We start from the raw sequence: 84,554 nt of genomic DNA, 5'->3' as shown, positions 1-84,554 counted from the left end.
ACGTCAAGCGAGGTGCCCGCCGCCAGCGTCAGGGCGTTGGTCACATCCACGTTGGCATCCGCGTTCAGCAAACCGGTCGAAATCGTCGCCGTGTCGCCAAAGATCACGCCGGTGCCGTCCACCAGAGTCTCGACCCCTGCCCCCTGCTGGGTGAAGGCGCCGTTGACGTTGCCCTCCAGCGAGATCTGGACGGTCGACTGGTTGTCCAGCGTGCCCGTGATCGTGCCGCCGTTCAGGTCCAGATCCGCCGCTCCGGTCAGCGCCACGGAGGTGCCGGTCAGCGACGCCCCCGAGCCGACCGAGATCATTCCCGCGCTCGACGTCAGCGTGGTGAACCCGAGGTTCGTGCCCGCCGCCAGGGTGATCGCATCCGCCTCTGCCGAGGTGTTGTCGATCGCGCCAAGCCCGGTCAGCGCGCCGCCGTTGATGGCCAGCGATGCGCCCGCGTTGTTGTTCAGCGCGGCACCGTTCGAGGTCACTGTGCCCGTGGTCACGATGATGTCGAGGCTGTTCGCAATCGTCGTGGCATTCAGGGCACCACCGTCCGAGAAGGTGACCGTGCCGCTGTTGGTCAGCGTGGTCGCGGCTTGCAGTGTGCCGCCCGCAGCCACGTTCAGCACCGCCGCGTTGGTCAGGGTGGTGGTATCCGCGACCAGGTCACCGCCGACCGCGATGGTCCCGGCTGCCGCCGAGATGTCGATATCGTCTGCGGTGATCGTGCCGGAGACGACAGAGACCGCGCCGCCGTTGATGTCCAGCGAACCGGCGATATCCACCGGCCCCGTCATCGTGAAGGTGCCCGCGACGAACTGCACGGTGCCACCCACGCTCGTCGTGCCGGAACCGTCGCCCAGCAGCAGCGTACCGTCGGTGACGGTGATGCCGCTTCCGGCAATCGAGCCGTTCACGTCCAGCGTACCGCCCGCCGTGGCGGCCCCGACGGTCACGCCGGTGGTCGTGAGGGTCACGCCATCCGCAATGGTCAACTGCGCGGTCGGGCCGTCCAGCTGGGTTCCACCGTTCGCGGATGTGTCTGCGTTCACGTTCACAACGCCGCTGCCTTCGACGTCCAGCAAGTTGGTGATGGCGCTCGCGCCCACGATGTTCAGCGTCCCGGCCTGCACCACGACCGAGCCGGTGACGTCACCGGTCAACTGCGATGCGGTTGCAGCGGTCACGCTGCTGTCCAGGGTCAGGGTGCCGCCCACTTCGACCGCACCGCCAAGCGCGCCCGCGATGTTCACCACGCCGTCATTGTAGACAAAGACATCGGTGTTCACACCGCCGGTGTTGATGACGTTCAGGACACCTGCCCCGACGTCGCCCACGTTCACCGGGTTGGCGGAGCTGTAGATCGCTCCTGCCTGCACAGTCAGGGTGCCGCCGTTGCCGATGTTGGTCAGGCCGGAGTTCGTCAGGCTGTCGGTCACCAGCACCGTGCCGGTGCCGAGGATGGTCAGCCCGCCTGCGGTGATGTTGCCGCCCAGCTCGGAGTTGCCGGTGCCGCTGTAGGTGATCATCCCGCCGACCGAGCCGTTGGCGTTCACGTCGAAGGTCGCGTTGTTCTGCACGGTCAGGGTGCCTGTCAGCGTCCCCGCCGAAGCGCCGCCGACAACGACCGTGCCGCCTGTTGCAGCGTTGCCCGCCGTGACGTTGCTGGTGAGCACGCCACCGCCGTTGATGGCCAGCGTCGCGCCGCCGTCCACCTGCGTCTCGGCCGCGCCGCTCACGGTGACCGCGCCGTTCACGGTGACCGTGCCGGCGTTGATGTCGAGGTCGCCGCCGATGTTACCGGCCAGCTCGGAGGACGTCGCCGACGAGTCGTGCGTCAGGTTGCCCTTGATGGAGCCGCCCGTGTTCACGTCGATGGCACCGGTGCCGCTGATGGTGACATTGCCGTCACCGGCCACGCCCAGCGTGCCCGCGGAGGTGATCGTACCGGCGTTCGAGGTCAGCTCGTCGAAGTCCAGAGCGGCGGTTGCCGCCACCTGGATGGCGTTCAGGCTGTTCGACTGGTTGTCCAGCGTGGCGATCTGGTTCAGCGTCGTGCCCGCCTGGACGTTCAGCGTCGCGCTGCCGGTCTGGGTGAAGTTGTCGTCGCCGCCCGCGTCGCCCGTGCCGAAGCTGACGGTATTGCCGCCGAACACGTCGATCGCGCCCGCGCTGGTGATCGTGCCGTTGGTCGTCGCCGGTGCGGTGATCATGTCATCCGCATCCGCATCGAAGACGATGTTGCCCAGCGTCGAATCGAAGTTCAGCGCCCCGGTGCTGGTCACGATCAGGTCGTTGTTGTCGGCGATGACGTCTCCGCCAAAGAAGTTGCCGACGCCTGCATAGGTCTGCGTGTTGCCGGTGCCGAGGACGTTCACCCCGCCCGCGCCCAGGGTGGTGAACGTGCCACCGTCATTGACCAGCAGCGTGGTGAAGCTCAGGTCACCCGTGACCGTCAGCGTCTGGCCGTTGTTCACGACAAGACCGCCGATGATGTCGCCGGAGATCGAGCCGCCAGTGCCGCCGAAGGCCACATTCGCGGTCAGGGTCTGCCCGCCGGCCACGTTCAGCGTGCCGCCGTTGATCGTCGTCGTGCCCGTGATGGTCGAGGACGTGGTGACGTTCAGCGTGCTGCCCGCCTCCTGCGTCAGGTTCGCCTGCACGGTTGCGCCCGACAGGTTCACCGTGCCGGAGTTGACGATGGTTCCCAGCGTCGAAGTGCCGGTGGTGTTCTGGTTCACTGTCAGCGTGGCGTTGGTCACGTTCAGCGTGCCGCCGCCGTTTGCCGTGTTCGCAGCCACGGTGACCTGACCGGCCCCGCCGGTGTTCAGCGTCACCGGACCGCCCGACACGGTCAGCGTGCCGCCATCGTTGATGTTGATGCCCTCGTCGCCAGCGCCATTGCTGTCCGCCGTCAGGGAGCCGCCGCCCGCGCCGAAGGTCAGCGCGCCGCCGTTGTTGATGTTGATCGCCCCGGTGTCGGTGATCGAGAAGCCCGACGGCGCGTTCAGCGAGAACCCGAGGTTGAAGGTGTTCCCGGTGCCGACAAAGCTGGAATTGTCGCCAAGGCTCAGGCCGGAGAAGCTGTTAAGGTTGAACGTCGCGGCCTGCAGCGTCGCATTCGCGCCCAGCGTCAGGGTGCCGCCGTCCATGGTAAAGGCATTCGTCACGGTGCCGGTGGTGCCAGCATCCACTGTCACCGCGCTGCCCGCACCCGCGTTCTGGGTGAACGCGCCCACCGTACCGCCCGAGATGTTCGCCGCGCCGGTGTTGGTCACCAGCCCCGTCACGCTGCCGTTCACATCCAGCGTGCCGGTGTTCGTCACCGCAGACGCCAGCGTGCCGTTCACCGTCGTGGTGCCGCCGTTGGTGACGCTGCCCGCGGTCAGGGTCTGGCCCGTGTTGACCGTCAGGCTGCCGCTGGTCAGGCTTACCGCCCCGGTGACGGTGGAGGTTCCGTCGACCGCCATCGTGCCGCCGGACTGCGTGACCGAGGCCAGCGTACCGCCGCCCAGCTCCAGCGTGCCCGCGTTGATCACGGCGCCGATGCTGCCGCCGTCGATGTCCAGCGTGCCGCCGGCGTGGTTGCCAAGGGTGCCGGCCGTGCCGGCGGTCACGTTCAGCTCGCCGCCCGTGATGGTGGAGGTGCCGGACAGCGTTCCCGAGCTCGTCACCACACCGCCGCTGACAGTGGCCCCGCCGGTGACGGTGCCGGTGTTGGCAAAGGTCCCGGCCGTATTCGCAAGCGTGCCCACCGTGCCTGCGTTGCTCGACCCGGTGCCCGCGTTGGTCAGCGTGCCACTGACCGCACCCGTCGCGGCCACGTCGATATCCACCGCGCTGCTGATCGATCCGGTCAGCGTGCCGTTGATCGCCGCCGAGGTCGCGCCGGAGTTCATGACCACCAGCCCGGTGGCCGTGGTGGTGGCGCCGTTCGCCACCGAATAGGTGCCGCCGTTGATCGTGGTCGTCCCGCTCACCGTGCCGCCGGTTACCGTCATGGAGCCCGCGCCCTGCGTGACGGAGGCCAGCGTGGCCGTGCCTGCCAGCGTGAGGGTGCCCTCAGTGCTGACCGCGCCCGCTTCGCCAGAGTTGGCCGTGAACGCGGCCCCCGAGGCCACCGTGACCCCGGCCATGTCCTGCGCCGAGCCGTCGACGCCGTTCAGCACGACGCTGCCGCCGTTGATCGCCGCAGCCCCGGTCACCTGGCCGCCCGCGACGGTGGCCGTGCCCGAATCGTTGGTCAGGCCGGTGACCGAGCCGCCGTTGATGTTCACCGTCCCGCCGGAATTCGTCACGCCGTTCTGCGCGCCGGCCGTCTGCGTGTAGGTGCCGCCCGTCACGGAAATCCCGCTCGACGCGAGCGACCCGCTGACGGTCAGCTTGCCCTCGGACAGGGTCGTGGTGCCGGTGTAGGTGTTGGCCCCCGCCAGCGTCAGGCTGGCCGCGTTGCCGCCCACCGCGACATTGCCGTCGCCGGAAATCACGCCACTGAACACGATGCCATGGGTGGTGCCGGTGCCGCCGATGGTCAGGGTCGTGCCGGTGTTCAGTTCGACCGACGGCGTGCCCGACGTCGGGGTCAGACCCGCGAGATAGCCGATGGTCTCATCCTGCAACAGTTCCAGCGTGCCGCCGGTGGACTGGATCGCCACCTGCGCCGTGTCGGCGATGGCATTGCCGCCGGTGACCTGCACGCGCCCGTTGTTCGAGATGCTCGTCGCGCCGGTATAGGTGTTGGTCCCGCTCAGCACGAAATTGCCGTTGTTGACGGACAGGCCCCCGGTGCCCGAGATATTGGCCGCCACGGTGCCGGTGTTGTTCAGCAGCAGCAGGGTGCCGCCGTCGAGGTTGACCAGCGTGCCCGAGGCCGCGGACAGGTTCGACAGGGTCTCGTTCCCGGTAATGTGGAAGGCGCTGTTCGTACCCGTCAGGGTCATCTGCGCAGAGTTCAGCGCACCGCCATCCGTTTGCAGCGTGGCGCCGTTGCTGATCTGGATGTCGGTCGATCCCGTCAGCGCGCCAGTGCCGCTCAGGTTCACGGATCCGCCGGTGACCTGCGTCTGCCCGGTGTAGGCCAGCGCCGCCGTCACGTTGTTCGTGCCGCCCGCAAAGGTCAGACCGCCACTGCCGGTCACAGCGCCGTTGATGGTGCTGGTGGCCGTGCCCGCGATGGTCAGCCGGTTGGCGCCCAGCGAAACGGAGCCCGCCGCGCCGCCCTTGTTCAGCGCGCCGACGGTCTCGTTGGCGCCCAGGTTGAACTGACCGTTGTTGACCGTGACCGTGGCGGTGTCCGCGATGGCCGTGCCGCCATTGGCGTTCAGCACGCCGTCCTGGTTCATGCTGATGTTGCCGGTGGTCGAGCCGTTGATCGTCAGCGTCGCGGTCGAGGTGGTCACCCCGTCGCCCACGGTGATCCCGTTCGTCGCGTTCAGCGTCTGGCCGCTGGCCACGGTCATGGTGCCCGCGTCCAGCTGCACCGTGTCGATGGTGCTGGTGCCCGAGATGTTCGTGGTGCCGGCCTGCTGGCGGTAGGTGCCGGTGATCGTACCCGCGATATCGCTGGTGCCCGCAGAGTTCACCGACCCGGCGATGGTGCCGCCGTTCAGGTCGAGGCTACCGCCCGCGCCGATGTTCATCGTGTTGTTGACGGTGAGGGTCTTGCCCGAGGCAATATCCAGCACGCCGCCGTTGATGGTCACGACGCCCGCGACCTGGCTGTTCTCGATCACGTTGATCGTCGAAGAGTAACCGGTCTCGTTCGTCAGGTGGCCGGTTCCGCTGACCGTGCTGATAATATCACCGGTCAGCGTCACCGTGCCGCCGCGCACGGTCGCTCTGCCGTCCAGAGTGCCGTCGATCACCAGCGTCCCGCCATCCACAAGGACGCCACTGTCGGTCACCAACGTTGCACCGTCCAGTATGGTAAGGGTGCCGGCGTCCATGTCGACAAAATTCTGGACCCGGAAGTCGCCGGTCACATTGACGGTCGACGTCCCGGCCTGCAGCCCCAGCAACCCGGTCACGATCCCGTTGCCCAGCGTCAGCCCCGCGCTGCTGGTGTTGTACAGAGTGCCGTCGAGCGTACCGCTGTTGAACGCCAGCGTGCCGGAGTTCAGCACATTGCCGGTGATCGTGCCGCCGGACATGGTCAGCGATCCGGAGTTCATCAGGTCCTCGGTGCTGCCGGAATTCATGCCCGACACGTCCAGTTCCCAATCGGTGGCCACGGTCAGCGCGCCGTTGGCGGTGTTCGTCATGGTGGCGTCGTGCGGGCTGGTCACCGTCACGGTGCCGCCCGAGCCGCCCGACAGGTTGAGCGTGCCGTCGTTGATGAAGGTCTCGGCATTGGCCGCGCCGTCATCGTCGGTGTCCACCGTGATGGTGGCATCCCCGGCAAAGGTCATCGAAGACCCGGTGTAGTTCTCGACCCGGTCACGCGCGCTCAGCGCCGCGCCCGCGCCAAAGGCCACGGTGCCCGAGTTCTCGAAGGCATTGCGGTCGGCAAAGCCCGCATTGGTCCCGTCCACCGTCAACGCCAGTGCGCCGGTGCCCGTCAGGGTCAACGTGTCGTTGTTCTCGAAAGACGAGGCGTTCAGGATCACCCCATCGGCCACCTGCACGGTGCCGTTGTTTTCCACGTCATAGACGTTGTTGCTGGCGATGCCGACGGTCGATGTCGCCGTCACGTCCAGCACGCCGGTGGCCTCGACCAGGATATCCTGTGCGATGTTCGCGTTCACGATTTCCGTGGTGCCGCCCGCCACTGTCATCAGCGTCGACGCAAGGCCGGTCACGGTGCCCGAGATGGTGCCGCCCGACAGCGTGTAGTTCGTCACCGCCATGTGCAGCGTCCCGCCGCTGGACCCGCCATCCAGCAGACCGCTGTGGGTGAAGGTGCCGCCGGTGTGGGTCAGCGTCACCGTGCCCGATGTGGTGTTCACGATCGTGCCGTTCTGGGTCACGTTGCCGGTGATCGAGAGATCGCCCGCCATCTCCACCGTGGACGTCGCATCCAGGACCACGTCACCGGTGATGGACCCGGCGTTCGCCGAAGACACCTGGATCGTCGACCCGGCCTTGTTGTTGACGTTGCCGTTTATTGTCGCGACAAGCGACATGAGGCCGGTCGTGCCTGCGCCATCGCCGTTGTTGATCGTGCCGGCATTCAGCGTCGCGTTGCTGCTGAGGCCGAAATAGTTGTTGTTCTGCAGCGTGCCGGTGATCGTCACGGTCTGGGCGGTCCCATTCCCGAAGCCGACATTGCCGCTGGTGCCAACCGTCACGTTTCCGGTCACCTGGCCGCCGGTGAACACGCCGTTGCCCGCGCCGGTGTCCAGCAACAGGTTCCCGGTGATGTTGCCCGCGCTGGCGAACTGTGTCGAAGAGCCCATGCTGAGCAGTGCAGTGCCGCCCGAGACGGTGATCTGGCCGCCGCTCTTGACGTCAAGGGCAACGCTGCCGGCGATGTTGTAGGGGTTGGTCTGCCAATGGCCGCCACTGGAAATTTCCAGGGTGCCCCCGCCCAGGCTGAGGCTCGGTCCGGTGATGGTGTTGATGGTGCTGCCGATGGCCGTCGTGCCGCCCAGCGAAATGATCGAAGTTCCGACGGCCGTGCCGTTCAGTTCGGTCCGTCCGGCAATCGTCGTGACGTTCCCCGTAATGGAACCGCCGTTCAACAGGGACGTGCCCGCATTGTGCGTCAAGGACCCGGTGATGGTGCCGCCGCCGACCTGAAGCGTCCCCCCGTTCACCTTCGCCACGTTGCCCGACACGCCGCCGTTCAGGATGATCGTTCCAAGGTTGTCAGACGTGGGCGCGGTGACTGTGGTGCGCGTCATGGACCCGACGGTCACATTACCGGCAATCGGGGCGTTGATCGTCGCGGTCACGCCGGAACCGGCCGTAATGCCATTGGCAACCGCAAATGCGGCTCCGTTCAACACGTAGCCAGTTGTCTGGAACAGGACCGAATTTGCATCGACCTGCCCCAACACCAATTGGTTGTCTGTGAACCCGGTCGGCCCGGCGTCTTCGGCTGCGCCGACGTTGAGGACATTCACCGTCCCGGCTGCGCCGCCGAACGTCACATCGTCGCCGTCAACGAAGACATCGTTGGGGAATCCCAGCGTGATGTTTTCCCAGGGCTGCGGCGTGACTGCGGGCCAGTTGTATTCCCCCGGTCCCCAGTCACCGCTGCCGCCGGCGGCCGGGTCGGACGTCCCCAGCGCGCCGCCGTCCCAGCGCAAATCGGACGCCTGCGCGTTCGCCTGTCCGCCGATCACCAGCGTCGCGCCGGTGGCCAGCACAAAGATCAGCTCTGTTGCGCGGCCCAGGCGGCAGTGGCGCTTCAGCGAGCGTTGGCGGATACCGACCTGGCGGAGCGTGGTGGCGAGATCAAACATGGGTGTTACCTTCCTCGGCGCCTGTACGGGGCGCGAAAATGTCATGGGGCTGGCCAAGCCCTTTGGCAGCGAAACAGAGGGCGAGACGTCGATCTGCGGGGACATGGGGCGCACTGGCTGCGCCAAACGCAAAGACCTGCGCCGCGGGCGGGGTGCCGCGATGCAGGGAAACGGAAACATGTCTGCAGGTGCGCCTGATATGAATGATCGCCACCCTAATCGTCGTGAATGTCTTCTTTAGGTGGTATGCTTCGGAGAGGCTTATCCTGTCAAAAGGTATACGACCCTCGTGGTGGTGTTCTTCAAGTTGTGGAAAGGATGTTGCGGATCGGTCACGTCCAGCGCAACGCAGTGTCGCGTCGTGTACACTACGGGTTTACGTGGCGCAGTTTTCGGGAATGCGGCATGGAGTTCATGGCCGGTTTGCTGCCCAGGGCTGTGCCGCGCTCGCCATATGTGGGGTTTGTCCACAGGGGTTGGCCCAAATGTGGAAAAAGGACTTGTGCGAATCTGAGGGTGAGGGCATTTAATTACGAAATTGAGTGAAAAATACGCCGCGTGGCGTAACTAACGCTTCGGAACTGGCGCGTCACAGACGCCGGAAGAAGCCATTGGATCGGCCCTTGGGCCTAGTTCCGGTGAGATCATACCCTGAACGCGGCGGGGATGAAGGGGCAGACGGCGGTGTCACACGTCAAACAACGGATCGACCTTCTGGTCGGCGAACACGCGCAGAAGTTGTCGGAACGGCTTCAGGCGCATCGGGAACAGCTGTTCCCGCCGCACGCGCGGAAATCGCTGCGCAAGTTCACCAGCGGTGAGGTGGCCAAGCTGTTGGGCGTCAAGGACGCCTACCTGCGCAAGCTGAGCCTTGATGGCAAGGGACCGCAGCCCGAGACCGGAGCCGGGGGTCGGCGCTTGTATACGCCGCAGGATATCCTCGACCTGAGGCACCTGCTGGAGAAGGGCGCCAAGGCGCAAGGCACCTACCTGCCGGGGCGGCGGGGCGAGGATCATCTGCAGGTGATCTCGGTCATCAACTTCAAGGGCGGGTCGGGCAAGACCACGACCGCCGCGCATCTGGCGCAGAAGCTGGCGCTGGACGGCTATCGCACGCTGGTGATCGACCTCGACCCGCAGGCGTCCTTGTCGGCCTTGCACGGCTATCAACCGGAGTTCGACCTGCTGGACGGCGGCACGCTGTACGACGCGATCCGTTACGAGGACCCGGTGGCGCTAAAGGACGTGATCCAGAAGACCTATTTCCCGAACCTCGACATCGTGCCGGGGAACCTCGACCTGATGGAGTTCGAGCACGAGACGCCGCGCGCGCTGGTGGGCGGTTCGGGCGAGATGTTCTTTACCCGCGTGGGCAGCAAGCTGGCGGAGGTGAGGGACGATTACGACGTGGTGGTCTTTGACTGCCCGCCGCAGTTGGGCTTCCTGACCATGTCCGCCTTGTCGGCGGCGACGGCGGTGTTGGTCACGGTGCATCCGCAGATGCTGGACGTCATGTCCATGTGCCAGTTCCTGCTGATGACCTCGAACCTGCTGGGCGTGGTGTCCGAGGCGGGGGGCGACATGTCCTACGACTGGCTGCGCTACGTGGTGACGCGTTACGAGCCGGGCGATGGGCCGCAGAACCAGATGGTGAGCTTCATGCGCGCCATGTTCGGCGAGCATGTGCTGAACCACCCAGTGCTGAAGTCGACGGCGATTTCCGATGCCGGGCTGACGAAACAGACGCTGTACGAGGTGGAGCGCAACCAGTTCACGCGGGCGACCTATGACCGCGCGATGGAGAGCCTGAACAGCGTGAACGAGGAAATCGAGGGGCTGATCCAGGCCGCCTGGGGGCGGTGATGGGCCAGAGTGACAGCCGGAGTGACAGCCGGACGGCGAGGGAGGGCTGAATGGCACGCAAGAACCTGTTGAAAGGCTTGATGGAAGAGGCGGCCAAGGGCCCGTCCGAGGACAAGCCGCGCGCCGAGCCGCGTTATACCAAGGGCGCCATCGGTGCCGTCAGCCAGCAGATCGCCGAGTTGAAGGCGCGGTCGGTGGTGGAGTTGGACCCTGCGGCCATCAAGGCGGGCGGGTTGTTCGACCGGCTTGAGCAGGATGCCGAGGCGCATCGCGTTCTGATGGAGAGCCTGCGGACTTATGGTCAGCAGGTTCCGGTGTTGGTGCGGCCTGACCCTGACGAGGACGGCGCGTATCAGATCGTCTACGGGCGGCGTCGCGTTGCAGCTTTGCGGGACCTCGGGCAGCCGGTGAAGGCGTTGATCCGCAACCTCGACGATGCCGAGGCGATCATGGCGCAGGGGCAGGAGAACTCTGCCCGGCGCGATCTGTCGTTTATCGAGCGGGTGAATTTTGCCCGGCAGATGGCGGAGGCGGGCTATGACCGCAAGGTGATCGGCGATGCCTTGTCCACGGACAAGACGCTGATTTCGCGGATGTTGGCGGTGGCCGAGATTGTGCCGGTCGAGGTGATCGAGGGCATTGGCGCTGCTCCGGGGATCGGGCGCGACCGCTGGCTGGCCTTTGCGAAACTGTGGCAGGCGACGGGTTGGGATGTGCTGACCGGCGTGCGCATGGTGGAGTCGATGGCGGGGCCGGGGTCGGATGAGCGTTTCGACGGGCTGATGGCCTGGATGGAAAAACACCATACGCCGCAGGTTATCGCTGCGCCAAAGGCCACGAAGCCCTTGCAGAAGTTCTACGAGGCCGCGCCGGGCAAGCTGTTGGGCAAACTGACCCGTGGCAAGGATACGGTAAAGATCGAGGTGCAGGTGAAGAACGCGGAAGGGTTCGACGTCTGGCTGGAGGAAAACCTCGACGAGATTTTTCGCGACTGGAAGGCTGGCAGGGCCGCCGAAGGACGCGAGGAGTGAGCGAGGCCCCTGCCCTTTTGGGCGGGGTCTTTGAGTGTAGAGCAGTAAGACAGGAGGCACGACAAGGCAGAAGGTAAAAAGAAAGCCCCCCAAGACACAGTCCCGGAAGGCTCCCTTTGATCTAGCACTCTCAGGATAGCCGGGTGAGTTGACAGCTGTCAACAACTGCCGATTCGGTGGGCTGAAATTCTTTTGTCCCGTGACAGAAAATGGAACGACTGACAGTGACGCCCTTTGGGCGGCAAGCGGTGACGGCTGGTCTGCTGGCATCGCAAGCGGTGGCGCAGGCGCCCGCCGCGTGGCAGCGCTTTGCCAAATGGGAATTGTTTCGTGCGCTCTGCGTGGCGCGTGGGGCCTTTGGGGTGACCGACCGGGATCTGACAGTGCTGAATGCGTTGCTCAGCTTTCTGCCTGCAGAGGCATTGGAGGATGGCGCGGAGCTGCTGGTCTACCCTTCGAACCGGGCGCTGGCGGAGCGGGCGCATGGCATGGCCGAAAGCACGCTCCGGCGGCATCTGGCGGCGTTGGTTGGCTCTGGCCTCATCGCGCGCCATGACAGCCCCAATGGCAAGCGCTACGCCCGTCGGGACGGCGCGGGAGGCGTGGTCTTGGCCTTCGGTTTCGACCTCCGCCCTCTTCTGGTGCGCGCACCGGAGATCGTCGAAGCCGCCGCGGAGGCGCGTGCAGCCGCGGAGGCGCTGAAGGCGCAGCGCGAGCGCGTGGTATTGATGGTGCGGGATGCCGTGAAGCTGCTGGTGTACGGTCGTGAGGCCGGGCTGTCGGGGACTTGGGACGCCTGGGACGACGCCTTGAGGCTGATCCAGCGCGCTCTGCGGCGCAAGCTTGGGACAGAGGATCTCAGGGCTATGGCTGCTGATGCTGAGGAGGTCCTGCAGGCCCTTCGGAATGCCGTGGTGGTTGTGGACAACACACGCGCATCTCCTAATGAAACAAAAGATATGAGCGGCAACGACGCCGTTATTGAGCGGCACCAACAGAATTCAAACTCAGACTCACTTGTATATGAACCTTGCCAAGAAAATGGCAGGGAAAGCGAAGCCGACGCGCCGCCTCCCCTACCCTTGGCGCTGGTCTTGAAGGCTTGTCCTGATGTGCTGGACTACAGCCGAGACACCATCACCGATTGGCATGACCTGATCCGGACGGCAGATTTCCTGCGCGGTATGCTTGGGATCAGTCCGAGTGCCTGGGAAGAAGCCCTGCGCCATATGGGAGCCTGCAACGCTGCGGTCGTTCTGGCCTGCATCCTGCAACGTGCCGAGCATATTCAATCCCCGGGTGGATATCTGCGCAGTCTGAGTGGCAAAGCCGCTGAGGGGGCGTTTTCGACCGGGCCGATGGTGATGGCCCTGTTGAACGGGTCGGGGAGAAAAGCGGCGTGAAAGTTGACAGCTGTCAACTTCAATCGCGCCCGCACAAGGCCCCTGCCCCGCCTTTCCAATGGTGGCGCGCATGGCTCTGTGCCGACGCGCGCCCTGTGGCGGGATCACTCCGCCGGATGCAGCGCGGTCAGACCTTCGCGGATGCCGGCCATGGAAAAGCGGAAGACGATCGGTTCCATGCCCAGACGCGGGCGGAAACTGCCCAGAACCGCTTCGTTGTCGAGCCCGAGGTCATCCAGCATCTCGCTGTCCACTTCGCGCATCGCTTCGCAGACCTGGCCCTGGCAGGCTTGCCAGACGAAGGGAACGGCCTCTTCCTTTTCCTCGGCGCGGATCGCGAAGCCCGAGGGCAGGTAGGCGCCCATGGGAACCCGTGCGGCGAGGTACATCTTTTCACCGTCCGCAGACCAGAAGGCCATCATCTGCGCGATGAACGCCTGATCGGAGTCGCGGCTCAGGGTCTGGTTCAGGACGCAGGCCGTGCGGTTCATCCCGAGTGCTTCGCACCCAACGGTCCATGCGCCGAATTTCTGTCCGTTGCCGACGTCCTGCGCACCGGCGGGGACGGTGGTGAGGGAAAGGGCGGCGAGAAATGCGAGCGGGCGGAAAAGCATGGGAAGGACCTCAATTCATGGAAACGCCGACCCGGAGGAGTTTCCGGATCGGCGCAAACAGGTAGACCGTCAGAGTTGACAGCTGTCAACCAGAGAGACGGGCAGGGCGTCCCATCGCGTTCACATGGCGATCTTTACCAGGGGGTTGCCTGTGGACATGGTTCCGCCGTGGGAGCATTTGTCGGAGATACGCATGACCGGCAGGCCACAGATCTTCACCATCATCGACCCTTTTACCATCGGGTCCGGAGTTGGCACCGGCGGTGCGCCCGGAGGCGTGATCAGGTTCATGCAGATCGTCATGCCGGTCACCACGGCGACGGGGCGTCCCATGACCCGCACGATGGCCTGACCCGGTTGCACCACAGGCCCGCCAAGATGCTTTACCGCCGGGCTCGCCGGGGTGGGCGGAATGGTGATGTTGCAGACGTGCAGGTCACCCAGGCAGCAGATCGGTTGTCCCATATCGTCACTCCTTTTCCATCACGGTGTCAGGGCGGGAACGCCTCAGGCGTCCTCGGCAATCGTCAGTGTCAGGTCGGCCCGGCGCAATGTGTCTTCGCGCACGGCATACCGATGCACCAGCGCGGGATTGGCCTCGTCTTCGGCCCAGACCTGCGCGATGTCGCGCATCACGTAACAGGCCTGCGCCGGCTCCATCGCGGGCAGATAGGTGTTGAACACGCTTGGGCGGTAGAACTTGAAGAACAGCTCGCGGTTGTCCTCGGTCTTGACCCTCAGAGACCGTTTGAGAATGGTCTTGACCTTGCGTGCATCAGGTCCGGCCACCAGGAACATGCCCCAGTCCTTGCCCCAACCTTCGTCCATGTACCAGTCGAACACGTCCAGCCCGTCACCTTCCAGAGGGACGAGCCAGGGCGCGAAGGCCGACAGATCCTCGAACGCCTGTCCGTCGAACAGGCAAAGCGCGTTGTCGGTCTTCGCCTCGATGATGAACTGGATCATGGGGGACTTGCTGGCGTCGATCAGCAGGTAGGCTTTCTGGTCGGACTTGCAGGCCTTGCTCAGCGCGGCGATCAACGCGTCTTCGAGCGTTTCGGCAGGATCGGTCATGTGGATGACGACGTCGTTCATGAATGCTTACCCCGCCGTGCCTTGGCAATCTTCGCCAAAGGCCTGCACCGCCTGCAACACCGCCGCTTGGCTTGGCGCGCCCGGGTTGAAGTCCACCGAGGGGCTGAGCACCTTCACCTTGAAGGCCTTGATGGTGATCCCCGCGCTGTCCATTTCGATCGAGGCGCCGGGCGAGGCAATCGTCACCTTCTGCGTCGCCACCATGGTGTGCTTCTTGGTCTGCGTCAGGATCGAGGTGCCGACTGTCAACTCGTAGGTCTTGCCCACCACGCTCTTGATCGCCTTGCCGACCTTCTCCATCAGCGACCCGCCGATGTGCAGCGTCTTGGTCAGGCCGACGTTCTCGACCGCCGCGACCCCCGTCGTGTCCGACCGGAAGTTCGAGGCATAGAGGTTCATCACCCCCGGGCTCTTGAACAGGCTCGCGGCGCTGGCGCCCACCTTGGTGCCATCCTCGCGCAGCTTGTGGTTGGCATCCGACCCGGTCTCGTCCGCACCATGCATCCCCCTCCGTCCCGAGACCCCATCGCCCGAGATGAACCCCAGATCCTTCGACCCGATGGTCCCCGCGAACTTGCCAAGATCCCCGCCCGAGGACCCGCCGCCCAGCGTCGCGCCCTTCTTCAGCAGCGATTTCGATTCGCCCATCAGACCGGACAGACCCGACAGCAGGTCCTTGGCCGCAGGCCCCGTGCCGCCGGCGGTCATGTTCACCGACCCGCCCACGTCCATCTTGAAGTTGTTGCCCACCTCGACGGTCTTGTTCACACCGACGCTGTCGATCTCGTGCCGCTTCACCCGGCTGATCGAATCCTGCAACACCAGCCGCGACATGTCCTGCTGCGCCTTGAAGGCGATGTTTTCCTGACCCGGCTCATCCTCGAACACCAGCTCGTTGAAACCGCTGGCCTTGTGGCTGTCGGTGCGGAACACCGCCTTGGTCTTGTTGGCGGGCAGGGGGTAGGCGGCCATGTTCTTGCCGTTGTAGACGCAGCCCGTCACCAGCGGCTTGTCCGGGTCGCCTTCGAGGAATTCGACCAGAACCTCCATGCCGATGCGCGGGATGATCATCCCGCCCCAGCCGCCGCCCGACCAGTTCTGTGCTACCCGGCACCGCATGGAATGGGCGCTGTTCAGGTCCCAGTGGAACTTCACGAGGATACGACCATGTTCGTCGCAGTCGATCTCCTCGCCCTCGGCGCCCACCACGGCGGCCGTCATCGGCCCGCGCACGTCGGAATGGCTGGTCTTCTTCTCGGGCACCATGGGCGCGCTGGCCGGGATGAAGACATAGCGCCCCGTATAGGCGAACCCATCGCCCGCGGTCCCGCCGGAACCATAGTTGTCAGAGGTGTAGCTGTGCGAAGAGACGATGCAGAGGAACTCGTCGCCCTTGCCCGGCACCTCGTCGCTGTCCCCGCTGATGGTGATGCGCTGGCCCGCGACAAGGTTCGAGATGTCCCCGACCGCCTCGAACCGCGCATCCCGCGCCTGATCGCGCTTCAGGCCCAGTTGAACCATCTCGCCGCCGCGACCGGGATCGAGGTAATCGCCCGGCCAGTCAAAGCTCTCGATCTGCCCGTTCTCATAGGCCGCGCTGCCGGTCTGGTCCTTCTCCATCACCACGGTGGGCGTCTTGAAGTTGTAATCCGTCATCCGCATCGCACCGGTCGTCATCCGCCGCGCGGGATGCCACTGCCAGAGGTGCTCGACGTCTTCCTGATGATGGCCCACGTAGGGCTTCACCGGGAAGGCCCCAAGCATGTCGTGGCTCTCGATGCTGTCCGTCAATACCATGTCATGCGCCCCTTCCGAGGGCTTGAAATGGTAGCTGATGCCATGCCGCTCCATCAACCGGCAAGCGAAGTTGAAATCGCTTTCACGGTACTGCACCGTGTATTCCAGCGTCGGGTAGGTCGCCGTGGTGTTCACCACCAGGTTTCCGGCGTTGCCATAGGCGCCCAGCAGTTCCTGAAGGATTTCGATCACGGTTTTTTCGTGGAAAATCCGTTGGTTACGCTTCAATGTCGCTAGCCAAAACCACGGCTGCAACCGGATCTCGTACTTCATCCCGTTGTCGCCCGACCCCAGCCAGCGGCTCTCGGTGACGATGCCGTCGAAATGCCGGTCGGTGCCGTCGTGGCCCTTCAGGGTCACGGTGGCATGGGTGCCTAAGAGATCGTCGAAATTGACGTTCTCCGTCTCGGTCAGGCAGGCGACCCGGTAATCGAACAACCCGCTCATCCGGTCGGTGCCTTCGAACCGCTGCAGGACAAGGACATCCTTGCCCAGCACGGTCGTCAACTTCCCCATGCGGAGATCTTGTTTCAAAGCCATGGTGCGAACCTGATTAAATCCAAAGTGAAAGTATCCTAGGCGACCCCTTGCGCAACGTCAAAAATACACGCCAAGCGGCAGCGATCACGGAAAACGATGGTCATTCCCTCAAGCATATGGGGAGGCCGCCGGATTCTGAAAGTCATTATTTCCATGCCCCGCGCGCCGGGACGCGGGACCGGTCTGCCCGCCAAAGTCCCTTGATCGGACATGAAAAAGGCGGGACACGCGGTCCCGCCTCGATAGTTGCCAGGCTCTATCTCAGCCCTTGTAGTCGGTCCAGGCCATGTCCTCGCCGCCAAGGCCGCCCACCTGCACGCGCGTCGGCAGGCCCATGCGGTCGAGCAGGGTAAAGAACGGGGCAGGGGCCAGTTCCTCGACGTTCTTCATGGTCTTCGCATCCCATTCGCCCGTCGCCACCAGCATGGCCGCCGCCACCGGGGGCACGCCAGCCGTGTAGGAAATCCCCTGCGAACCCACCTCTTCAAACGCCTCCTTGTGATCGGCGACGTTGTAGACGAACAGCTCCATCTCCTTGCCGTCCTTCACACCTTTCACCAGGTCCCCGATGCAGGTCTTGCCGGTGTAGTCCGGCGCCAGCGAGGCCGGGTCGGGCAGGCAGGCCTTCACCACCTTCAGCGGCACGACTTCGCCACCGTCCGCCAGCGTCACCGGCTGCTCGGACAGCAGGCCGATGTTCTTCAGCACGGTAAAGACGTTGATGTAGTGATCGCCGAAGCCCATCCAGAAACGCACGTCCGCCTGCGGGTAATTCGTCGCCAGCGAATGCACCTCGTCATGGCCCGACTGGTAGGCCTTCGACGGGCCGACCACCGGCAGGTCCCAGGTGCGGCCCGAGGCGAACATGGTCGTCTCCTTCCACTGCTGGTCTTCCCAGTAGTAGACCACCCCGGTGAACTCGCGGAAATTGATCTCCGGGTCGAAGTTCGTGGCGAAATACTTGCCGTGCGATCCGGCGTTGATGTCCACGATGTCGATCGACTTGACCTCGTCCATCTGGTCGATGGCAAAACGGGCAAAGGCATTCACCACGCCCGGATCGAAACCGGCACCAAGGATCGCGGTCACGCCCTTCTCGGCGCAGGTCTCGCGGCGCTTCCACTCGTAGTTGGCATACCACGGCGGCGTCTCGCAGATCTTGTCGGGTTCCTCGTGGATCGCCGTGTCGATATAGGCCGCCCCGGTCTCGATGCAGGCATCGAGCACGTGCATGTTCACGAAAGCCGTGCCCACGTTGATGACGATCTGGCACGCGGTGTCGCGGATCAGGGCCGCCACGGCGGCGCTGTCGGTGGCGTCCACCGCATGGGCCTTCAGAACGCCCTCGGATTTCATCGCGCCCTTCTCGCGGACCGACTCAAGGATGGCGTCACATTTCGACACCGTCCGGCTGGCGATATGGATCTCGCCAAGCACATCGTTGTTCTGCGCGCACTTATGCGCCACGACCTGAGCGACGCCGCCTGCGCCGATGATGAGAACGTTCTTCTTCAACTCGGGTATTCCTCCGTCCGTTGATGGGTGTCTAGGGTTTGTGCGTTACGGTTTGACGACGCTCAGGACAGCGCAGTCGCGAAATCGTCGTAGCCGAAGCTGCGCACCAGTCGTTCGGTTCCGTCCAGCTCGCGCACCGCGATGGAAGGCATCTGCACGCCGTTGAACCAGTTCTTCTTGACCATGGTATAGCCCGCTGCGTCCTGAATTGACAGCCGGTCGCCCGGTTTCAAGGCATTGGGGAAGCGGAACTCGCCGAAAATATCCCCTGCAAGGCAGGATTTCCCGCAGATCATCCACTCCTGATCGCCCTCTTCGATCATCTTGGCGCGCTCGCGGTAGATCAGCAGGTCGAGCATATGCGCCTCGATCGAGCTGTCGACGATGGCAAGGTTTTTGCCGTTGAACAGAGTGTCCAGCACAGTGACCTCCAGCGTGGTGGATTTCGTGATCGCCGCCTCCCCGGGTTCCAGGTAGACCTGCACCTCGTTCTGCCCCGAGAAGCGTTTTAGCCGCTCGGCCAGCTTGTCCAGCGGGTAGCCCTCGCCGGTGAAGTGGATGCCGCCGCCGAGGCTGATCCAGTCCATGCGGCGGATCAGGTGACCAAAGCGCTGCTCGATCATGCCGAGCATGGCGTCGAAACGCTCGAAATCGGCGTTCTCGCAGTTGTTGTGGAACATGAAGCCGGTGATGAGGTCGGCGACCGGCTCGATGGCCTCGGGAGTGTGTTCGCCGAGGCGGCTGAACGGTCGCGCCGGGTCCGCCAGATCGAAACCGGAGGTGGACACACCTGGGTTCACCCGCAGCCCGCGGACATGCCCGCGCGACACGTCCTCGAACCGGGTCAGCTGCTGCGCGGTGTTGAAGATCACCTTGTCCGAAGAGGCCAGCACCTCGTCGATCTCATGCGGCGCCCAGGCGACGGAATAGGCGTGGGTCTCGCCCGGGAACTTCTCGCGCCCCAGTTTCACCTCGAAGAGCGAGGAGGAGGTCGTGCCGTCCATGTATTCGGACATGAAGTCGAAGACCGACCAGGTGGCGAAGCACTTCAACGCCAGCAGGGCCTTGGCGCCGGACTGTTCGCGCAGGTGGGCGATCTTCTCCATGTTGGGAAGAAGGCGGGACTTGTCGATCAGGTAATAGGGCGTCTGCATGGTCGGCTCCCTTCGGCGATGGCGCGCGGTGTTGTGCGGGGGCCATGTAGCGCGACTGCACGGGTGTCGCAATGTCCGTAGGGTGGGGTGTGGTCATCAAAAGGCGTCCTGCCTGCGGCAGGACACAGGTTTGTCAGGGGGGCTCTGCCCCCGCGCCTTGCGGCGCTCCCCCGAGGTATTTGGAAAACCAAAGAAGCTGGAGGTCTCAGGTTCGGGAGGCCTGCCAGCGGTCGAAATCGCGCTGCGCGGTTTCGAGGGTTTCGATGTTGAGGGTCCGCGTGACGAGCGCCCGGTTCAGGGCGCGGACGCGTTTGTTCAGGGGCGTGTCGGGGTCGGCCTCGTCATCGACGCCGAGTTTCTCATAAAGCGACAGCAGCCGGTTCTGCACCGTGCGCAAAGACATGCCGCGCCGTTCCGCGATCAGCCGGTCCTGAAGCCCGATGGCGAGGTCCAGAAGCACGGCGAATTCGCTGTCATCCAAAGTGTTCCGCGGCGAGGTCGCGCGGCGTTGCAGGCGGTGGATCTCGCGGTCCACCATGATCTGGCCCTCGACCAGCACGGCGCGCAGGGCCAGTTTCAGGCGGTCGCGCGGCGCGGTCTTGAGCAGGTAGCCATAGGCGCTGTCCTCCGGCACGATGGCGCTGATCCCGCGCAGGTAGGCCTCGTCGGCATAGTTCGACCAGAAGAGGATGCGGGTCTCGGGGCGTTCGTGCCACAGCGTGCGCGCCGCCTCGATGCCGTTGCGGGTGGACATGCGCAGGTCCATCACCACGGCGTCGATGGACAGGGCGCGGGCCTCGGCCTCGGCCTCCTCGCCGTTCACCGCGTGAAAGATTTCCGTGACCTCGGGGAGCGTTTCGGCCAGCACGTCCTCCATGTAGGAGGCGTGGAACTGGTCGTCCTCGACAAGCAGGACCCTCATGCCAGATTCCTCATGCCGACGCCCTCAGGGTGACACGCACCACGGTGCCGTGGTCGGCGCGGATGTCGAGGTCGGCAGAGATCAGCCTTGCCCGCGTGCGCATGTGCATCAGGCCGGATTGGCGCGCGGGCGTCGCGGGGATGCCGCAGCCGTCGTCGCGGATCGTGACGGTCAGCGCGTTGGGCGAGGGGCGGTCGACCACCACGGAAATCGCGCCGGCCCCAGCGTGGCGGGTGGCGTTGTTGATCGCCTCTTGCGTGATGTGGAACAGCGCGGTGCGCACGGTCGGGTCAAGGCGGTCCGGCCCGCCTTCGGTCAGGTCGGTGACGTCCAGCGTGGTGCCCGCATCGGCAGAGCGTTCCAGGTGCACGCGCACCGCATGGGCAAAGCCGAACAACTCCAACAGCGTCGGCACGGCGGTGTCGATGATGCGGCGCAAGTCGTCGATGGTCTCGCGCAGGCGGTCGGCCAGTTGCTCGCGGGGGAGGGGGGTGTCGCCGGTGACTTCGCGCAGGAGGCGCGAGAGGTCGGCCAGCGTCTGGTCGTGCAGCCCCATGCCGATGCGCTGGCGTTCCTGCTCCATGGCCTGTGTCAGCTCCAAAGCGCCGCGGCGCAGGCCCTCGTCGCTGCTGCCCGAGGCGCGCCTTGTGCGGTCGGCGCGGTGCAGGATGTGGAACCACGGCGCGAGCACGGCGGCGATCCGGCGGGCCAGCGTCACGGTGTCGGCGTCGTACAGCCCAAGGTCCGAGTGCGACAGGTTCAGCGTGCCCACGGTCTTGCCCTTGACCTTGAGCAGGACGTTGACGCGGCTGCGCAGGCGGTGGTTCAGGATCGGCTCGCAGGTCGCCCCGTCGAAGGTGTAGCGCGGGTCCTGCGTCGCGTCGTCGGTCAGCATGTCCTCGCAGCGGCCCAGCAGCAGGTCGCGGATCGGCGCGTTGTCGATGCGCGAGGACGCCCGCGACCACCGCGTGCGGATGCCGACCTCGTGGCTGACCACCCAGCCGGGGCGGTCCAGCATGCAGATGTCGCAATGGGTAAAGGGGATCAGCCGCGCGATATCGTCGGCCACGGCCTCCAGCGCGGCGGTGATGTCCGTCATCCCGGTCAGCCGCTCCGCGATGGTCAGCAGGACGGAGTCCGCGCGCTGCGGATGGTGCGTGTCCGGCATATGTCCTCCCCTTGCCACGCATCTTTTGCGCGGTCCCGCAAGTGTGCGCCGCCTGAGGGCAAAAGAAAACACCATTCCCCGCAAGGTCGTTGCGGGAACCCGCAACAGGTCTGCGGGCGGTATCCTTTACAGGATGCAAAGGCGCGGCCACCATCCACCCCATTCCCGAACAGGCCGAAGGTCGGCGGGGATCAAGGAGGAGACTGCGCGCACCGCGCAGCCAAGGGAGAACGCGCGCACCGCGCGCAGGCCAGTAGAATCGCGCGCACCGCGCGCTTGGGAGGAAAATCATGAAGACGTTTCTGATGGGCGCGGCGACGCTGGCCCTGATGGCGGGGTCCGTGCACGCCGAAAGCCACCTCGCCGCAACCGCCGACAAGCGCATCGCGCTGTCCAACAACTACGCGGGCAACTCGTGGCGTCAGGCCATGTTGCAGACCTACGAGGAGACCGGCGCGCAGGCCGTGGCCGACGGGGTCGTGGCGGCAGCCGATGCGTTTACCACGTCCGAGAACCAGGCGACCGAGCAGGCCGCGCAGATCCAGAACATGATCCTGCAAGGCTATGACGCCATCGTGCTGAACGCCGCCTCTCCGACCGCCCTGAACGGTGCTGTTAAAGAGGCCTGCGACGCGGGCGTGACGGTGGTCTCCTTCGACGGCATCGTGACCGAACCCTGCGCCTGGCGCATCGCGGTGGATTTCGCCGCCATGGGCAAGGAAGAGGTGGATTACCTCGCCAGCCGCCTGCCGGAGGGCGGCAAGCTGCTGGAGATCCGCGGCCTTGCAGGGGTCTTCGTCGATGACGAGATTTCGAAGGGCATCCACGCGGGCGTCGAAGAGCACAAGCAGTTCGAGATCGTCGGGTCCGTGCATGGCGACTGGGCGCAGGACGTGGCGCAAAAGGCCGTTGCGGGCGTGCTGCCCTCGCTGCCCGAAGTCGTTGGCGTCGTGACGCAAGGCGGCGACGGCTACGGCGCGGCGCAGGCCTTCGAGGCGGCTGGCCGTCCGACGCCGCTGATCGTGCTGGGCAACCGGCAGGACGAACTGAAGTGGTGGGCCGAGCAGCGTGACGCCAATGGCTACGAAACCCTGTCGCTGTCCATCGCGCCGGGCGTGGCCTCGCTGGCGTTCTGGGTCTCGCAGCAGATCCTCGCGGGCGAGGATGTGCCGAAGGACCTGACCGTGCCCTTCCTCAAGATCACGCAGGCCGACCTGGATCAGGCGCTGGAAACCACCCCCGAAGGGTCGGTGGCGAACGTGTCCTACTCGCTGGAGGACGCCCAGGGCGTCATCGCCGCAGCGAAGTAAGACCGGAGGCGCGCGCCCTGTAGCTCCTCATCCTTTGGCGGGGCGCGCGCAGCTTTGAACAGACGGAACGATCATGACACAGACGAACGCAGTGCCGGTCGTCGCGCTGGACGCGGCGGCCAAGCACTTTGGCCCGGTGAAGGCGCTGGACGGCGTGTCGCTGTCCGTTGCGCCGGGCGAATGCCTTGGCCTCGTGGGGCACAACGGGGCGGGGAAATCCACGCTGGTGAACCTGGTGAACGGGACGTTCGGCCCGACCTCCGGCACGGTGCGCTTTCCCGGCGGGGCAGGGGGCGTGCGGTCGGTCTTTCAGGAACTGTCGCTGTGCCCGAACCTGACCGTGGCCGAGAACCTCGCCATGGCGCATCCCGGTCTGAAGGGCATCGGCTGGCGCCGCCCCGCGCGAGCCGAGATCGCGGCCAGCCTCGATGCGGTCTTTCCGGGCCATGGCATCGATGCCGATGCCGAGGTGGACACGCTGACCATTGCCGAACGGCAGATGGTGGAAATCGCGATTGGCTTTGCCCCGCGCGGAGGGGAGGCGCGGCTGGTGATCCTCGATGAACCGACGTCGTCTCTGGACGAGGGGATCGCGCGGCAGTTGCTGGCTCACGTCCGGGCGTTTTGCGCCAAGGGCGGCGCGGTGGTCTTCATCTCGCATATGCTGGGAGAGGTCTTTGACGTCTGTTCGCGGATCGTGGTTCTGAAGGACGGCAAGGTCGTGGCGGATCGCCCGACCGAGGGGTTCACGCGGCAGGGGCTGGTGGACGCCATGGGCCACGTCGCCGCCGAGGCGACCGGGCAGCAGGTCGCGCGCTCGGAACTGGGCGAGGTGATCCTGAAGGCCGAGGGGCTGGAGGCCCGGCGCGGCGAGGTCGTGGGCCTGTCGGGGCTGGCCGGTCACGGGCAGGCGGCGGCACTGGCGCGGCTGTACCTCGCGCAGACGTCCGACTGGCGCGGCGGGCCGCAAAGGGCGGTCTTTGTCGCGGGCGACAGGCCGCGCGACGGGGTGCTGCCGCTGTGGTCCATTCTCAGGAACATGTCCGTGTCGGTCTTGGGGCGCGATGCGCGGGGCGGTCTGGTGGACCGCGCGGCGGAACGCGCGCTGGCCGAGGACTGGAAAATGCGGATCGGCATCCGCACGGACGACGTGACGAACCCCATCCTGTCGCTCTCGGGCGGCAACCAGCAAAAGGTGCTGTTCGCCCGCGCGCTGGCGTCCGACGCGCCGGTGGTCGTCATGGACGACCCGATGCGCGGGGTGGACGTGGGGACAAAGCAGGACGTCTACGCCATGATCCGCAGCGAGGCGGCGAAGGGCCGGACCTTCCTGTGGTACTCGACCGAGACCGAGGAGGTCTGCCAGTGCGACCGGGTCTTCGTCTTCCGCAACGGGCAGATCAGCGCCGAACTGACCGGGGAGGACATCTGCGAGGAACGCATCCTCGAAGCCTCCTTTGAAATGCAGGAGGCCGGATGATGCTGAGCCGCTACCGTATCCTGCTGCCCGTGGTGTCCTTGGCCGTTCTGCTGGCCGCGACGTTCTACATGCAGCCCCGCGCGATGAGCTATTTCGGGCTGAACCTGCTGTTCAACCTCGCGGTGCCCATCGCGCTGGCGACGCTGGCGCAGATGATGGTCATCATGGTGAACGACATTGATTTGTCGCTTGGTGCCTTCGTCAGCCTCGTGGCCTGCGTCACGGCGACGTACCTGAATGACACGCCCCTGCTGGGGGTGCTGATCCTGCTGGCCTTGATCGGCGGGTATGCCCTGATGGGGGCGGTGATCCACGTGCTGGAACTGCCCGCCATCGTGGTGACGCTGGGCATGTCCTTTGTCTGGGGTGGTCTGGCGCTGTTCCTGCTGCCGACGCCGGGGGGCGCGTCGCCCGGCTGGATCCGGACCATCATGACGGTGAAGCCGCCGCTGATGCCCATGGCGGTGGTCGCGGCGATCCTCATCGCGGCGCTGACACATGTGCTGGTGATCCGTTCGCGGCTGGGGACGGTGCTGCGCGGCCTTGGCGGCAATGCGCGGTCGATCGCGCGGGCGGGGTGGAACGTCACGGCGTTGAAGGCCACCGCCTACGCGCTGGCGGGGCTGTTCGGAGTCCTCGCGGGGATGGCTCTGGTGGGGCTGACCACCTCGGCCGATGCGAATATCGCCTTGCGCTATACGCTGCTGTCCATCGCGGGCGTGATCCTCGGCGGTGGCGAGTTCATCGGTGGCAAGGTCTCGCCCGTGGGGGCGGTGATCGGTGCGCTGACGCTGACGCTGGCGGCCTCCTTCCTGTCGTTCCTCAAGCTGTCGCCTGACTGGCAGATCGGTGCGCAGGGCGCGATCCTGATCCTCGTGCTGACGGCGCGGTTGTTGTTCTCGCGCAAGGGAGGTGTGGCATGACCGTCAAACCGTGGCTTTGGGCCTGGGTCGCCGCCGGGCTGGCGTTTGGCGCGACGCTGTTGCTGACCGGCATGCAGGGGGCGGGCGCGCTGGCCTATGCTGCGCTGTCGTTCGGAGCCTTCGCCGCCATCGTCGGCATGGGGCAGATGCTGGTGATTACCTTGGGTCCGGGGAACGTGGACCTGTCGATCCCGGCCTGCATGACCTTGGCGGGGACCTTGGCGCTGAAGGCGATGGGGTCGGACCCGGGAACCGCGTGGCTGGGGCTGGTCGTGGCCTTGGGCGTGGGTCTGGGCGTGGGTGCGGCGAATTTCGCGCTGATCTGGCTGCTGCGCTTGCCGCCGATCATCGCGACCTTGGCGGCGTCCCTGATCTACCAATCGCTGGCGATCTGGTCGAACCGGGGCCTGCGCATCAAGCCGCCCGAGGGGCTGGCGGATTTCTCGACCGGGCGCTTCATCGGCGTGCCGAACGTGGCCTGGATCGCACTGGCGTTGGCCCTGCTGACATGGGTCCTGCTGGAGCGCGCCACATGGGGCCGCTGGCTGCTGGCCTCGGGGCAGAACCTGCGCGCCGCGCGGCTGGCGGGCATCCCCGTGCAGGCGGTGCGCGCCGCGACCTACCTCGCCGTCGCGGTGTTCGCCGCGCTGGCGGGCTACCTGCTGGCCAGCTTCTCCGGCGGGGCGGCGCTGAACATGGGGGCCGAATACCTGCTCATGTCCATCGCCGTCGTCGTGATCGGAGGCAGCTCCATCGCCGGGGGCAATTCCAACGTGCCGGGGGTCGTGGGGGCGTCGCTCTTCATGTTCCTCGTGGTCTCCATGCTGAACAGCTACGGCGCCGGGGCAGGGGTAAAGAATGTCCTCACCGGCGTCCTTATCATCGCCATCGTCATCGCCGCCAGCACCCGGAGGTCGCGCCCATGATTACCCTTCCCTCGCACCTTCAAGTGCATGACGACCGGTTCCGTGCGCTGACGCACCCCATGTCGCGGCTGGACCGCATCGCCGAAGGCTTCACCTGGACCGAAGGGCCGGTCTGGTTCGGGGACCGCGACGCGCTGCTGTTCTCGGACATCCCGTCGCGGCGGATCATGATGTGGTCCGAGACGACCGGCGTGACGCTCTATCGGGCCGAGTCGGGGTTCAACAATGGCAACACGCGCGACCGTCAGGGTCGGCTGGTGGGCTGCCGCCATGGCGCGCGCGACGTGGTGCGGACCGAGCATGACGGCACGCTGACGGTGTTGGCGTCGGATTTCAACGGCAAGCGGCTGAATTCCCCTAACGACGTGGTGGTCAGCAGCGATGGCGCGGTGTGGTTCACCGATCCGACCTATGGCATCATCTCGGACTTCGAAGGCTATCGGTCCGATCCGGAACAGCCCAGCCGCAACGTCTACCGCCTGTCACCCGAGGGCGTACTGTCGGTGGTCGTCGACGACTTCGCCCAGCCGAACGGGCTGTGCTTCTCGCCCGACGAGTCACTGCTGTATATCGCCGAAAGCGGGTCGAGCCATGATGACAGCGTGGCCCCTGTCATCCGGCAATTCGCGGTGGAGGGGGGCACCCTGACGGACAAGGGCGTCTTTGCCACCCTCGACGCCGGGCTGCCCGACGGGATGCGCTGCGATGTGCAGGGCAACCTGTGGTCCTCGGCGGCGGACGGGGTGCATTGCTTTGCCCCGGACGGGACGCTGCTGGGCAAGATCCTTGTGCCGGAGCTGGTGTCGAACCTGTGTTTCGGCGGCCCGGACGGGCGGCGGATGTTCATCACGGCAACCAGTTCTGTGTACCGTGTCTTCGTGGATGTTCCCGGGGCCGAGCCATGGACGCGCGGCAGATTGTGTTGAGACAGACCTGCGGGACCGAAAGGTCGCCTGAAAATCAGTGACTTTGCCCGCCATGCGCCGCGTGTTACCGCTGGGCCATGAACGCTACGGGATCGGATTTTCTTATTGGCATAGACGGTGGTGGCACCGGATGCCGCGTCGCCATCGCGCGCGCTGGTGGCGGCGTGATCGCACGGGCCGAGGCAGGGCCGGCGAATGCGACCTCTGACCTTCGGGCCTGCGTCGCGAATGTGCGGATGGCGCTGGAACAGGCTCTGGTTTCCGCCGGATTGACCTTGGCGCAGGTTGCCGGCGCGCCTGCCCACGCCGGGCTGGCGGGGGTGATTTCCGCCGAGGTCGGGACCGCAGTCGCACAGGCCTTGCCGCTGTCCAACCTGAGCGTGACCGAAGACCGCGAGACCATGGTGGCTGGCGCGCTTGGCGGTCGCGACGGGGCGCTGGCGGCGATTGGAACGGGCAGTTTCGTGGCGGCTCAGCGCGGGGACGTGATGCATGGCGTCGGCGGCTGGGGCTGGCAATTGTCCGACGAGGCCTCGGGCGCGTGGCTGGGGCAGGCGGCGCTGCGCCGTGCTCTGGCCGCGCGGGACGGTATGGCGGAACAGTCTGACCTTCTGGCCGCGCTGCTGGACGACATGGGCGGCGCTTTGGGCATCGTCGCGTTTGCCGGTAGGGCAGGGCCTGCGGAGTATGCCGCGCTTGCGCCGCGTGTGGTCGCGGCGGCGCTGGCCGATGATGCGGCGGCGGTCGCGCTGATACGGACGGGCGCGGACTGGATCACCCGCGCGCTGGTTGCCGTCGGGCACCGGGACGGCGACCCATTGTGCCTGACCGGGGGCCTTGGTCCTCGTTATGCCGCTTACCTGCCGCCGGATCTGACGCGCGGACTGGTGGAACCCGTCGGTACGGCGCTGGACGGCGCGCTTTTGCTGGCACGACAGAGGGCCGGGTCGTGACGGAACGCAGCCTCATGTGGCGCGAAATCCGCGAGATCCCGGAGGCGGTGGCCCGTCTGCTGGACAGCGGTCAGGACGCAATCCGCGACGCGGCAGAGGCGCTGCGCTGGCGCGATCCCCCGGTGGTTATGACCGTGGCACGCGGGTCTTCGGACCACGCCGCCACCTACGTGAAATACGCGACCGAGATCATGGCGGGCGTGCCGGTCGCGTCGATCGGGCCGTCGGTTGCCTCGATCTACGGTGCAAATCTGCGGGTGCGCGGCTCGGCCTGCCTTGCGATCTCGCAATCCGGGGCCAGCCCGGACATCGTTCAGACGGTCGGTATGATGCGCCAGCAGGGCGCGTTGACGGTGGGGCTGACGAACCAACTGGACTCGAAACTGGCAGAGGCGGCGGATTTCATCGTGCCATTGCACGCCGGACCCGAGCAGTCGGTGGCGGCGACGAAGACCTTTGTGAACTCTGCGGTGGCAGGGCTGTGGCTGGTGGCGGAAGTCGTGCAGGACAGGGTGCTTCTGGCGGCGCTGCGGAACCTGCCGGACGTGCTGGAGCGCGCGGTTCAGGCGGATTGGTCCCGGTTGGGCGAGGCCCTGACCGAGGCCGGGTCGCTTTACTGCCTCGGGCGCGGGCCATGCTACGCCATGTCGAACGAGGCCGCATTGAAGGTCAAGGAAACCTGCCAGGTCCATGGCGAAAGCTACTCCAGCGCCGAGGTCCTGCACGGGCCTGTGTCCATCGTCGGGCGGGGCTTTCCCGTGATCGCCCTTGCCGTCCGGGATCCGGCGCATTCGGGGCTGGTACAGGTGGCCGAAGGGCTGGCGGAGAAGGGCGCGCAGGTCTTCACCACCTCCACAACGGCGCAGCGTGCCTGTGCGCTGCCTGCCGAGCGCACCGCCCATCCGCTGACCGATCCGATCGCGCTGATCGTGTCGTTTTACGCCATGATAGAGACTGTCGCGACGGCGCGCGGGCTGGACCCCGACCACCCGCCCCACCTGCGCAAGGTGACGGAGACCCGATGATGCGCCATATCACGGCAGACGAGATTTTCGACGGCGAGCGCCTGTACCAGGGCCACGCCCTGCAGGTGACACACGGTGTCCTGACAGGCATCGTGCCGCTGGCCGAAGCACCGGGGGCAGAGCGGCTGGACGGCACGCTCATGCCCGGTTTCGTGGATTTGCAGGTCAATGGCGGCGGCGGGGTGATGTTCAACGAAGAGACCTCCGTCGACGGGTTGCGGCAGATGGCCCTCGCCCATGCCTCGACCGGGACCGTGGCCCTGTTGCCGACGTTGATCACCGATACGCCGGAGCATGTGGCGGCGGCGATAGAGGCCGTGGCAGAGGCCATCGCCGGACAGGTGCCGGGTGTCATAGGCCTGCACCTCGAAGGGCCGCACCTGTCGCTGGCGCGCAAGGGGGCGCATGATCCCGCCTTGATCCGCGAGATGACCGACGCGGACGAGGCGCAACTGATCGACGCCGCAGGGCGGCTGCCCAACCTGAAAGTGACCATTGCGCCGGAAAACGTTTCGCTGGACCGGGTGCAACGGCTGCTGGCGGCGGGGGTGATCCTGTCGCTGGGCCACACCGATTGCGACTATGAGACTGCGATGCGCTACTTTGCGGCGGGGGTGCGCTGTGCCACGCATCTGTTCAACGCCATGAGCGGATTGGGCAATCGTGCGCCGGGCATGGTCGGGGCCGTACTGGATGCGCCACAGGTGAGCGCGGGGCTGATCGCCGATGGCATCCATGTCCATCCGGCAGCCATGCGGCTGGCCCTGGCCGCGCCGAAGCAGGGCGCGCTGTTCCTCGTCACCGACGCCATGTCCACGGTCGGGTCGGAAATCACCGAGTTCATGCTGAACGGCAGGCGCGTCCTGCGGCGCGACGGGCGGCTGACGCTGGAGGACGGAACGCTGGCCGGGGCGGATCTGGACATGCCGCAGGCCTTGCGGGTGATGCAGGATGCGGGTGTCGCCCGCGCCCGGGCGCTGGCCATGGCGACACGCTACCCCGCGCGGATGTTGCGGCAGGACTTCGGGCTGGGGCGGTGGACCATCGGGCAGCCGCTCAGCGCGATCCGTCTGGATGCCTCCGGGCGCTTTGCCGGGGCGCTGGAGGTTTGAGCAGCGGTGGCCGGACCCTTTGCCAGGGTCCGGCGCGATTTGTTTTGCGGAAATCTGGCTTGTCCGTCAGGCAGAGAAGAGGCCCGCATAATCGCTGCGCAGGATGTTCTTCTGCACCTTGCCCATGGTGTTGCGGGGCAGTTCCGGCAGAGTGATGATGCGGCGCGGGTGCTTGAACCTTGCGAGGCTGTCGGTGCAGGCGGCCATCAGCGCGTCCTCGTCAGGCTGCGCGCCCTTTTCCGGCACGATGACGGCCACGACGGTTTCGCCGAAATCCGGATGCGGCACGCCGATCACGGCGCTTTCCAAGACGCCCGGCTGGTCGTCCAGCACCAGTTCGATTTCCTTGGGATAGATGTTGTAACCGCCCGAGATGATGAGGTCCTTGTTGCGCCCGACGATGGTGACGTAGCCGTCGGCGTCCTGCGTCCCCAGATCGCCGGTGATGAAGAACCCGTCTTCGCGCAGTTCGGCGGCGGTCTTTTCCGGCATCTGCCAGTAGCCTTTGAACACGTTCGGGCCGCGCACTTCGATCTGGCCCACCTCGCCCTGCGGCACCTCGGCGCCGGTGTCGGGGTTTGTGATCTTCAGCTCCACCCCCGGCAGCGGGAAGCCCACGGTGCCCGCGCGGCGTTCGCCGTCATAGGGGTTCGAGGTGTTCATGTTGGTTTCGGTCATGCCGTAACGTTCGAGGATGCGGTGGCCGGTGCGCTCCTCGAACCGCACATGCGTTTCCGCCAAGAGCGGCGCGGAGCCGGAGATGAACAGCCGCATGTCCTGCGTCAGAGCCTTGTCGAAGCGCGGATCGTCCAAGAGGCGCGTGTAGAAGGTGGGCACGCCCATCATCGAGGTCGCCTGAGGCAGGCGCGCAATCATCTGGTCCTGATCGAACTTCGGCAGGAAGATCATCGACCCGCCCGCCAGCAGCATGATGTTGGTGGCGACGAACAGGCCATGGGTGTGAAAGATCGGCAGCGCGTGCAGCAGCACGTCGTCCGAGGTGAAGCGCCAGTAGTCCACCAGCACCTCGGCATTGGACAAGAGGTTGCCCTGCGTCAGCATCGCGCCCTTGCTGCGGCCCGTGGTGCCGGAGGTATAGAGGAAGGCGGCGAGGTCGTCGGCGCTGCGGTCCACCGTGTCGAACTGTTCCGGCTGGCCGTTGGCGGCCTCGGTGAAGCTGCCGGTGCCGTCGCCCGCCAGCGTCATCAGTTGCGCGCCGAGGCCCTCGACCATGGGGCGCAGCTGGTCCGCCTTGGCCGGGTCGCCGATCACCAGTTTCGCGCCGGAGTTCTCGATGAAATAGCTCAGTTCATCGCGGGTATAGGCGGTGTTCAGCGGCAGAAACACGACGCCCGCCTGCACGCAGGCGGCGTAAAGCGCGAGCGCCTGCGGGGATTTCTCGACCTGCGCCGCCAGACGGTCACCCGGTCGCAGCCCGGCCCCGGTCAGCACATGCGCCATGCGCGCGGCCATGGCCAGAAAGGCCGCATGGATCAGCGTCTCGCCCGATGCAAGATGCAGGAACGGCGTGTCCTTGCCCGCGTGTTTACCAAACAGGCGATCGTACAGGGGATTCATCGGGCGGGCTCCTTGAGGGCAGTTTCGGCGGCGGTGGCGAGGGTGCGGACCTCGGATGAGGTCACCACCTCTTGCGCCGTGGCAAAGCGTTCGTGGTTCTGCGAGACGCGGGCGAGGTCATAGAGGTAATTCACCATGACGCCAAGGCTTTGCCGCGCGCCATTGGGCGAGGTATCGGCGCGGGCGTGCAGGGCGTGCACCCGCGCACCATTGCCAAGGTGAAAGCGCGCGACGGGGTCCAGCGGCAGACCGTCGGGGCGCTTTGCGCGGGTCAGGTAATAGGCGCCCAGCTGGCGCATCTGCAGATCGTTTTCCGGGTCGTGGGGGATGTCCTCCGCGCTCAGCCATTTCGCCAGACCGGGAATGGGCGAGAGGGTGACGAAGGTCTTCAGCGCGGGCAGTTGTTGCGAGAGGTCGGCGGCGACCTGTTTGATGAGCGAGTTGCCGAAGGAAATGCCCGCAAGGCCATCCTGACAGTTGGAGATGGAGTAGAAGACGGCGGTATCGGCGGCCTCCGCCCTGAGCGGCGCGCGGTCTTCGGCCAGCACGGTCTGGATCGACCCTGCAATGCCTTCGGTCAGGGCGACCTCGACGAAGATCAGTGGCTCGTCGGGCATGGCGGGGTGGAAGAAGGCGAAACAGCGCCGGTCGGCGGGTTTCAGGCGACGGCGCAGGTCGTCCCATGAATCGATGGCGTGCACCGCCTCGTAAGCGATGATCTTTTCAAGGATATGCGCCGGGGATTCCCAGCTGATCGGGCGCAGGACGAGGAACCCCCGGTTGAACCACGACGCGAACAGGTGGCGGAAATCGAGGTCTACCGCCATCAGCGCGTCATCGCCGCGCCCCAGCCGCAGCAGGTCCGCGCGCATGTTCACCAATAGCCGCGTCGCCCCCGGAACTTGGTTCAGGCGGCGGATCAACTCCTGACGCGGCGCCTCGGACGCGGCGAGGAAGGCGCGGTAGCTGGCCTTGCCCGGCGCGGTGGCATAGGCGTCGAGCGCCGCGCGCACCGCGTCCGGTGTCACGTCCAGATCGCTGGCGAGATGGTGAAAGAAGCCCAGCTTTTCCGCGTCCGTCCATCCGGCGTAACGGTCGAGGATCTGTCGGGCGATGGCCTGCCCCGTGACCTCGCCCGAGGCGCCGACCAGATCGCGCGTCAGGTCGGGCAGGGGGCGGTCGTCCCTTTGCGCCAGCCCGAACCTGTAGGTGCGTTCGAAGACGTTCGACAGAAGGTCTGCGAGAATGCTCATAGCGGGGCTCCCATCACGAGGTTCGGCAACCATGTTGCGATCCCCGGGAACAGGCACAAGAGCAGGATGGCCAGAACCATGCATCCGACGAAGGGCAGGGAGCCCGTGAGGATGGTCTTCAGTGAAATATCAGGCGCAATGCCGTTGATGACATAAAGGTTGAGTCCGACGGGCGGCGAGATCAGGCCGATTTCCATGTTGATGGTCAGCACCACCGCGAACCAGATCGGATCGAATCCGGCGGCTTCGATGATCGGCAGCAGGATCGGCGCGGCCATGAGGATCACCGCCACGGGCGGCAGAAAGAAGCCCGCGATCAGCAGGAAGACGTTGACCGCCAGCATAAGCACCCAGCGGTTGACCTCGAGCGTGCCGATCCATTCCGCGATGGCCTGCGTGATGAACAGCGAGGACAGCATGTAGGAGAACACCCCCGCCGCCGCGATGATGAAGAGGATCATCACCGATTCACGGGTGCTGTCGCGCAGGATCACCCACAGCCCCTTGGGCGACCAGAGCTTGTAGATCACCATGGCGATCACGACACAGAGCAGCGCGCCCACGGCGGCGGTCTCGGACGGCGTGGCGATGCCGCCGTACATGGCGTAAAGCACGCCGAGGATTATGAAGAGGAAGGGCAGGACGCGGGGCAGGATCTCGATCTTTTCCTTCCACGAGTAGCTGCGCGCGGTCAGCAAGGCGCGGTCCCCGCTGCGGGCGGTGGAATAGAGCGACCAAGCCATGAACAGGCCCATCAGCATCAGGCCGGGGATGACACCGGCTAGGAACAGGCGACCGATGGATTGCTCGGTCGCGATGCCATAGACGATCATGGTGACCGACGGCGGGATCAGAATGCCCAGCGTGCCGCCCGCCGCGATGGAGCCTGCGGCAACGCCATCCGGGTAGCCGCGCTTGCGCATTTCGGGGATGCCCATCTTGCCGATGGCGGCGCAGGTGGCGGGGCTGCTGCCGCTCATGGCGGCGAACAGGGCGCAGGCTCCGAGGTTGGAAATCACCAGCCCGCCCGGCACTCGGGTCAGCCAGCGTTCCAGCGCCTCGTAAAGGTCCGCCCCCGCCCGGGTGGAGGCAATCGACGCCCCCATGATGATGAACATCGGAATGGACAACAGGGCAAAGTTGTTCAGCTTGCCGAACAGGATTTCCGGCATCAGTTCCAGCGAGCGCATTCCGTCGAAGGCCATCAGGAACCCCGCCGAGACGATCAGCAGCCCGAGGCCAACGGACACGCCGGAGAACAGCACGATGATGGTGGCGAGGGCGACGAGGGCCCCAAGCAGCAGCGGATCCATTAGACAGTTTCCTTTTGCGCTACCGCGTCGCTACTTGAGCGCGAGGTATTCTCCAGTCCAAACGGTTTGTCCGCGCCGATCAGCACGGCGTAGAGGTCAGCCACCAGTTGCAGCAGGTACAGGGCAAAGCCCATCGGCAGCGCGAGGTAGGGAATCCACAGGCGCACCGCCCAGACGGTTTCCGACTTCCACCCGCGCTTCCAGGCGAAATGCCAGAAGTCCCAAGCGTAGAAGGTCATCAGGGCCACCACGGCGATGGAGAGGCACAGCACCAGCACGGCAGCGATCTTGCGGTGTGCCGGCTTCAGCCACAAAGGCACCAGGTCGACGTTCACGTGCCCGCGCAGACGCTGCACGTAGGGCAGGCCGATCAGCGTTGCGGCGACGACGAGGTAGATCACCAGCTCGGTCTGCCACACGGTCGACTGCCGCAGCACGAACCGGACAAAGATCATCTGGCAGGTGACGCCCACCGCCACCACGATCATCGCCGCCGAGACCCAGCCCGCCAGCGTCGAAATACCTGCCACGAGGCGCAGGAAGGGGTTGCCTCCGGTCCGCGCTGCCGCGGCCGAACTTTGGCCCGCCATGGGTCCACTCCTGTAGTGTTGGAAATCTTGGGGGTGGGAGGGGCAGGGCGCCCCTCCCGGTCAGGTCACTCGACCGAGAACGCCATGTCCAGCAGCTTCTGGCCGTCCGGCAGTTCCTCGACAAAGGCTTTGTACGAGGTCTCTTCGGCCAGCTTGCGCCAGGCTTCGAAATTCTCGGCGGTCATCTCCGCGATCTCGACGCCGTTGTCGGCAAAGACCTTGGCGGACTCGGCGTCCTCCTTCTTGGCCTCTTCGAGGTAGAAGGCCTGCGCCTTCTCGGCGGCGGCGGTCAGGGCGGCCTGCTGTTCGGGCGTCAACCCTTCGAAGGTGGACTTGTTCATGATCAGCGGCTGATACATGAACCACAGCGCGTATTCGCCCGCCGGGGTGTAGCACTTCGACTGCTCGTAGATCCGGTAGGACACGAAGGAAGACGAGGACGTGTTCACCGCGTCCAGGACGCCGGTCTGCATGGCGTTGTAGATCTCGGACGAGGCCATGGACGCGATGGACGCGCCAGCGCCCGCCAGCATCTGCTCGAACGCCTTGCCTGCGGCGCGGGTCTGCTTGCCCTGCATGTCCTCGGGCTTGGTGATGCAGCCGTCCTTGCCCGCGAAACCGCCAGCGAGGTAGCCGTGCACCAGGACCATGACGTCATCTTCGGCCATGATCTTCTCGATCTCGCCCATGAAGGGGCTTTCGTTCATGCGCGCGGCGTGGTCGTGGTTCTTCACTAGCCCCGGCATCAGGGTCAGGTTGTAGGCGGGCTGCTGGCCACCGGCGTAGGACAGCGGCAGGACGGTCATGTCCAGCTGGCCACGGCTGAGCGGCGTGTATTGCTCGCGCGCCTTGAACAGCGACTGCGAGGGGAAGATCTTGATATCGAGATCGACGCCAGCCGCCGCGACATCGTCGGCCACCATCTGTGCAACCTTGTGGCGGACGTCGCTGGTGGACCACTGGTGCGACAGGCGCAATTCGGTCGCGGAAACGGCAGATGCGCACAGCGCAAGGGCTGCCACGCTGGCAGTCAGAAAGTGTTTCATGAATTTCCTCCCATGTGCCGGGTCTTCCCGGTCTGGGGGAAGGCTGGCATCCTGCGTCCACCCTGTCAATCCTTGTATACAAGAAATGCCCGATTGCGTTCACAGATTGACCGTGCAAGATTCCGGAACATGGAACGCAAACGCTCGGACATCATCGCGGACGAACTGGAGGGGCTGATCTTCGACGGCACCTTTGCCGATGGCGCCCGGCTGGACGAGGTGCAGCTGGCAGAGCGGTTCGGCGTGTCGCGGACCCCGGTACGCGAGGCGCTGGCGCGGCTGGCGAATTCCGGCCTGGTGGAGCAATTGCCGCGTCGCGGTGTCTTTGTCCGCCAGCCCGGCCCGGTGGAACTGCTCGAGATGTTCGAGGTCATGGCCGAGCTGGAGGCCTCCTGCGCCCGGCTGGCGGCTTCGCGAATCTCGGTGACGGCGCTGGGGCGGCTGGAGGCGATCAACGCCGAATGTGTCGAGGCGGTTCAGGCCGAGGATCACGGCACCTACTACCGCGCCAACGAACGGTTTCACGCGCTGATCTACGCGCAGGCGGGGAATGGTTTCCTGGAACAGGAGGCGCTGCGCCTGCAGCGCCGCCTGCAACCCTTCCGGCGCACGCAACTTCGCGCGCGCGGGCGGCTGCGGCAGTCTCTGGCGGAGCACGAGGCTGTTTTGATGGCGCTGACGGACGGCGACGGTCCCCGCGCCGCCGAGGTCATGCGCGCCCATATCGCCGTGCAGGGGGAGAAGTTTCACCACCTCTTGGCGTCCCTGAAACCCGCCGCCGAGTAGCCTCTAGAGACGGTCGCCAAACGCCTCCAGCAGCCGGTGTTTCAGGATCTTGCCGGTCGCCGCAGCGGGCAGCGCGTCGACGATCAGGATGTGATTGGGCCGCTTGTAGCCGGTCAGCCGCTCGGCGGCAAAGGCGGCGAGGTCTTCGGGCGTCGTCCCCGGCGTGCGCAGCTGGACAAAGGCCAGAACCTGCTCGTCGCCCGCGTGTTGCCGCCCGATCACGGCGGATTGCACCACGTCCGGGTGGTCGTTTAGCGCCGCCTCGACCTCCGGCGGGTAGACGTTGAAGCCGCCCCGGATGATGAGTTCCTTCGCCCGTCCGACGATGTGCAGCCGCCCCTGGTCGTCGATCTGGCCAAGGTCGCCGGTCCTGAGCCAGCCGTCCTGCACCGTCTGCGCGGTGGCCTCGGGGTTGCGGAAATAGCCCTTCATCACGTGCGGGCCCTTGGTCAGGACCTCGCCGACGGTGGGGTCTTCTCCGGCGGCATCGAGCCTGATTTCCACGCCGGGAAGCGGTGGCCCGACGGAGGTATCCGGGTCGCCAATCGCGTTGCGGGTGCCGCTGACGCCTGCCGTGCTTTCGGTCATGCCATAGCCGTTCTGCAGCGGGATGCCGTAGAAGGCCTCGGCCTTGCGCTTCCACGCCGGGTCGAGCGGCGCGGCGCCCGAGGACACGTAGCGAAGTTTCGCGTTTTCCAGCCTTGTCAGACCCTGCTTTTCGGCCTCGGCCATCAGCAGCGCGTGCATCTGCGGCACGGCGGGCATGACGGTCGCGCCCTCCTGCAAGGCGCGCAGCAGCCGCGCCGGGTCGAAGCGCGTCGCCAGTTCCACCATCGCCCCCGCGTTGGCCGAGGCCATCATCATCGACGCCACGCCAAAGACATGCGTCAGCGGCAGCGCGCCGTAGACGTGGTCCCGCGCCGTGAGGTCGCGCAGCCAGCACGAGGCCCTGGCGGCGAACAGCAGGTTGTCATGGGTCAGCATGACGCCCTTGGGATCACCCGTGGTTCCGGTGGTATAGAGAAGGATCGCGACCTCGGGGTCGGGTTCGGGGTCGCTGTGGCCCGGGGCCATATGCAGCGCGCCGAAACCGGTTTTGACCGGGGTCGCGTCGCCGGCATGAGTCGCGGCCTCCTTCGAGACATGCGAGCTATAGAGGGTCAGCGCGGGTCTGGCATGGGCGGTGATCTTGGCGATCTCCGCCGCCGACATCCGCGCGTTGATCGGCACGGCCCAAGCCCCAAGGCGCGAGGCCCCGTAGATCAGCACCGGCAGGGCGAGGCAGTTCTCGCCCACCACCAGCACGCGGTCGCCGGGTTTGACGCCTTGCAGGGCCAGCAACTGCGCGGCCTCCTCGGTCAGGGCGTCGTATTGCGCCCAACTGTAGACCTGCCCGTCGCAATCCTTGATCGCGGGCGCGTCGGGTTTTTCGACCCTGTTGCGCTGCAACAGATGGTGAATCCGGGTGGGCGTCATGCGTCGCCGCCCCGGTCCAGCTTTGCCCGCTTGAACACCCCGGTGGCCGAGGCGATCAGTCGCCGGTCCTCGTCTAGAAGCTCGGCGGCGAGGAACAAGAGCGACCTGCCACCCCCCGTGACGCGCCCCGTTGCGGTCAGCCGCTGCCCCGCCCGCGCGGCGGCGACGAATTGCGTCGTCATGGACACCGTCAGGAAGGGCGTGCGCCCGGTCGCATCCACGGTCAGCGAGGACGTCGCCCCCATGGCATTGTCCAGAAGCGTCGCGGCGATCCCGCCATGCAGCACGTCGTGGCGGTTTGTGTGTGCTTCGGTCACATCGAGGATGCAGCGCGCGCCGCCGTCCGCATGCCCGATCTCGATCAGGTAGCCCAAGGTCCGCTGGGTGCCGGTTTCCGCCGAAATAGTCCCGATCATGATGCCAGCCGAATGAAGCGTTCTAGGTGATAATCGGTGTCGCCAAAGCGGTGGTCGACCATGGTCAGCCGCTTGGCGAAATGCCCCAGCGCGTATTCCATCGTCATGCCGATGCCGCCGTGCATCTGGATCGCCTCTTCGACAACCAGCCGCGCGGTGCGCCCGATCAGGTTCTTTGCCGCGCTCACATGCAAGTCACGGTCGGGGCCTTCGAGGTTGCCGCACAGGTTGATGACCGCCGAGCGCGCCTGCTCGATCTCGATCAGCACGTCGGCCATGCGGTGCTGCAACGCCTGGAACTTGCCAATCGGCTGGCCGAACTGGCGGCGCTGGCGCAGGTAGTCGACGGTCAGGGTCTTGATGGTCTCCATCATCCCGAGCGCCTCGGCACAGAGCGCGGCGGTGGCGCGGGCATGGGCGATTTGCAGCGCGTCAAAGGCGGTCCCGGCCTCGCCGATCAGGGCGCTTTCAGGCAGGATAGTGTCGATTGTTACCTCGGCGGCACGCGCGCCTCCCTGCAAGGGATAGTCGCGCAGGGTGACGTCGTCGGGCTGCACGAGGAACAGGGAAATCCCTTCCTCGGCGTCCACCGCGCCAGAGGTCCGGGCGCTCAGGATCAGTGCCTCGGCGGCAGGAGCGTGATGCACCACGGCCTTGGTTCCGGTGATGCGCCAGCCCTCGGCCACGCGCTCGGCCCGCGTTTCGACCCGGTTCAGGTCGTAGCGCGCGGTCGGCTCGCCATGGGCGACGGCGACGATCTGCCCGCCGATCAGCCCCTCGGCCTCGGCCCCCAACGCGCCCGCCAGCACGGTTTCCACCAGCGGCACGGGCAGGCCTGCGCGGCCCAGTTCCTCGAACACCACCATGAGGTCAAAGCCGTGGCCGCCGAAACCGCCCTGATCCTCGGTGAACATGGCGCCGGGCAGGCCAATCTCTGTCAGTTGCGCCCACAGATCGGGATCGATCCCGGTATCTGTCTCGGTCGTCAAAGCAATGGTTTCAGGCGTAACAGTCTCTGCCAGGAAGCGGCGCAGGCTGTCCTGCAACATCTGGCGCTCTTCGGTCAGTCGGAAATCCATTGTCAAAGCTCCAGGATCGCTTTGGAAATGATCTGGCGCTGCACCTCGTTGGAGCCGCCGTAGATCGAAAGCTTGCGGTTGTTGAAATAGGCCTGTGTCGCGGGCAGGGCGTAGTCAGGTCCAGCGGGTTCGACGTTGGCGCCCTCGTCCAGCGACTCCGACACGAAGGGCTGCGCGTAGGGACCGACCGCCTGCCGCGCCAGCGCGTTGATCTGCTGGCGGATCACGGTTCCCTTGACCTTCAGCATCGAGGATTCTGCGCCGGGGGCCTGCCCCGCAGCGGCGGCAGCAAGGGTGCGCAGGTTCGTCGTGGCCATGGCCATCAGGTCGATTTCCACTTGGGCGACCTTGGCGGCAAAGAAGGGATTGGACAGCAGCGGCGCGCCATTGTGGCTCTGTTCCTGCGCAATCCGCTTGAGCGAGGCCAGCCCGGCGCGGGCGAAACCGACGCCCGCGATGTTGGTCCGCTCATGCGTCAGCAGGTATTTCGCGTAGGTCCAGCCCTTGTTCTCCTCTCCCACGAGGTTTTCCACCGGCACGCGGACATCGCTGAACCAGACCTCGTTCACCTCGGGTTCGCCGTCGATCAGGACGATCGGGCGGACTTCGACGCCGGGGGTCTTCATGTCGATCAGGAGGAAGGAAATGCCTTCCTGCTTCTTGCCTTCCTTGGACGTCCGCACGAGGCAGAAGATCCAGTCGGCGTGCTGGCCCAGCGTGGTCCAGGTCTTTTGCCCGTTGACCACGTAATGATCGCCGTCGCGCACCGCCGTAGTCTGGACGTTGGCCAGATCTGACCCGGCACCCGGTTCGGAATAGCCCTGGCACCACCAGTCGTCGCCATTGAGAATCCGGGGAAGATAGTGACGCTTTTGCGCCTCCGAGCCGAATTTCATCAGTACCGGTCCCAGCATGGCGATGCCAAAAGGCACGATGCGCGGGGCGTGGGCGGCGGTGGTTTCTTCTTCGAAGATATGACGCTGCACGGCGTCCCAGCCGGTGCCGCCATGTTCAGCGGGCCATGTCACGCCCAGCCAGCCGCGGGCGTTGAGGATGGCGTGCCAGTCCTCGTAGTCCTGCTTGGTCAGGCGCAGGCCCTTGCACACCTTGTCGGACAGGCGCGTCGGCAGGTTCTCGGCCAGGAAGGCGCGGACTTCGGCGCGGAACGCCTGCTGTTCGGGGGTAAAGGTCAGGTCCATGGGATGCCTTCCTTTCAGTTCAGATCGGAAAAGCTGCGGCCCTCGGCCACAAGCTGTTGCAGGAGGGGGGCGGGCTGCCAGAAATACCGGTCTGTTTCGGCCCAACTCTGGATATCCGCCAGCAGCGCGGGCAGGCCGACGCTATCGGCCCAATGCAGCGGCCCACCGCGCCAGCGCGGGAAACCGTAGCCGTAGAGCAGCGTCACATCCACGTCGAGCGGGCGGGCCGCGATGCCCTCGCCCACCACCTTGGCGGCCTCGTGCACCATGGCGGCCATGTAGAAGCGCTGGATGTCTTCGGGGGTAAACGTCCGCTGCGGGCGGTCGCCGCGCGCGGCGTCGATCATCGGCAGGATGGCCTCGTTCGGGGTGCCCTTGCGGTCGGCGTAGGTGTAGTAGCCGCGCCCGGTCTTCTGGCCCAGCCAGCCCTCGTGGTACATCTCGTCAGCCCATGTCGGCACCACGTCACGCGGGTCGCGGGTGGCGGCCTTGCGCTGACGGGTCATGTAGCCGATGTCGAGACCCGCGAGATCGCCCATCTCGAACGGCCCCATGGGCAGGCCGAAAGCCTTGATGGCGGCGTCGATTTCCCACGGGGAGGCACCGTCGAGGATCATCCGGTCCGCCGCGCCCCTGTAGGTCGCCAGGATGCGGTTGCCGATGAAGCCGTCGCAGACACCGGCCTTCACGGCGGTCTTCTTCAGCCGCTTTGCCAGCGCAAAGGCGGTGGCGGTCACATCGGGCGCGGTGGTGTCGGGCACGACGACCTCGAGCAGCTTCATCACATGCGCCGGAGAGAAGAAGTGCAGCCCGATCACGTCCGAGGGGCGCGAGGTCGCGGCGGCGATCTCGGTCACGTCCAGGTAGGAGGTGTTGGTCGCAAGGATCGCGCCGGGTTTCATCACCGCGTCCAGCCGGGCAAAGACGTCCTTTTTCACGCCCATGTCCTCGAACACCGCTTCTATGGCGAGGTCCACGGGGCCAAGTTCGGCATAGTTGGTGACTGTTTTCAGCCGCGCCAGCACCGGGGCGGCGTCGGCCAGCTTGCCGCGTTTCACTGCCGCTGAAAGGTAGCCCGCGATGGTCGCGCGCGCCTTGTCGGCGCTGGCCTCGTCGCGTTCCACCAACGTCACGGGCAGGCCCGCCAGCAGACAGGCGGTGGCAATGCCTGCGCCCATGGTGCCGCCGCCGATGACGCCGACGCTGTCCACCGCGCGCGGTGCGATGCCGTCGAGTTCCGGCAGCTTCGACACCTTGCGGTCGTTGAAGAACGCGTGGATCATCCCCGCCCGCTGCGGCGTCTCCATGAGCGAGAAGAACAGGCGGCGCTCTTCCTTCACGCCTGCGTCGTAGTCCAGTTTCGTCGCCACCTCGATGGCGTCGATGGCCACGAGCGGCGCGACCTCGCCCCGGGCCTTTTTCGTCCAGAGGGCGCGGGCCGCGTCAAACGCCTCGGCATCATAGGCGGGGCAGGGCAGGGCGCCGGTCTGGCGCGGGCCAGCGCCATCGGCCAGCAGGTCCTGCGCGAACCGCAGCCCCTCGGCGCGCACATCGCCTGTCGCCACTCGGTCCACCAGACCGATCTTCAGCGCCTGTTCCGCAGAAACAGAGCCGCCTGCGGGCATCATGTCCAGCGCCGGGCCAACCCCGGTCAGACGTGGCATCCGCTGCGAGCCACCCGCGCCGGGGATCAGGCCCAGGTGCACCTCGGGGAAGCCAAGCCGCGCGCCCTGCATCGCCAGACGGTAATGCGCCCCCAGCGCCACCTCGCAGCCGCCCCCCAGCGCGGGGCCGTGGATCGCCGCGACCACGGGTTTCGGGCAGCGTTCGATATGGGTGCAGACGTCGGGCAGGTGCGGCTCCAGCGGGGTCTTGCCGAACTCGGAAATATCCGCGCCGCCAAGGAAGAGCTTGCCCTCGCCGAGGATCACGGCAATCCGCGCATCGTCGTCGGCAAAGCGGTCCACCGCCTGCCACAGCCCCTGTCGCACGGCGTGACCCAAGGCGTTCACCGGCGGGTTGTCGATGAGGATGAGGGCCACGTCGCCCTCGCGTTCGTATCTGACGGCGTCTGTCATGATCGTCCTTTCACGTCCGCATCGTGATCGAGGCAGGCTGCCCCATGATGCGTTCCAGTTCCTTCACCGCGTCGTTCAGCCGTGGCCCCACTTCGGTCTCCAGCCGCTCCAGCGACAGGTCCTGCGGCATGGCCCCGCAGGTGAAGACCACGGGTTCCGCCAGATCGCGGGCAAAGAAGGGTTTCGAGGCCGCGTGGATGTTGGCGGCGAAATATTCGTCGGGCGGGGTGATGGAATAGCCCCGGGTGATGAGTTGGGCATAGGCTGCCTTGCGGGCGGCGTTGGCGTTCTCGGCGGTCAGGCCGCGGTCGCCATCGGCCTTCTGAACCGTCTCGGCAAAGATCTCGTCGGGCATGGCGGCCAGAATGGCGTGCCCTGAAGACGTTCCGATGAAGGGCAGGCGGTGCCCGGCCTCCAACCAAAGCGAAGAGACCCCGCGCGGCCGCCACGTCCGAACGATCAGCATCCGGGCGTCATCGCGCACCAGCAGCAGCGACAGCGTGCCGGTCTCGTCCGCCAGCCGCTGCATGATGGGGGCCGACAGGTCGACGAAGGAGATCGACGCCTGTGCCACGTTCCCCAGCGCCAGCAGCGCCGGGCCGGGGCGGTAGCGGTCGTGCCGCCGCGCATGGGTCAGGTAACCAAGCGAGCGCAGGGTAAAGGTCAGCCGCGACACGGTGCTTTTCGGCAGGCCGGTGCGCTCGGCGATCTCGGCATTGCCCAGACCGTCGTCGGACGCGCGAAAGGCGCGCAGCACCATCAGCCCACGGGCCAGCGTGGTGGCAAAACGGCGGTCGGTCATGTCGGGGTTGGTCATCGGCGGGCCTTACATCGCGTTCGGGATCAGCAGCGACAGTATCGGGAAGGCCATGAGCAGCGCCAGCACGATCACATCCACCGCCAGGAACCGCGTGATACCGGAGAAGATGCGCGAGATCGGCACCTCGCGCCCCACGACCGATCCGATGACGAATACGTTCAGGCCCACGGGCGGGGTGATGAGGCCGATTTCCAGCAGCTTGATGACGACGACGCCGAACCAGATGAGGTCGAGACCGTAGCCTTCGACCAGCGGCACCAACAGCGGCAGGGTCAGGACCATGATCCCGATGGGGTCGAGGAACATGCCCAGCAGCAGGTAGATGACGGCGATGGCGATCATCAGCGTGATGACGTCCGGTTCCGCCGCCTGCACCGCGCCGACGATGTCGCCCGCCACGCCGGTCAGGGCGATGAAGGCCACGAAAATCTTCGCGCTCGCCGCGATGATGAAGATCGAGGTGGTCTGGATCATGGTTTCCCGCAGCGCCTCGATCACCGAGGCGATGGTCAGGCGGCGTTGCGCAAAGCCGATCAGCAGCGTGACCGAGACGCTGACGGCCGCCGCTTCGGTCGCGGTGAAGATGCCGCCGTAGATGCCGCCTACGATAATGACGAACAGCGCCGCAGCGGGCCATGCGTCGCGCGCCGCGTTCACGCGGTCGCGGGTCGAGATGACCGCATCCGAGGTCGGTGCGGCGGACGGGTCATGCCGCACCCAGAGCCAGATCACCAGAAGGAAGCCCATGAGCGAGATCAGACCCGGCAGGACCCCCGCGAGGAAGAGGGCAGAAATCGAGGTCTCGGTGAAGATGCCGTAGATGATGAACAGGACCGAGGGCGGGATGAGCGAGCCGAGCGTGCCGCCTGCCGCCACCGACGCGGTGGCGAGGCGCTTGTCATAGCCCATGCGCAGCATCTCGGGCGCGCAGATGCGGCCCATGGTGGACGCGCAGGCGATGCTCGACCCCGTGATGGCGGAAAATCCGCCACAGCCCACGACCGAGGCCATGGCAACGCCACCCGGTATCGCCGCCAGCCAGACGCGGGCCGCGTGGTAGATGCGGGTCGTGATCTCGGCTCGGTAGGCGATGTGCCCCAAGGCGACGAACAGCGGGATCATCGACAGGTCGTAACTGTGGATCAGGTCGAAGGAGTTCGAGAACACCAGCGAGGTGGTGGGCCGCACCGCCCGGTCCGGGTTGAAGGCCCCGGTGCGGAAGGCGAACATGACAAAGGTGCCCACCGTGGCGACGCCCGCCAGCGCAAAGGCAATCGGGACACGCGCGCCCAACAGGACGATCAGTGCGGCAAAGGCGCAAAGGCCCACAACAGTCCCGTCCATCACGCAGCCCCGTCCGTATTGGTCAAAGGCAGCCCGGCACGCATCCGGCGCAGGTCGCCCACGACCATCACCGCCAGCCGCAGCCAGCAGACCACCATCCCGCCAAGAAAGATCACCCGTCCGGGCCATTTCGGCAGGTGCAGCTCGCCAAAGAAGAACGAGCCTTTTTCGATGGCCCCCAAGGCCTCGTGCCAGCCCGCCCAGATCATCGGGGCCAGCGCCAGCAGCCCAAAGACAGAGCCGAAGACGATCAGCCCGTCCGACACCCGCGCGGGCAGGCGGTCGGCGATGACCTCGACGGCGATATGGGCGCGGGCGGTGGTGGTGGCGGCCAGCGGCAGGATCACGGCGGCGACCATCAGCTCGGCCACCAGAACGGTGCTGTCCGGGATACCGCTGTTGAACAGCGCGCGCAGCAGCACGTTGGCGGTTATCAACGCGCCAAGCGCCAGTACGGCGGCAATGGAAAGGTCGACGAGCAGACGCTCGATCCGGCGCAACATGGGTTTGCCTTCGGTCTGAGGAAAGGAAGGCCGGGACGTGTCAGCCCCGGCCAATGGGGTTTAGCGCGTCCAGGGATAGCCCTTCTCGTCGCGCTCGGCGGTGTACTGCGCCAGAAGGCCCTTGTACTCCTCCAGCAGCGCCGCGCCGTCGAGGCCCGCGCCATTGGCACGCTCGACCCATGCGTCGACGTAAGTCGCACCGCCTTCGACCAGCTTGGCGCGGTCCTCGTCGGGCAGGGTGATGATCTCGACGCCCGCCGCCTTCATGGTCTCGACCGCCTTGTCGTTGTCGGCGTTGATGAGGCGACCCAGTTCGTCCGCCATGCCTTCACCTGCCTGCAACAGCGCCTGCTGGTTCTCGGGTGTCAGCGCATCAAAGGCGTCCTTGTTCATCAGGATGCCGAGCGCGCCGACCTGCCCCCAGTTCAGCAGGGTGTAGCTGTCGATCACCTCGTGCTGCTTCAGCGCGGCGGTGGCGTAGCTGTAGCCCTGCGAGCAATCCAGCAGGCCGGAATCGAGACCCTGGTAGGCGTCATAGACCGACATCGGCACCATGTTCGCGCCGAGGTCCTTGAAGGTATCGCCATAGGCGCCCACGCCGCGCACTTTCTTGCCCGCGATATCCGCAACCGAGCGGATCGCGCCACCCTTGCAGCCGATATGCACCGCCGAAGTGGTGAAGGTGCCGATATAGACGAGGTTCATGTCGGCGAGCGCCGCCTGAATGGACTCGTTCGAGCGCATCAGGGCATCGGTCGCCTTCATGCCCACCCATGCGTCGTCGTTCTGGAGCGGCAGGTCCGCGATGCCATAGGCGACCATCTCCTGCGGGAAGTAGACGCTGATGATCGTGCCAAGGTCGGCCACGCCATCCGCCACACCGGACAGGGCCGCGCCCGCCTTGAACAGGGCGCCGCCCCACTGGATGTCGAATTGCAGATCGCCGCCCGACAAGTCGGTGGCCTTCTCGGCGAACCAGTTCATCGCCTCGGCGCGCGCGCCGCGGTTCGGACCGGCCTCGCCAAGGATCAGAGTCGTTTCAGCCTGCGCAAAAGATGCCGACAGCATCAGCGCGCCAAAGGTGGCGGCCTTGAAGAGTTTCATTGATTTTCCTCCCTTAGTTCCACTATGCGGAATTCTATTCCGCAATGCTCACACAAAGCACCTGACTCGCGCAACCCCCCTTTTCGCAACACGCCGATTTCAGCGGCCACGGGCTCAAACGCGCGCTGGCGTTTCACGGGGCGCGGTGGCACACAAACCGGGGGAAAAGGGGAGGACCGCCATGACCGAATTCATCATCCTAGCGCTGGGGCTGGCCGTGGCCGGGGTCATCTCGGGGTTTCTGGCCGGGCTATTTGGCATCGGTGGCGGCGCGATTCTCGTGCCGGTGCTCATCACAGCCTTCCCGATCCTTGGCGTCGCGCCCGAGATTGTCGCCCACATGGCCGTCGGCACCTCGCTGGCGATCATCCTGCCGACCGCCTTTCGCAGCTACAAGGCGCACCGGGCCAAGGGCGCGGGCAATGCCGAACTGCTGAAACGCTGGCGTCTGTGGGTGCCGCTGGGCGTGGTCGTGGCCTCGCTGATCGTGCGCTATGTCTCGGGCGACGTGCTGCGCGGGGTGTTTGCCGTGGTGGCCTTGGTGATCGCGCTCAAGATGCTGTTCAACAAGGCGCATTGGAAGGTGGCGGACGACCTGCCCTCGGCCCCGGTGACCAATGGCGTGGGGTTCGGGATCGGTTTCCTGTCGACCTTCATGGGCATTGGCGGCGGCAACCTGAACAACCTGTTCATGACCTCGTTTGGCCAGTCGATCCACCAGGCGGTGGCGACCTCGGCGGGACTGGGCATCCTGATCGCGGTCCCGGCGACCTTTGGCTACATCTACGCGGGCTGGGGCCATCCGGCGCTGCCGTGGCTGTCGCTGGGTTACGTGAACCTGCTGGCGGCGGCGCTGGTCATTCCGTTTTCCATGCTGGCCGCGCCGATGGGGGCGAAATTCGCCCACTCCATGCCGCCGCGCAAACTCGAAATCGCCTTCGGCCTGTTCCTGCTGGTGGTCATTGCCCGCATGGCCTGGGACGTGATCGCTTAAGGCTTCCGCGCCTTCTTCTTCACCGTCTGGCGCAACCCGCCGCCGATCAGCACCGCGATGTCCGTCGCCACGGCGAGGATATTCGCGCGCGGCGGGATCGCCACGTAGATCGGCCGCCAGTCCGGGTCGAACTTGTCCTTGAAGGCGCGCAGCCCTTCGAAGTTGTAGAACTGCCGCCCGTGCTTGTAGACGAAGGCCCCCATGCGCGCGGTCAGACGCGCGCCGCGCCGTGCCTCCAACCCCGACAAGGGCGCGTTGCCCAGCGAGAACTCGGCATAGCCTTCGGCGGCGTAGTGCAGCAGCAGCTCGGTGAACAGGAATTCCATCAGCCCGGACGGAGCGTCGTCCACGTGGCGCATCAGGTCCAGCGAGGCCCCGGCCTTCTGATCGGTCTGCCAGAGGGTCGCGAAACCGACGATCCGATCCGCGTGCCGCACCACGGCGATGGGCGCGCGGGCGATCACCTCCGGGTCGAAGCGCCCGACCGAAAAGCCCTTTTCCCCGCCCGACTTCGACACGAGCCATGCGTCCGAGATCGGGCGCAACTGCTCCACCACCTCGCGCGCGACGGGCGCTTGCAGGACCTCGAACCGCAACCCGTCCCGCAGCGCGCGGTTGTGCGTCGTGCGCAGACGCTTGCGCGATGGCCCTTCGAGGCTGAAACCCTTCAAGGGCACCACCGCCTCCTCGCCCATCTTTATCAGGGCCAGACCCATGTCGATCCACAGCGGCACGTACTGCGTCGATACCGCGTAAAAGATCGGTCGCGCGTTGGCGGCATAGGCGGCGTCGTGGAAGGCCCAGGCCAGTTGCCGGATCTCTGCCGGGTCGCCAAAGGGTTCGTGCAGGGCGATCCAGCTGCGGTTCTGGATGCGGTACATCAGGGCGCTGCGCCCGCTGTCCGAGAACATCAGGCACTTGTCCCCGGTCAGGGCGATATGCGCCTCCGGGTCTGGTTGCGACATGACCAGCGCGCGGGCGCGCTCCAGCTCCTCCGGCGTGGCAAGGTCGTGGCGCATCCGTCCGGGCCGCAGGGCAAAGACCAGCAGCGAGACACTGAGCACCACGAACCCCAGAAGCGCCGCCCGCAGCGCCCGCGGTGCCGACTGGTCAGAGGCGAACTGCCACCACAGGTCATGCGCGTAGGGCGTGGCCTTCTGGGCAAAGAACAACACCGCCAGCATCGCGCCGCCCAGCCCAAGCATCAGCAGCGACCAGCGCAGGCTCAGGACATCACGGGTCAGCCGGGTGGTGCGAAAGAACTCTCGCCGCGTTGGCAGCAGGATCAGCAGCGCGGCGGCCAGCATCAGCGCGCGCTCGTAATCCAGCCCGTTGGCAAGGCTCGCCGCGATCCCGCCCGACAGCGCCAGAACCGCCAGCCACCACGCGCCCTGCACCCGGCGCAGCAGGCCATGGGCGATCACCAGCATCGACGCCCCCAGCGCACTGGTCAGCAGCGCGCCGCTTTCCAGCAGAGCAGGAGGCAGCAGCAGTTCGAGGTCCTCGGCAAGGTCCGAGGTCGGCGGGATCAGGCTCGACACCATCATGATGGCGCCCGAGGCAAAGACCATGGCCGCGATCGCCAGCGGCACCAGCGCCCCGATCGAGGTCAGCAGCCCCTGCAACACCGGTGGCAGGGCGCGCCCCGTCGCCAGCCGCATCTCGGTCACGGCGAGGATCACCAGCGCCACACCGAACGGCACGAGGTAATAGATCATGCGGAACAACAGCAGGCCAATGGCGGCCTGTTCTGTCGACACGGACGGGGGGAGGGCGGCGATGATGACGGTTTCAAAGACGCCCACACCGCCGGGTACATGGCTGACCACCCCCGCCATGATCCCGGCGGCAAAGACCGCAAGGAAGGTCAGGAACCCCAGGTCCGAAGGCGGCAGCAGCAGGTAAAGCGTCGTCGCCGCCAGCAGCAGGTCGATGCCGGTAAAGGCAAATTGCGCCGCCATGATCCCCGGTGTCGGCGGGCGCAGGGTGATGCCGCGCACGGTCAGCTCGGACTGTCTTGCGGCGATGGCAAACAGCAGCGCCAGCGCAACGGCGACGATGGCCAGTGACCCCCAGCGGATCGTCTCGGGCGGCATGGCCAGCAGGTGCCCCAGCGCGTGCGGATGAAACGCCAGCGCGCCGAACCCGATGATCGTCGCCCCGAACCCGAAGGCCGAGGCGCCAAAGGTCGCAATCGCCGCGATGTCATAGGCCGACAGCCCCAGCGCCGAATAGATCCGGTAGCGCACCGCGCCCCCGGTGATTGGCCCCGCGCCGATGGTGTTGCCAAAGGCATAGCCAAGGAAGGACCCCAGCGCCGTGACCGGAAAGGGCAGCGACTTGCCGATATAGCGCAGCGCCGACCAGTCGTAGCCGATCAGCGTGGCATAGCTGGCGGCGGTGGTCAGCAGCGCCAGCCCGATCACCGGCAAGGGCGTGGCCCGCGCCTGCGTCATCACGCTGCGCAGGTCCACCGGGGCCAGCAGGTGATACAGCGCCCATGTTCCTGCTGCGAACAGCGCGATGGTCACGAGGTATGGCGTCAGCGGTTTGACTCGCTGCCACAGCGTAGTGCCGGTGTCCTCCGACTCGTCCATGCGTGACTTCCCCACTGCGCCGGGCGCTTCAGGCGCGGCAAGAGTTCTCAACTGCATGTAGGGCACAGGAGACGGAAATGAAAACCATGGTCTTTGGTCGCAATGGCCTGACGTCAGGTATCCAGATGCTCCGAGGCGTCTTCGATCAGGTGCAGCACTTGCCCCGTGTCCTCCACCTCATGCGCCAGCAGCAACGCCAGCTTGGCAAGGAACAGCTCCCGACGCTCCGGTCCGACCGTGTCCAGCCTGCGCGCCAGTGCCTCGTAGACCGTTTCGACCTCGGAAGGTGTCATGCGATTTCTCCCCTCGCGCGGGCCAGTGCGGCGGTTGCGCAGTCGTGTGTCACGTCGCTCCAGCGCGCGGCAATGTGACCGTCCGGGCGGACAAGACAGGCGCCGCCCTCGTTCATACCCAGCGCCTGTGCCGCCTCGGACCCCGCGTCCAACCGCACTGTATCGACGTCCTTAAGGTCCACCGATGCGCCACAGCAAACCAGCGTGAACCCCGATCCCAGAAGGTCGGACAGGAAACCGCCTGCCACCCGTGCCTCGGGCAGCACCGCTCCCGGGACCGGCCCAACCGAGACCCCGGAACCGTCCGCCATGACAACCGGGCTGTCGGCGTAGGTATAGGGGGTCATCTGCCGCGGATTGGCCAGTTCCCCGGCCCACGGGTGGCTCAGCGACAGGCTTAGCGCCGCGTCGCGCATCAATTGCCAGCCCGCCGTGGGTGGCGTCATGAAACGCGCCGATTTCGAGGCATTGGCAAAGACGTCCAGCGTCGCGCCCCGCCGCTCGGGCGTGTAACTGTCCAGCAGGGCTTCGCCCGCCCTGCCCTGCATCACATACGCCAGTTTCCAGGCGATGTTCTCTGCATCCGCCAGCCCGTTGTTCAGTCCGCGCACGCCAAAGATCGGCACGATATGCGCGCTGTCCCCGATGAAGAAGATCCGCCCATCGCGGTAATCGTCCAGGGCAAGCGTGTTGGCGGAATAGATGCTCCACCATTCCAGCTCCCACGGGCCATCATGCCCGATGTCGCGCAACACCGCCGCGACCGAGGCGCGCACGGTCTCTTCCCGCATGGCCTCCTCAGCGTCCTCGTCGTCGCGCAACTGGTAGTCGATGCGCCAGATGTCGTCGGGCTGCTTGTGCACCAGAACGGTGCCGCTGCGCCGGCAATCGGGGTCAAAGAACGCCCGCCGGATGGTCGGGTAATCATGGGCCATCTGCACATCGGCGATGACGTAGCGGCCCTCGTAATTCTCGCCCTTCAGCCGCAAGCCACGCATCTTGCGCAGGGCGCTGCGCGCGCCGTCGGCGGCCAGCACCCAGTCGGCTTGCACCTCATAGGACCCATGTGGGTCCTCAACCGTCACCACGACTCCCTCCGGCACATCGCGCACCCCGGTCACGCGGCTTTGCCAGCGGGTCTCGATCAGCGGCTGTGCGCAGACGGCGTCCCACAGGAACTGTTCGATATACTGCTGCTGGATGTTGTACATCGGGCGGAATTTCTCGGACGCGCTGTCGGGCATCGTGAATTCGAGGATCTGCTCCCCGCGATAGAAACTGCGTCCCGTGGTCCACCCAAGCGCCTTGTCCAGGAACGGCCCCACCGCCCCGATGCGTTCGAGAATGTGGAACGAGGACCGTGACACGCAGATTGCCCGGCTGCCGTCATTGAACGTGTCCTTGGCATCCAGCAGGACCGAGCGCACGCCCTCTCGCGCCAGCCGCAGCGCGGCCACCATCCCCACCGGCCCCGCGCCGACGATCACCACCGGGGCGGGATCGGCCAGATGATCGCGGGCCTCGGGGGCGGCAAAGGTGGGATAGGTAAAATACAGCGACTCCGTCTCGCCGCGTCCCGCAGGTCTCATTTTCCAACCCTTCCGAAAAGATCAGCCGCGCAGGGTCTCGGGAATGTCCGACACCCGCCCGCCATTGCCCAGTTCGACCGCCGCCTGCCAGACCTCGCGCGCACGGAGGAAGGCGGTCTCCCGCGCCACGGGCTGCGTGCCGTCCAGCAGGGTGATCGCGCTGTCCCAGCCCCCGGCGGGCAGGTCACGCCATTCCACGTCGAGGTGCTTGGCCGAATGCTCGAACAGGTGGCGCAGGGCGCGGGCGGGCAGGGTCGCGGCCAAGGCCGCATCCGGACGCCACTCTGCCTCTTCTGCCGCCAAGGGGCCGTTCAACGCCGACAGGGCGATGGCCAGTTCGCGCGCCTGATAGCTGACATGCGCCACCAGATGCCGCCGTGACCAGCCCGCCCGCAGGCAGGGCGCGTCCAGATCGGCATCGCGCAACTCGTTCAGCTTGCGCGCGAAATAGGCCGTCCCGCGCCGCGCCAATAACAGCGCGTCATGCGGCGCGCTATCAGCATCGTAGCGCGCCCCCGCCCCTTGCCGCGCCCGCAACGCGGCGCGCGCGGCCTCCTCGCCAGAGGTCATCCCGCGACCTGCGTCCGCATGAAGTTCAGCCGCTCCATGATCGGCGCATCCGAGAAGCGGAACAGGTCGAACTGTGTCTCGGCCTGCAACGACCAGGACACCCAGGACGGCACCACGAACAGGTCGCCCTTCTCCAACGTCTTCACCTCGCCGTTCAGCACCACCGCGCCGGACCCCTCGAAGACCTGAAAGACCGAAGATCCCACTTCCTGCCGCGCGGGCGTTTGCGTGCCTGCCCGCAGGCGGTGGAACTCGCAGCGGATCGTCGGCATCACGTCGCCGCCGGTGGTCGGGTTCACGTAACGGATCGCCGCATGGCCCAGACCCACCGTCGCGGGGTTGCCCTCGTCCTCCAGCAGCAACTGCTGCGTCAGGGCGTTGTCGGTGAACTCCCACCGATAAGCGCCGATGGGCGAAGACACCGTATCCTGCAACTGCGACAGCGGACGCAGGCCCGGGTGGCACCACAACCGCTCGCCCTGCGAGTAGTTCGGCGTGGCATTGTCGGTCACGCGCTCCGCGCCGAACTCGAAGAACCCCACATCCATCTGCTGGCTGAAGGGAATGTCCAAGCCGTCGATCCACGCCATCGGCTCGGTCGCGACATTGTGGTGGCCGTGGAAATTCCAGCCCGGCGTCAGCAGCAGGTCGCCCCGCGACATGCGCACCGGGTCGCCGTTGACCACGGTCCAGACGCCCTCACCCTCGACGACAAAGCGAAAGGCGTTCTGCGAATGGCGATGCTCGGGCGCGTTCTCGCCCGGGCAGAGGTACTGGATCGCGCACCACAAGGTTGGCGAGACATAGGCCCGCCCGCCCAGCCCCGGATTCGCCAGACCAATCGCGCGCCGCTCGCCCCCACGCCCCACCGGGACAAGATCGCCGGACCGCTCCGCCAAAGGCAGAAGGTCCGACCATTTCCAGACATGCGGCACGGCCCTGGACTTCGGATGCACCGGCATCAGGTCGCCGGTCTGCGTCCAGAGCGGGTTCAGGTGTGCGTCCTCGAACCCCTTGTAAAGCGCACGCAGTTCCGGCGTGTCCTCGGGTTGCATCGCGTTGTCCATGGTGCTCCTCCCTATGGCGGTTCCGGCGGTGGTTCAGGCCTTCGGCCCGATGGTGGTGGTGCAGGTGCCCAGCCCCTCGACCTCGACGACACATACGTCGCCCACGGCCAGCGGCCCCACGCCCGCGGGCGTCCCGGTCATGATAAGGTCTCCCGGCATCAATTCCATCGAATGCGACAGGATCGAGATCATCTCCGGGATCGACCAGATCAGCTCGGCCAGATCGGCCTCCTGCTTCACCTCTCCATTCACCGTCAGCTTGATGAAGCCTTTCGACGGGTGACCCACCTTTGACACCGGATGCACCGGCGCAATTGGCGCGGACCGGTCAAAGCCCTTGCCCAGGTCCCACGGGCGACCCTGCTCGCGTGCCTTCAGCTGCAGATCCCGGCGCGTCAGGTCGTTGCCCACGGCATAGCCCCAGACGTGGTCCAGCGCATCCGCCTCGGCGATGTCCACGCCGCCCTTGCCAATCACCGCGACCAGTTCGGCCTCGTAGTGAAAGTTCTCGGTCTGCGGCGGGTACGGGATCGTCGCCCCATCCTCGACCACCGCATCGGCGGGTTTGAGAAAGAAGAAGGGCGGATCGCGGTCCGGGTCCTTGCCCATCTCGCGCGCATGGGCGGCATAGTTCCGCCCGATGCAAAAGATGCGCCGCACCGGAATCCGGTCCTCGCTGTCCACCACCGCAACCGTCGGCGTCACCACCGGTTCAAAGATCAATCCCATGTCCTGTTCCTTCCCGTATCAGCAGGCGCGCGCCCTGCTGCTTCTTCTTGGTGAAAATACTCAAACTTCGACGGCCTCAGCCCTCGATGCCGTTCGACCCGTAGAGCCAGTTCAGCTGGTTGTACCAATCCTGAGGGCTCATGCCCTTCATCACGTGATTGCGCACGGCGGCCTTGGCGTCGTCGGGATGATAGATGTACTCGCCGATCAGGCGCGAGTTCATCTGCACCCGCGCCGTCCGCACCCGCCGCATGTCCTGATAGGTCTGCAACAGCGTCTCGGTGTCGTCGATGGTCTCGATGCAATGCGACAGCGCCACCGCGTCCTCCATCGCCATGCAGGCACCTTGAGCGAAATACTGCAACATCGGATGCGCCGCATCGCCCAGCAGCGCCACGCGCCCGTCCACCCAGTTCGAAATCGGCTCGCGGTCGCACAGCACCCAGAGCTTCCAGTTGTCGCCGTGCTCGATGATCTGCCGCGCCTTCGGGTGAATGTGTTCAAAGCCCTGTGCCACTTCCTCCTTTGACACAGGGCGCCCCGCGATCGCCTCCTGAACATCGCGGTGGTAGGTCACCACAAGATTGTACACCTTGCCGCCCTTCAGCGGGTAATGCACGATGTGGCACTTCGGCCCGGCCCATAGCGTCGCCGCATTCCAGCGCAGGTCCTCGGGCATCTGCTCGGTGGGGATCACCGAGCGGTAGGTCGTGTGGCCCGAGATGCGCGGCTCTCCATCGCCCACCAGTTGCGCGCGGATGGCAGACCGCAGGCCCTCGGCCCCGATCAGGAAACGGCCCTTCAGCGGCTCCCGGTCCTTCAGCAGCAGCGTGGCCGACGACCCGTCCTGCTCGTACCCCGTCACCACGTGATTGGTGCGCAGCTCGATCAGCGGGCTGGCCTCGGCGTATTTCAGCAGCACGCCATGCAGGTCGGCGCGATGCACCACGGCATAAGGGTTGCCGTAGAAATCGCGGAACGGCTGGTCCAGAGGGATATGCGTGATGTCCTCGGCGGTCTGCGCATCCATCAGCCGCAGCGCGTCGATATAGACCGCAACCGAGCGCGCCTCGTCCCCCACGCCCAGATAGTCGAAACAGTGGAACGCATTCGGCCCGATCTGGATGCCCGCGCCGATCTCGCCCAGCTGCGGCGCCTGTTCGACCACGATCGAACGGTGCCCCTTCTGCGCCAGTCCGCAAGCGGCGGCGAGGCCGCCAATGCCGCCACCGGCGATGAGGATGGGAAGATCGGACATGGCAGTCTCCTCGCGTCACAGGGCCATTCAAGCCAACAGGGGAGGCTCACATGGGTCGACAGCAGCCCCGCTGCGCGCCCCTTTGCTCCTCCCAAAGCATCGTGGTCACACCCAATGATATGATGTGTGTACATATTAATAGGCGGCACAGGTCGAGTCGGTCAATGAAAAAGATGAGTGTACTTATTAATTTCGGCAAGCTATTGATATGGATGGAAGCGCATCTCGCGCGTGCACAGAGGGAGGGAGCATCATGACCGATCTGCAACAGATGCCCGGCCACGTGATCCGCCGCCTGCACCAGCAGTCCACCCAGCTTTTCCAGACCCGGATGAAGGCGGCGGGTCATGACCTGACCCCTGTGCAATTCGCGGCCATGGGCGCGATCCGCAAGGACCCGGGTATTGATCAAGCCTCGGTGGCGGCGAACATTGCAAACGACCGCGCCACCATCGGCGGGGTGATCGACCGCCTCGTGCAAAAAGGCTGGGTCGCCCGCTCGGTCAGCCAGCGCGACCGCCGTGCCCGCGAACTGTCTCTGACCGCCGAGGGCGAGGCAATTTTTCTTCAGGTTCTCCCCCTGGTTGCGGGCTTCCAATCCGACATCCTTGCGGGTCTCGACGAGGCGGAACGTGCGACGTTCCTTTCCCTCGCCGCACGTGCAATCGCCGGATCAGACGACGCCTGAACATGAGGGCTGCCGCCAGCGCCGCCGGTCAGGAGCGCCTGACTCCCTCTGTCTGGTTGCGTCAGGAATCAACCAGCCGGCAAGCCGTGTCTCCATCAATCACAAGCGTGCGGACGATACCGCTGCGCAGCAGGGCCCGCGTCGCCTCTGCCTTTTCCAATCCGCCGCAAAGCAGCACCGTATGCGATGCCCGCAGGGCCGCGAAATCCACGGCCAGCGTGCGCTGGTTCAGCGGATGCTCCACCGGCTGTCCGTCACGATCAAAAAAGATCCCGTTCGTATCGCCCACCGCGCCCGCAGCGTGCAGCGTATCGAGTTCCTCCGCCGTCAGCATCCCGGAGCGGTGCAGCAGCGAAGCAGGCGTCAGCTCGCCCACCGAAATGATCGCCATGTCAGGCCGCCGCGCCATGTCCAGCACTGCCTTGACCGTCGCCTGAGCCAGCAGGATCTCGCGATCTTCGGCGGTGTTGGCGATGAAGGGCACCGCGAGGAAATATCCCTCGGCGCCGCATGACCGCGCCAGCGCCTGCACCACCTCGAAGGGATTGAATGCGCTGTTGGCGGTCAGTGACCCCATGAGCGACACGAAACGGGCTTGGGGCGCTTGTACCCCGGCCATGTTGCGCGTGATCTGGTCCAGCGTGCGGCCCCAGCCGGTGCCGATGATTGCGTCGGGCCGGCGCGCCAGTTCGTCCTTCAGCAAAGTCGCCGCCAGCGTGCCCACCGCGCCGCGCGGATAGTTCTCCAGCACACCGGGCAGGGTGTCGCCGGGCTTCAGCCCCAGCGCCGGCGAGCAGATCACCCGCTCCAGTCCGAAGCGCGCCCGCAGGTCGTCTTCGACCTGCATCAGCCCGTTGGCCCGCGCATCGATGGAGATCGACACGATCCCTTCTTCCCGCGCCTGACCGAGCAGCTTGTTCACCCGCGCGCGGGTCGTGCCAAGCCGGTGGGCCGTCTCCTCCTGGTTCAGCCCGCCGACATAATAAAGCCAGGCGGCGCGGCTCATCAACTGTGTGTCATCACTGGTCATGGCATCTGAATAATCAATGTCACGCGCCGTGACAATCGTCACGCCGCAGTCGAATTACAAATGTATTTAACGTTGACAAAAGTATATACTCGCCGCAGGGTGCCGGTCATGGGTGCGGTGGAGGACCGCGTTCACACAAAATTTCGGGAGGAAAATCATGACTTTCACTGCGAAAGGCCGCGGCCTCTTTGCGTCTGCCGCCCTGCTGGGTGCCATGACGACAATGGCGACCAGCGCCAGCGCGCTGGATATCGCCTGGGTGCATTCCAACGCTGCGGCGCAATCCGAACAACGGGTGAAGGCAGGCTTCGAAGCCTGGGTGCAGGAGAAGGGCGTCGACTGGAACGTCAGCTTCCTCGACAGCCAGGGCTCTGGCGAGGCCACCGCCTCGAACCTTCAGGACGCCGTGTCTCGCGGGGTCGACGCGATCATCATCACCATGTCCGACTTGCGCGCCTCGAAGGCGGCGATCGACGTTGCGGTGCAGGCTGGCGTGCCGGTCTTCTCGGTCGACTCGGGCTACGTCGATGGCATCATGGTGGATGTGACCACGAACAACTGGGCCATGTCGGCCGATGTCTCGCCCTACTTGCTGGATCAGCTTGGCGGCAATGGCAACCTCGTGTTCTTCCGCATGGCGGAGCACCACGGCACGCGCAAGCGCGGCGACGTGATGGAGAAGGTTTTGCAGGAGTACGGGGACATCAAGGTGCTGGCCGAGCACAATATCGACTACACCGCCTTCTTCGAGGACACGACCGCAACGATGCAGGACTACGTCGCCCGTTTCGGCGAGGACATTGACGCGGTCTGGGCGCCCTGGGACGAGCCGGCACAGGCAACCATCAACGTGATGAAGGCGGCGGGCCTGACGGACGTCAAGGTCATCGGCATCGACGGCCATCCGCAAGCCGTGGCCGAAGTCTGCAAGCCCGACTCGATGATGATCGCCACCGTCTCCCAGCCTTTCGAGAAGATGGGCGCGCAGGTCGGCGACTGGATCACCGGCATCGTTGTCGACGGCAAGCCGCGCGAGGAGGTCATCCCCTCCGACATCGTCTACATGGACGCGCCGCTGGTGACCAAGGCGAACTGCGAGGACTTCATGTAAGCCACGCGGCTTGTCGAAACGTCCCCGCGCTGCGCTCCCCCGCGCGGGGACATCCCCTTACACAAGACTTCTAAGGAGATCGCGCATGTCCGTGCATCTCTCCCGGATCGTCATGGAGTTCCCCGGCACGCGGGCCCTCGATGGCGTGGACGCGGAGTTCCGCTTTGACGAGGTGCATGGCCTCGTGGGCGAGAACGGCGCGGGGAAAAGCACCTTTGTCAACGTGCTGGGCGGCTCGCTACGCCCGACCCGCGGCGCGGTCTCCGTCAACGGAACCAATGTCACGCTGGACAGCCCGCGCGCGGCGCTTTCACACGGCATCGCCCATGTCAGCCAGGAAGGCAGTCTCGTGCCGTCGTTGTCCGGCGCCGAGAACATCATGCTGGGCGCGGAACCGCGGCTGGCGCTCGGGATCATGCGACGCGGCGCATTGAAAGGTCAGGCCCAAGCGCTGCTTGCGGAATGGTTCCCTGGCGTTGAAATCGATCTTGGCCGTCCGGTGATCGACCTGCCGATGGCCGATCGCAAGGTTATCGAGATCGTGCGCGCTTTGCGCGGCGACATCCGCCTTTTGATCCTGGACGAACCCACCGCCACGCTGGAAGCAAAGGAAAAGCGTCAGCTCTGGGAAATCATCCGCAGCCTTCCGTCCAAGGGCGTCGGCGTGGTGCTGATCTCGCACTTCCTGTCGGAAGTGGTGGCGCTTTCGGACCGCATCACCGTGCTGCGCGATGGTCGCCATGTCGGCACGCTGGACCGCGACACCGCCACGGAAGCGGTATTGACCGACCTGATGCTGCGCCGCGACACGGGATCGGTCGTGGCCGAGACCGGCGCGGAAGCGGCAAGGACCGGCCCGGTCGTTCTGCGTGCAAAGGGCATCGAGGCGGGGGCCGTCCGGGTGGCGGACTTCGCTCTGCGTGCAGGCGAGATCACCGGCCTGATCGGCCTCACTGGCGCGGGACACTTCGGCTTTGCCCGCACGCTTTATACCCGTCTGGGTCTGACAGCCGGAGAGATCGTCGTCGACGGACAGCCCGTCGCCGGACGTGGCGTGCGCGCCATGCAGCGCGCTGGCGTGGCACTGGTCCCCGATCACCGTATGGAAAACGCGCTGGCCGGGGACGGCACCGTGGCCGAGAACCTGTCGATGGTGCACCCGGATTTCGCCGCCTCGGGCGGGGTGCTGTCGCGTCGCCGCGAACGCGCCGAGTCGCAGCGCGTGATCGATCTGCTGAACGTCAAGACACCCCACCAACGCCAGCTGATCCGCAACCTCTCGGGTGGCAACAAGCAGAAGGTCTCGATCGGCAAATGGCTCTACGGGGCGGGCAACCGTTACCGCGTCCTGATCTTCATCGAGCCGACCGAAGGTGTCGACATCGGGGCCAAGCGCGAGATCTACGCGCACATGCGTCGCCTCGCGGCCGAAGGCGCCGCCGTCCTGATCGCCTCGTCGGACCTTGGCGAGATCGCGCAGGTCTGTCACCGCGCCATTCCCTTCGTCCACGGTCTGCCCGGCGCGGACATCGCCGCCGCCGATTTCTCGGAAACCCGCTTCATCACTGCCATCACCGGAGACGCCGCATGAACACTTCTGTCGCCGCCACGGCCCCCGCGGGCGCGAAGCCCGTCAAGTCGGACCTGCTCCAGCGCTATTCCACGCTCGGCGTGCTGATCCTGATGTTCCTGGGCTTCTCGCTTTTCGTCGATCGCTTCCTGACGCCGTTCAACCTGTCGAACATCCTCAGCCAGATCGCGATCCTGACCATCGTCGGGGCCGGGCTGACCTTCGGCTTCGCTGCCAAGGAGATCGACCTGTCGGTCGGCTATACGGTCGGCCTCTCCGGCATCCTGGTGCCGACGCTGCTGGTGGCAGGCTACCCGCTGGCGGTGGCGCTGTTGGCCGGGCTGGCCGCCGGCATCGCTGTCGGCCTCGTCAACGGCGTCCTGATTACCAAGGTCGGTATCCCCTCGCTGATCGCCACGCTTTCCACCGGCTCCATCCTCTTTGGCGTCAACTTCCTGATGACCGGCGGTCGGGCGATCTATGGCGGTTTGCCGGACACCTTCCTGACGCTCGGTCAGGGCCGCGTCTTCGGCATTCCCAATCTCGCGTTCTTCATGATCGCCGCCGTGGCGCTCGCGTGGTTCGTGATGGAACGCACCGTCTTTGGCCGCTACGTCTATGCCGTGGGCGGCAACCAGAAGGCGGCCGAACTGTCAGGCGTGCGCATCACCTTCTACCGCATGTCGGCGCTGGTCCTCGTCTCGGTCTTTGCCGTGATCGCGGGCGCGCTGCTGGCGGCGCGGCTTGGCTCCGGTCAGCCCAACGTCGGAGAGCGCTATCTGCTCGACGGGCTCGCCACGGTTTTCATCGGCATGACCATGTTCCGTCCCGGAACGGCGACCGTGATGGGCACCTTCTGCGGCGCACTCTTCATCGGTGTCATCAACAACGGCCTGAACCTGGTGGGCATGGATACCTACATCCAGAACATCGTGAAGGGTGTCATCATCCTGATTGCGGTGGCCATCGTGTCGCGCACCACGAAACTCAACCTGCTTTGAGGACTTCCCAATGACAATCATGCAAACCGCGCCGCAGGCGAAACCGGGGTCGAACACGGACCTCCTCACGCTCTACCGCGAGATGCGCCGGGTGCGCAGTTTCGAGGAACGGGTCGGCGAACTTTTCGTCCGTGGCAAATCCGCCGGCTCGATGCTGCACCTGTCGATCGGCGAGGAAAGCGCCGCCGTGGGCGTCGCGTCCTTGATGCGCGACGGCGATACCTTCACCACGCATCATCGTGGCCATGGCATCTTCCTTGCGCGCGGGGCTGATCCGAACCGCATGATGGCCGAGATCGGCGGCAAGGAGGCCGGGTACTGCCGGGGCAAGGGCGGCTCGATGCACATCGCCGACATGGGGCTGGGCCATCTGGGCGCCAATGCCATCGTCGGCGGCGGCATCCCGGCTGTGGTTGGCGCGGGGCTTGCGTCTAAACGCGACGGCAAGGGCGCGATCTCGGCTGCCTTCTTCGGCGACGGCGCGATGCAGCAGGGCATCCTTTATGAATCCATGAACATGGCGGCGCTCTGGGACCTGCCGGTCATGTTCGTCTGCATCAACAACCAGTATGGTATGGGCACGCGCATCGAGCAGGCCACAAAGGGCCGCGCCCTGCACGAACGCGCCCTGGCCTTCGGGCTGAACGCCGAGACGGTCGACGGGCTGGACGTCCGCACCGTGCGCGAGGCGGCGGCCCGGCTGATCGACGGCGCGCGCAGCGGCAAACCGGGCTTCCTCGCCGTGGAATGCTACCGCTTCTTCGGTCACGCCCGCATGGACAAGAGCCCCTACCGCAGCGCCGAGGACGAAGAGCAGGGACGCGCCAAGGACCCGGTGCTCTACGCCCGGCAGGAACTGGCGCAGGCGGGCGAGACCGACCTCGACGCGCTCGATGCTCAGATCGCTGCCGAGATGGATGCCTCCATCGACTTTTCCATCGCCGCCGCCGAACCGGCGCTGAACTCCATGTTCCGCGACGTCTACGCCCCCGGCGAACCCGAACCCGAGGCGGTCGCCGCCCGGATCGACCGAATCCTCGCACAGGAGTAAGACCCATGGTGGCAATGACCTACCGGGATGCGCTGAAACAGGCGCTGCGCGATGCCATGACCGAAGACGACAGCGTCGTCGTGATTGGTGAGGAAGTGGGACGCTACGGCGGGGCCTACGGTGTGACGAAGGGGCTCTACGAGGAATTCGGGGCGGACCGCATGATCGACACGCCGATCTCCGAACCGGCCATCGTCGGGGCTGCCGTTGGGGCTGCCATGGCCGGAATGCGCCCGGTTGCCGAATTGATGTATGTCGATTTCATCGGCATGACCATGGACCAGCTCGGCAATCAGGCGGCCAAGATCCGCTACATGTTCGGTGGCCAGATCGGCGTGCCGATGGTGCTGCGCACGCAGGGGGGCACCGGGCGCTCGGCGGGCGCGCAGCATTCGCAATCGCTCGAAGCCTATGTCATGCACACCCCCGGCCTGCGGCTGGTGATGCCCGCCACCGTGGCCGATGCCTACCACCTTCTGCGGCAGGCCTTGCGGCAGCCCGATCCAGTCGTCTTCATCGAACACAAGGCGCTGTATACCCTCAAGGAAGACGTCGACCTTGCCGCTCCTGTGCCCGGCTGGGGCCAGGCTGCCGTGCGCCGCACCGGCGACGATCTCGTGATCGTCACCTATTCCCGGCAGGTTCATCACGCAATGGCCGCCGCCGATGCGCTGTCTGCGCAGGGCATCGAGGCGACCGTCATCGACCTGCGCTGCCTGAACCCGCTCGATTTCGATACCGTCAGGGCAGAGGTCGAACGCATCGGCCGCGTCATGGTTCTCTCCGAAGGGGTCATGACGGCGGGTGTCGGCGCGGAACTCTCGGCGCGCATCCACGAGGAATGCTTTGACTTCCTGCACGAGCCGGTGATCCGCCTGTGTGGCGAGGACATCCCGATCTCCGTCTCTGTCGAACTGGAAAAGCACTCCGTACCGACGACCGAACTGGTGCGGTCGATGGCGGAACGGCTGGTCGGTCGCCACCGGGGGCGCGCGGCATGAGCACCGTCACCCTGACCATGCCGCGCCTCGGCGAAACCATGGAAGAAGGCACCGTTGCCAGCTGGCTGATCGCCGAAGGCGCGGCCTTCGATCGCGGCGCGCCGCTGGTGGAATTCGAAACCGACAAGACCGCCGTGGAATACCCCGCGCTGGGTCCCGGCCGGCTGATCCGTGTGCTGGTCGCGCCCGGTGACCTCGTGACCCTCGGCGCGCCCATCGCGGAAATCGACCTCGAGGGCGCAGAGGATTGGGTCACCGCCAATGCGGAACCCGCGTCCGAACCCGAGGCTGACCCGCAACCGGTTCCGCTACCGGACCCGCAACCAGAGCCGACGGCTGCTGCCCCCCATGATCCTGCCGCCCCGCTGCGCGCGACGCCCCCCGCCCGCCGCGCGGCCGCCCGCGCTGGCATCGCGCTTGAGGCCGTGGCTGGCACCGGGCGGCGCGGACGGATCGAACTGCACGACATCCCCGAGGCCGCAACCGGCGCACTGGCCGCATCGCACTTCGGCCCCGCCGACGGCCCGCCGGTGCTGATGGCGCATGGTTTTGCCGGGGATCGCAGCACCTTTGACCAACTGGCAAAGGGGCTGGCACGTGCAGGCCTGTCTGTGCGCACCGTCGACCTGCCGGGCCACGGCGAAACCGCCGCCGAGGCCAAGGACATCGACACGCTGGTCGACGCCCTCGCCGCGACGCTGACGCCCGCGCGCCCTGTCCACCTGACGGGCCATTCCCTTGGCGCCGCCGTCGCCACCCTTGCCGCGTCCCGCGTGCCGGGGGGCGTGCGCTCGCTCACTTTGATCGCGCCTGCGGGTCTTGGCCTTTCCATCGACGCGGAGTTCATTCACGGCATGGCCGAGGCGTCCAGCCCCGCCACCACCGCCCACCTGCTGCGCCGCCTGTCAAAACGGGCCGACGCGTTCTCGGCCGCGACCGTGGCGCAGATCCATAGCCAGCTGGCCGAGGGGCGGCTGAAACCCCTTGCCGCCGCTCTGGTCAAGGGCGGCAGACAGGCGCTCAACATCCGCGCCGCGCTGACAAGCCTTTCGGAAACCCACCGCATCCGCATTCTCACCGGCACACAGGATCAGGTCGTCAATTGGCGCGACGCGCTCGACCTGTCGCCACGCATCGCGCTGCATGTCTTCGACGGTGCCGGGCACATGCCGCACTGGGACGACCCCCAGCAGGCGGTTGCGATCATTGCACAAGGACTGACCGAATGACCGACACAACCGACCGCCTGCGCGCCGCACGGTTGCGGATGGGCGCCTTCGCCAAGGCTGCGCCCGACCTGATGAAGGGCTTCGCCGCCGTCTCTCAGGTGGCCACGAAGCCCGGCCATTTCGACGCCGCCGACCGAGAGCTGCTGGCCGTGGCGATCGCGGTCGCGACCCGCTGCGACGACTGCATCCTCTACCACGTGGACGCGGCAAAGCGGCATGGCGCGCCGGAGGCCGCCCTGGTGGAAGCACTGGAAGTCGCGGTGGAAATGGGCGGGGGTCCGGCGGTCATGTACGCCGGGCGCGCGTTGGAGGCCTTTCGCGCAGGCTGAGGCGCGATGTGAGGGAGGAGGACCCGGATGAGCTATTTCCTGACCGCCGATGGCGGCACCGAGAGCCTGCGCGCGCGGGTCTATGACCTTTCGGGCACCTGTCTGGGCACCAGCGCGGTGCCCTATGCCACGGATTTCCGCCCGGGGCGGGTGGAGCAGGCGCCGGAAGACTGGTGGCGCAACTTCGTGACCGCGTCGAAGGCGGCGATTGCCGAGGCGGGCGTGGACCCGCAGGCCATCGAGGCGATCTGTTACGCCACCACGTGCTGCACCGTGGTTGCGCTGGATGAAAACGGACGTGCCTTGCGCCCCGCGATCCTCTGGATGGATGTGCGGGCGCACGCCGAGGCGCAGGCCGTGCTCGACACGGGCGATGCAGCGTTGATGCTGAATGGGGCAGGGCAGGGGCCGGTCTCGGCAGAGTGGATGATCCCCAAGGCCCTCTGGCTGAAGCGCCACGAGCCGGAAATCTTCGACCGAGCCTACCGGATCTGTGAATACCAGGACTTCCTGACCCATCGGCTGACGGGGGAATGGGCAGCCAGCCTCGATAACGTGGGCCTGCGCTGGCACTACCGCAACCGCGATGGCGGCTGGGCCTCGGGCATCCTCGGGAAACTCGGCATTCCCGAACTCGAAGCGAAATGGCCGCAAAGGGTCGTCGCCCCCGGCGAGGTCATCGGCACCCTGACCACGGCGGCGGCGAATGAACTGGGACTGTCAACCCGCGTGAAGGTGGTGCAGGGGGGCGCGGATGCACTCATCGGCATGATCGGACTGGGCGTGGCCCGTCCCGGTCAGCTTGCCATGATCACCGGCTCCTCCCACCTGCAATTCGGCGTGACCGAAGCCCCGATCCATGCCCCCGGCGTCTGGGGCAGCTATGCCGACATCGTCTACCCGGATCGCTGGATCGTGGAGGGCGGTCAGACCTCGACCGGCTCGATCCTCAACTGGCTCGGGCGGCTCACCGGCGGGCCGCTGGACTTCAAGACCCTGAACGAGAAGGCCGCCGCTCTGGAGCCGGGCTGCGACGGGCTGATCGTGCAGGATCATTTCCAGGGCAATCGCACGCCGCATACCGACCCGTTGTCGCGCGGCGCGCTGGTCGGGCTGACGCTGGGCCACGAATTGCACCACGTGTTCCGCGCGGTGATGGAGGGGATCGGCTACGGCACCCGCGCCATTCTCGATGCCTTCGGGCGCGCGGGTTACACAGGGACCGAGATGACCGTAGGCGGAGGCGCCACCGCCTCTGACCTCTGGTTGCAGATCCACGCGGACACCGCCGGCATCCCGGTCAGGACACCGGCCTCCCCGGATGCGCCTTCCACCGGGTCCGCCGTGCTGGCGGCCCATGGTGCGGGGCATTTCACCTCCATCGACGAGGGCATTGCCGCCATGGTGCGCCCCGGTCGGCTGGTGGAGCCGATCCCCGCCAACGTCGCCCGCTACGACGAAATCTACGCGCGCTACGCTGCCCTTTATCCGGCGCTCAAGGAGGTGCTGACATGAGGCCATCCAACATGACCTTGGCAGAGCGATTTTCCCTGACCGGGCAAGGCGCGCTGGTGACCGGCGGCGCCAGGGGCATCGGACTGGCCATTGCCGAGGTGCTGGCCGAGGCGGGCGCCCATGTGACCATTGCCGACCTCGACCCAAAGGCCGGGCAGGCCGCGGCAAGCCGTCTGGGCGGCAGCTTCGAGGCGCTCGACGTCACCGATTTCACCGCTTGCGCCGCGCTGGCTGACCGGGTGAAACCGGACGTGTTGATCGCGAACGCGGGCATCGTCCACAACGCGCCTTCGGCCAGCATCGACCCGCTGGACTGGGCGCGGGTGATCGACGTGAACCTGTCGGGCGTCTTCCATACCTTGCGCGCCTTCGGGCCGGGTATGGTGGCGCGTGGCCGGGGCGCGGTGGTCTGTACCTCTTCCATCTGCGGCGAGGTTGCCGTCTGGCCGCAACCTCAGGCGGCCTACAACGCCGCCAAGTCGGGCGTGAACCTGCTGGTCAAGTCCTGCGCGCTGGAATGGGCAAGGGCGGGCGTCCGCGTCAACGCCGTGGCACCGGGCTATACGGCCACCGAACTGACCCTCGCGGGCCGATCGAAGCCCGAGTGGTTCGACGTCTGGATGGACCGCACCCCCATGGGCCGCCTTGGCGAGCCGCGCGAGATCGCCGACGCGGTTCATTTCCTCGCTTCTCCTGCCGCCAGCTACGTCACCGGCACCGTGCTGACGGTGGACGGCGGCTATACCGCAGCCTGAAAGGACCTTTCCATGAGTGAGCCCAGAACCGCCCTCGTCACCGGGGCCAGCCGTGGCATCGGCGCGGCCATCGCCCTCGGCCTCGCGCGGCGCGGCTACGACGTGGCGCTGAACGACATCGCCCGCCAGGAGGAGGCCCTGAACGACGTCGCGGATGAAATCCGTGCCTTGGGTCGCCGCGCCGAGACCTTCCATGCCGACGTGAGTGTCAAGGCGGAGGTCGACAGCATGGTGGCGCAGGCGCTCTCCGCCTTTGGCCGGATCGACGCCGTGGTGAACAATGCCGGCATCCTCATCGCGGGCGAGGTCGACGGCCTGCCTGAAGCGCATTGGGACGCGGTGATGGACGTCAACGCCAAGGGCGCCTTCATGGTGATCCAGGCGCTGCTGCCGTCGATGAAGGCGCGCGGCTACGGGCGCATCGTCAACATCGCCTCCATCGGGGGCAAGCACGGCGCTCCGGCGCAGGCGCATTACTCGGCGTCGAAGGCCGCCGTGATGGGGTTCTCCCGCGTGCTGGCGCAGGAGGTCGGATCGCTTGGGATCACCGTCAATTGCGTCTGCCCGGGCATCATCCTGACCGACATGGGGAGGGTGAACCTCGACGATCCGCACGTCCGCGCGGCGTGGTCGGCCAAGACAGCCCTCGCACGGATCGGCGATCCCGAAGACGTGGTCGGGCCGGTGGCATTCTTCGCCTCGGACGACTCAGCCTTCGTGACCGGCCAGACTCTGAATGTCGATGGTGGCATCGTGTTTTCCTGAGGCCCGCCCCACGCTTTCCCGGCTCACCAGCGCGCCGCTGATCAATGCTTTGGTCGCCGGTTCCGGGCTGGTGGCGATCAGCATGTCGTCCAGAAGCCGGATCGCCATCGCGCCGATCCGGCGTTTCGGCACCTCGACCGTGCTCAGTCCGGGGTCGCTCATCGCGCTGATCGGGAGATTGTCGAAGCCCACGACGGAGATGTCCTGCGGAATTTGCAGCCCGCGCTCGCGCAGCGCCTTCATGAAGCCGAAGGCGATCATGTCGTTGGCGCAGAAGTAGGCCTCCGCCAGCGGGCGGCCGTCCGCCAGTTGCGCCCTGCTTTCCTCAAAGGCCCCCTCCAGCGTCGAGTCGACCGAGAGGACATGCGCCTCCTCCACCGGCAGCCCCAGCGCCGCCATGCCACGCCCGAAGGCCAGTCGGCGCAGCGCGAAATTCGTCACCTCGGTGTGGCTGCCGACCATGCCGATACGTGTGAACCCGCGCTCCGCGAGATGGCGCAAGACTTCGAACACGGCCTGATCGTTGTCCATGTCGACAAAATTGAGGTCGAGCAGCGGGTGATACGTGTCGATGAAGACCATCGGCAGCGGCGACTGGGCCAGCGTGCGGATCTCGGCCTCCGTCAGTTCGGTTCCAAGGATCACCGCACCGCGCAGGTCGCCGCTGAGCAGTGATTCGGCGATGCGGTCGAGGTCCGGTCCTTCAAAGCTCTCGACCTGCAGGGAATAGTCGCGCCGCGTGGCCTCCCACGACATGCCGTCGATGTAATCGGCTATGAAATGACTGTGATCGCGGTTCACCGTGTGCCCGTGACGGGCAATCTTCAGAAAGCGAAGCGTGTTCACGGAATCGGGGCGGGTGCGGCCCGTGCGCGGCGTGTATTTCATGGCCCGGACGGCCGAAAGAACCCTTTGCCGCGTCGGTTCGGAGATGTCGCCCTTCCCGTTCAGGACCAGCGAGGCCGTGGCCGCCGAAACCCCCGCCCGCTCGGCGACCTGGCGCAGGGTGACAGGCTTTTTTTCTTGTTTCGTCATGAGTTGGCTCACATCCCGCGCGGCGGTGGCTGTTTAGTAAACGTCTGTTGGAAGGCGCCGGGACGCAAGCAGAATTTTCCGGCGGGATGCAAGCAGAAATTCCCTTGAACCCTCTGGAATTCCTTGTTAACGATTTACTAAATAAAGTTCAAGTTTACTAAACCTTGGAGGAGGGGATGCGTAAACTCGATGGCCGTCTGGCCATTCTATCCCTGCTCGTCGTCGTTCTGTTGCTTGTCGGAGGCGCGGTCTCGGAAGGCACATACCTGTCGCTCTACAACATGCAGTCCATGGCCACTCAGGTGCCGGAAATCGGCCTTCTGGCCATCGGCGTCATGCTGGCGATGTGCGTCGGCAATGGCGGCATCGACCTCTCGGGCATCGCCCTGGCCAACCTTTCGGGTGTGACCTCGGGCATCCTGGTCACCAGCTTCCTGGACGCCTACGCGCAGCCGTGGATCTTTACGCTGTGCTTTGCCCTGGGCGCGATCACCGTCGGTATCCTCGGCGGTTTACTGAACGGACTCATCATCGCGCGGCTGGGCATAACGCCGATCCTGTGCACCCTCGGCACGCAGATGCTTTTCACCGGGCTTGCCGTTGTGCTTTCGGACGGGCGCTCCGTCACCATTGGCTCGCCCGACCCGATGTACGAGCTGGGCAACGGCACCATCCTGGGCGTGCCGTGGAGCTTCCTGATCTTTCTTGTGGTGGCGCTGGCCATCGGTGCCGTGCTGCGGTTCACGCCCTTCGGGATGCGCCTCATGCTCACCGGCGCCAATGCCCGCGCGGCAGATTTCAGCGGCTTCGCCCACGGGCGGATCTTCACCGTGGCATACACACTTTCGGGCGCGCTGGCAGGCCTGTCGGGTGTCATCATCGCCGCGCGCAATGTGAACGTGAAATGGGACTACGGCACAAGCTACCTGCTGATCGCGATCCTGATCGCCGTCATGGCGGGGGTGCGGCCCGAAGGCGGCTACGGGCGCATCGTATGTGTCGTGCTTGCGGCCATCGTGTTGCAACTGCTGTCCAGCCTTCTGAACTTTATCGGCCTGTCCAACTTCGTCCGCGATTTCGCCTGGGGGGCAGCTTTGCTCGCCTTTCTCGCGATCGGACGGTTCCAGCTCATCGAGCGGCTGGCCGACATAGTCACCTCGGCGCGGATCCCTCGCGCGTCGAAGGGCTGAGATCGAGGGAATCCAAGGGAGGATTGAGAATGTTGAAGACGTTCAAACTCGGGTGCGCCGCAGCGCTCATGGTCTCGGTGGCCGGCATGGCCCAGGCCGAGGGCACCATCACCACGGTGGTGAAGATCAGCGGCATTCCGTGGTTCGACCGGATGGAAACCGGGGTGAAACTCTTCGCCGAAGAGAACCCGGACATGGACATCACGCAGGTCGGACCGGCACAGGCCGACAGCGCCCAGCAGCTGCAGATCGTTCAGGATCTCGTCGCCAAGGGGACCGATGCGCTGGCCATCGTTCCGATGGACCCCGCGATCCTCGAAGGCATCCTGAAGCGCGCCATGGACCGCGGCACCATCGTCGTGACCCACGAGGCCGACAACCAGATAAACACGATGGTCGACGTGGAGGCCTTCGACAATGCCGAGTACGGTGCGGCCTTGAACGAGCGTCTGGCGGATTGCATGGGCGGCGAAGGCAAGTGGACGACATTCGTCGGCTCTCTCGGCAGCCGGACGCACATGCAGTGGGTCGGCGCGGGCGAGGAGAACGCGAAGAAGTACCCGGGCATGGAACTGGTGGACCCGAACAACGAGTCCTTCGACGATGCCAATGGCACCTACGAAAAGGCCAAGGAAGTGCTGCGCAAGCATCCCGACATCCGGGGGTTCCAGACCTCGGCGGGCAATGACGTGCTCGGTGTTGGCCGCGCCATCGAGGAAGCCGGCCTGACCGGCAAGGTCTGTCTCGTGGGCACCGGCCTGCCGAACCCGTCCGCCGCCTATCTCGACAGCGGCGCCATCACCGCCATCGGCTTCTGGGATCCGCAAAAGGCGGGCATGGCGATGAACGCCGTGGCCAAGAAACTGCTCGCGGGCGAGGAACTGACCGACGGCATGGACCTCGGTGTGGAGGGCTATAACAGCGTCACTCTGAAAGATGGACCCGGCGTCGGCAAACTGCTGATCGGCAACGGCATGGTGCTGGCCGACAAGGACACCTACAAGGACTACCTCTTCTGAGGTTGGCCAGAGACCGCTGACCGGGGGAGGGCGCGCGCCCCGCGCCCTCCCTCAACAGACGAAGGCAATTCCCGTGACTCAGACTGATCCAGACGGACCACCGTTTCTCGAACTGCGCGGTATCCACAAGCGCTTTGGCGGCGTGCATGCCTTGCGCGGCGTCGACATGGTGCTGCGTCCCGGCGAAGCCTATCATCTGCTGGGCGAGAATGGCTGTGGCAAGAGCACGGTCATCAAGATCATGTCCGGCGCGCATGACCCGAGCGAAGGCGAGATCCTTCTTGACGGCGTGACCCATACGGGCCTCACGCCCATCATGGCGTTGCAGGCCGGGATCGAGACCGTCTATCAGGACCTCTCGCTGCTGCCGAACCTCACGGTGGCGGAGAATGTCGCGCTTGGTGAACAGCTGGTCGGCGGGGGCGGGCGGCTGTTGCGTTTCCTCGGCCGGTCGCAACTGCAGGACACAGCGCGTCGGGCCCTGCGCGAAGTCGGGCTGGAACCCACGCGGGACCTGCTTGCAACCCGCGTCTCCGACCTGCCGCTGGCCATCCGCCAGCGTGTCGCCATCGCCCGCGCCATCGCACAGGACGCGCGGCTTGTAATCATGGACGAACCGACGACCTCGCTTACCCGCCACGAGGTCGAGACCCTGATCGAAGTGGTCGGGCGCCTGCGGGCGCAGAACGTCGCGGTGCTCTTCGTCACCCACAAGCTCGAGGAATGCTACCGCATCGGCGGGCAGGCCATCGTGTTCCGCGACGGGTTGTGCGTGGCTCAGGGGCCGATCGCGGGATATTCCCGTGCCGAACTGAGCGCGCTGATGACCGGCCGCGCAATCGAAGCGCGGCGCTACCGTACCGGAACACCGGGCGCAGAGCCATTGCTGACACTGGAGCGCGCAGGCTCCGGCGATGCCTTCCACGGCATCTCTGCAACTTTGCACGCGGGCGAAATCCTTGGCATCACGGGCCTGTCGGATTCCGGTCGCAACGAACTGGCGCTTGCGTTGGCCGGGCATCGGGCCATGACCGATGGTGAAATCCGCATCGACGGCGCAAGGGTGTCTCTCGACAGCCCCGCCCGCTCGATGGAACATGGCATCGGCTATGTTCCCGAAGATCGGCTTGGCGAAGGTCTTTTCATCGAGAAATCCATTCAGGACAACGCGGTGGCGCTGATCCTCGACAGGTTGACCGGATCGCTCGGGACAATTGACCGCGCAAAGGCCCGGACGGCCGCCCAGGGCATTGCAGCCGAGATGACCCTCAACACCGCCGACATGGACCTGCCCGTCGGCGCGCTGTCGGGGGGCAACCAGCAGCGTGTGCTGATCGGGCGCTGGCTGTCGATTGCGCCGCGCATCCTCGTGTTGCACGGGCCGACGGTCGGCGTGGATGTCGGTTCCAAGGACACGATCTATCGCGCAATCCAGGCCATGGCCGAGCGCGGCATCGGGCTGGTCATCGTCTCGGATGACCTGCCGGAACTGCTGCAGAATTGCGACCGCATCCTCGTCATGAATGGCGGCCACCTCGCGGCGGAAGTCGACGGCGCAACCGCCAGCGAAGACGATATCTATCAGGCAATGCTGGCCTCTCCTGCGGAGGCGGCGGAATGACCATGACCCAGACAAGCCCCGAGACCACGCAACGCACATCCCGTACCAGCCCGTCCCCGACCGGCCTCGCCGGGACCGTGTCCGCGCTCTTCACCCGCAGGCCGGAACTGGTCAGCCTTTGCCTGCTGCTTGCAATCTGCATCGCAGTGGCACTGATCAATCCGGCGTTCCTCTCGCCGACCTCGCTGATCGACATGGGCCGCGCCTCTGTCGTGACCGGGCTTTTCGCGCTTGGCGTCTTTTCCATCCTCGCGGCGGGCGGGATCGACGTCAGCTTTACCGCCATCGCGGCCTTCACGATGTACTCGCTGACGCTGTTTGTGCTCAACGTGGCACCGGGCCTGCCCATGGCTGCCATCATCGCGATTGCCGTCGCGGGCGGAACGCTGCTGGGCGCGATCAACGGCTTTCTGGTGCATCACCTTCAGGTTGCGGCGCTTATCGTCACCATCGGCACGCAATACCTGTTTCGCGGTATCCTTCTGGCCTTCATCGGCACGGTATGGCTGATGGAACTGCCGCCGCAGATGGTCGCCTTCGGCAAGGCCTCCATGCTCGATTTCACGACAGCGAATGGCGCAACCGTCTCTCTGCCGTGGTATTTCCTCGTCTTCCCGGCAGCGGCCGTTGTCACCTGGGTCATCTTCAACCGCACCCTCATGGGTCGCGCGATCTTTGCCACGGGCGGCAACCCGGAGGTCGCGGCGCGGCTGGGTTACGACCAGCGCAAGGTGCATCTGTTCGTCTTTGCCTTTGCCGGCGGGCTCGCCGGCCTCGCGGGCATCATTCACGTCTGTGCCAACCGCATGGCCAACCCCTTCGACCTGGTCGGCACAGAGATCGGCGTCATCGCCGCCGTCGTCCTGGGCGGCGCGCGGATCACCGGCGGTACCGGCTCCGTCTTCGGCACCGTCACCGGCGTGCTGCTCATCACCGTCGTGAACAACGTGCTGGTGCTGGTCGGCATCCCGTCGACATGGCAGCGCGTGGTCGTCGGGGCATTCATCCTTCTCGCGGCAGCGTTCTTCGTCACGCGCCGCCGAAAATTACAATCCACAACCGTGAAGCGAGCGCCATGAAGAAATTCCTCAACACGCCCGAAGCCTTCGTCGACGAGATGCTCGATGGCATCTACCGCGCACACCCCGAGGTGACCCACGCGGGCGATGACCTGCGCTGTTATGTGACGGCAAGCCCCGTGCCCGGAAAGGTCGGGATCGTCACGGGCGGCGGGTCCGGCCACCTGCCGACCTTCCTCGGTTTCGTGGGACACGGGATGCTGGATGGCTGCGCCGTCGGCGGTGTCTTTCAGTCGCCCTCGTCGGATCAGATCCTCGAAGTGACCAGACACGTCGATCAGGGCGCGGGTGTGCTCTACATCTACGGCAATTACACCGGCGATATCATGAATTTCGACATGGCCGGGGAACTGGCCGAACTGGAGGACATCCAGACGGCAACCGTGATGGGCAACGACGACGTCGCCTCATCGGTCGTCGGCGAAGAGCACAAGCGGCGCGGCGTGGCGGGGATCTTCTTCCTCTACAAGGCGGCGGCGGCGGCTGCGGCGGCGATGAAGCCGCTCGACGAGGTCACCCGCATCGCCGACAAGGCCCGCGCTCGCACCCGCACCATGGGCGTCGCCCTCTCGCCCTGCATCGTGCCGGAAGTCGGCCGTCCGGGTTTCGAGATCGGCGAGAACGAGATGGAGATCGGCATGGGCATCCATGGCGAACCCGGTATCTCGCGCGAACCGCTGCAACCGGCCGACACGGTGGTGGACAAGATGATGGCGCGCATCTTCGCCGAAACCGACTACAAGTCCGGCGACGAAGTGGCCGTGCTGATCAACGGGCTTGGCGCGACGCCACTGGAAGAGCTGTATATCCTCTATCGCCGCGTCGCGATCCTGATGGAGGAGCGCGGCGTGAAAATCCGTCATCGCTGGCTCGGTGAATTCGCCACCTCGATGGAGATGGCCGGGGCGTCGATCTCGGTTCTGCATCTCGACGACGAGTTGGAACCGCTCATCGCAGCGCCGGTCAACACGCCCTTCTTCAGCCATGTCGCGGGTTGATTCCATGGGACTGACGGCGAACCAGACCCGCGCCTTGTATCCTGCATGGGCGACACGCTTCGTCGAAGAACGCGAGGCGCTGATCGCGCTCGACGGCAAGGTAGGCGACAGCGACCTCGGCATCACCATGTCCAAGGGGTTCGCTGCCGCGCGCGACGCGGTCGAGGCCGCGCCGGAGGCGGACATCGCGGGCCAGATGAAACTGGCCGGAGCCGCGCTGGCCAAGGCCGCGCCCTCGACGATGGGCACCCTCATGGCCACCGGTTTCCTGCGCGGTTTCAAGGCGCAGGAAGGGACCACGCAGTTCGGCACCCCGGAGGCAGCCCGCTTCTGGCGCGCCTTTGCCGACGGTGTCCAGCAGCGCGGCAAGGCTCAGGTCGGCGACAAGACCGTGCTCGACGTGCTCGACCCGATCGCCAAGGCGCTGGAAGCGCACACCGGCGCCCTTCCCGAGGCGCTCGAGACCGCTGTCACGGCTGCGGCAGAGGCGCTGGAAGCGACCAGGGACATGGTGGCCCAGCACGGCAAGGCCGCCGCTTTCCAGGAAAAATCGCGCGGCCTTGCGGACGCCGGCGGCACAGTGGCGCTCATGCTGATCGAGGTCATGCGCGACGTGGTCCGCGCCTGACCCCCGACTGAAAGGACACCTCATGATCTATCGACAGCTTGGCCGCAGCGGCCTGAAGGTCTCGGCCCTTGCCATGGGCACCTTCACCTTCGGCGGCAAGGGCGATTTCGGCATGGTCGGCGCGCAGGGTGTCGCCGACGCGGCCCGGCTGATCGACACCTGTCTGGACCATGGCATCACCCTTCTGGATACGGCCAACATGTATTCCACCGGCCTCGCCGAGGACATCCTCGGCCAGGCTCTGGATGGGCGGCGCGACCGGGTGCTGATCTCCTCCAAGGCGCGGATGCGCATCGGCGATGGTCCGAACGACGAGGGCGCAAGCCGCTGGCATCTGATCCGCGAATGTGAACGCAGCCTGAAGCGCCTCGGGACGGATCACATAGACATCTACCACATCCACGAGTGGGACGGGCTCACCCCGGTGGAAGAGACGATGGAAGCGCTCGATACGCTCACGCGGCATGGCAAGATACGCTACGCCGGGTGTTCCAACTACACCGGCTGGCAGCTGATGAAATCGCTGATGGCCTCGGAACGGCACAACCTGAAGCGCTTCGTGACGCAGCAGATCCATTACACCGTGGAGGCGCGGGAGGCGGAATATGAACTCCTGCCGATCTCGGTGGATCAAGGGCTCGGCGTAACCGTCTGGAGCCCGCTGGCCGCAGGGTTGCTCTCGGGCAAACATTCGCGCGACGGGTTTGCCGGGGGCAGCCGACAGGCGAAGGGCTGGACCGAACCGCCGATCCGCGATTGGGACCGGCTCTGGGCCATCGTCGACGTGCTCAGGGAGATCGGGCAGGAACATGAGGTCGAGGCGGCTCAGGTGGCGCTGGCCTGGCTGCTGACCCGTCCCGCCGTGGCCTCGCTGGTGGTGGGGGCCAGCCAACCGGAGCAGCTTTCCCGCAACCTGCGCGCGCTTGACCTGCACCTGACGGCGGACGACCTTGCCCGGATCGACAGCGTAAGCCGCCCGCCGATGATCTATCCGCACTGGCATCAGGATCAATTTGCCCGCGCGCGCTTCGCAGGCCCGGAGACCGCGTTGCACGGCGTATCGGGGCAGTGAGGACGGCGCCCGCCGGAGTCCATCCGCTGGACTGCTGCGGGCCCGCGTCGACACGGGAACCGTCTCAGTCGCAGGGCGCTTTCGGCACCATGGCCTGACAAAAGACATCCGGCGGCCCGAGCTGGCCGCCCTTGAGCACAACCTGAAGCCCGTCGAAGTCCGGGTCCGTCGCATGGCATTGGCAGATCGGCGCGCCGGGCGCGAGGGGATGTGCAACCTCCAGCGCCAGCACCGGCAAGGTCTCCAGCACGCGCCCCGAAGTGTCGCCGCCCGCGATCACCACGCGATCAAGCGCGAAGCGCGGCACCGCCCGAAGGGCGATCTGTCCGAGGGCCGCGCCGATCCCGGCCTGCGCCGTCGCCATTGGCATCCCGGCAGAGCGGACCCACGTCTGCAGCGCCGCATAGGCCGGATCATCGACCGTCCTTGCGGCATAAACCAGCACCCCGCGGCGGTTGTCTGCAAAAGCCTTTGACATCTCGTCCTGAATACGCGCGACCTCGGCCCCGGCGCGTGCCGGATCTGCAGCCTTGAGGACGTCCATCCGCAGCAGGGCAAAGCCCGCGTCTTCGGCAGTGGCAATCTGCTCGGCGGTGACCGGCGAACAACTGCCGGAGAGAACCAGCAGCCGGTCGACTGGCGCATGGCGCGGCAGCGGCGGCGGGTCCGACGGCAGCAGTCCGGACGCGCGCCAATGCGCAACCAGCGCATACTGTAGCCCGGAGGACGACGGACAAAAGACGGTTTCCCCGGACGTCTCCCATACCATCGCACCTGCCGCCCGTTGGCTGACGGCACAGGCGACGTCCAGAAAGGTAACCTGCCCTGCCGATTGTGCGTCTGCGATGCGGGCCGAGAGGTCTCCGGAGGCCTGTTCCGCCAGGTCGATGCCGCCAATCGGCACGTCGGCCTGACGCGCGAGATGCAGGCGGAGGTCGGCTTCGGTCATCGGGGTTACAGGATGGCGGGCCATGGTCGGGTGCCGGTCGATCCGGTACTGCCGCCCCGAGGCGGTCGCGAAGAGCGAGCCGAAGGCCTGGAACCGCCCCAGTTGCGGCGCCCCGACGATACTGGGGATCCACCCCGGCGGCACCGCCGCTGCTCCCAGTTCCGTTGCCTTGCCGATGGATCCCGTGTGCGGTGCGGAATCGAACGTGGAGCAGACCTTGTATTGCAGGATGCGGGGGCCGAGCGCCGCGAGGCGGTCGAAAATCGGCGGCAGCTGTGCCGCCATCCATTCGGGGGAGCGGGCCCGTGCCGTGCCTGCGATGCCGATCACACGGCAGTCGGCAAAGCGCGCGAGGTCCTCCTCTGACGGCGGCGCGGTGAAAAGCACCGTGCGCAGCCCCGCCATGGCGGTGACCTCCATCGCGTCGGTCGAGCCGGTGAAGTCATCGCCGTAAAAGGCAAGCAACAGGCCCTCGGGCAGGCTGTCCGTCATCGAAAGGCCTCCATGGCCTGCGCCAGCATGGGCGATCGTTGCGCTGCTTCGGTCAGCGGGCTGCCGGATTGTGCCGCGTCCCAGGCATCGCGAAATGCCTGCACCCCGCCACGTGTTCCCGCCGGATGGCCGATGATACCGCCTCCCGCACAATGGATCAGATCGGCGGACCCGAGGCGTTGCCATGTCCCATGCGCCTGCCGCACCGTCTGACCGGAGGAAAACACCGGCATTGCCGCCATGCTTCGGCTGCCGGACAGCGGTGTCAGAAGCGCGCGGGCAGAAGCGATCACGCTGTCGTCTCCTTCCCAGAACTTGTTGTCCGGCCCGTTCACATGCATGTGGTCGACCCCCGCCATCCGCCAAAGCATCGACCATGCGGGATAGGACCAGCCGTTGTCCACGCTGCGGCCAAGATAGCCCCAGCCGTTGCGATGCGCATGGATCGGCAGGGTGCTGTGACGGCGAAAGGCCAGCACGCCCGCCATGCCGACGGAATTGAGCGACAGCATCGCACAGGTGCCCCCGAGGCTTTCCAGCATGTCGTGGCGGCGGCGCATCTCGTCGATGTCGCCGGTAAGGTTCGCGGCATACATGACCCGCTTTCCGGTGCGCGCGGCGTGGCGGTCCAGCACGGCCAATACGGCGCGGACCCGGTCGTCAAAGGGACATGCGGGGCCGTCGGCCTGCAGTTCGTCATCCTTGATGAAGTCGATGCCCCCCTCCGCCAGCTCTTGCACCAGCGCGGCGGTTTCCTGAGGTGAGAGGCCGACGGAGGGCTTGATGATGGTGCCGATCAGCGGGCCGCGGGGCACGCCCGACAGCTGCCGCGTGCCCTCCACGCCAAAGGCCGGACCGGGCTGCGGCGCGAGAAAGGCATCGGGAAGCGCAAGGCCGGTCAGCTTCAGCCCGGCCACGTCCTTCAACTCGAAGAGGTTGCCCGGGACCGTGGCCATGAGGTTAGGCAGCGAGGCACCGATGGTCTCCAGCGGCCAGGACAGCTCCATCTCGAAACTGCGCATGGCGCCGGGACGACAGCCGGGCAGGGGCGGCAGGCCACTGTCCGCCACCTCGTGCAGCCGTTCGACCCGCGCCGCCGCGCGGTCCCGCAAGGCGGCGCTTTCGCCCGCGAGCCTGACGAAGGTGCCACTGGATTGTTCACCGGCCACGGTCTCTGCCACCTGTGCGGCATCCCCTGCGGTGCGCAGCAGGTAGGTGGCGCGAATGCGGTCGGTCTCCATCACCCGGCCTGTCCGACCGATTTCAGCCAGTCGTGGTAATCCGCCAGCCCGTCGCGAATGTCTGTGAAGCGGGGCGCAAAGCCCAGCCCCTGCACGGATTTGGCGATGTCCAGCGGCGCGCCACGTTCAAAGAACCTGCCCGCCCCCAGCGTCATGCCGCTGTCGCGGCCAAGAAGGTCCGTGACGGTGTCGACGATCGTCTGATGCGGGGTGGAGACGCCGCACGAGATGTTGAAGGCCTCTCCCCGGGCCACCTCTGCGGGCGCCCGCAGCAGATGGACCACGCCCTGCGCCGTATCGCGCACATGGGTCCAGTCCAGCCCCTGATCGCCGCCCGAGGCGGCCGCCACGTCGCTCAGCCCCTGGAGCGGGCCGAACATCGCCTGATAAAGGACATGCATCGTCGAGGGCAGCTTTCCCGGACCATAGACGAAATACAGCCGCGCATGGCGCACGTCGATGTCATAGGTATTGCCGTATTGCGACGCCAGCGTCTCGTTGGCGATCTTCGTCGCACCGTAGAGGTCAGAGGCCACGGCGGGTGTTTCTTCGGTCTGGCCGCCGGATGCGGTGCCATAGACCGCGCCCGAGGACAGGTTGACGAATTTCGGCACGCCGAGGATGCGGCACATCTCCAGCACGTTTATCATGCCGACGGTGTTCACCTGAATGTTGCGGAAGGGGCGCAGGCGGAAAGTCGGCCCGGCGATCACCGCCACGCCGAAGATCACGGCGTCGATACGGCCTTCCCAGGCCCGCATCCGTTCAAACAGCGTGTGGGTGTCGAGGATGTCGACATCCTCGAAAGACAGCCGGTCGGCGTAGGGTTCGAGATAGTCGAGGCCGCGCCCCGCCAGTCCACGCGCGCCGAGGTCGAAGATGACCACCTCTTCGCCTGCTTCAAGCAGGTCGTGCGCGATCCAGCTGCCGACATGCCCCATGCCGCCAAATACGAGAATTGCCATGTGTGTTTGCCTTTCGGGGTCAGTTCAGCAGCAGTCCGGGGAGAAACAGCACCAGCCCCGGGATGAAGGTGATCGCCAGCAACATCCCGAACAGCGGGATGTAGAAGGGCATGATGTCACGCAGAAGGTCGCGGAAGGGGACGTCTGCCACCTTCTGCACGGTGAACAGCACGGTCCCGACCGGTGGCGTGACCAATCCGATCATCAGGTTGAAGATCATGGCCACGCCGAAATGCACCGGGTCGATGCCGTAGCTCTGCACCAGAGGCACAAGGATCGGCGTCAGCAGGAACAGTGCGGGAACGGAATCGATGAACATGCCGATGGCGAGGACGAAGAACGTCAGCAACAGCAACAGCAGGTACTTGCTCTGCACCGTGGCGGTCAGGATGTCGATGATCTGCGTCGTCACCTGGTAGCGCGCCAGCACCCACGCATACAGTGCCGAGCCGGCGATGATCGCCAGAAGGGCGGCGGTGTCCACCGCCGTCTCGCGGCAAATGACCCAGAAGTCGCGCAACGAGATGGTGTTGTAGACCAGCGCCGCGATGAACAGGCAGTAGACCAGCGCAACGACCGAGGCTTCGGTGGGCGTGAACAGTCCGGACAGGATGCCGACGATGATGATCATGGGCGTCAGCATCGGCAACGCGCCCTGGGCGATGGCGGCAAGGACCTGCGCGATGGTGGCCCGCGCTGCCACCGGGTAGCCGCGGCGATGCGACATGATCGCGACCAGGATCATGAGGCTCAGACCCATCAGCACGCCGGGGATGATCGACCCCAGGAAGACGGCGGCGATGGAAACATTGGCCAGCGCACCGTAGATCACGGCGGGAATGCTGGGCGGGATGATCGGGCCGATGGTGGCGGACGACGCGGTGACGGCGGCGCTGAACCCCCGGTCGTAGCCGTCGCGATCCATCGCCTTGATCAGCACCGGACCAAGGCCGCCGGCATGCGCCACTGCGGACCCGGACATGCCCGCAAAGATCATGGAGGAGAGCACGTTCACATGGCCCAGCCCGCCGCGCAGGTGCCCGACCATCACGCGCGCCACGTTGAACACCCGGTCCGAAATCCCGGACGCGTTCATCAGCCGCCCGATCACCAGAAACGCCGGGATGGCCAGAAGCGTGAAGCTGTTGACCCCGTACAGCGTGCGCTGCGCGAGCATTTCATAGGGAATGGAATCGAGGCCGCGATTGGCCGCCAGGACCACGAGGGAGGAACCGACCATGGCAAAGGCCACGGGCACGCCGATGGCCATCAGCAACACGAGCGTTCCAAAAAGGGCAAGGAGGATGGTCACGGGCGGGTCTCCGGGGCAGGGGGTCTCAGCCGGTCAAAGACATCCTTCACGACCAGCAGGGTATAAAGCGCGAGTCCGAGCGCCTGCACGCCGTAGATCGCCGACATGCGGATCGGCAGGGTGCTGGCGCTGGCATTGCCGCTTTTCAGCATCATCTGCACGGCGCCGACGATCAGCGCCACGCCGATCACCGGCGGTCACGATTTCGGCGAGCGTCTCGGACAGGCGGCGCAGGCGGGGACCCATCAGGTCCAGTGCCACGGTGGTGCGGATGTGCTGGCCGTAGCGTTGCGCGATGCTCATGCCGAGGAAGATCTGCCCTATATAAAGGAACCGCGAGGTCTCGTCCGTCCAGGGCACGCCGACCGCCAGCGCGTAGCGCGCCGTCACCTGGATGAACATCACCGCCAGCATCCCGATGAAACAGGCCAGCATCGCCCATTCGATCAGACGCCAGACGGGCCCGGTCGCGTTGACCGGTGTCATGGTCGCAACGGAAGTCTCCGTCATGTCGTCCTCCCTTCGGCGGTTCCGGCCCGGGCGCGTGGCGGCGGGCCGGAACCCTGTTTTTCAGTCGATCTGCGACAGCACGAAATCGCGGACTTCGGGCGCAAAGCCCTCTGCGACGGTGCGGATCGCGGGCTTGGCTTTTTCGCGGAAGGCGTCGACGTCGACCTCGACGATCTCCATGCCCTCGGCCTGAAGCTTCTCGTAGGCCACGGCCTCGTTGCTCTTCACCAGTTCGTCACCCCAGGCGATCGACTCGTCGATGGCGCCCTGGAGCAGCACGCGGTCTTCCTCGGACAGGTCCTGGTAAAAATCCTCGTTCATCAGCCAGTGAAAGAACGAGTGTACGTGCTCCGTCTTGTTGACGTAGTCCTGCACCTCGTAAAGCCGCCCTGCGTAGATGAAGTCCACGGGGTTTTCCTGCATCTCGATCACGCCGGTCTGCAGCGAGGTTTAGACCTCCGGCCATGCGATCGGAGAGGGCAGCGCGCCGATCTCCTGCCAGATCGTGACCCAGGGCGCGATCTCGGGGATGCGCAGGCGGGCACCCGCCACGTCCTCGGGGGATTTGACCGCAACCTTGGACGTCAGGTTACGCGGATTGCGCACCGAAAGGCCGACCAGCCGCAGTTTTCACTGTCGACAAAGGCCGATTGCACGACCTCGCCCATCGCGCCCTCGTAAACCATCCGCGCCGTGGCGCTGTCGTTGTAGACAAAGGGCAAATCGGATGCGGCGTATTGCGGCGCATATAGCGACATCGGCATCGAGCCACCCAATGCGATCTGGTATTCGCCGATGCTCGCGCCTTCGAGGTGGTCGCGTTCGCCACCGACCTCGGTGCCCAGCAAGGTCACGGTGAATCGACCCTCGGACTGAGTTTCGATGGCGTCCTTCAGCCGCTTGCCGACCTGAAACATCTCGTGCCCCGGATCGACGTGCAGCGCGATGCTGACGTCCTCGGCCCAGGCCGGGCTGACCAATGCAACGCTGCCCAACAGCGCCGCGCGTACGATGTTCTTCATCTCAAATCTCTCATGTCGATCACGCCGGGCCGTCCTCCACTCCGCTGCGTGACGTCTCCAAACTGGTCTGACCATCAGAACAATGTTGCATCCCTCAGAGGAAAACGGCTTATTCGTCGACCATCAATTTTGCGCCCTTTGCGGAAAGCGGCCGGAGGAACGGCAATGGTGAAACCGGAGGCTACATAAGGCGCGCTCGTCTCAGGCGAGCCAGAGCGGCGCCCACTCAAGCGTCGGCGAATGCACGAGGATCTCGTGGAAATCCTCGCGGATGACATCCGCAGTGGCGTGTACCCGGTCGGCGAGACCCTGCCCTCCGAACGGACGCTGATGGACGATTTCGGCGTGTCCAGCCTGACGGTGCGCGAGGCGATGGCGGCGCTTGAAAAGAGCGGGCTGATCGAAACGCGGCCCGGCACGCGCGCACAAGGCAATCTTCGACGCCATTGCCGCGCGAGATCCCGACCGGGCGGCGCAGCAGATGCGGGCGCATCTTTTCCAGCTGTCGACGATCTATCCACGAAACCCCGAGGCCCAACCGCCTCCAGACTGACCGCTCTCAGACGGACAGCGGCCCGTGTCTGGGCCCGCTTCGGCATCATGACGGCGCGCCAGTTCGATGGAGCGACGCAGAACGCCGCAACTCTGCGCCATCACACGCAGGGATGGGCCTGGGCGTAAGGCAGACGGCCAGCACAGCGCGAGCATGCGGGCAGAGAATCAGAACAGATCCCGGCCCGGTGTAGAGACGACTATCGAGTTACATAATCAGGATTATTCGTGTCCCGCATTCCGCAAGATGTTGCCGCCATGGGCCACACCTCAGGCAAAGCCCGGCCCCATGAAAACACCAATAACCGGACTTCTTCCAGATCGTAAGGGCGCCCAGAGGCGCCGCTTCGAGGTCTCTTTGCCGCTTGCAGACAAGTCGTCAGGCGGCGGCCACCCGAGAGCGGATAAAATCAAACGAACCGCGCAGCTGCGCCATGATCTGGTCGCGGGTCAGCTGGTGGATCTGGGGCGAAAACGCCTCCATGCTGATCGGCCCGTCGTAGCCCGCACCAATCAGGGCCGCGATCTGGGCGATGTTGCCCAGACGGTCGTCTTCGGTGACCAGCGCGCGATGCGCATCCTCCATCTGGCCAATACCCAAACCGGTTTCCGTGACGCCCGAGACATGGATGATCCCGGTGTATTCCGGGAAAAATTCCGTCTCGCCCGCCAGCGTGTGGTGAAATGTGTCATGCACGATCTTGTAGTGATCCGTGCCGCCCACGGCCTCGATCGCCTCGATGGTCTCGGCCTTGGTGCGCAGGCTCGATCGCTCGAACCCCAGCGGTTCCACCAGCGCGACCATGTCGGCCTCCTGCAACATCGGCAGGATTTCCCGCAGGGCGGTGCGCAGCACGTCGCCGCCGATCCGCGTGCCGTCATTGCGCGGGATCAGGCTGATGGTCTCGGCCTCCAGATCCTGCGCGGTGGTAATCAGCCCCGCGACCTCGTGGCGGATCGCCTCGCTCCAGTCGTTGAAGGGATAGACC

Annotated in this window: 71 protein-coding genes and 2 pseudogenes (1 of these 73 only partly in view); 33 read left to right on the top strand and 40 right to left on the bottom strand. The window is 65.9% G+C overall.

Annotated features, from left to right (window positions below; translation table 11 throughout):
- Positions 1-8,396, bottom strand: a pseudogene (locus ACP16H_RS17925) (hypothetical protein); the annotation flags it as partial.
- Between ACP16H_RS17925 and ACP16H_RS17920 the strand changes: the two are divergent.
- The 4 genes from ACP16H_RS17920 (at position 8,395) to repC (ending at position 12,693) form a co-directional block, all read left to right on the top strand.
- The gene (locus tag ACP16H_RS17920; protein ID WP_425073626.1) at positions 8,395-8,637 is read left to right on the top strand and encodes a hypothetical protein; all 243 of its coding nucleotides are present in this window, start codon (positions 8,395-8,397) and stop codon (positions 8,635-8,637) included. The pseudogene ACP16H_RS17925 and the gene ACP16H_RS17920 sit on opposite strands and share 2 nt — an antisense overlap.
- Before the next feature lie 425 nt (positions 8,638-9,062).
- Positions 9,063-10,259: a plasmid partitioning protein RepA gene (repA, locus tag ACP16H_RS17915; RefSeq protein WP_425073625.1), complete on the top strand. Its 1,197-nt coding sequence runs from the start codon at positions 9,063-9,065 to the stop codon at positions 10,257-10,259.
- Between the two features lie 50 nt (positions 10,260-10,309).
- Positions 10,310-11,290: a plasmid partitioning protein RepB gene (gene repB / locus ACP16H_RS17910; RefSeq protein WP_425073624.1), complete on the top strand. Its 981-nt coding sequence runs from the start codon at positions 10,310-10,312 to the stop codon at positions 11,288-11,290.
- A 209-nt stretch (positions 11,291-11,499) separates the two neighbouring features.
- A complete protein-coding gene (gene repC / locus ACP16H_RS17905; protein ID WP_425073623.1) occupies positions 11,500-12,693 on the top strand; it encodes a plasmid replication protein RepC in 1,194 nt (397 codons plus the stop codon).
- A gap of 104 nt (positions 12,694-12,797) precedes the next feature.
- On the opposite strand, the gene ACP16H_RS17900 is transcribed toward repC, so the two are convergent.
- The 8 genes from ACP16H_RS17900 to ACP16H_RS17865 form a co-directional block, all read right to left on the bottom strand.
- Positions 12,798-13,307, bottom strand: a complete 510-nt coding sequence (locus tag ACP16H_RS17900; protein ID WP_425073622.1) for an invasion associated locus B family protein — start codon at positions 13,305-13,307, stop codon at positions 12,798-12,800.
- Positions 13,308-13,427: 120 nt separating this feature from the next.
- Positions 13,428-13,772 carry a PAAR domain-containing protein gene (locus tag ACP16H_RS17895; protein ID WP_425073621.1) on the bottom strand — a complete coding sequence of 115 codons (345 nt, stop codon included), beginning with the start codon at positions 13,770-13,772 and terminating at the stop codon, positions 13,428-13,430.
- 42 nt (positions 13,773-13,814) lie between these two features.
- Positions 13,815-14,402, bottom strand: a complete 588-nt coding sequence (locus tag ACP16H_RS17890) for a DUF4123 domain-containing protein (protein ID WP_425073620.1) — start codon at positions 14,400-14,402, stop codon at positions 13,815-13,817.
- Positions 14,403-14,408: 6 nt separating this feature from the next.
- Positions 14,409-16,715: a type VI secretion system Vgr family protein gene (locus tag ACP16H_RS17885; protein ID WP_425073619.1), complete on the bottom strand. Its 2,307-nt coding sequence runs from the start codon at positions 16,713-16,715 to the stop codon at positions 14,409-14,411.
- Positions 16,716-17,000: 285 nt separating this feature from the next.
- Entirely contained in the window at positions 17,001-18,254 is a 1,254-nt protein-coding gene (locus tag ACP16H_RS17880; protein ID WP_425073618.1) for a saccharopine dehydrogenase family protein, read from the bottom strand.
- A 62-nt stretch (positions 18,255-18,316) separates the two neighbouring features.
- On the bottom strand, positions 18,317-19,408 hold the full coding sequence (locus ACP16H_RS17875; RefSeq protein ID WP_425073617.1) for a carboxynorspermidine decarboxylase: 1,092 nt from the start codon (positions 19,406-19,408) through the stop codon (positions 18,317-18,319).
- Between the two features lie 205 nt (positions 19,409-19,613).
- Positions 19,614-20,330 (bottom strand): response regulator, encoded by a 717-nt coding sequence (locus ACP16H_RS17870; protein ID WP_425073616.1) that lies wholly within the window; start codon positions 20,328-20,330, stop codon positions 19,614-19,616.
- 10 nt (positions 20,331-20,340) lie between these two features.
- A complete protein-coding gene (locus ACP16H_RS17865; protein WP_425073615.1) occupies positions 20,341-21,498 on the bottom strand; it encodes a GAF domain-containing sensor histidine kinase in 1,158 nt (385 codons plus the stop codon).
- A gap of 290 nt (positions 21,499-21,788) precedes the next feature.
- Here ACP16H_RS17865 and ACP16H_RS17860 point away from each other — a divergent pair, with 290 nt between their 5' ends.
- The 8 genes from ACP16H_RS17860 to nagA all read left to right on the top strand — a co-directional run bounded on the left by ACP16H_RS17860 (position 21,789) and on the right by nagA (position 30,153).
- Positions 21,789-22,808 carry an ABC transporter substrate-binding protein gene (locus ACP16H_RS17860; RefSeq protein ID WP_425073614.1) on the top strand — a complete coding sequence of 340 codons (1,020 nt, stop codon included), beginning with the start codon at positions 21,789-21,791 and terminating at the stop codon, positions 22,806-22,808.
- A gap of 73 nt (positions 22,809-22,881) precedes the next feature.
- Positions 22,882-24,288, top strand: coding sequence for a sugar ABC transporter ATP-binding protein (locus tag ACP16H_RS17855; protein ID WP_425073613.1), 1,407 nt, complete (start codon positions 22,882-22,884; stop codon positions 24,286-24,288).
- Positions 24,285-25,211 carry an ABC transporter permease gene (locus ACP16H_RS17850; protein ID WP_425073612.1) on the top strand — a complete coding sequence of 309 codons (927 nt, stop codon included), beginning with the start codon at positions 24,285-24,287 and terminating at the stop codon, positions 25,209-25,211. Before ACP16H_RS17855 ends, ACP16H_RS17850 begins: the two co-directional genes overlap by 4 nt.
- Complete coding sequence (locus tag ACP16H_RS17845) at positions 25,208-26,137, top strand: ABC transporter permease (protein WP_425073611.1); 930 nt, start codon at positions 25,208-25,210, stop codon at positions 26,135-26,137. Before ACP16H_RS17850 ends, ACP16H_RS17845 begins: the two co-directional genes overlap by 4 nt.
- On the top strand, positions 26,134-27,063 hold the full coding sequence (locus ACP16H_RS17840; RefSeq protein WP_425073610.1) for an SMP-30/gluconolactonase/LRE family protein: 930 nt from the start codon (positions 26,134-26,136) through the stop codon (positions 27,061-27,063). Before ACP16H_RS17845 ends, ACP16H_RS17840 begins: the two co-directional genes overlap by 4 nt.
- Before the next feature lie 77 nt (positions 27,064-27,140).
- Positions 27,141-28,016: a BadF/BadG/BcrA/BcrD ATPase family protein gene (locus tag ACP16H_RS17835; RefSeq protein WP_425073609.1), complete on the top strand. Its 876-nt coding sequence runs from the start codon at positions 27,141-27,143 to the stop codon at positions 28,014-28,016.
- Complete coding sequence (locus ACP16H_RS17830) at positions 28,013-29,041, top strand: SIS domain-containing protein (protein ID WP_425073608.1); 1,029 nt, start codon at positions 28,013-28,015, stop codon at positions 29,039-29,041. Before ACP16H_RS17835 ends, ACP16H_RS17830 begins: the two co-directional genes overlap by 4 nt.
- Positions 29,038-30,153: an N-acetylglucosamine-6-phosphate deacetylase gene (nagA, locus tag ACP16H_RS17825; RefSeq protein WP_425073607.1), complete on the top strand. Its 1,116-nt coding sequence runs from the start codon at positions 29,038-29,040 to the stop codon at positions 30,151-30,153. Before ACP16H_RS17830 ends, nagA begins: the two co-directional genes overlap by 4 nt.
- Positions 30,154-30,219: 66 nt before the next feature.
- On the opposite strand, the gene ACP16H_RS17820 is transcribed toward nagA, so the two are convergent.
- The 5 genes from ACP16H_RS17820 to dctP all read right to left on the bottom strand — a co-directional run bounded on the left by ACP16H_RS17820 (position 30,220) and on the right by dctP (position 35,933).
- A complete protein-coding gene (locus tag ACP16H_RS17820; protein ID WP_425073606.1) occupies positions 30,220-31,731 on the bottom strand; it encodes a malonate--CoA ligase in 1,512 nt (503 codons plus the stop codon).
- The gene (locus tag ACP16H_RS17815) at positions 31,728-32,984 is read right to left on the bottom strand and encodes a malonyl-CoA decarboxylase (protein WP_425073605.1); all 1,257 of its coding nucleotides are present in this window, start codon (positions 32,982-32,984) and stop codon (positions 31,728-31,730) included. Before ACP16H_RS17815 ends, ACP16H_RS17820 begins: the two co-directional genes overlap by 4 nt.
- Entirely contained in the window at positions 32,981-34,297 is a 1,317-nt protein-coding gene (locus ACP16H_RS17810; RefSeq protein ID WP_425073604.1) for a TRAP transporter large permease, read from the bottom strand. Before ACP16H_RS17810 ends, ACP16H_RS17815 begins: the two co-directional genes overlap by 4 nt.
- Positions 34,297-34,887: a TRAP transporter small permease gene (locus ACP16H_RS17805; protein ID WP_425073603.1), complete on the bottom strand. Its 591-nt coding sequence runs from the start codon at positions 34,885-34,887 to the stop codon at positions 34,297-34,299. The genes ACP16H_RS17810 and ACP16H_RS17805 overlap by 1 nt, the downstream gene beginning before the upstream one ends.
- Before the next feature lie 65 nt (positions 34,888-34,952).
- Entirely contained in the window at positions 34,953-35,933 is a 981-nt protein-coding gene (gene dctP / locus ACP16H_RS17800) for a TRAP transporter substrate-binding protein DctP (protein WP_425073602.1), read from the bottom strand.
- A 129-nt stretch (positions 35,934-36,062) separates the two neighbouring features.
- Here dctP and ACP16H_RS17795 point away from each other — a divergent pair, with 129 nt between their 5' ends.
- Entirely contained in the window at positions 36,063-36,719 is a 657-nt protein-coding gene (locus ACP16H_RS17795) for a GntR family transcriptional regulator (RefSeq protein WP_425073601.1), read from the top strand.
- Positions 36,720-36,722: 3 nt separating this feature from the next.
- Here ACP16H_RS17795 and ACP16H_RS17790 read toward each other — a convergent pair whose 3' ends face one another.
- The 9 genes from ACP16H_RS17790 to ACP16H_RS17750 are packed head-to-tail and all read right to left on the bottom strand — an operon-like array spanning position 36,723 to position 46,738.
- Positions 36,723-38,195, bottom strand: coding sequence for a class I adenylate-forming enzyme family protein (locus ACP16H_RS17790; RefSeq protein WP_425073600.1), 1,473 nt, complete (start codon positions 38,193-38,195; stop codon positions 36,723-36,725).
- Positions 38,192-38,611 (bottom strand): PaaI family thioesterase, encoded by a 420-nt coding sequence (locus ACP16H_RS17785; protein WP_425073599.1) that lies wholly within the window; start codon positions 38,609-38,611, stop codon positions 38,192-38,194. The genes ACP16H_RS17790 and ACP16H_RS17785 overlap by 4 nt, the downstream gene beginning before the upstream one ends.
- Positions 38,608-39,690 (bottom strand): acyl-CoA dehydrogenase family protein, encoded by a 1,083-nt coding sequence (locus ACP16H_RS17780; RefSeq protein ID WP_425073598.1) that lies wholly within the window; start codon positions 39,688-39,690, stop codon positions 38,608-38,610. The genes ACP16H_RS17785 and ACP16H_RS17780 overlap by 4 nt, the downstream gene beginning before the upstream one ends.
- Positions 39,691-39,692: 2 nt before the next feature.
- Positions 39,693-40,889, bottom strand: a complete 1,197-nt coding sequence (locus ACP16H_RS17775; RefSeq protein WP_425073597.1) for an acyl-CoA dehydrogenase family protein — start codon at positions 40,887-40,889, stop codon at positions 39,693-39,695.
- 14 nt (positions 40,890-40,903) lie between these two features.
- Positions 40,904-42,967, bottom strand: a complete 2,064-nt coding sequence (locus ACP16H_RS17770; protein ID WP_425073596.1) for a 3-hydroxyacyl-CoA dehydrogenase NAD-binding domain-containing protein — start codon at positions 42,965-42,967, stop codon at positions 40,904-40,906.
- A 10-nt stretch (positions 42,968-42,977) separates the two neighbouring features.
- Positions 42,978-43,784, bottom strand: a complete 807-nt coding sequence (locus ACP16H_RS17765) for an IclR family transcriptional regulator (RefSeq protein ID WP_425073595.1) — start codon at positions 43,782-43,784, stop codon at positions 42,978-42,980.
- 9 nt (positions 43,785-43,793) lie between these two features.
- Positions 43,794-45,131 carry a TRAP transporter large permease gene (locus tag ACP16H_RS17760; RefSeq protein WP_425073594.1) on the bottom strand — a complete coding sequence of 446 codons (1,338 nt, stop codon included), beginning with the start codon at positions 45,129-45,131 and terminating at the stop codon, positions 43,794-43,796.
- Positions 45,131-45,634, bottom strand: coding sequence for a TRAP transporter small permease (locus tag ACP16H_RS17755; protein WP_425073593.1), 504 nt, complete (start codon positions 45,632-45,634; stop codon positions 45,131-45,133). Before ACP16H_RS17755 ends, ACP16H_RS17760 begins: the two co-directional genes overlap by 1 nt.
- Positions 45,635-45,694: 60 nt before the next feature.
- Positions 45,695-46,738 (bottom strand): C4-dicarboxylate TRAP transporter substrate-binding protein, encoded by a 1,044-nt coding sequence (locus ACP16H_RS17750; protein ID WP_425073592.1) that lies wholly within the window; start codon positions 46,736-46,738, stop codon positions 45,695-45,697.
- A 181-nt stretch (positions 46,739-46,919) separates the two neighbouring features.
- On the opposite strand from ACP16H_RS17750, the gene ACP16H_RS17745 reads away from it, so the two are divergent.
- Complete coding sequence (locus ACP16H_RS17745; protein WP_425073591.1) at positions 46,920-47,732, top strand: sulfite exporter TauE/SafE family protein; 813 nt, start codon at positions 46,920-46,922, stop codon at positions 47,730-47,732.
- Here ACP16H_RS17745 and mprF read toward each other — a convergent pair.
- From mprF to ACP16H_RS17710, 7 genes are all read right to left on the bottom strand, one after another.
- Positions 47,729-50,329 (bottom strand): bifunctional lysylphosphatidylglycerol flippase/synthetase MprF, encoded by a 2,601-nt coding sequence (mprF, locus tag ACP16H_RS17740; protein WP_425073590.1) that lies wholly within the window; start codon positions 50,327-50,329, stop codon positions 47,729-47,731. The two genes, ACP16H_RS17745 and mprF, sit on opposite strands and share 4 nt — an antisense overlap.
- A gap of 113 nt (positions 50,330-50,442) precedes the next feature.
- Entirely contained in the window at positions 50,443-50,622 is a 180-nt protein-coding gene (locus ACP16H_RS17735; protein WP_425073589.1) for a hypothetical protein, read from the bottom strand.
- The gene (locus ACP16H_RS17730) at positions 50,619-52,211 is read right to left on the bottom strand and encodes an FAD-dependent monooxygenase (protein ID WP_425073588.1); all 1,593 of its coding nucleotides are present in this window, start codon (positions 52,209-52,211) and stop codon (positions 50,619-50,621) included. The genes ACP16H_RS17735 and ACP16H_RS17730 overlap by 4 nt, the downstream gene beginning before the upstream one ends.
- A gap of 21 nt (positions 52,212-52,232) precedes the next feature.
- Complete coding sequence (locus ACP16H_RS17725; protein ID WP_425073587.1) at positions 52,233-52,781, bottom strand: maleylpyruvate isomerase N-terminal domain-containing protein; 549 nt, start codon at positions 52,779-52,781, stop codon at positions 52,233-52,235.
- A complete protein-coding gene (locus tag ACP16H_RS17720) occupies positions 52,778-53,848 on the bottom strand; it encodes a cupin domain-containing protein (protein WP_425073586.1) in 1,071 nt (356 codons plus the stop codon). The genes ACP16H_RS17725 and ACP16H_RS17720 overlap by 4 nt, the downstream gene beginning before the upstream one ends.
- A 33-nt stretch (positions 53,849-53,881) precedes the next feature.
- A complete protein-coding gene (locus ACP16H_RS17715) occupies positions 53,882-54,577 on the bottom strand; it encodes a fumarylacetoacetate hydrolase family protein (RefSeq protein WP_425073585.1) in 696 nt (231 codons plus the stop codon).
- 76 nt (positions 54,578-54,653) lie between these two features.
- Positions 54,654-55,835, bottom strand: a complete 1,182-nt coding sequence (locus ACP16H_RS17710) for a 3-hydroxybenzoate 6-monooxygenase (protein WP_425073584.1) — start codon at positions 55,833-55,835, stop codon at positions 54,654-54,656.
- A 253-nt stretch (positions 55,836-56,088) separates the two neighbouring features.
- On the opposite strand from ACP16H_RS17710, the gene ACP16H_RS17705 reads away from it, so the two are divergent.
- Complete coding sequence (locus ACP16H_RS17705) at positions 56,089-56,523, top strand: MarR family winged helix-turn-helix transcriptional regulator (protein WP_425073583.1); 435 nt, start codon at positions 56,089-56,091, stop codon at positions 56,521-56,523.
- Between the two features lie 61 nt (positions 56,524-56,584).
- Here ACP16H_RS17705 and ACP16H_RS17700 read toward each other — a convergent pair whose 3' ends face one another.
- Positions 56,585-57,553, bottom strand: coding sequence for a sugar-binding transcriptional regulator (locus ACP16H_RS17700; RefSeq protein WP_425073582.1), 969 nt, complete (start codon positions 57,551-57,553; stop codon positions 56,585-56,587).
- Positions 57,554-57,710: 157 nt separating this feature from the next.
- Here ACP16H_RS17700 and ACP16H_RS17695 point away from each other — a divergent pair, with 157 nt between their 5' ends.
- From ACP16H_RS17695 to ACP16H_RS17650, 10 genes are all read left to right on the top strand, one after another.
- A complete protein-coding gene (locus ACP16H_RS17695) occupies positions 57,711-58,664 on the top strand; it encodes a sugar ABC transporter substrate-binding protein (protein ID WP_425073581.1) in 954 nt (317 codons plus the stop codon).
- A gap of 85 nt (positions 58,665-58,749) precedes the next feature.
- Positions 58,750-60,255 (top strand): sugar ABC transporter ATP-binding protein, encoded by a 1,506-nt coding sequence (locus ACP16H_RS17690; protein ID WP_425073580.1) that lies wholly within the window; start codon positions 58,750-58,752, stop codon positions 60,253-60,255.
- Positions 60,252-61,235, top strand: a complete 984-nt coding sequence (locus ACP16H_RS17685; protein ID WP_425073579.1) for an ABC transporter permease — start codon at positions 60,252-60,254, stop codon at positions 61,233-61,235. The genes ACP16H_RS17690 and ACP16H_RS17685 overlap by 4 nt, the downstream gene beginning before the upstream one ends.
- 10 nt (positions 61,236-61,245) lie before the next feature.
- Positions 61,246-62,286, top strand: coding sequence for a thiamine pyrophosphate-dependent dehydrogenase E1 component subunit alpha (locus ACP16H_RS17680; RefSeq protein ID WP_425073578.1), 1,041 nt, complete (start codon positions 61,246-61,248; stop codon positions 62,284-62,286).
- A 5-nt stretch (positions 62,287-62,291) separates the two neighbouring features.
- Positions 62,292-63,287, top strand: coding sequence for an alpha-ketoacid dehydrogenase subunit beta (locus ACP16H_RS17675; protein ID WP_425073577.1), 996 nt, complete (start codon positions 62,292-62,294; stop codon positions 63,285-63,287).
- The gene (locus ACP16H_RS17670; protein WP_425073576.1) at positions 63,284-64,516 is read left to right on the top strand and encodes an alpha/beta fold hydrolase; all 1,233 of its coding nucleotides are present in this window, start codon (positions 63,284-63,286) and stop codon (positions 64,514-64,516) included. The genes ACP16H_RS17675 and ACP16H_RS17670 overlap by 4 nt, the downstream gene beginning before the upstream one ends.
- A complete protein-coding gene (locus ACP16H_RS17665; protein ID WP_425073575.1) occupies positions 64,513-64,845 on the top strand; it encodes a carboxymuconolactone decarboxylase family protein in 333 nt (110 codons plus the stop codon). The genes ACP16H_RS17670 and ACP16H_RS17665 overlap by 4 nt, the downstream gene beginning before the upstream one ends.
- 27 nt (positions 64,846-64,872) lie before the next feature.
- On the top strand, positions 64,873-66,360 hold the full coding sequence (locus ACP16H_RS17660) for an FGGY-family carbohydrate kinase (RefSeq protein WP_425073574.1): 1,488 nt from the start codon (positions 64,873-64,875) through the stop codon (positions 66,358-66,360).
- Positions 66,357-67,115, top strand: a complete 759-nt coding sequence (locus tag ACP16H_RS17655; RefSeq protein ID WP_425073573.1) for an SDR family NAD(P)-dependent oxidoreductase — start codon at positions 66,357-66,359, stop codon at positions 67,113-67,115. Before ACP16H_RS17660 ends, ACP16H_RS17655 begins: the two co-directional genes overlap by 4 nt.
- A 12-nt stretch (positions 67,116-67,127) precedes the next feature.
- Positions 67,128-67,880, top strand: a complete 753-nt coding sequence (locus ACP16H_RS17650; RefSeq protein WP_425073572.1) for an SDR family NAD(P)-dependent oxidoreductase — start codon at positions 67,128-67,130, stop codon at positions 67,878-67,880.
- Here the strand turns inward: ACP16H_RS17650 and ACP16H_RS17645 are convergent.
- Positions 67,824-68,915 (bottom strand): LacI family DNA-binding transcriptional regulator, encoded by a 1,092-nt coding sequence (locus ACP16H_RS17645; protein WP_425073571.1) that lies wholly within the window; start codon positions 68,913-68,915, stop codon positions 67,824-67,826. The genes ACP16H_RS17650 and ACP16H_RS17645 overlap by 57 nt on opposite strands.
- Before the next feature lie 176 nt (positions 68,916-69,091).
- Between ACP16H_RS17645 and ACP16H_RS17640 the strand changes: the two genes are divergently transcribed.
- The 7 genes from ACP16H_RS17640 to ACP16H_RS17610 all read left to right on the top strand — a co-directional run bounded on the left by ACP16H_RS17640 (position 69,092) and on the right by ACP16H_RS17610 (position 76,522).
- The gene (locus ACP16H_RS17640) at positions 69,092-70,105 is read left to right on the top strand and encodes an ABC transporter permease (protein ID WP_425073570.1); all 1,014 of its coding nucleotides are present in this window, start codon (positions 69,092-69,094) and stop codon (positions 70,103-70,105) included.
- Between the two features lie 29 nt (positions 70,106-70,134).
- A complete protein-coding gene (locus ACP16H_RS17635) occupies positions 70,135-71,124 on the top strand; it encodes a substrate-binding domain-containing protein (RefSeq protein ID WP_425073569.1) in 990 nt (329 codons plus the stop codon).
- A gap of 73 nt (positions 71,125-71,197) precedes the next feature.
- Positions 71,198-72,745 (top strand): sugar ABC transporter ATP-binding protein, encoded by a 1,548-nt coding sequence (locus ACP16H_RS17630; protein WP_425073568.1) that lies wholly within the window; start codon positions 71,198-71,200, stop codon positions 72,743-72,745.
- Positions 72,742-73,824 carry an ABC transporter permease gene (locus tag ACP16H_RS17625; RefSeq protein WP_425073567.1) on the top strand — a complete coding sequence of 361 codons (1,083 nt, stop codon included), beginning with the start codon at positions 72,742-72,744 and terminating at the stop codon, positions 73,822-73,824. The genes ACP16H_RS17630 and ACP16H_RS17625 overlap by 4 nt, the downstream gene beginning before the upstream one ends.
- Positions 73,821-74,822: a dihydroxyacetone kinase subunit DhaK gene (locus ACP16H_RS17620; RefSeq protein ID WP_425073566.1), complete on the top strand. Its 1,002-nt coding sequence runs from the start codon at positions 73,821-73,823 to the stop codon at positions 74,820-74,822. Before ACP16H_RS17625 ends, ACP16H_RS17620 begins: the two co-directional genes overlap by 4 nt.
- A 4-nt stretch (positions 74,823-74,826) precedes the next feature.
- Positions 74,827-75,450 (top strand): dihydroxyacetone kinase family protein, encoded by a 624-nt coding sequence (locus tag ACP16H_RS17615; RefSeq protein WP_425073565.1) that lies wholly within the window; start codon positions 74,827-74,829, stop codon positions 75,448-75,450.
- A gap of 22 nt (positions 75,451-75,472) precedes the next feature.
- A complete protein-coding gene (locus ACP16H_RS17610) occupies positions 75,473-76,522 on the top strand; it encodes an aldo/keto reductase (RefSeq protein ID WP_425073564.1) in 1,050 nt (349 codons plus the stop codon).
- A gap of 64 nt (positions 76,523-76,586) precedes the next feature.
- Here ACP16H_RS17610 and ACP16H_RS17605 read toward each other — a convergent pair whose 3' ends face one another.
- The 7 genes and pseudogenes from ACP16H_RS17605 to ACP16H_RS17575 form a co-directional block, all read right to left on the bottom strand.
- Positions 76,587-77,963: a four-carbon acid sugar kinase family protein gene (locus tag ACP16H_RS17605; RefSeq protein WP_425073563.1), complete on the bottom strand. Its 1,377-nt coding sequence runs from the start codon at positions 77,961-77,963 to the stop codon at positions 76,587-76,589.
- Positions 77,960-79,204, bottom strand: coding sequence for a ribulose-bisphosphate carboxylase large subunit family protein (locus ACP16H_RS17600; RefSeq protein ID WP_425073628.1), 1,245 nt, complete (start codon positions 79,202-79,204; stop codon positions 77,960-77,962). The genes ACP16H_RS17605 and ACP16H_RS17600 overlap by 4 nt, the downstream gene beginning before the upstream one ends.
- Positions 79,204-80,169 (bottom strand): NAD-dependent epimerase/dehydratase family protein, encoded by a 966-nt coding sequence (locus ACP16H_RS17595; protein ID WP_425073562.1) that lies wholly within the window; start codon positions 80,167-80,169, stop codon positions 79,204-79,206. Before ACP16H_RS17595 ends, ACP16H_RS17600 begins: the two co-directional genes overlap by 1 nt.
- A 19-nt stretch (positions 80,170-80,188) precedes the next feature.
- Positions 80,189-81,481, bottom strand: coding sequence for a TRAP transporter large permease (locus ACP16H_RS17590; protein ID WP_425073561.1), 1,293 nt, complete (start codon positions 81,479-81,481; stop codon positions 80,189-80,191).
- 33 nt (positions 81,482-81,514) lie between these two features.
- Positions 81,515-81,991, bottom strand: a complete 477-nt coding sequence (locus ACP16H_RS17585; protein WP_425073560.1) for a TRAP transporter small permease — start codon at positions 81,989-81,991, stop codon at positions 81,515-81,517.
- Positions 81,992-82,051: 60 nt separating this feature from the next.
- Positions 82,052-82,543: pseudogene (locus ACP16H_RS17580) on the bottom strand (TRAP transporter substrate-binding protein).
- 32 nt (positions 82,544-82,575) lie between these two features.
- Positions 82,576-83,013 carry a hypothetical protein gene (locus ACP16H_RS17575; RefSeq protein WP_425073559.1) on the bottom strand — a complete coding sequence of 146 codons (438 nt, stop codon included), beginning with the start codon at positions 83,011-83,013 and terminating at the stop codon, positions 82,576-82,578.
- Positions 83,014-83,268: 255 nt separating this feature from the next.
- Here ACP16H_RS17575 and ACP16H_RS17570 point away from each other — a divergent pair, with 255 nt between their 5' ends.
- Complete coding sequence (locus ACP16H_RS17570) at positions 83,269-83,694, top strand: GntR family transcriptional regulator (RefSeq protein WP_425073558.1); 426 nt, start codon at positions 83,269-83,271, stop codon at positions 83,692-83,694.
- Positions 83,695-83,944: 250 nt separating this feature from the next.
- Here ACP16H_RS17570 and ACP16H_RS17565 read toward each other — a convergent pair whose 3' ends face one another.
- A protein-coding gene (locus tag ACP16H_RS17565) for a TIM barrel protein (protein ID WP_425073557.1) crosses the window boundary here: on the bottom strand, positions 83,945-84,554 show its 3' portion. The gene runs 194 nt beyond the window's last position; only the last 610 of its 804 coding nucleotides appear in the window; its start codon lies beyond the right edge, outside the window — the gene reads right to left on this strand; the stop codon is at positions 83,945-83,947.

This window comes from Sagittula sp. S175, from assembly GCF_049800975.1.
GTDB lineage: Bacteria > Pseudomonadota > Alphaproteobacteria > Rhodobacterales > Rhodobacteraceae > Sagittula.
This window is presented reverse-complemented; position numbering and strand designations above follow the sequence as displayed.

Excerpts from the sequence above, each read along its gene's own strand:
- ACP16H_RS17860 (WP_425073614.1), top strand. The coding sequence starts at position 21,789 with ATGAAGACGTTTCTGATGGGCGCGGCGACGCTGGCCCTGATGGCGGGG.
- ACP16H_RS17775 (WP_425073597.1), bottom strand. The coding sequence starts at position 40,889 with ATGGACCTGACCTTTACCCCCGAACAGCAGGCGTTCCGCGCCGAAGTC.
- mprF (WP_425073590.1), bottom strand. The coding sequence starts at position 50,329 with ATGGACGAGTCGGAGGACACCGGCACTACGCTGTGGCAGCGAGTCAAA.
- ACP16H_RS17705 (WP_425073583.1), top strand. The coding sequence starts at position 56,089 with ATGACCGATCTGCAACAGATGCCCGGCCACGTGATCCGCCGCCTGCAC.
- ACP16H_RS17735 (WP_425073589.1), bottom strand. The coding sequence starts at position 50,622 with ATGACACCTTCCGAGGTCGAAACGGTCTACGAGGCACTGGCGCGCAGG.
- ACP16H_RS17780 (WP_425073598.1), bottom strand. The coding sequence starts at position 39,690 with ATGGATTTCCGACTGACCGAAGAGCGCCAGATGTTGCAGGACAGCCTG.
- ACP16H_RS17815 (WP_425073605.1), bottom strand. The coding sequence starts at position 32,984 with ATGAGCATTCTCGCAGACCTTCTGTCGAACGTCTTCGAACGCACCTAC.
- ACP16H_RS17810 (WP_425073604.1), bottom strand. The coding sequence starts at position 34,297 with ATGGATCCGCTGCTGCTTGGGGCCCTCGTCGCCCTCGCCACCATCATC.
- ACP16H_RS17700 (WP_425073582.1), bottom strand. The coding sequence starts at position 57,553 with ATGACCAGTGATGACACACAGTTGATGAGCCGCGCCGCCTGGCTTTAT.
- ACP16H_RS17840 (WP_425073610.1), top strand. The coding sequence starts at position 26,134 with ATGATTACCCTTCCCTCGCACCTTCAAGTGCATGACGACCGGTTCCGT.
- ACP16H_RS17885 (WP_425073619.1), bottom strand. The coding sequence starts at position 16,715 with ATGGGGAAGTTGACGACCGTGCTGGGCAAGGATGTCCTTGTCCTGCAG.
- ACP16H_RS17665 (WP_425073575.1), top strand. The coding sequence starts at position 64,513 with ATGACCGACACAACCGACCGCCTGCGCGCCGCACGGTTGCGGATGGGC.
- ACP16H_RS17635 (WP_425073569.1), top strand. The coding sequence starts at position 70,135 with ATGTTGAAGACGTTCAAACTCGGGTGCGCCGCAGCGCTCATGGTCTCG.
- ACP16H_RS17795 (WP_425073601.1), top strand. The coding sequence starts at position 36,063 with ATGGAACGCAAACGCTCGGACATCATCGCGGACGAACTGGAGGGGCTG.
- ACP16H_RS17595 (WP_425073562.1), bottom strand. The coding sequence starts at position 80,169 with ATGGCAATTCTCGTATTTGGCGGCATGGGGCATGTCGGCAGCTGGATC.
- repC (WP_425073623.1), top strand. The coding sequence starts at position 11,500 with ATGGAACGACTGACAGTGACGCCCTTTGGGCGGCAAGCGGTGACGGCT.
- ACP16H_RS17920 (WP_425073626.1), top strand. The coding sequence starts at position 8,395 with ATGGGTGTTACCTTCCTCGGCGCCTGTACGGGGCGCGAAAATGTCATG.
- ACP16H_RS17605 (WP_425073563.1), bottom strand. The coding sequence starts at position 77,963 with ATGACGGACAGCCTGCCCGAGGGCCTGTTGCTTGCCTTTTACGGCGAT.
- ACP16H_RS17685 (WP_425073579.1), top strand. The coding sequence starts at position 60,252 with ATGAACACTTCTGTCGCCGCCACGGCCCCCGCGGGCGCGAAGCCCGTC.
- ACP16H_RS17690 (WP_425073580.1), top strand. The coding sequence starts at position 58,750 with ATGTCCGTGCATCTCTCCCGGATCGTCATGGAGTTCCCCGGCACGCGG.
- ACP16H_RS17615 (WP_425073565.1), top strand. The coding sequence starts at position 74,827 with ATGGGACTGACGGCGAACCAGACCCGCGCCTTGTATCCTGCATGGGCG.
- ACP16H_RS17600 (WP_425073628.1), bottom strand. The coding sequence starts at position 79,204 with ATGGAGACCGACCGCATTCGCGCCACCTACCTGCTGCGCACCGCAGGG.
- ACP16H_RS17820 (WP_425073606.1), bottom strand. The coding sequence starts at position 31,731 with ATGAATCCCCTGTACGATCGCCTGTTTGGTAAACACGCGGGCAAGGAC.
- ACP16H_RS17770 (WP_425073596.1), bottom strand. The coding sequence starts at position 42,967 with ATGACAGACGCCGTCAGATACGAACGCGAGGGCGACGTGGCCCTCATC.
- ACP16H_RS17865 (WP_425073615.1), bottom strand. The coding sequence starts at position 21,498 with ATGCCGGACACGCACCATCCGCAGCGCGCGGACTCCGTCCTGCTGACC.
- ACP16H_RS17710 (WP_425073584.1), bottom strand. The coding sequence starts at position 55,835 with ATGTCCGATCTTCCCATCCTCATCGCCGGTGGCGGCATTGGCGGCCTC.
- ACP16H_RS17855 (WP_425073613.1), top strand. The coding sequence starts at position 22,882 with ATGACACAGACGAACGCAGTGCCGGTCGTCGCGCTGGACGCGGCGGCC.
- ACP16H_RS17680 (WP_425073578.1), top strand. The coding sequence starts at position 61,246 with ATGACAATCATGCAAACCGCGCCGCAGGCGAAACCGGGGTCGAACACG.
- ACP16H_RS17655 (WP_425073573.1), top strand. The coding sequence starts at position 66,357 with ATGAGGCCATCCAACATGACCTTGGCAGAGCGATTTTCCCTGACCGGG.
- ACP16H_RS17625 (WP_425073567.1), top strand. The coding sequence starts at position 72,742 with ATGACCATGACCCAGACAAGCCCCGAGACCACGCAACGCACATCCCGT.
- ACP16H_RS17750 (WP_425073592.1), bottom strand. The coding sequence starts at position 46,738 with ATGAAACTCTTCAAGGCCGCCACCTTTGGCGCGCTGATGCTGTCGGCA.
- ACP16H_RS17785 (WP_425073599.1), bottom strand. The coding sequence starts at position 38,611 with ATGATCGGGACTATTTCGGCGGAAACCGGCACCCAGCGGACCTTGGGC.
- ACP16H_RS17715 (WP_425073585.1), bottom strand. The coding sequence starts at position 54,577 with ATGGGATTGATCTTTGAACCGGTGGTGACGCCGACGGTTGCGGTGGTG.
- ACP16H_RS17760 (WP_425073594.1), bottom strand. The coding sequence starts at position 45,131 with ATGGACGGGACTGTTGTGGGCCTTTGCGCCTTTGCCGCACTGATCGTC.
- ACP16H_RS17575 (WP_425073559.1), bottom strand. The coding sequence starts at position 83,013 with ATGAAGAACATCGTACGCGCGGCGCTGTTGGGCAGCGTTGCATTGGTC.
- dctP (WP_425073602.1), bottom strand. The coding sequence starts at position 35,933 with ATGAAACACTTTCTGACTGCCAGCGTGGCAGCCCTTGCGCTGTGCGCA.
- ACP16H_RS17675 (WP_425073577.1), top strand. The coding sequence starts at position 62,292 with ATGGTGGCAATGACCTACCGGGATGCGCTGAAACAGGCGCTGCGCGAT.
- ACP16H_RS17670 (WP_425073576.1), top strand. The coding sequence starts at position 63,284 with ATGAGCACCGTCACCCTGACCATGCCGCGCCTCGGCGAAACCATGGAA.
- ACP16H_RS17585 (WP_425073560.1), bottom strand. The coding sequence starts at position 81,991 with ATGACGGAGACTTCCGTTGCGACCATGACACCGGTCAACGCGACCGGG.
- ACP16H_RS17720 (WP_425073586.1), bottom strand. The coding sequence starts at position 53,848 with ATGGACAACGCGATGCAACCCGAGGACACGCCGGAACTGCGTGCGCTT.
- ACP16H_RS17870 (WP_425073616.1), bottom strand. The coding sequence starts at position 20,330 with ATGAGGGTCCTGCTTGTCGAGGACGACCAGTTCCACGCCTCCTACATG.
- ACP16H_RS17850 (WP_425073612.1), top strand. The coding sequence starts at position 24,285 with ATGATGCTGAGCCGCTACCGTATCCTGCTGCCCGTGGTGTCCTTGGCC.
- ACP16H_RS17890 (WP_425073620.1), bottom strand. The coding sequence starts at position 14,402 with ATGAACGACGTCGTCATCCACATGACCGATCCTGCCGAAACGCTCGAA.
- ACP16H_RS17765 (WP_425073595.1), bottom strand. The coding sequence starts at position 43,784 with ATGACCAACCCCGACATGACCGACCGCCGTTTTGCCACCACGCTGGCC.
- ACP16H_RS17725 (WP_425073587.1), bottom strand. The coding sequence starts at position 52,781 with ATGACCTCTGGCGAGGAGGCCGCGCGCGCCGCGTTGCGGGCGCGGCAA.
- ACP16H_RS17805 (WP_425073603.1), bottom strand. The coding sequence starts at position 34,887 with ATGGCGGGCCAAAGTTCGGCCGCGGCAGCGCGGACCGGAGGCAACCCC.
- repA (WP_425073625.1), top strand. The coding sequence starts at position 9,063 with ATGAAGGGGCAGACGGCGGTGTCACACGTCAAACAACGGATCGACCTT.
- ACP16H_RS17650 (WP_425073572.1), top strand. The coding sequence starts at position 67,128 with ATGAGTGAGCCCAGAACCGCCCTCGTCACCGGGGCCAGCCGTGGCATC.
- ACP16H_RS17835 (WP_425073609.1), top strand. The coding sequence starts at position 27,141 with ATGAACGCTACGGGATCGGATTTTCTTATTGGCATAGACGGTGGTGGC.
- ACP16H_RS17745 (WP_425073591.1), top strand. The coding sequence starts at position 46,920 with ATGACCGAATTCATCATCCTAGCGCTGGGGCTGGCCGTGGCCGGGGTC.
- ACP16H_RS17790 (WP_425073600.1), bottom strand. The coding sequence starts at position 38,195 with ATGACGCCCACCCGGATTCACCATCTGTTGCAGCGCAACAGGGTCGAA.
- ACP16H_RS17845 (WP_425073611.1), top strand. The coding sequence starts at position 25,208 with ATGACCGTCAAACCGTGGCTTTGGGCCTGGGTCGCCGCCGGGCTGGCG.
- nagA (WP_425073607.1), top strand. The coding sequence starts at position 29,038 with ATGATGCGCCATATCACGGCAGACGAGATTTTCGACGGCGAGCGCCTG.
- repB (WP_425073624.1), top strand. The coding sequence starts at position 10,310 with ATGGCACGCAAGAACCTGTTGAAAGGCTTGATGGAAGAGGCGGCCAAG.
- ACP16H_RS17660 (WP_425073574.1), top strand. The coding sequence starts at position 64,873 with ATGAGCTATTTCCTGACCGCCGATGGCGGCACCGAGAGCCTGCGCGCG.
- ACP16H_RS17620 (WP_425073566.1), top strand. The coding sequence starts at position 73,821 with ATGAAGAAATTCCTCAACACGCCCGAAGCCTTCGTCGACGAGATGCTC.
- ACP16H_RS17645 (WP_425073571.1), bottom strand. The coding sequence starts at position 68,915 with ATGACGAAACAAGAAAAAAAGCCTGTCACCCTGCGCCAGGTCGCCGAG.
- ACP16H_RS17875 (WP_425073617.1), bottom strand. The coding sequence starts at position 19,408 with ATGCAGACGCCCTATTACCTGATCGACAAGTCCCGCCTTCTTCCCAAC.
- ACP16H_RS17730 (WP_425073588.1), bottom strand. The coding sequence starts at position 52,211 with ATGAGACCTGCGGGACGCGGCGAGACGGAGTCGCTGTATTTTACCTAT.
- ACP16H_RS17755 (WP_425073593.1), bottom strand. The coding sequence starts at position 45,634 with ATGTTGCGCCGGATCGAGCGTCTGCTCGTCGACCTTTCCATTGCCGCC.
- ACP16H_RS17900 (WP_425073622.1), bottom strand. The coding sequence starts at position 13,307 with ATGCTTTTCCGCCCGCTCGCATTTCTCGCCGCCCTTTCCCTCACCACC.
- ACP16H_RS17610 (WP_425073564.1), top strand. The coding sequence starts at position 75,473 with ATGATCTATCGACAGCTTGGCCGCAGCGGCCTGAAGGTCTCGGCCCTT.
- ACP16H_RS17895 (WP_425073621.1), bottom strand. The coding sequence starts at position 13,772 with ATGGGACAACCGATCTGCTGCCTGGGTGACCTGCACGTCTGCAACATC.
- ACP16H_RS17695 (WP_425073581.1), top strand. The coding sequence starts at position 57,711 with ATGACTTTCACTGCGAAAGGCCGCGGCCTCTTTGCGTCTGCCGCCCTG.
- ACP16H_RS17640 (WP_425073570.1), top strand. The coding sequence starts at position 69,092 with ATGCGTAAACTCGATGGCCGTCTGGCCATTCTATCCCTGCTCGTCGTC.